This window comes from Streptomyces sp. NPDC096311 (assembly GCF_044763085.1).
Classification (GTDB): domain Bacteria; phylum Actinomycetota; class Actinomycetes; order Streptomycetales; family Streptomycetaceae; genus Streptomyces.
The window spans coordinates 319,429-434,771 of sequence record NZ_JBIWFN010000006.1 but is presented as its reverse complement, the minus strand read 5'-3'; the positions used below and the strand labels follow the sequence as shown (position 1 = coordinate 434,771).

98 protein-coding genes, 1 tRNA gene and 1 pseudogene are annotated in these 115,343 nt (G+C 70.8%); 32 read left to right on the top strand and 68 right to left on the bottom strand.

The features are described 5' to 3' along the window. Positions 1-95 precede the first annotated feature (95 nt). Entirely contained in the window at positions 96-764 is a 669-nt protein-coding gene (locus ACIRA5_RS18605; protein WP_403691881.1) for an SCO3374 family protein, read from the top strand. 34 nt (positions 765-798) lie between these two features. On the opposite strand, the gene ACIRA5_RS18600 is transcribed toward ACIRA5_RS18605, so the two are convergent. The 10 genes from ACIRA5_RS18600 to ACIRA5_RS18555 all read right to left on the bottom strand — a co-directional run bounded on the left by ACIRA5_RS18600 (position 799) and on the right by ACIRA5_RS18555 (position 9,384). Beyond that, positions 799-1,134, bottom strand: a complete 336-nt coding sequence (locus tag ACIRA5_RS18600; RefSeq protein ID WP_095853285.1) for an Lsr2 family protein — start codon at positions 1,132-1,134, stop codon at positions 799-801. 227 nt (positions 1,135-1,361) lie between these two features. Next, positions 1,362-1,907, bottom strand: coding sequence for an amino-acid N-acetyltransferase (locus ACIRA5_RS18595; protein ID WP_403691878.1), 546 nt, complete (start codon positions 1,905-1,907; stop codon positions 1,362-1,364). Between the two features lie 9 nt (positions 1,908-1,916). Continuing rightward, positions 1,917-2,390, bottom strand: a complete 474-nt coding sequence (locus tag ACIRA5_RS18590; RefSeq protein WP_403691877.1) for a BlaI/MecI/CopY family transcriptional regulator — start codon at positions 2,388-2,390, stop codon at positions 1,917-1,919. Positions 2,391-2,579: 189 nt separating this feature from the next. Continuing rightward, positions 2,580-2,759, bottom strand: a complete 180-nt coding sequence (locus ACIRA5_RS18585; protein WP_403691875.1) for a hypothetical protein — start codon at positions 2,757-2,759, stop codon at positions 2,580-2,582. Positions 2,760-2,772: 13 nt separating this feature from the next. Further along, complete coding sequence (locus ACIRA5_RS18580; protein WP_403691947.1) at positions 2,773-3,396, bottom strand: hypothetical protein; 624 nt, start codon at positions 3,394-3,396, stop codon at positions 2,773-2,775. Between the two features lie 451 nt (positions 3,397-3,847). Further along, positions 3,848-4,645, bottom strand: coding sequence for a type III pantothenate kinase (locus ACIRA5_RS18575; protein ID WP_054237503.1), 798 nt, complete (start codon positions 4,643-4,645; stop codon positions 3,848-3,850). Between the two features lie 5 nt (positions 4,646-4,650). Continuing rightward, positions 4,651-5,676, bottom strand: a complete 1,026-nt coding sequence (gene nadC, locus ACIRA5_RS18570; protein WP_403691873.1) for a carboxylating nicotinate-nucleotide diphosphorylase — start codon at positions 5,674-5,676, stop codon at positions 4,651-4,653. Positions 5,677-5,681: 5 nt separating this feature from the next. After that, positions 5,682-7,466: an L-aspartate oxidase gene (locus ACIRA5_RS18565; protein WP_403691871.1), complete on the bottom strand. Its 1,785-nt coding sequence runs from the start codon at positions 7,464-7,466 to the stop codon at positions 5,682-5,684. Beyond that, a complete protein-coding gene (gene panC, locus ACIRA5_RS18560) occupies positions 7,463-8,455 on the bottom strand; it encodes a pantoate--beta-alanine ligase (protein WP_403691870.1) in 993 nt (330 codons plus the stop codon). The genes ACIRA5_RS18565 and panC overlap by 4 nt, the downstream gene beginning before the upstream one ends. Further along, on the bottom strand, positions 8,452-9,384 hold the full coding sequence (locus ACIRA5_RS18555; RefSeq protein ID WP_403691869.1) for a Rossmann-like and DUF2520 domain-containing protein: 933 nt from the start codon (positions 9,382-9,384) through the stop codon (positions 8,452-8,454). Before ACIRA5_RS18555 ends, panC begins: the two co-directional genes overlap by 4 nt. Before the next feature lie 174 nt (positions 9,385-9,558). Here ACIRA5_RS18555 and ACIRA5_RS18550 point away from each other — a divergent pair, with 174 nt between their 5' ends. Then, on the top strand, positions 9,559-10,797 hold the full coding sequence (locus ACIRA5_RS18550; protein ID WP_403691868.1) for a threonine aldolase family protein: 1,239 nt from the start codon (positions 9,559-9,561) through the stop codon (positions 10,795-10,797). 62 nt (positions 10,798-10,859) lie between these two features. On the opposite strand, the gene ACIRA5_RS18545 is transcribed toward ACIRA5_RS18550, so the two are convergent. Continuing rightward, positions 10,860-11,078 (bottom strand): hypothetical protein, encoded by a 219-nt coding sequence (locus ACIRA5_RS18545; protein WP_403691866.1) that lies wholly within the window; start codon positions 11,076-11,078, stop codon positions 10,860-10,862. A gap of 167 nt (positions 11,079-11,245) precedes the next feature. Here ACIRA5_RS18545 and ACIRA5_RS18540 point away from each other — a divergent pair, with 167 nt between their 5' ends. Further along, the gene (locus tag ACIRA5_RS18540; RefSeq protein ID WP_403691865.1) at positions 11,246-12,352 is read left to right on the top strand and encodes a DUF5937 family protein; all 1,107 of its coding nucleotides are present in this window, start codon (positions 11,246-11,248) and stop codon (positions 12,350-12,352) included. 94 nt (positions 12,353-12,446) lie between these two features. On the opposite strand, the gene ACIRA5_RS18535 is transcribed toward ACIRA5_RS18540, so the two are convergent. The 3 genes from ACIRA5_RS18535 to ACIRA5_RS18525 form a co-directional block, all read right to left on the bottom strand. Further along, a complete protein-coding gene (locus ACIRA5_RS18535; RefSeq protein ID WP_403691863.1) occupies positions 12,447-13,079 on the bottom strand; it encodes an AAA family ATPase in 633 nt (210 codons plus the stop codon). 66 nt (positions 13,080-13,145) lie between these two features. Further along, entirely contained in the window at positions 13,146-13,817 is a 672-nt protein-coding gene (locus tag ACIRA5_RS18530) for a response regulator transcription factor (RefSeq protein WP_352050013.1), read from the bottom strand. Between the two features lie 70 nt (positions 13,818-13,887). Further along, positions 13,888-15,093 carry a sensor histidine kinase gene (locus ACIRA5_RS18525; RefSeq protein ID WP_403691862.1) on the bottom strand — a complete coding sequence of 402 codons (1,206 nt, stop codon included), beginning with the start codon at positions 15,091-15,093 and terminating at the stop codon, positions 13,888-13,890. Positions 15,094-15,236: 143 nt separating this feature from the next. On the opposite strand from ACIRA5_RS18525, the gene ACIRA5_RS18520 reads away from it, so the two are divergent. Further along, positions 15,237-16,355: an SAM-dependent methyltransferase gene (locus ACIRA5_RS18520; protein WP_403691861.1), complete on the top strand. Its 1,119-nt coding sequence runs from the start codon at positions 15,237-15,239 to the stop codon at positions 16,353-16,355. Here the strand turns inward: ACIRA5_RS18520 and ACIRA5_RS18515 are convergent. Beyond that, positions 16,320-17,471, bottom strand: coding sequence for an NADH-quinone oxidoreductase subunit D (locus tag ACIRA5_RS18515; protein WP_403691860.1), 1,152 nt, complete (start codon positions 17,469-17,471; stop codon positions 16,320-16,322). The two genes, ACIRA5_RS18520 and ACIRA5_RS18515, sit on opposite strands and share 36 nt — an antisense overlap. A 31-nt stretch (positions 17,472-17,502) precedes the next feature. On the opposite strand from ACIRA5_RS18515, the gene ACIRA5_RS18510 reads away from it, so the two are divergent. Both ACIRA5_RS18510 and ACIRA5_RS18505 read left to right on the top strand, forming a co-directional pair. Beyond that, positions 17,503-18,018 (top strand): PH domain-containing protein, encoded by a 516-nt coding sequence (locus ACIRA5_RS18510; RefSeq protein WP_403691858.1) that lies wholly within the window; start codon positions 17,503-17,505, stop codon positions 18,016-18,018. Further along, positions 18,015-19,349, top strand: coding sequence for a PH domain-containing protein (locus ACIRA5_RS18505; protein WP_403691856.1), 1,335 nt, complete (start codon positions 18,015-18,017; stop codon positions 19,347-19,349). Before ACIRA5_RS18510 ends, ACIRA5_RS18505 begins: the two co-directional genes overlap by 4 nt. Before the next feature lie 69 nt (positions 19,350-19,418). Here ACIRA5_RS18505 and ACIRA5_RS18500 read toward each other — a convergent pair whose 3' ends face one another. Then, positions 19,419-20,927, bottom strand: coding sequence for a hypothetical protein (locus ACIRA5_RS18500; RefSeq protein WP_403691855.1), 1,509 nt, complete (start codon positions 20,925-20,927; stop codon positions 19,419-19,421). 259 nt (positions 20,928-21,186) lie between these two features. Then, complete coding sequence (locus ACIRA5_RS18495; RefSeq protein ID WP_403691854.1) at positions 21,187-22,317, bottom strand: alpha/beta hydrolase; 1,131 nt, start codon at positions 22,315-22,317, stop codon at positions 21,187-21,189. A gap of 223 nt (positions 22,318-22,540) precedes the next feature. Between ACIRA5_RS18495 and ACIRA5_RS18490 the strand changes: the two genes are divergently transcribed. From ACIRA5_RS18490 to ACIRA5_RS18465, 6 genes are all read left to right on the top strand, one after another. Beyond that, complete coding sequence (locus ACIRA5_RS18490) at positions 22,541-24,346, top strand: phosphatidylglycerol lysyltransferase domain-containing protein (protein WP_403691853.1); 1,806 nt, start codon at positions 22,541-22,543, stop codon at positions 24,344-24,346. A 148-nt stretch (positions 24,347-24,494) separates the two neighbouring features. Next, positions 24,495-25,355: a dihydropteroate synthase gene (gene folP, locus ACIRA5_RS18485; protein ID WP_403691851.1), complete on the top strand. Its 861-nt coding sequence runs from the start codon at positions 24,495-24,497 to the stop codon at positions 25,353-25,355. Beyond that, entirely contained in the window at positions 25,352-25,846 is a 495-nt protein-coding gene (locus ACIRA5_RS18480) for a nuclear transport factor 2 family protein (RefSeq protein ID WP_403691850.1), read from the top strand. The genes folP and ACIRA5_RS18480 overlap by 4 nt, the downstream gene beginning before the upstream one ends. A gap of 270 nt (positions 25,847-26,116) precedes the next feature. Beyond that, positions 26,117-26,476, top strand: coding sequence for a dihydroneopterin aldolase (folB, locus tag ACIRA5_RS18475; RefSeq protein WP_403691848.1), 360 nt, complete (start codon positions 26,117-26,119; stop codon positions 26,474-26,476). Beyond that, on the top strand, positions 26,473-27,084 hold the full coding sequence (gene folK / locus ACIRA5_RS18470; protein WP_403691847.1) for a 2-amino-4-hydroxy-6-hydroxymethyldihydropteridine diphosphokinase: 612 nt from the start codon (positions 26,473-26,475) through the stop codon (positions 27,082-27,084). Before folB ends, folK begins: the two co-directional genes overlap by 4 nt. A gap of 56 nt (positions 27,085-27,140) precedes the next feature. Further along, the gene (locus ACIRA5_RS18465) at positions 27,141-27,629 is read left to right on the top strand and encodes a DUF3180 domain-containing protein (RefSeq protein ID WP_101399891.1); all 489 of its coding nucleotides are present in this window, start codon (positions 27,141-27,143) and stop codon (positions 27,627-27,629) included. 37 nt (positions 27,630-27,666) lie between these two features. On the opposite strand, the gene folE is transcribed toward ACIRA5_RS18465, so the two are convergent. The 6 genes from folE to dacB all read right to left on the bottom strand — a co-directional run bounded on the left by folE (position 27,667) and on the right by dacB (position 35,418). Then, the gene (folE, locus tag ACIRA5_RS18460) at positions 27,667-28,272 is read right to left on the bottom strand and encodes a GTP cyclohydrolase I FolE (RefSeq protein ID WP_168494225.1); all 606 of its coding nucleotides are present in this window, start codon (positions 28,270-28,272) and stop codon (positions 27,667-27,669) included. Positions 28,273-28,414: 142 nt separating this feature from the next. After that, positions 28,415-30,442: an ATP-dependent zinc metalloprotease FtsH gene (ftsH, locus tag ACIRA5_RS18455; RefSeq protein WP_393023593.1), complete on the bottom strand. Its 2,028-nt coding sequence runs from the start codon at positions 30,440-30,442 to the stop codon at positions 28,415-28,417. 198 nt (positions 30,443-30,640) lie between these two features. Next, positions 30,641-31,201 (bottom strand): hypoxanthine phosphoribosyltransferase, encoded by a 561-nt coding sequence (hpt, locus tag ACIRA5_RS18450; RefSeq protein WP_054237479.1) that lies wholly within the window; start codon positions 31,199-31,201, stop codon positions 30,641-30,643. Between the two features lie 158 nt (positions 31,202-31,359). After that, a complete protein-coding gene (gene tilS / locus ACIRA5_RS18445) occupies positions 31,360-32,367 on the bottom strand; it encodes a tRNA lysidine(34) synthetase TilS (protein ID WP_403691845.1) in 1,008 nt (335 codons plus the stop codon). A 192-nt stretch (positions 32,368-32,559) separates the two neighbouring features. Then, complete coding sequence (locus tag ACIRA5_RS18440) at positions 32,560-33,684, bottom strand: zinc-dependent metalloprotease (RefSeq protein ID WP_403691843.1); 1,125 nt, start codon at positions 33,682-33,684, stop codon at positions 32,560-32,562. A gap of 120 nt (positions 33,685-33,804) precedes the next feature. Continuing rightward, positions 33,805-35,418, bottom strand: a complete 1,614-nt coding sequence (gene dacB / locus ACIRA5_RS18435) for a D-alanyl-D-alanine carboxypeptidase/D-alanyl-D-alanine-endopeptidase (RefSeq protein WP_403691842.1) — start codon at positions 35,416-35,418, stop codon at positions 33,805-33,807. Positions 35,419-35,497: 79 nt separating this feature from the next. Here dacB and ACIRA5_RS18430 point away from each other — a divergent pair, with 79 nt between their 5' ends. Continuing rightward, positions 35,498-35,989, top strand: a complete 492-nt coding sequence (locus ACIRA5_RS18430) for an inorganic diphosphatase (protein WP_054237475.1) — start codon at positions 35,498-35,500, stop codon at positions 35,987-35,989. Between the two features lie 118 nt (positions 35,990-36,107). Continuing rightward, a complete protein-coding gene (locus ACIRA5_RS18425; protein ID WP_403691841.1) occupies positions 36,108-37,748 on the top strand; it encodes a threonine/serine exporter ThrE family protein in 1,641 nt (546 codons plus the stop codon). 96 nt (positions 37,749-37,844) lie between these two features. On the opposite strand, the gene ACIRA5_RS18420 is transcribed toward ACIRA5_RS18425, so the two are convergent. Continuing rightward, complete coding sequence (locus ACIRA5_RS18420) at positions 37,845-38,852, bottom strand: VTT domain-containing protein (RefSeq protein ID WP_403691840.1); 1,008 nt, start codon at positions 38,850-38,852, stop codon at positions 37,845-37,847. A gap of 166 nt (positions 38,853-39,018) precedes the next feature. Between ACIRA5_RS18420 and ACIRA5_RS18415 the strand changes: the two genes are divergently transcribed. Continuing rightward, positions 39,019-39,384 (top strand): YbjQ family protein, encoded by a 366-nt coding sequence (locus ACIRA5_RS18415; protein ID WP_403691838.1) that lies wholly within the window; start codon positions 39,019-39,021, stop codon positions 39,382-39,384. A 101-nt stretch (positions 39,385-39,485) separates the two neighbouring features. Here the strand turns inward: ACIRA5_RS18415 and ACIRA5_RS18410 are convergent, their stop codons facing one another. Continuing rightward, positions 39,486-40,253, bottom strand: a complete 768-nt coding sequence (locus tag ACIRA5_RS18410; protein ID WP_403691836.1) for a MerR family transcriptional regulator — start codon at positions 40,251-40,253, stop codon at positions 39,486-39,488. 129 nt (positions 40,254-40,382) lie between these two features. Between ACIRA5_RS18410 and ACIRA5_RS18405 the strand changes: the two genes are divergently transcribed. Together ACIRA5_RS18405 and ACIRA5_RS18400 are read left to right on the top strand one after the other, a co-directional pair. Further along, complete coding sequence (locus ACIRA5_RS18405; protein ID WP_403691835.1) at positions 40,383-41,648, top strand: ion channel protein; 1,266 nt, start codon at positions 40,383-40,385, stop codon at positions 41,646-41,648. Between the two features lie 137 nt (positions 41,649-41,785). Continuing rightward, on the top strand, positions 41,786-43,192 hold the full coding sequence (locus ACIRA5_RS18400; protein WP_403691833.1) for a glutamate decarboxylase: 1,407 nt from the start codon (positions 41,786-41,788) through the stop codon (positions 43,190-43,192). 23 nt (positions 43,193-43,215) lie between these two features. Here the strand turns inward: ACIRA5_RS18400 and ACIRA5_RS18395 are convergent, their stop codons facing one another. The 4 genes from ACIRA5_RS18395 to ACIRA5_RS18380 form a co-directional block, all read right to left on the bottom strand. Beyond that, positions 43,216-43,857 carry a PadR family transcriptional regulator gene (locus tag ACIRA5_RS18395; RefSeq protein ID WP_403691831.1) on the bottom strand — a complete coding sequence of 214 codons (642 nt, stop codon included), beginning with the start codon at positions 43,855-43,857 and terminating at the stop codon, positions 43,216-43,218. Positions 43,858-43,902: 45 nt separating this feature from the next. Then, positions 43,903-44,430 (bottom strand): DinB family protein, encoded by a 528-nt coding sequence (locus tag ACIRA5_RS18390; protein ID WP_403691829.1) that lies wholly within the window; start codon positions 44,428-44,430, stop codon positions 43,903-43,905. A 160-nt stretch (positions 44,431-44,590) separates the two neighbouring features. Beyond that, positions 44,591-46,051 (bottom strand): aldehyde dehydrogenase family protein, encoded by a 1,461-nt coding sequence (locus tag ACIRA5_RS18385; RefSeq protein WP_403691828.1) that lies wholly within the window; start codon positions 46,049-46,051, stop codon positions 44,591-44,593. 188 nt (positions 46,052-46,239) lie between these two features. Next, positions 46,240-47,064 (bottom strand): helix-turn-helix transcriptional regulator, encoded by an 825-nt coding sequence (locus tag ACIRA5_RS18380; protein ID WP_054237466.1) that lies wholly within the window; start codon positions 47,062-47,064, stop codon positions 46,240-46,242. Between the two features lie 337 nt (positions 47,065-47,401). On the opposite strand from ACIRA5_RS18380, the gene ACIRA5_RS18375 reads away from it, so the two are divergent. Next, entirely contained in the window at positions 47,402-47,920 is a 519-nt protein-coding gene (locus ACIRA5_RS18375) for an ATP-binding protein (RefSeq protein ID WP_054237522.1), read from the top strand. Positions 47,921-48,044: 124 nt separating this feature from the next. On the opposite strand, the gene ACIRA5_RS18370 is transcribed toward ACIRA5_RS18375, so the two are convergent. Both ACIRA5_RS18370 and rpmE read right to left on the bottom strand, forming a co-directional pair. Further along, positions 48,045-48,314, bottom strand: coding sequence for a DUF397 domain-containing protein (locus ACIRA5_RS18370; RefSeq protein ID WP_352049990.1), 270 nt, complete (start codon positions 48,312-48,314; stop codon positions 48,045-48,047). Between the two features lie 849 nt (positions 48,315-49,163). Further along, positions 49,164-49,424 (bottom strand): annotated as a pseudogene (gene rpmE / locus ACIRA5_RS18365) (50S ribosomal protein L31); the annotation flags it as partial. Positions 49,425-49,505: 81 nt separating this feature from the next. Between rpmE and ACIRA5_RS18360 the strand changes: the two are divergent. The 3 genes from ACIRA5_RS18360 to ACIRA5_RS18350 all read left to right on the top strand — a co-directional run bounded on the left by ACIRA5_RS18360 (position 49,506) and on the right by ACIRA5_RS18350 (position 51,274). Continuing rightward, entirely contained in the window at positions 49,506-49,838 is a 333-nt protein-coding gene (locus ACIRA5_RS18360) for a 30S ribosomal protein S14 (protein WP_403691944.1), read from the top strand. Between the two features lie 154 nt (positions 49,839-49,992). Continuing rightward, positions 49,993-50,463 carry a hypothetical protein gene (locus ACIRA5_RS18355; RefSeq protein ID WP_403691825.1) on the top strand — a complete coding sequence of 157 codons (471 nt, stop codon included), beginning with the start codon at positions 49,993-49,995 and terminating at the stop codon, positions 50,461-50,463. Positions 50,464-50,722: 259 nt separating this feature from the next. After that, positions 50,723-51,274 (top strand): DUF4232 domain-containing protein, encoded by a 552-nt coding sequence (locus tag ACIRA5_RS18350; RefSeq protein ID WP_403691824.1) that lies wholly within the window; start codon positions 50,723-50,725, stop codon positions 51,272-51,274. A gap of 24 nt (positions 51,275-51,298) precedes the next feature. Here the strand turns inward: ACIRA5_RS18350 and ACIRA5_RS18345 are convergent, their stop codons facing one another. Continuing rightward, positions 51,299-52,447: a DUF2786 domain-containing protein gene (locus tag ACIRA5_RS18345; RefSeq protein ID WP_403691822.1), complete on the bottom strand. Its 1,149-nt coding sequence runs from the start codon at positions 52,445-52,447 to the stop codon at positions 51,299-51,301. A gap of 126 nt (positions 52,448-52,573) precedes the next feature. Here ACIRA5_RS18345 and ACIRA5_RS18340 point away from each other — a divergent pair, with 126 nt between their 5' ends. Together ACIRA5_RS18340 and ACIRA5_RS18335 are read left to right on the top strand one after the other, a co-directional pair. Further along, positions 52,574-53,347, top strand: coding sequence for a Clp protease N-terminal domain-containing protein (locus ACIRA5_RS18340; protein ID WP_403691820.1), 774 nt, complete (start codon positions 52,574-52,576; stop codon positions 53,345-53,347). A gap of 47 nt (positions 53,348-53,394) precedes the next feature. Continuing rightward, positions 53,395-55,086 (top strand): bifunctional 3'-5' exonuclease/DNA polymerase, encoded by a 1,692-nt coding sequence (locus ACIRA5_RS18335; RefSeq protein WP_403691818.1) that lies wholly within the window; start codon positions 53,395-53,397, stop codon positions 55,084-55,086. A gap of 89 nt (positions 55,087-55,175) precedes the next feature. Here ACIRA5_RS18335 and ACIRA5_RS18330 read toward each other — a convergent pair whose 3' ends face one another. From ACIRA5_RS18330 to ACIRA5_RS18305, 6 genes are all read right to left on the bottom strand, one after another. Beyond that, the gene (locus ACIRA5_RS18330; protein ID WP_403691817.1) at positions 55,176-58,415 is read right to left on the bottom strand and encodes a BTAD domain-containing putative transcriptional regulator; all 3,240 of its coding nucleotides are present in this window, start codon (positions 58,413-58,415) and stop codon (positions 55,176-55,178) included. A gap of 337 nt (positions 58,416-58,752) precedes the next feature. Further along, positions 58,753-59,649: a glycosyltransferase family 2 protein gene (locus tag ACIRA5_RS18325; RefSeq protein ID WP_403691815.1), complete on the bottom strand. Its 897-nt coding sequence runs from the start codon at positions 59,647-59,649 to the stop codon at positions 58,753-58,755. Between the two features lie 102 nt (positions 59,650-59,751). Next, the gene (locus ACIRA5_RS18320) at positions 59,752-60,180 is read right to left on the bottom strand and encodes a DUF3052 domain-containing protein (RefSeq protein ID WP_403691814.1); all 429 of its coding nucleotides are present in this window, start codon (positions 60,178-60,180) and stop codon (positions 59,752-59,754) included. 166 nt (positions 60,181-60,346) lie between these two features. Continuing rightward, positions 60,347-60,643: a hypothetical protein gene (locus ACIRA5_RS18315; protein ID WP_403691812.1), complete on the bottom strand. Its 297-nt coding sequence runs from the start codon at positions 60,641-60,643 to the stop codon at positions 60,347-60,349. A 127-nt stretch (positions 60,644-60,770) separates the two neighbouring features. Continuing rightward, positions 60,771-61,526 carry an NPP1 family protein gene (locus tag ACIRA5_RS18310; protein WP_403691811.1) on the bottom strand — a complete coding sequence of 252 codons (756 nt, stop codon included), beginning with the start codon at positions 61,524-61,526 and terminating at the stop codon, positions 60,771-60,773. Between the two features lie 473 nt (positions 61,527-61,999). Further along, positions 62,000-62,458 carry a MarR family winged helix-turn-helix transcriptional regulator gene (locus ACIRA5_RS18305; protein WP_403691809.1) on the bottom strand — a complete coding sequence of 153 codons (459 nt, stop codon included), beginning with the start codon at positions 62,456-62,458 and terminating at the stop codon, positions 62,000-62,002. A 264-nt stretch (positions 62,459-62,722) separates the two neighbouring features. Between ACIRA5_RS18305 and ACIRA5_RS18300 the strand changes: the two genes are divergently transcribed. Next, a complete protein-coding gene (locus ACIRA5_RS18300) occupies positions 62,723-64,186 on the top strand; it encodes an MFS transporter (protein ID WP_403691807.1) in 1,464 nt (487 codons plus the stop codon). 112 nt (positions 64,187-64,298) lie between these two features. Here ACIRA5_RS18300 and ACIRA5_RS18295 read toward each other — a convergent pair whose 3' ends face one another. From ACIRA5_RS18295 to ACIRA5_RS18270, 6 genes are all read right to left on the bottom strand, one after another. Continuing rightward, positions 64,299-64,535, bottom strand: coding sequence for a hypothetical protein (locus tag ACIRA5_RS18295; RefSeq protein WP_403691806.1), 237 nt, complete (start codon positions 64,533-64,535; stop codon positions 64,299-64,301). Between the two features lie 119 nt (positions 64,536-64,654). Next, positions 64,655-66,268 (bottom strand): hypothetical protein, encoded by a 1,614-nt coding sequence (locus tag ACIRA5_RS18290; RefSeq protein WP_403691804.1) that lies wholly within the window; start codon positions 66,266-66,268, stop codon positions 64,655-64,657. Further along, positions 66,268-67,182: an ABC transporter ATP-binding protein gene (locus ACIRA5_RS18285; protein ID WP_403691802.1), complete on the bottom strand. Its 915-nt coding sequence runs from the start codon at positions 67,180-67,182 to the stop codon at positions 66,268-66,270. The genes ACIRA5_RS18290 and ACIRA5_RS18285 overlap by 1 nt, the downstream gene beginning before the upstream one ends. A gap of 11 nt (positions 67,183-67,193) precedes the next feature. Further along, positions 67,194-67,571 (bottom strand): hypothetical protein, encoded by a 378-nt coding sequence (locus ACIRA5_RS18280; RefSeq protein WP_403691800.1) that lies wholly within the window; start codon positions 67,569-67,571, stop codon positions 67,194-67,196. Positions 67,572-67,747: 176 nt separating this feature from the next. After that, a complete protein-coding gene (locus tag ACIRA5_RS18275) occupies positions 67,748-68,953 on the bottom strand; it encodes a sensor histidine kinase (protein ID WP_403691798.1) in 1,206 nt (401 codons plus the stop codon). Positions 68,954-69,133: 180 nt separating this feature from the next. After that, positions 69,134-69,799 carry a response regulator gene (locus tag ACIRA5_RS18270; RefSeq protein WP_403691796.1) on the bottom strand — a complete coding sequence of 222 codons (666 nt, stop codon included), beginning with the start codon at positions 69,797-69,799 and terminating at the stop codon, positions 69,134-69,136. A gap of 337 nt (positions 69,800-70,136) precedes the next feature. Between ACIRA5_RS18270 and ACIRA5_RS18265 the strand changes: the two genes are divergently transcribed. After that, on the top strand, positions 70,137-70,475 hold the full coding sequence (locus ACIRA5_RS18265; RefSeq protein WP_403691794.1) for a DUF4333 domain-containing protein: 339 nt from the start codon (positions 70,137-70,139) through the stop codon (positions 70,473-70,475). A gap of 142 nt (positions 70,476-70,617) precedes the next feature. Here the strand turns inward: ACIRA5_RS18265 and ACIRA5_RS18260 are convergent, their stop codons facing one another. Together ACIRA5_RS18260 and ACIRA5_RS18255 are read right to left on the bottom strand one after the other, a co-directional pair. Further along, on the bottom strand, positions 70,618-71,331 hold the full coding sequence (locus ACIRA5_RS18260; protein ID WP_403691793.1) for a response regulator: 714 nt from the start codon (positions 71,329-71,331) through the stop codon (positions 70,618-70,620). Next, positions 71,328-72,566 carry a sensor histidine kinase gene (locus tag ACIRA5_RS18255; RefSeq protein ID WP_403691791.1) on the bottom strand — a complete coding sequence of 413 codons (1,239 nt, stop codon included), beginning with the start codon at positions 72,564-72,566 and terminating at the stop codon, positions 71,328-71,330. The genes ACIRA5_RS18260 and ACIRA5_RS18255 overlap by 4 nt, the downstream gene beginning before the upstream one ends. A gap of 152 nt (positions 72,567-72,718) precedes the next feature. Here ACIRA5_RS18255 and ACIRA5_RS18250 point away from each other — a divergent pair, with 152 nt between their 5' ends. Next, positions 72,719-73,456, top strand: coding sequence for an ABC transporter ATP-binding protein (locus tag ACIRA5_RS18250; protein WP_403691790.1), 738 nt, complete (start codon positions 72,719-72,721; stop codon positions 73,454-73,456). Between the two features lie 83 nt (positions 73,457-73,539). Beyond that, a complete protein-coding gene (locus ACIRA5_RS18245; RefSeq protein WP_403691788.1) occupies positions 73,540-75,543 on the top strand; it encodes an ABC transporter permease in 2,004 nt (667 codons plus the stop codon). Positions 75,544-75,689: 146 nt separating this feature from the next. Here ACIRA5_RS18245 and ACIRA5_RS18240 read toward each other — a convergent pair whose 3' ends face one another. The 13 genes from ACIRA5_RS18240 to bldG all read right to left on the bottom strand — a co-directional run bounded on the left by ACIRA5_RS18240 (position 75,690) and on the right by bldG (position 97,141). After that, positions 75,690-77,558, bottom strand: coding sequence for a hypothetical protein (locus ACIRA5_RS18240; protein WP_403691786.1), 1,869 nt, complete (start codon positions 77,556-77,558; stop codon positions 75,690-75,692). 598 nt (positions 77,559-78,156) lie between these two features. Beyond that, positions 78,157-78,230 (bottom strand) — tRNA-Thr (locus ACIRA5_RS18235). A gap of 107 nt (positions 78,231-78,337) precedes the next feature. Then, positions 78,338-79,894 carry an alpha/beta hydrolase gene (locus ACIRA5_RS18230; RefSeq protein WP_403691784.1) on the bottom strand — a complete coding sequence of 519 codons (1,557 nt, stop codon included), beginning with the start codon at positions 79,892-79,894 and terminating at the stop codon, positions 78,338-78,340. A gap of 371 nt (positions 79,895-80,265) precedes the next feature. Continuing rightward, positions 80,266-81,471 carry a DNA polymerase III subunit delta' gene (locus ACIRA5_RS18225; RefSeq protein ID WP_352052541.1) on the bottom strand — a complete coding sequence of 402 codons (1,206 nt, stop codon included), beginning with the start codon at positions 81,469-81,471 and terminating at the stop codon, positions 80,266-80,268. 77 nt (positions 81,472-81,548) lie between these two features. Further along, positions 81,549-84,866: a dTMP kinase gene (gene tmk, locus ACIRA5_RS18220; RefSeq protein WP_403691783.1), complete on the bottom strand. Its 3,318-nt coding sequence runs from the start codon at positions 84,864-84,866 to the stop codon at positions 81,549-81,551. A gap of 161 nt (positions 84,867-85,027) precedes the next feature. After that, positions 85,028-87,841, bottom strand: coding sequence for a type I DNA topoisomerase (topA, locus tag ACIRA5_RS18215; protein WP_403691781.1), 2,814 nt, complete (start codon positions 87,839-87,841; stop codon positions 85,028-85,030). Between the two features lie 236 nt (positions 87,842-88,077). Next, on the bottom strand, positions 88,078-88,275 hold the full coding sequence (locus ACIRA5_RS18210; RefSeq protein WP_403691780.1) for a hypothetical protein: 198 nt from the start codon (positions 88,273-88,275) through the stop codon (positions 88,078-88,080). 108 nt (positions 88,276-88,383) lie between these two features. After that, a complete protein-coding gene (locus ACIRA5_RS18205) occupies positions 88,384-90,759 on the bottom strand; it encodes a protein kinase (protein ID WP_403691778.1) in 2,376 nt (791 codons plus the stop codon). A 156-nt stretch (positions 90,760-90,915) separates the two neighbouring features. Continuing rightward, positions 90,916-92,445: a methyltransferase gene (locus tag ACIRA5_RS18200; RefSeq protein ID WP_403691776.1), complete on the bottom strand. Its 1,530-nt coding sequence runs from the start codon at positions 92,443-92,445 to the stop codon at positions 90,916-90,918. A 295-nt stretch (positions 92,446-92,740) separates the two neighbouring features. Beyond that, positions 92,741-93,331, bottom strand: coding sequence for a small secreted protein (locus ACIRA5_RS18195; protein ID WP_403691774.1), 591 nt, complete (start codon positions 93,329-93,331; stop codon positions 92,741-92,743). A gap of 212 nt (positions 93,332-93,543) precedes the next feature. Beyond that, entirely contained in the window at positions 93,544-95,949 is a 2,406-nt protein-coding gene (locus ACIRA5_RS18190; RefSeq protein ID WP_403691772.1) for a sodium-translocating pyrophosphatase, read from the bottom strand. Between the two features lie 298 nt (positions 95,950-96,247). Continuing rightward, positions 96,248-96,682 (bottom strand): ATP-binding protein, encoded by a 435-nt coding sequence (locus tag ACIRA5_RS18185; RefSeq protein WP_403691770.1) that lies wholly within the window; start codon positions 96,680-96,682, stop codon positions 96,248-96,250. 117 nt (positions 96,683-96,799) lie between these two features. Continuing rightward, positions 96,800-97,141, bottom strand: a complete 342-nt coding sequence (gene bldG, locus ACIRA5_RS18180) for an anti-sigma factor antagonist BldG (RefSeq protein ID WP_010986038.1) — start codon at positions 97,139-97,141, stop codon at positions 96,800-96,802. A gap of 80 nt (positions 97,142-97,221) precedes the next feature. On the opposite strand from bldG, the gene ACIRA5_RS18175 reads away from it, so the two are divergent. Continuing rightward, positions 97,222-99,675, top strand: coding sequence for a DEAD/DEAH box helicase (locus tag ACIRA5_RS18175; RefSeq protein WP_403691768.1), 2,454 nt, complete (start codon positions 97,222-97,224; stop codon positions 99,673-99,675). Here ACIRA5_RS18175 and ACIRA5_RS18170 read toward each other — a convergent pair. From ACIRA5_RS18170 to ssd, 7 genes are all read right to left on the bottom strand, one after another. Beyond that, the gene (locus tag ACIRA5_RS18170) at positions 99,641-100,087 is read right to left on the bottom strand and encodes an Rv3654c family TadE-like protein (RefSeq protein ID WP_403691767.1); all 447 of its coding nucleotides are present in this window, start codon (positions 100,085-100,087) and stop codon (positions 99,641-99,643) included. The two genes, ACIRA5_RS18175 and ACIRA5_RS18170, sit on opposite strands and share 35 nt — an antisense overlap. Continuing rightward, positions 100,084-100,509, bottom strand: a complete 426-nt coding sequence (locus tag ACIRA5_RS18165; protein WP_403691765.1) for a TadE family type IV pilus minor pilin — start codon at positions 100,507-100,509, stop codon at positions 100,084-100,086. Before ACIRA5_RS18165 ends, ACIRA5_RS18170 begins: the two co-directional genes overlap by 4 nt. Further along, positions 100,496-100,702 (bottom strand): DUF4244 domain-containing protein, encoded by a 207-nt coding sequence (locus ACIRA5_RS18160; RefSeq protein ID WP_403691763.1) that lies wholly within the window; start codon positions 100,700-100,702, stop codon positions 100,496-100,498. Before ACIRA5_RS18160 ends, ACIRA5_RS18165 begins: the two co-directional genes overlap by 14 nt. 72 nt (positions 100,703-100,774) lie before the next feature. Beyond that, positions 100,775-101,557 (bottom strand): type II secretion system F family protein, encoded by a 783-nt coding sequence (locus ACIRA5_RS18155; protein ID WP_403691762.1) that lies wholly within the window; start codon positions 101,555-101,557, stop codon positions 100,775-100,777. Continuing rightward, positions 101,554-102,423: a type II secretion system F family protein gene (locus tag ACIRA5_RS18150; protein ID WP_403691760.1), complete on the bottom strand. Its 870-nt coding sequence runs from the start codon at positions 102,421-102,423 to the stop codon at positions 101,554-101,556. Before ACIRA5_RS18150 ends, ACIRA5_RS18155 begins: the two co-directional genes overlap by 4 nt. Beyond that, a complete protein-coding gene (locus ACIRA5_RS18145) occupies positions 102,423-103,610 on the bottom strand; it encodes a TadA family conjugal transfer-associated ATPase (protein WP_352052555.1) in 1,188 nt (395 codons plus the stop codon). The genes ACIRA5_RS18150 and ACIRA5_RS18145 overlap by 1 nt, the downstream gene beginning before the upstream one ends. Continuing rightward, positions 103,607-104,701 (bottom strand): septum site-determining protein Ssd, encoded by a 1,095-nt coding sequence (ssd, locus tag ACIRA5_RS18140; RefSeq protein ID WP_403691942.1) that lies wholly within the window; start codon positions 104,699-104,701, stop codon positions 103,607-103,609. The genes ACIRA5_RS18145 and ssd overlap by 4 nt, the downstream gene beginning before the upstream one ends. 597 nt (positions 104,702-105,298) lie before the next feature. On the opposite strand from ssd, the gene ACIRA5_RS18135 reads away from it, so the two are divergent. After that, positions 105,299-106,132 (top strand): HAD family hydrolase, encoded by an 834-nt coding sequence (locus ACIRA5_RS18135; protein ID WP_403691758.1) that lies wholly within the window; start codon positions 105,299-105,301, stop codon positions 106,130-106,132. Positions 106,133-106,491: 359 nt separating this feature from the next. Here the strand turns inward: ACIRA5_RS18135 and ACIRA5_RS18130 are convergent, their stop codons facing one another. After that, positions 106,492-107,316: an oxidoreductase gene (locus tag ACIRA5_RS18130; RefSeq protein WP_403691756.1), complete on the bottom strand. Its 825-nt coding sequence runs from the start codon at positions 107,314-107,316 to the stop codon at positions 106,492-106,494. A 101-nt stretch (positions 107,317-107,417) separates the two neighbouring features. Between ACIRA5_RS18130 and ACIRA5_RS18125 the strand changes: the two genes are divergently transcribed. Further along, entirely contained in the window at positions 107,418-108,398 is a 981-nt protein-coding gene (locus tag ACIRA5_RS18125; RefSeq protein ID WP_403691754.1) for an ATP-binding protein, read from the top strand. On the opposite strand, the gene ACIRA5_RS18120 is transcribed toward ACIRA5_RS18125, so the two are convergent. Further along, the gene (locus ACIRA5_RS18120; protein ID WP_403691752.1) at positions 108,388-109,650 is read right to left on the bottom strand and encodes a hypothetical protein; all 1,263 of its coding nucleotides are present in this window, start codon (positions 109,648-109,650) and stop codon (positions 108,388-108,390) included. The genes ACIRA5_RS18125 and ACIRA5_RS18120 overlap by 11 nt on opposite strands. 334 nt (positions 109,651-109,984) lie before the next feature. Between ACIRA5_RS18120 and ACIRA5_RS18115 the strand changes: the two genes are divergently transcribed. Together ACIRA5_RS18115 and acs are read left to right on the top strand one after the other, a co-directional pair. Next, positions 109,985-112,408 (top strand): bifunctional SulP family inorganic anion transporter/carbonic anhydrase, encoded by a 2,424-nt coding sequence (locus ACIRA5_RS18115; RefSeq protein WP_403691751.1) that lies wholly within the window; start codon positions 109,985-109,987, stop codon positions 112,406-112,408. 483 nt (positions 112,409-112,891) lie between these two features. Next, positions 112,892-114,892, top strand: coding sequence for an acetate--CoA ligase (acs, locus tag ACIRA5_RS18110; protein WP_403691749.1), 2,001 nt, complete (start codon positions 112,892-112,894; stop codon positions 114,890-114,892). The last annotated feature ends 451 nt before the right edge of the window (positions 114,893-115,343 follow it).

The window sequence follows — 115,343 nt, the reverse complement described above, 5'->3', positions numbered from 1 at the left end:
ACCGGCCGCCCCCGCAAGCCTCTTCTTTCGACACTCAGCGCACATGATGAAACACCCAGCGTAACTCTGGAGCCCTTCTGACGGTTGCTCCTGACATGCTTCCCACTGTCCCCCTCCCCCGCCGCCCGCTCCACCCGAGCGACCCGGTGCGGCAGTGGTACGAGAACGAACTGGGCTGGGCGACAGTGCCCGGTTCGCCGCTACGACTGGCCGCCGGCCTGCGCTTCGACGTCCTGGACGTCCCTGCGGAAGCGGGTGTCAGGGCCCTGCGACACCTGGGACCGGCCTCTCCGGTGGCACTGCACGCATGCCGATCGGCACCGTGCGAGGATCCGGCGGCTCGGCGTGAGAAGGGGCCGGCTCGGCACGGGAAGCGGATGTGGCTCCTGGTGGCCGCGGGAAGCGCGGAGGAGCTGCCGGGGCTGCTCGACTGGCTGGAGTGGGGCGCTCTGGCGCTCGATCTCACGGCGATCGGCGCGGGCGGGAGCATCGAGGCTCCGCTGCCGCCGGGGATGCCCGAGGGGCCACTCACCGCGGACGGGGCCGGGACGGACAGGCCCGGCGGGTCCGGTCCACAGGGGGCCGCCGTGTGGCTGCGGCCCCCCGAGCCGGGGTGCGAGGTGGAACCCTCGTTGCCGACCCTGTCGGCCGTGGGGGGCGGTGGGGGCGCCCCCGATCTCGTACGACTCGTGGACACGGTGGCGACACAGTGCCACCGGGTCCGGCTGCGACGCGCGTGCGCCCAGCCGCCGGCCTACTCGTAGACCTTGGCTGGGCAACTGGGCCATGGGCCTCGACTCAGCCGTTGGCCTTCTCGTAGGCCTCGCGAATGGACGCCGGAACGCGGCCACGGTCGTTGACCTCGTAACCGTTCTCCTTCGCCCACGCGCGGATCTGCGCGGTGTCCTGGCTGCCACCGGAAGCGACACGCGCCTTTCCACGCCCTCCGGCAGCGCGGCCTCCCGTACGACGGCCACCCTTCACGTAGGCCTCGAGAAGGCCACGGAGCTTGTCCGCATTGGCGGTCGTGAGATCGATTTCGTACGTCTTGCCGTCCAGCGCGAACGTCACGGTCTCGTCCGCCTCGCCACCGTCGAGGTCGTCGACAAGAAGGACCTGAACCTTCTGTGCCACCGGATTTCCTTTCATCGATAACGTGAGGGTCGAGGGCCTGCGGCGTGTGCCGCTGTTTCACGTCCCCTGTTATATGCAGTACTGCAGTACGTCGGAAAGCAAACCGCTTTTGCTGGAAAAACACAAACCCCTGGGTGAGACTCGGGGGCCGCTGGAAGACCGGAAACATGCGCGTTTCGGACATAGGGAACGCGGGCAAGGCGGTCGGACGGAATAGTCGCCGGCGATCACAGATGCAGAAGCATGCGACTGTTGCCCAAGGTGTTCGGTTTCACTCGTTCGAGACCGAGGAACTCCGCGACGCCCTCGTCATAGGAACGCAGCAGCTCGGCGTAGACATCCCTGTCGACGGGCGTCTCGCCGATCTCCACGAAGCCGTGCTTCGCGAAGAAGTCGACTTCGAAGGTCAGACAGAAAACCCGGCGAACGCCGAGCCAGCGGGCGGTCTGGAGCAACTTCTCCAGCAACTGATGACCGACGCCGACGCCCTTGACCACGGGGTTCACCGCGAGAGTGCGGACTTCCGCGAGGTCTTCCCACATGACGTGCAGCGCACCACAGCCGACCACCTCGGCGTTGTCGTCGCGTTCCGCGACCCAGAACTCCTGGATGTCCTCGTAAAGCGTCACCGTCGCTTTGTCGAGCAGGATGCTACGGCGGACGTTCGCGTCGAGGAGGCGGCGCACGGCCGGGACATCACTGGTCCTGGCCCGCCGGACGGTGACGGCTTTTGCGGTGTCTTCGGGACGCGGTGCTGGATGCTCTGCTGGCATGGGCGGACGCTATCGCCCGGTGCCGCCCGGGCCGGAGTCGGGGTTCTCGCCCGGCTTCTCACCCTGCTTCTCACCGGACGCCTCGACTGGCTTCTCGCCGGCTGCGTCAGGGGTTACACGTGTTTCGCCGCCGCCCTCGCCTTGTTCGGGACCTTCTTCAGGCCCTTGCGCGATGCGTACGGCATCCCGCAGCGCGCGCCGCTGTTCCTCACTCATCATCCCGAAGAAGGCGACGAGAGCGGCGGCGGGGTTGTCACTCTGGGACCACGCGTCGTTCATCAGTGCGGCCGAGTAGGCGGCACGCGTGGAGACCGCCTCATATCGATAGGCCCGGCCTTCCGCCTCCCTGCGCACCCAGCCCTTCTGATGGAGATTGTCCAAAACGGTCATCACCGTGGTGTACGCGATGGACCGCTCCTGCTGAAGGTCTTCCAGGACTTCTCGAACGGTCACCGGGCGGTTCCACTTCCACACCCGCGTCATGACCGAGTCTTCGAGTTCTCCCAATGGGCGAGGCACAGCTCAGAACAATAGTGGGAGATCACCAACAAAAAGGGCGTACGACTCGAAAAACGTATGAAAACGTATGAGTCGTACGCCGATGAGTGCCCCGGCGGGGACGCGCGGGCCGCGTCGGCCGCGTCGGCCGGGGCATGTGACCTTGGTGTCGCCTCAGGCCTTGATGTCGGGGGAGGCCTGGCGGGCGCTCTCCGCGCGCTCGAGGGCGGCGTCGACGACCGCGTCCTCCTTGGACTTGTTGGCCCCGCCCTGGGTCTTCACGATCGTCACGATCAACCCGATGAAGAACACGGCCATCACTACGGGGGGCACCAGCGCGGAGACATAGTCCATGCCCCCAGAGTAGCTATCCCGCGGCGAGCTGCTGCGGCGGGTTCGCCGGTGGCGGCGCGGGCTTGCGCTTCGGCGGGAAGACCTCGCCCGGGGTCGGGATCGGACGGTCCGGGCGCGGGCTCCTGGCCGGGGACTGCGGCCGCGGCTCGGCGGCGGGGCTGCCCGCAGGCTTCTTCACGGGTTCCTCCGAGGCCGAGACCGCGGCCAGGCCGCCGGGCAGGGCCGTCAGGCGGGTACGGGAGGCGGGGACCGTGGGTGTGGTGCCGCGATCCGCGAGGCGGGTACGGACGTCCTGCTCCGCGAGGGTGTCGCAGCGGTCCAGGAGGGCGGCGGCGGTGGGGTTGCCGCGCAACGCCCGGAGCGCGGCGAGGTCGTCCGGGCCGGGACGGTAGCCCGAGCCGAGTGCTTCCTCCAGGAGGACGAGATAGCCCGCGGCGGTGCCGGGCAGGGCGGCCCGGTAGCGGGCGAGGTCGGCCAGCAGGAAGGCCCTGAGCCTGGCTCCCTCGCGGGCCGCCTCGTCGACGGACTCGGCGAGACGGAGGCAGTCCTGGACGTCTTCGGCCGAGGCGGGGGTGGGGTGGAGGGCGAGGGCGAGAGCGCGACGGAGCACACGCAGCTCCTGTGCTCCGAACGCCATGCCGCCGCGGGATCCGTAGGGCGTGGGCATGCGGTGACGATACGCGCTAATCAGACAAAATCCGCATAGCGCCTGCGCGTGTCCCTCCGGGGGTCGGCGGGGGTCGGCGAGGGTCGGCGGGGGGTTCGACCGCGGGTGAGTGTCCCCTGCGCCCCCTGCCGCGGCTCCGCCCCGAACCCCCGTCCACCCGAGCCCCTCGCCTGCGGGGCGGCGGGGGTTGCCCGCGCAGTTCCCCGCGCCCCCGGGGCGGGGGGCTTCGCCCCGCATTCCCCGCCCACCCGAGTTCGTTCGGCTGACGGCCGGTGGGGGCTGGGCGCGCGGTTCCCCGCGCCCCTGAGAGCCTCGGCTCGACCGGTGTGTGAAGGCGAGGCCGAAGGTCGCATCGCAGACCGCTCCCCGGCCCCCACCCTTCAGCCCGTCCGACGGGTACGGGCGGTGGGGGCGAGGGTGGTCAGGTGCGGGACACGTTGCGTTCGTAGACCAGGCGCAGGCCGATCAGCGTGAGCCACGGCTCGTGCTCGTCGATGACGGAGGACTCGCCGAGAACCATCGGCGCCAGCCCACCCGTAGCGATGACGGTGACGTCGTCGGGATCCTCCGCCAGCTCGCGCACCATCCGGTTGACGACCCCGTCGACCTGCCCCGCGAACCCGTAGATGATCCCGGACTGCATCGCCTCGACGGTGTTCTTGCCGATGACCGCCCGCGGCCGAGCCACCTCGATCTTGCGCAGCTGAGCCCCCTTGACCCCGAGCGCGTCCACGGAGATCTCGATCCCGGGCGCGATGACACCGCCGACGTACTCACCCCGCGCACTCACCGCGTCGAAAGTGGTCGCCGTACCGAAGTCGACGACGATCGCCGGCCCCCCGTAGAGCTCCACGGCGGCGACCGAGTTGATGATGCGGTCCGCGCCGACCTCCTTGGGGTTGTCCGTGAGGATCGGCACGCCGGTCTTCACGCCGGGCTCGACCAGCACGGCGGGCACGTCGCCGTAGTAGCGGCGGGTCACCTCGCGCAGTTCGTGCAGCACGGACGGGACGGTGGCGCAGATCGCGATGCCGTCGATGCCGTCGCCCAGTTCCTCGCCGAGCAGCGGATGCATGCCCATCAGGCCCTGGAGGAGCACGGCGAGCTCGTCGGCGGTGCGGCGGGCGTCCGTGGAGATGCGCCAGTGCTCGACGATCTCCTCGCCGTCGAAGAGACCGAGGACGGTGTGCGTGTTGCCGACATCGATGGTGAGCAGCATGGGTCCTACTCCGCCTCGTCCGTCGAGGCCTGGCCCGTCGATACCTCGTCCGTCGACGCCTCGCGCAGGTCGAGGCCGATGTCCAGGATCGGCGAGGAGTGGGTCAGCGCGCCCACGGCCAGGAAGTCGACGCCGGTCTTCGCGTACACCCCGGCGCCCGCGAGCGTGAGCCGCCCCGAGGCTTCGAGGAGCGCCCGGCCCTCCACGATGGCCACCGCCTCCTCGCATTCGACGGGCGTGAAGTTGTCGAGAAGGATCAGGTCGGCGCCCGCGTCCACGACCTCGCGCAGCTGGTGCAGCGTGTCGACCTCGACCTCGATCGGCACCTCCGGGAAGGCTTCGCGAACGGCCTCGAAGGCCTGGGCGACGCCGCCGGCGGCGACCACGTGGTTGTCCTTGACCAGCGCCGCGTCCGACAACGACATGCGGTGGTTGACGCCACCGCCCATGCGCACCGCGAACTTCTCCAGGGCGCGCAGGCCCGGCGTCGTCTTGCGGGTGTCGCGCACGCGGGTGCTGGTGCCCTCCAGGGCGTCCGCCCACGCGCGTGTGGCGGTCGCGATGCCGGACAGCCGGCACAGCAGGTTCAGCGCGCTGCGCTCGGCGGTGAGGAGGTCGCGGGTGCGGGTGGTGACGCTGAGGAGCTTCTGGCCCTCCTCGACCCGGTCGCCGTCCTCGACGTGCCGCTCCACCTCGAACTCGTCGGTGCAGACCACGGAGATGACCGCCTCGGCCACCCGCAGGCCGGCGACGACGCCCGCGTCACGGGCGACGAAGTCGGCGGTGGAGACGGCGTCCTCGGGAATGGTCGCGACGGTCGTCACGTCCACGCCGTGGTCGAGGTCCTCCTGGATGGCGACGTTCGCGATGTCCTCGACCTCCAGCGGGTCGAGTCCTGCGTCGGCGAGGAGCTGGGCGAGCGCGGGGTCGAGGCCGCACTCCATGTACGCGTCGTCGTCCGCTTCGGCGCCGCAGCCGCAGCCGTCGCCGCAGCCGCCGCTCTGGGCGAGGGGAAGGTCGGGGGTGCTCACTGCTGTCACTGCTCCTGAGGGCGCTGGGGCACGGAGGTCCCCCCTGGTCGGGGGGAGCCGGAGGTCTGCTGGAGGGTCGGGGGGAAGTCTGCGGTGTCCGTGGTGTGTACGGCCAGCGTGCGGTCGGGATTCAGTCGTACGACGATGTGGCGGCGCCAGTCGGCGTCGTCGCGGTCGGCGTGGTCCTCGCGCCAGTGGCAGCCACGAGTCTCCTCGCGCAGGCGCGCGGCCGCGACCAGGACCCGGGCCACGCACAGGAGGTTGGTGGCCTCCCAGGTGTCGACGCCGGGCTCGGAGGTCTTGCCGTTCTCGTCGAGGGCGTCGCGGGCGTCGGTGTGGAGCTGCTGGAGCCGGCCGGTGGCGGTCGCGAGGGACTCGGCGGAGCGCAGTACACCGGCGCCGTCCGCCATGATCCGTTGGATCGCGAACCGGGCCTCGGGGGCGAGCAGGGGGTGGGCGGGCTTCTCGGGGTGCGGGACCGGTACGGGCACGCGCGCGTGGAGGCCGTTCTCCGAGCGGCTCCGCGCGATGTCCGCGGCGATGCGCTCGGCGTAGACGAGGCCCTCCAGGAGGGAGTTGGAGGCGAGCCGGTTGGCACCGTGGACGCCGGTGCAGGCGACCTCGCCGCACGCGTAGAGGCCGGGCACCGTGGTGTGGCCGCGGGCGTCCGTACGAACGCCTCCGGAGGCGTAGTGGGCGGCCGGGGCGACCGGGACGGGCTCGGTGACCGGGTCGATGCCGTGGGCACGGCAGGCGGCGAGGATGGTCGGGAAGCGGTGCTCCCACATGTCGGCGCCGAAGTGCCGGGCGTCGAGGTACATGTGCTCGGCGTCCTGCTCCTGCATGCGCCGCATGATGCCCTTGGCGACGATGTCCCGGGGCGCCAGTTCGGCCAGCTCGTGCTGGCCGGCCATGAAGCGCACGCCGTCCGCGTCGACCAGGTGGGCGCCCTCGCCGCGTACCGCCTCCGACACCAGCGGCTGCTGGCCCTCGGCGTCCGGGCCGAGGAAGAGCACGGTCGGGTGGAACTGGACGAATTCGAGGTCGGAGACCTCGGCGCCCGCGCGCAGCGCGAGTGCCACGCCGTCGCCCGTGGAGACCGACGGGTTGGTGGTCGCGGAGAAGACCTGGCCCATGCCGCCGGTGGCGAGGACCACGTTGGGGGCGTGGACGGCTCCCACGCCGTCGTGCTGGCCCTCTCCCATGACGTGGAGGGTCACACCCGCGGTGCGCCCGTCGGAGTCCGTGAGGAGGTCCAGGACGAGCGCGTTCTCGACCGTGCGCAGGCCACGCGCGCGTACCGCCTCGACGAGGGCCCGGGAGATCTCGGCGCCCGTCGCGTCGCCGCCCGCGTGCGCGATGCGGCGGCGGTGGTGGCCGCCCTCACGGGTGAGTTCCAGGCCGCCTTCGGAGGACTCGTCGAAGTGGGCGCCGGTCTCGATCAGGCGGCGTACGGCGTCGGGCCCCTCGGTGACGAGGATGCGCACCGCGTCCTCGTCGCACAGGCCCGCCCCCGCGACGAGGGTGTCCTCGAGGTGCTGCTCCGGGGTGTCGCCCTCACCGAGGGCCGCGGCGATGCCGCCCTGCGCCCAGCGTGTGGAGCCGTCGTCGAGGCGGGCTTTGGTGACGACGACGGTCTTCAGGCCCGCGGCCTCGCAGCGCAGCGCCGCGGTGAGGCCCGCGACGCCGGAGCCGACGACCACCACGTCCGCGGTGAGGGCCCAGCCGGGGGCGGGTGCGTGCAGTCGTATGCCAGTACCCGTAGGTGTACCTGTGCCTGTGGCGGTCACGAGGCGGCTCCGAAGGTGAGGGGGAGGTTGTCGATCAGGCGGGTCGTGCCGACCCGGGCGGCGACGGCGAGGACCGCCTCGCCGGTGAACTCGTCCTCGATCTCGGTGAAGTCGGACGGATCGACCAGCGCCAGGTAGTCCAGGACCAGCGGCGGCTGGAGGCGGGCGGCCTCGTCCAGGACGAGGCGGGCGGCGGCGCGGACGGCGGCGGGGGCGCCGGGTACGGCCTTGGCGACCGCGTGCGCGTCGGCGGCGGCGCGGGATTCGCCGATCGCGCTCAGCGCCTCGGCACGCGCGCGTGTGGCGGGCACTTCGCGGGCCCGGGCGCGCAGGGCCTCCTGGGCGGCGTGCCGGTCGCGGCCCGCGAAGAGGGCCTGCGAGAGGGCGAGCGCGGTGCGCCGCTCCTCGGGTGAGAGGTAGCGGTTGCGGCTGGAGAGGGCGAGCCCGTCCTCCTCGCGCGCGGTGGGCACGCCGACGATCTCCACGCCGAAGTTCAGGTCGCGCACCATGCGGCGGATCAGGGCGAGCTGCTGGGCGTCCTTCTGCCCGAACAGCGCCGCGTCGGGCCGGGTGAGGTGCAGCAGCTTGGCGACGACGGTGAGCATGCCGTCGAAGTGACCGGGGCGCACGGCGCCCTCCAGGCGCTCGCCCATGGGGCCCGCGGAGAGGCGGACCTGGGGGTCGCCGCCGGGGTAGACCTCGTCCACGGAGGGGGCGAACACGGCGTCCGCGCCCGCCTCCTCGGCGATCTTGAGGTCGGCGTCGAGGGTGCGTGGGTAGCGGTCGAGGTCCTCGCCCGCGCCGAACTGGAGCGGGTTCACGAAGACCGTGACGACGACCTCGCCCTCGGGCCCGGCGATCTCGCGGGCTGCGCGGATCAGCGTGGCGTGGCCCTCGTGCAGGGCGCCCATGGTCATCACGACGGCCCGGCCGCCGCGCCGTACGCGCGCGTGCAGCTCGTCGGCGGTGCGCAGCAGGGCGGTGGTCATCGGTCGCTCCCGTCGTCGGGCAGGGCCGCGCCGTCGGCGAGTACCCCGAGGAGGTCCTCGGCGAGTTCCGGCTTCAGCAGGCCGTGGGCCAGCGCCCGGTCGGCGGTCGCGCGGGCCATCGCGAGATAGCCGGCGACGGTCCCCGGGGCGTGCTTGCGCAGTTCGGCGACGTGCGCGGCGACCGTGCCGGCGTCTCCGCGCGCGACGGGCCCGGTGAGGGCGGCGTCGCCCGACCTGAGGGCGTTGTCGAGGGCGGCGCCGAGCAGCGGGCCGAGCATCCGGTCCGGGGCCTCCACGCCGGCGGTGCGCAGCAGCTCCATGGACTCGGCGACCAGGGTCACCAGGTGGTTGGCGCCGAGCGCGAGGGCCGCGTGGTAGAGCGGGCGGGACTCCTCGGCGATCCACTCGGGCTCGCCGCCCATCTCGATCACCAGGGCCTCGGCGGCCAGGCGCAGCTGTTCGGGCGCGGTGACCCCGAAGGAGCATCCGGCGAGCCGCTGCACGTCCACGGGGGTGCCGGTGAACGTCATGGCGGGGTGCAGCGCGAGCGGCAGGGCGCCCGCTCTGAGCGCCGGGTCGAGCACCCGCGCGCCGTACCGCCCGGAGGTGTGCACGAGCAGCTGTCCGGGTCGGATGGCGCCCGTCTCGGCGAGCCCCTCGACGAGGCCGGGCAGGGCGTCGTCCGGGACGGTCAGCAGGACCAGGTCGGAGCGCTCCAGGACCTGCGCCGGGGAGAGCAGCGGCACGTCGGGCAGGAGCAGGGCGGCCCGCCGCCTGGAGGCGTCGGAGACCCCGGAGACGGCCACCGGGCGGTGCCCGGCGAGCTGGAGCGCCGCGGCGAGGGCGGGGCCGACCCGGCCCGCGCCGACAACGCCGACGGTGAGCCGCGCGGGGCGGTCCTTGGGGTCTGGCTGGGGGAATGTACTCACTCGACGGCGGCCTTCCGTTCCAGTCCGCTCGGGGTACCGGACGATTTCTCGTCATGTTAACGCGATTGGTTCGAGCGTCGTTTTCGTTGTCCACAGCCTGTGGGTTTGCGCAGGTCGTGGGGGGTGCGGAAAACGAGGATGCCGGGGCGGGGCCGCGCGCGACATCATCCGGGGATGAGCGATACGGCGGATGCGACGGCGGGACAGGACCCGATGACGGTGGGACAGGACCCTGAGACGGCGGGGCAGGCCCCGGAGAGCGCGGGCCAGGATCCGCAAGAGGCGGCCGAGCGGCTGCTGGAGCGGCGGCGTGCCGCGCTGCGGGCGGCCCGGCGCGTGCTGTGGCGGCCCATCCACCAGCCCACGGTCCGGGAGCGGCTGGCCTGGCTGAACGACGGCGCCGAGGGCGTGTACGACCTCGGCCGGCCCGTCGACATGTACGGCGGCCAGATCGTCGAGACCCTGGAGGAGCGGGTCGCGGGCCTGCTCGGCAAGGAGGCGGCCGCCTTCTTCCCCACCGGCACCATGGCCCAGCAGGTCGCCCTGCGCTGCTGGGCCGGCCGTACCGGGAACCCGACCGTCGCGCTCCATGCGCTCGGCCACCCCGAGGTCCATGAACGGCAGGCGTTCAGCCAGGTCAGCGGCTTGCGACCGGTGCGGGTGAGCGACGAGCCCCGGCTGCCCACGGCCCAGGAGGTACGGGACTTCGAGGAGCCCTTCGGGGCGCTGCTGCTCGAACTGCCGCTCAGGGACGCCGGTTTTGTGCTGCCCTCCTGGGAGGAACTCTCCGAGGTCGTGGAAGCCGCCCGGGACCGTGACGCGGTGGTCCACTTCGACGGGGCCCGCCTGTGGGAGTGCACCTCGCACTTCGGCCGCCCGCTGGACGAGATCGCGGGCCTCGCGGACAGCGTCTACGTGTCGTTCTACAAGTCGCTCGGAGGCTTCGGCGGGGCGGTGATCGCGGGCCCGAGGACGCTGATCGACGAGGCGAAGACCTGGCGGCACCGGTACGGCGGCATGATCCTCCAGCAGTTCCCCACGGTGCTCGCCGCGCTCATCGGCCTGGACCAGGAGCTGCCCCGGCTGCCGGAGTACGTGGCCCACGCGCGCGTGGTCGCCGCCGCCCTGCGCGAGGGTTTCACGGAGGCCAAGGTCTCCTGGGTGCGCGTCCACCCGGAAGAGCCGCACACCCACCAGTTCCAGGTCTGGCTGCCGTACGACCCGGACGTCCTCACGGACGCGGCGCTGCGGCAGACCGAGGCGACGAAGACCTCGCTCTTCTCCCAGAGCTGGATGCGGGGCGGTCCGGGGCTCGCGCTCACCGAGGTCACGGTGGCGGCGCCCGCTCTGGAGTGGACGGCGCAGGACGTACGGGCGGCCGTCCGGGAGTTCGTCGAGCGGCTGCCCGGCTGACCGCACACCGCGACCGGCGACCGGCCGGCCCCGCACGGAAACCTGCGCGCCCCGCACAGCGGTCAGCAGCCCGGGTGCGGCCGCCGTCCGCGCAGCCACCGGCCCAGGGCCTGGCGTATCCGCCCGTGGGCCGGGCGGCCCGCCACGACCGCCCGGAACCGCCGGAGGTCGCGCAGCTCGCGAGCGACCTGCCAGTCGTGCGCGCCGGGCGCCGGAGGGGCCGGCTCGCCGTGCCGACGGGCCCGGTGGGTGTCGAGAAAGTACTGCTGGGTGATGCTCATGGCTGATTGCCTCTCGGGACGGAAAACGCGCGACGGGAGGGAAATCCGAAGGCCCGCGGTTGCCCCGGTCGTCCCAGACTGCGCTCGCCCTCGGCGGCTGTCGCCTCGATTGACGGTCGCCGTCAATCGGGGACGGCGTTGTCAGTGGCGGGGTGCACCATGAGGTCATGAGCGTGCACATCGACGTCACCGGGCTGCGGCAGGAGCGGATCTCCGTCGTGCCGTCGCCCCTGGCCGAGCTCTGCATGGCGCTGCACGCGCTGTCCGAGCCGGGTCACCACCCCGGGCTGCAGGGCTGGGCGACCGGTGTGACCGCCCGGCTCGACTCGCATCTCGCGGACCGGATGTGCGAGGCCGACTTCCTGTGGCGGACGACGTTCTCGGACCTGTTCCTGCCGTACGCGGGGATTCCCGGCGGGACCACGCTCCCGGGCGCGACACTCGCCGAGGAGCTGGACCTGCTGGACAAGCTGACCGACGAGCAGTTCGTGGACGCCGCTCTGGAGTTCACCTGCGCGCTTCCGTACGCGGCGCCGGGCCGGGACACGCTCTCCGACCCCGAGCTGCAGCAGCGCGCGCTGGAGCTGGCCGCCGCGCGCGGACCCCAGCAGGTGCGGTTCAGCAAGCGGCTGCTGGACGATCCGCCGCAGATCCGGGCATGGCTGCGGCAGTTCCTGGAGGACTGCGACGAGGCCTTCTTCGCCGAGACCTGGTCCCGGCTGCGCCACCAGCTCGCGGCGGACGCCCGCCACAAGACGGACCTCCTGCGGCACAAGGGCCTGGCCGAGGCCATGGCCTCGGTGTCCCCGGCGGTGACGCTCGACGAGACCGGCCGGACGATCACGGTCGACAAGCTGGGCCAGGGCCAGACGGCCGCCGGGGAGGGCGGGCTCCTCCTGGTGCCGACCAGTCTCGGCTGGCCGCACCTGATGGTGCTGCATCGCTACGGCTGGCAGCCGGTGCTGCACTACCCGGTCGGTTCCCCGGAGCTCGCGGCACCGTTCTCGCTGGAGCAGCTGACCCTGCGGATGACCGCGCTGTCCCATCCGGTCCGGATGCGGATCTGCCGCAGCCTGGCCCGCAGCGCGTTCACCACGGGCGAGCTGGCGCAGGTGAACGGGATGACGGCCCCGGAGATATCCCGGCACCTGGGCGTGCTCAAGAAGGCGGGCCTGATCACCACGAGACGCCGCGGGCGGTACGTGCTGCACCAGCTGGACGTCAGCGTCGTGGCCCGGCTGGGCAGCGACTTCCTGGAGGGCATCCTGCGCTGAGCCCGGCGGACCCGTGCCGAACCCGCCGGACCCACGTCGAACCCGGCGGGACCCACGTCGAGCTCGGCGGCCCCATGTCCGGTGCTCGGGAGGCTCAGTCGAACCGGATGTGCTTGGCGCCGGTCCACGCCCGCCGCAGCCGTCCCCGCACCGCCCCGTCCTTGTTCGGCGTCAGCGTGAGTCCCGCGAGCACGGCGATCCGGTCGGCCGTCTTGGCGACCGTCGTGTGGTCGGTCCACAGATGCTCCGCGAACTCCGGCTCGCGCAGCCGCTCCAGGCAGTCGTCGAGCTGCCGCACGGCCCAACTCTCGTGCCGCGGCGGGGCGTCCTTCCCGGCGACGTACTGAAGGAGGTGTCCGAAGCCGCGTTCGCGCAGCCGCTTCAGTACGGTCTCGCGCTCGGCGAGGAGCGCGAAGTGCCGTACGTCGTGGCCCAGTTCGGTCAGTCGCCCGACCGTCTCCTCGAAATAGCGGGCGTTGGTGACCGTCATGGGGACGATGACCACGCCGTCGTGCTTGCCGAGGGCCAGGTCGAGCACCTCGACCACACCCTGCCGCCAGGACGCCAAGTCCTGGAAGTCCCCGCGCAGTTCGGGCGGCAGCATGCGGCGCAGACCGAAGCCGGCGTGTTCCGGGTCGCAGACGACACTGCCGGGCAGCCGTCGCTGGATCTCGTGTGCGGTCTGTGTCTTGCCGCCCCCGAAGGGGCCGTTGATCCACAGGAGCATGCGCAGACCCTAGTGGTCCCCGGTCACGCCCCGGTCACGCACCCACGACCGCCCCGTCGGCCCGGATCAACGCTGCCCGCCCGCCCGTACGAGCCCCGTCTCATACGCGAGGACCACCACCTGCACCCGGTCCCGCAGCCCCAGCTTGGTCAGGATGCGTCCCACATGCGTCTTCACGGTGGCCTCGGACAGCACGAGACGGGCCGCGATCTCGCCGTTCGACAGACCCTGCGCGACCAGCACCATCACCTCGCGCTCACGGTCGGTGAGCCGCTCCAGCTCCTTGTGCTGGGGCTCCTTGCCGGCGTGGGGCAGCATCGGCGCGAACCGGTCGAGCAGGCGCCGGGTGGTGGAGGGCGCGACCACGGCGTCACCGCTGTGCACGGAGCGGATGGCGGTGAGCAGCTCGCCGGGCGGCACGTCCTTGAGCATGAAGCCGGAGGCGCCCGCCTTCAGTCCGGAGAAGGCATACTCGTCGAGGTCGAAGGTGGTGAGGATCAGCACCTTCGGAGGGTTGGGGTCCAAGCAGATGCGACGGGTGGTCTCCACACCGTCCAGCTTCGGCATGCGTACGTCCATCAGCACCACGTCGACCGCGGTCGACCGCAGAACCTGGAGGGCCTCGACGCCGTCGCCCGCCTCGGCCACGACCTCCATGTCCGGCTGGGCGGCGAGCACCATCCGGAAGCCGGTGCGCAGCAGCACCTGGTCGTCGACGAGCATCACGCGGATCGCCATCGGGGTCTCTTCCCTCTCCATCAACGGTCAGAAAGCTTTTGGAACTGATCAAAAGGTGTCGTTACAGGTGTCAGTGAGCCGACTTGAGCGGCAGCAGGGCGCTGATGCGGAAGCCTCCACCGGGGCGCGGCCCCGCGTCCAGAGTGCCTCCGACCATACCGACGCGCTCGCGCATCCCGATCAGGCCGTGCCCCTGGCCGTCGGCGCCGCCCTCCTCGTACAGCTCGTGGGGCGCACCTTTGCCGTCGTCCTCGACGAGCAGCCCGAGCCCGTCGTCGAAGTAGACCAGGCGCACGCTCGCGCCCGCGTTCGGGCCACCGTGCTTGCGCGTGTTGGTGAGCGCCTCCTGGACGATGCGGTACGCCGTGAGCTCCACTCCGCTGGGCAGCGGACGCGGGGTGCCCTCGACCTTGAAGTCGACGGGCAGGCCCGAGGTGCGGCACTGCTCGATGAGGTCGTCGAGCTGCTCGACGTCGGGCTGGGGCACGTACTCACCGCTCTCCTGGTGCTCGCCGGTGCGCAGCACGCCGAGCAGGCGGCGCATCTCGGCGAGGGCCTGGCGACCGGTCCCGGAGATGGTCTCGAGGGCCTTCCTGGCCTGCTCGGGGGCGGTGTCCATGACGTAGGCGGCGCCGTCTGCCTGGACCACCATCACCGAGACGTTGTGCGCGACCACGTCGTGCAGTTCGCGGGCGATCCGGGCGCGCTCGGCCGCGACGGCCACCTTCGACTGCGCCTCGCGCTCCTTCTCCAGACGGGCGGCGCGCTCCTCCAACTGGGCGAGGTAGGCGCGGCGGGTGCGGATGGAGTCGCCGAGCACCCAGGCGAGCGCGAACGGAACGGTCTGGAAGACCGCTATCAGCACGTTGCTCACCGAGCCCGAGTCCACCTGGGGCCAGCGGATCTGCGCGAGGGGGGCCGCGCACAGACCGCCGATCAGCGCGAAGCGGGAGGCCCAGCGGGCGCCGTCCGCGGCGACGGTGTAGATGATCACCAGCATCGCGAAGTCCGCGGGCACCACTTCGACGTCCAGGCCCAGCTGGGCGAAGCCCATGGCTGCGGCCACGACCAGCATCTTCTCGGGCATACGACGGCGCAGCGCGACGACCAGACTCAGTACGACGGCGATCGGGAGCGCCGCGGCGAGCGGCCCGTGCCGGTCGGCGGCGCCGTTGACATTGGTCAGGCTCACGCCGGAGATCCCGAGCAGGACGACGGCCCAGAAGCTGTCGACCCACGTCGGGTGCCTGCGGAGAAAGTCATAGAGGCGCTGCACGTAACCCAGCGTAGGGAAGCATGCAGTGTGCAGGGGTCAACCGGAGGGTCGATCCGCAAGGGGCGCTCGTACTCCCCAAGGTGGATGCTCCCCCGCCCGAGACGGCTAGGGCCCCGTCTTTCAGGGGGGCCTAGGCTGGTTCGGTGAGGCGTGCGGGGACGGGTGAGTGGCGAGGTTGGCGCGAGGCGACGGAGGAGGCCCTGTACGGGCCCTCCGGCTTCTATCGCGGGCCCGAGGGGCCGGTCGGCCACTTCCGCACGTCGGTGCACGCGTCCCCGCTGTTCGCCGCGGCCGTGGCCCGGCTGCTGTGCCGGGTCGACGAGGCCCTCGGCCGCCCTGCCGAGCTCGCCTTCGTCGACATGGCGGCGGGCCGCGGTGAGCTGGTGACCGGTGTCCTCGCCGCGCTCCCCGCCGAAGTGGCCTCCCGCGCGCGCGGGTACGCCGTCGAACGCGCCGACCGCCCCGCTGTTCTCGATCACCGGATCGAGTGGCTCGCCCGGCCCCCGAAGGGGATCACCGGGCTGCTGTTCGCCAACGAGTGGCTGGACAACGTGCCGGTGGAGGTGGCGGAGGTGGACGCGACGGGCGTACCCCGGCTGGTACTCGTACGGGACGACGACGGGGCCGAGCGCCTGGGTGAGCCCGTGGCCGGGGCGGAGGCGCAGTGGCTGCGGAGGTGGTGGCCACTGGCCTCCGAAGTGATGCCTTTCCCAGGGGCGCCCTCCGCAGAGGTGCCTTCCGATGAGGTGCCCTTCGAGGGGGCCCGCGCCGAGATCGGTCTCCCTAGGGACACCGCTTGGGCCGGTGCGGTCGCCTCCCTGGACCGGGGCCTCGCCGTCGCCGTCGACTACGCGCACTTCGCCGCCGCGCGACCGCCTTTCGGGACACTCACCGGCTTCCGCGAGGGCAGGGAGACGACGCCCGTGCCGAACGGTTCGTGCGACATCACGGCGCATGTGGCACTGGACGCGTGCGCGCTGCCCGGAGGGCGCGTGATGACCCAGCGGGCGGCCCTGCGCGCGCTCGGCGTGAGCGGCGCCCGGCCGGCGCTCTCACTCGCCGCCACGGACCCCACCGCCTACGTACACGCTCTGGCGGGCGCGGGGGAAGCCGCCGAACTCACCGCGACCGGCGGCCTGGGCGACTTCGGCTGGCTGCTCCAGCCGGTTGGAATTCCCAACCCAATGATCGGCGGCCTCCTTGCCGACGATCCACCGGCCGACGGTCTACTTGTCGATGTCGCCGACCACGAAGAACAGTGACCCCAGGATCGCCACCATGTCCGCGACCAGCGTCCCGGGCAGCAGCTCCACCAGGGCCTGGATGTTGTTGAACGAGGCCGAGCGCAGTTTCAGCCGGTACGGGGTCTTCTCGCCCTTGCTGACCAGGTAGTAGCCGTTGATCCCGAGGGGGTTCTCGGTCCAGGCGTAGGTGTGTCCCTCGGGCGCCTTCAGGACCTTCGGGAGGCGCTGGTTGATCGGCCCGGGCGGAAGGTCCGCGAGCCGGTCGAGACAGGCGTCCGCGAGGTCGAGCGCGTTGTGCGTCTGCCCCAGGAGGCACTCGAAGCGGGCCAGGCAGTCACCCTCCTGGCGGGTGACGACCTTCAGGGTGTCCTGGAGCTCCCCGTAGGCGAGGTACGGCTCGTCCCGGCGCAGGTCGAAGTCGACGCCCGAGGCGCGCGCGATCGGCCCGCTCACTCCGTAGGCGTGCACGGTCTCCGGCGCGAGGGTGCCCACGCCCCGCGTACGCCCCCGGAAGATCTCGTTGCCGAGCACCAGGTCGTCGTACACGCCCATCCGCGAGCGCAGGGCCGTGACGGCGCCGCGCGCGCGGGTGGTCCAGCCGGCCGGGAGGTCCTCCTTGAGACCGCCGACGCGGTTGAACATGTAGTGCATGCGCCCGCCGGAGATCTCCTCCATGACGTGCTGGAGTTCCTCGCGCTCCGTGAAGGCGTAGAAGATCGGGGTGATCCCGCCCAGCTCCAGGGGGTACGAGCCCAGGAACATCAAGTGGTTCAGGACCCGGTTGAGCTCCGCGAGGAGGGTCCGCATCCACACCGCGCGCTCGGGGACCTCCATGCCGAGCATCCGCTCCACGGCGAGGACCACGCCCAGCTCGTTCGAGAAGGCGGAGAGCCAGTCGTGACGGTTGGCGAGCATGACGATCTGGCGGTAGTCGCGCGCCTCGAAGAGTTTCTCCGCGCCGCGGTGCATATAGCCGATCACCGGCTCCGCGTGCTGGATCCGCTCACCGTCCAGGACCAGCTTCAGCCGCAGCACCCCGTGCGTGGACGGGTGCTGGGGCCCGATGTTGAGCACCATGTCGGTGCTCTCCGCGGCGCCGCCGATACCGACCATGGTCTCCGTCGTAGGAGTCATGGGGACAGTCTGTCGTACGTACCCTTGCGGCATGGATACGGGGAGCGCGGAGACCGCGGGAAACACCGTGGGAAGCACGGCGGCCGAGCCGGTCTGGACCGGGCTGCCGCCGGGACTGCTGCGGATGCGCCGGCTGCTGCTGGTGGTGTGGCTGGGCCTGCTGACGATCGTCCTGGGGGTGCTTCTCGCGGTGTTCGCGGGCGCCGTCTGGGCGGCCTTCGCGCTGCTGCCGTTCACCCTGCTGGTGTGGGGCTGGGGAATGCTGGGGCGCAACTGGCGCTCCTGGCGGTACGCCGAGCGCGCGGACGACCTGCTGATCAGCCGCGGTGTGCTGTTCCGCGAGGAGACCGTGGTGCCGTACGGGCGGATGCAGCTGGTCGAGGTGACCTCCGGGCCCGTGGAGCGGCACTTCGGGCTGGCGAGCGTGCAGCTGCACACGGCGGCCGCCGCGACGGACGCGTGCATCCCGGGCCTGGACCCGACCGAGGCCGAGCGGCTGCGCGACCGGCTGACCGAGCTGGGCGAGGCCCGATCGGCGGGGCTGTGAACACGCCGGCGCCCGACGCCAAGGACGAGATACGGGAGCAGAAGCCGCTGGTCGAGCGGCGGCTGCACCCGGTGACACCGTTCCGGCGCGCCTGGGCGCCGGTCGCCGTGGTCGCCGGTTGGGCCGTGCACGACCCCAACCAGGCGCAGGAGCAGCTGACCAGGCTGACGACGACGGCGCTGCTCATCGGGCTCGCCGTCATCGTCCCGGCGGCCGCCCTCTACGGCTTTCTGAGCTGGTGGTTCACGCACTTCGCGGTGACCGAGACCGAACTGCGCATCCGTACCGGCCTGTTGTTCCGGCGCACCGCGCACATCCGGCTCGACCGGCTGCAGGCCGTCGACGTCACCCAGCCGCTGCTGGCCCGCGTCGCGGGCGTCACCAAGCTCAAACTCGACGTCATAGGAACGGACAAGAAGGACGAACTCGCCTACCTCGGCGAGGACGAGGCCCGCGCCCTGCGCGCCGAGCTCCTCGCCCGCGCCGCCGGTTTCGCCCCCGAGACGGCTCACGAGGTCGGCGAGGCGCCGGTACGGCAGCTGCTGCACGTGCCGGCGGGCTTCCTCGCCGTCTCCCTCGTCCTCACCGGCGCCACCTGGGGTTCCCTGGCCGCCGCGCTCGTCGTGCCCCCGTTCCTGTGGTTCGCCACCCACAGTGTGTGGACGGTCCTCGCCACCGGGGTGCCGCTGCTCGGCGCCGCGGGCGCGAGCAGCGTGGGGCGGTTCGTCGGCGAGTACGACTGGACGGTGGGCGAGTCGCCGGACGGGCTCCGCATCGACCACGGCCTCCTCGACCGTACGCACGAGACGGTGCCGCCCGGACGCGTGCAGACCGTACGGATCGTCGAGCCGCTGCTGTGGCGGCGACGCGGCTGGGTACGGGTGGAACTCGACGTGGCGGGGTCCTCGAACTCCGTCCTGGTGCCCGTCGCTCCGCGCGAGGTCGCCGAGTCGGTGATCGCGAGGGTGCTGCCCGGGGTGACGGTGCCGTCCGCCCTGTCCCGGCCGCCGCGCCGGGCCTGGTGGTGCGTGCCGCTGTGGTGGCGGGGGTACGGGCTCGCCGTCACCGACACCGTCTTCGCTGCGCGTCACGGACTGCTGCGCCGCCGCCTGTCGCTCGTGCCGCACGCGAAGGTGCAGAGCGTCCGGCTGACCCAGGGGCCCTGGGAGCGCTTCAGGGGCGTCGCCGACGTCCATGTGGACACGGGGGCGAACCATACGGTGACGGCGCGGCTGCGGGACGCCGCGGAGGCCGCGGAGCTTCTTCAGGCACAGGCAGACCGGTCACGGACGGGGCGGCGCGAGGCCCGGCCGGACCGCTGGATGGCGTGAGACGACGAGAGGGCAGTGGCCGAGCCACTGCCCTCATCCGCGTGAGCCACGTGCCCACGTACAGGCGCCTCAGGAAGCCGCGGTCCGCAGCTCCGTCAGGTCGATGTGCTCGGTCTCGTCGTGCGCGGTCAGGTCGATGACCTGGCCGACACCGCGGGACTCCTCGTCGACGGGCTTGAAACCGGACTCGGCCTCGGCCTTGTGCAGGGCGAGCGCCTCCTGTCCGACCACGTCCGCGAGGTCCTCGTTCTGCATGGCGTCCATGGCGGCCGAGGACGCCCCCTTCTGCGTACCGAAGAAGTCGAACCCGCCCTCGACCGAGGGGCGCCGCACGGGCGCGGCCGGGGCGACGGCCACCGCGGTCGGCACGGTGAAGTGTCCGGCGGCACGGGCGGGCTTCGCAGGCTGCACGGGATGGGCCGCCGGGGCGGCCGGCTCCGCCGGGGCGGACACCGCGCGTGCGGCGGGGACGGGCAACGCCGCCGTCTTGGCGTCGGTCAGGGGGCGCTTGCCCTTCGGAGGACCGTCCGTCGGGGGTTCCCCTTTGTCGGACTCTCCTTTGGCGGACTCCCCTTCGGCCTCGGCGGGCTCGCGCTCGTCGGAACCGGAGGCGTCGGCATCGGCATCGGAATCCGAGGGTGGCGCGGTTTCGACCTCGACCTCGACCTCGGCTTCGGAATCGGCTTCTGTGTCGACTTCGGCTTCGGCGCCGGGCTTCACGTCGTCGTCCGGATCGGTGTCCGGGTCGGTGCCCGGTTCGGTGTCCGCGTCGGAGACGTCGATCGCCGCGTCGCCGTGCGTGATCCGGCTCAACGCGGCATCGGCGCGCAGGAAGAGCGACGACCCGGCCGGGGAGAAGACCTGGGGAGACGCGGTCGCGTCCGTCGGCTCCTCGGCGGCGTCCTCCGCCTCTACGGTGGTCACGTCGTCGGCGGTGACACCGTCGCCGGTGCCCTCGTCCGCGTCCTCGTCCGTGCCTTCGCCCGCGTCCTCGTCCGTGCCTTCGCCCGCGCCCTCGTTCATGTCCTCGTCCGTGGCAGCCACGCCCTCGGGAGCCTCCGGCTCCGCCGAGTCCACGGCGTCCACGGTCTCCGTCGCGGCGGTCAGCGCGCGAGCGGGGGCCACCGTCTCTATCTCGAGCAGCCGGCGACCTTCCAGGGCGCTCGCCCGCTCGGTCTCCGCCGTGGCGTACCGCCGAAGCAGTGCGGCGTGTTCGTTGCGCAGGCCCGCCAGCTCCGCCCGCTTCGCGCGCAGCTTGTGCTCGAGCTTGGTGCGCAGCTCGCGCGACTCGTCGAGGTCGGTCTCGAGCTCGGCGACGCGCTCCTCGTGACGCCACTCGTCACTCGCCCGCGCGCGCGTGAGGTCCGCGACGCGCTTGCCCGCCGCCGTGTCCCAGCGGCGCATGACGATGCCGCCCCCGACGGCCGTCACCGCGGCGGCCGCGGCCAAGGCGCGGAGCACCGTTGGTTCCGTGAACAGCCAGGGCCCCACGGCGCAGACGAGCGAGACGCCTGCGATCGCCGAAGGAGGCAGCAGCCGGTGCAGAGGTGGGGAATGGCGGTGACGTCCACGTGGCATGGCCAGAAACTTACCGCGCGTAGGCGAATCTTGGAGCCCCGCCCGGTAAAAACACGGCTACCCCAGAGGCTTCACACCGCCTCAGCCGCCTATAGGGGCAACTCCTTGTCCCACAAGGGCTCCCGCTTGCCCCGCAAAGCGGCTCCTTGTTGATCAATTCCCTTGAGTTCGCGTGATTCCAGAGATCTGAGGGACTCCATGAATTCCAGGAGGCTCGGCGCGGATCACAGGTGCGCCGCCACGTATTCGGGGACGACGCTCAGCGGTCGCTCAGCCGCCCGCTGAGCCACTGAAGCGTCGGCGGGATCTCCCGCCGCCACGTGTTGAAGTTGTGGCCGCCGCTGTCGAGGATGATCGACGCGATCCGGGTGCGGTGCTTGGACTGCACGAGGCTGATGAACTTGAGGGTCTCCTTGTAGTTGTGCTCGCCCACCTTGCTACTGGTGACCAGCAGCGATGTGTCGGGGGCGGGCTTGTGCTGCATGAACCAGCGCAGGTCCGCGCTGTTGCGCAGCTCCTTGTTCCCGTGGAAGAGGTCGCCCGTCGTGGGGTCGATCGGCGCCTTGTAGTACGGCGACAGTCCCGCCCCGGCGGCGTACGCCTCGGGGTGGTGAAGGGCCAGCTTCAGCGCGCAGTAACCACCCGTGGAGTCACCGACGATGCCCCAGCTTCCGGGCTTCTTGCCCACCCTGTAGTGAGCCGACACGGCATCGGGGAGGTCCTTGGCGAAGAACTTCTCGGTCTGCGGACCACCCGGGATGTCCACACACTCCGTGTCCCGCGGCGGCGCGACCGTCGGCCTCATCATGACGAGGATCATCGGCTGCATCTGCCCGTTCTTGGACAACTCGTGGGCCGTCTGCGGATAGTGCAGGCCCTTGATGAGCGCCGCGGCGGTGCCCGGGTAGCCGGTGAGGATCGTGACCGCCGGGAAAGTGCGCGTGCGGTAGCGCGACTGGAAGTACTCGGGGGGAAGGTAGACGAACGCGGGCGTGGCGATGTGCGTCGTACGGCCGACGATGTCGACCTTCTGGATCTGGCCGCCGATCTGCGGCCGGGTCCCGCCCGACACGCTCACCGGCTGGGTGCCGACCACTTGGAGAGGCCCGCCGCCGGAGCCGCCCCGGCCGCCGTGGTCGACGACCACACCCTGGCCGTTCTCCTGACCGAAGAGGTCCGCCCAGCTCGCGTAGAACCCGAACGCCTGGTTGGCGAACAGGCCGATCGAAGCGAAGATCGCCACCTGCGTGACCAGAAGCAGCCCGATCCGTCCGCTGACGGCCCGCCAGTTCTGCCGCGCCAGCCGCGGCCACCACCACACCGTGCCGACGAACAGCAGCACGGCGAACAGAACCGCCAACACCAGCACCTTGTTGCTCGTGAGACCCATGAGCTGCCCTGCCTGCGCTTTCCGCCCCTGGCCGCCCTGCTGCTTCGCGAGGCCTTGCCCTGGACTTTCCTTGCCTTTTGAACCGGCTTTCCGCTGGGGAGTGAACCTGACCCCCCAAGACACCGTCCTAGAGGGCGCAATGTCGCCGGATGCCGGAATGGCGCCGGATTCAAGGTCTCTCGCAGAACTACGGGATGCGATGTCTGTCAGGATAGATGGGGAAATGTCGGGCGAGGTTCCAGAGCGAACGGGCAGGACGCGACGCATACTCCGTGGTCCACGCCCAGATGCCGTTCCCGCCCTCGTCGCCAGGGCCTGCACACTCGTAGGGGTCCTGGACATCGCCGCGGGGGTCTTCCCCCGCTTCCGGCGCAGCCGTATGCACGCCCTGGCCGAGGTGCTGCCCGGCTCGTTCGGCCCCTTCGCCGCCGCGCTGTCGCTCAGCGCGGGCGTACTCCTGCTCCTGCTCGCTCATGGGCTGCGGCGCCGCAAGCGCCGAGCGTGGCGGGCCGCCGTGGCCCTGCTGCCAGCGGGTGCCGTCGCCCAGTTCGCGTACCGCCATTCGATCATCGGCGTCGTCATCTCCCTCGCGCTGCTCGCACCACTGCTGCGCCACCGGAGCGAGTTCGCCGCCCTGCCCGATCCCCGCAGCCGCTGGCGCGCGCTCGCCAACTTCGTCCTCATGGGCGCCGGTTCCCTCGCCCTCGGACTGGTCATCGTCAGCGCCCACCAGAACCGGATGGTCGGCGACCCGAGCCTGGCCGACCGCATCACGCACGTCCTGTACGGCCTGGTCGGCTTCGAAGGCCCCGTCGACTACGCCGGATCCACGTCCTGGACGGTCGCTTTCTCGCTCGGCGCGCTCGGCTGGCTGACCGCCGTCACCACGATCTATCTGGCCTTCCGGCCCGAACACCCCGCCGCCCGCCTCACGGAGGACGACGAGACCCGGCTGCGGGCCCTGCTGGACAAGCACGGCGGTCGTGACTCGCTCGGCCACTTCGCGCTCCGCCGCGACAAGGCCGTCGTCTTCTCCCCCAGCGGCAAGGCGGCCGTCACCTACCGCGTCGTCTCCGGCGTGATGCTCGCCAGCGGCGACCCCATCGGCGACGTCGAGGCCTGGCCCGGCGCCATCGAGCGCTTCATGGACGAGGCCAAGGCCCACTCCTGGACCCCGGCCGTCATGGGCTGCTCGGAGACGGGCGGCGAGGTGTGGACCCGCGAGACCGGTCTCGACGCCCTCGAACTGGGCGACGAGGCGGTGGTGGACGTCGCGGATTTCTCCCTGTCCGGACGCGCGATGCGCAACGTGCGTCAAATGGTGAAGCGCATCGAACGGGCTGGCTACGAGACCCGGGTGCGGCGCATCCGTGACCTCAGCGAGGGCGAGCTGGAGCGGATACGACGGGCGGCGGAGGCCTGGCGCGGCACGGACACCGAACGCGGCTTCTCCATGGCGCTCGGCCGCATCGGCGACCCGTCCGACGGCGACTGCCTGATCGCCACCGCCCACAAGGCGGACGACGCGCTCGGCCCGTACGGCGACCTGAAGGCCGTCCTGCACTTCGTCCCCTGGGGCACGGACGGTGTCTCCCTCGACCTCATGCGCCGCGACCGCGCGGCCGACCCCGGCATGAACGAGCTCCTCATCGTGGCGGCGCTCGAGGCGTCCCCGCGTCTGGACATCAAGCGGATCTCGCTCAACTTCGCGATGTTCCGCTCGGCGCTGGCACGCGGCGAGAAGATCGGCGCGGGGCCGGTACTGCGGGCCTGGCGTGGCCTGCTCGTCTTCCTCTCGCGCTGGTTCCAGATCGAGTCCCTGTACAAGTTCAACGCGAAGTTCCGCCCCCGCTGGGAGCCCCGCTTCGTCGTCTACCGCTCCTCCCGCGACCTCCCGCGCATCGGCATCGCCGCCATGCAGGCCGAGGGCTTCGTGAACCTGGCCCTCCCGAGCCTGCTGCGCCGCCGCACACCGGCTCCGCGTCCGTGCGCCCACGGCGTGGCGGAACGCGGGGTCAGGGCGGCGTAGTCCCCCTGAACAGGCCCGAGCGAGGGCCCCTACCCCAGCCCTGGGGACCCTCGCTCGGGCCGAGGCCCGCCGCGAAGCGGCCAAAAGACCCCCGTCGGAGCCAACCCGCAGACGATTCGGCCCCCCGCCGGAGGCCTAGGCTGGACGTATGAACTCCGAGCGCCGCCGCGGCCACGTCGCGGGACTGCCGACCTGGGACCGCTGCGCGGTCATGGGGGTCGTCAACGTGACCCCCGATTCCTTCTCCGACGGCGGCCGCTGGTTCGACACGACGGCCGCCGTCAAACACGGCCTCCACCTGGTCACCGAGGGCGCCGACCTGGTGGACGTCGGCGGCGAGTCCACCCGCCCCGGCGCGACCCGTGTCGACGAGGCGGAAGAGCTCAAGCGCGTCATCCCGGTCGTCCGCGGCCTCGCCTCCGAGGGCGTCACCGTCTCCGTCGACACCATGCGCGCATCCGTCGCCGAGCAGTCGCTCGCCGCGGGCGCCGCCCTCGTCAACGACGTGAGCGGCGGGCTCGCCGACCCGGCGATGATCCCCGCCGTCGCCGCGGCCGACGCACCCTTCGTGGTCATGCACTGGCGCGGCTTCCTCGAGGGCGGCAACGTGAGGGGGACGTACGCGGACGTCGTCTCCGAAGTCGTCGACGAGCTGCACGCACGTGTGGAGGCCGTTCTGGCGGGCGGCATCGCCCCCGACCGCATCGTCGTCGACCCGGGCCTCGGCTTCTCCAAGGACTCCGAGCACGACCTGTCACTGCTCGCCCACCTCGACCGGCTGAGCAAACTCGGCCACCCCCTGCTCGTCGCCGCCTCCCGCAAGCGGTTCCTGGGCCGCGTACTGGCGGGCCCTGAGGGCGCCCCGCCGCCGGCCCGCGAGCGGGACGCCGCCACCGCCGCCGTCTCCGCGCTCGCCGCCCACCAGGGTGCCTGGGCGGTCCGGGTCCACGAGGTACGGGCCACCGCCGACGCCGTACGAGTCGCCCGGGCCGTAGAGGGAGCCCAGTGAGCGCACCCCGCACCGACATCGAGCAGGTCGAACGCGCCAACACCGCCTTCTACGAGGCACTCGAGCGGGGCGACTTCGAAGAACTGTCATCACTGTGGCTGGCTCCCCTGGACACCGCCGACGACGACATCGAGGGCGACGGCGCGGTGATCTCCTGCGTCCACCCCGGCTGGCCGGTCCTCAACGGCCGCGGTGAGGTCCTGCGCTCGTACGCGCTGATCATGGCGAACACGGAGTACATCCAGTTCTTTCTCACGGACGTGCACGTCTCCGTCACGGGCGACACCGCACTGGTGACCTGCACCGAGAACATCCTCAGCGGCGGCCCCGCCCCCGACGACAGCGACGAGCTCGGCCCGCTCGTCGGCCAGCTGGTCGTCGCCACGAACGTGTTCCGCCGCACGGCCGACGGCTGGAAGCTCTGGTCACACCACGCCTCACCCGTACTCGCCGAATCGGACGAGGAGGAGGACGAGGACACCCCCGGCTGAGCCCCTGGACACCCCCGGTCGGGTGGGCAGGCGGTCCACCAGCACCAAGGAGTGGTTGGAATCACGAACCGCTGGGTAGGGGCGGCTACCAACCCGTGAGCCGCCGTGTTCCCCAGGGGAAACGCCCGATGAAGCCTCGTGCCCATCATGTGGGCGCGTGTCCCCGTGGGCGAGCTCTGTCAGTGCCCGCAGGTAGATTCGTTTGAGGCCGGTGCGCCGACCGCACTCGGTGGACATCGGCCGCTACCGACGATTGCAGGAGTGATTCGCGTGGATCGTGTCGCGCTGCGCGGCCTCAAGGCCCGCGGGCACCACGGTGTCTTCCGGAAGGAACGCGAGGAAGGCCAGACCTTCATCGTGGACCTGACACTGGGCCTGGACACCCGGCCGGCCGCGGCCGAGGACGACCTGTCGAAGACCGTGCACTACGGCATCGTGGCGGAGGAGGTCGTGACCGTCGTCGAGGGCGAGCCCGTCAACCTCATCGAGACCCTCGCCGAGCGCATCGCCCAGACCTGCCTGAAGCACGACGGGGTCCAGGAGGTCGAGGTCTGCGTGCACAAACCGGACGCGCCGATCACGGTCCCCTTCGACGACGTGACCGTCACGATCACCCGGAGCCGAGTATGACCGCCTACTTCACCGAGGGTCAGAGCGACCCGACCGTACAGCCGGTGCCCGCCTCCGTGGTCGAGCGGGTGGACGCCGCCGACACGACCCTGCAGAACCCGAAACGGGCGGTGCTCTCCCTCGGCTCGAACCTGGGCAACCGCCTGGAGACCCTCCAGGGCGCCATCGACGCCCTGGAGGACACCCCTGGCGTCCGCGTCAAGGCGGTCTCCCCCGTCTATGAGACCGAACCCTGGGGCGTCGAACCGGGCAGCCAGCCGACGTATTTCAACGCGGTCGTGGTCCTCAAGACCACCCTCCCGCCGTCCTCGCTCCTGGAGCGGGCACACGCGATCGAGGAGGCCTTCCACCGCGTACGGGACGGGCGCTGGGGCCCGCGCACGATCGACGTGGACATCGTGGCGTACGCCGATGTCGTCTCCGGCGACCCGGTCCTGACCCTCCCTCACCCGCGCGCCCACGAAAGGGCCTTCGTGCTGGCCCCCTGGCACGACGTGGAGCCCGAGGCCCAGCTGCCCGGCCGCGGCCCCGTGGACCACCTGCTCACCGCCGTCACCCGGGAAGGTGTCCTGCCCCGGCCCGACCTGGAACTCCGGCTGCCCGAGTAGTCGTTAAGGTCAGGACGACCAAGACGGACTTACAAGAGGGGCAAAGGGACAACAACGTGAAACAGCTGCGCATCAGGACGCTGGCAGCCGTGTTCGTGGTGGCCGGTGTGCTGTCCTGGGCGGGCGCGCGCCTGTGGAGCGCGGTGGGGACCCTCCCACGGGTCCCGCTGGCCGCCCCCATCGTCCTGGCCCTGATCGCCGTCGTCCTGCTGTCCACGGCGCTCTCGCTGCGCGCCCGCCTCAAGGCCCAACGTGAACGCCGCCCCGGCGCCAAGGGCGTCGACCCCCTGATGGCGGCCCGCGCGGTCGTCTTCGGCCAGGCGAGCGCCCTGGTCGCCGCCCTGGTGTCGGGCATGTACGGCGGTACGGGCGCGTTCCTGCTCGAGTCCCTGGACATCCCCGCCCGTCGCGACCAGGCCATCTACGCCGGTTTCTCGGTCCTCGCCGGCATCGCCGTGATAGCGGCCGCCTTCTTCCTGGAGCGCGTCTGCAAGCTCCCGGAGGACGACGACAACGAACACGGCGGCGCGGCCCCCGTCGCCTGACGGACGGGGCGCGCAGCGGGGCGTCCGGGCCAGGGCGCTAACGCGCCATGATCAGGCTCATCGCCTCGTTGCGGGTGGCGGGATCGCGCAGCTGGCCGCGCACGGCCGAGGTGATGGTCTTCGCGCCGGGCTTGCGCACCCCGCGCATCGACATGCACATGTGCTCGCACTCCACGACGACGATCACCCCGCGCGGCTCCAGGATCTCCATCAGGGAGTCGGCGATCTGCGTGGTGAGACGTTCCTGCACCTGTGGCCGCCGGGCGTAGACGTCCACGAGCCGGGCCAGCTTCGACAGGCCCGTGATCTTGCCGTCCATGGACGGGATGTAGCCGACATGGGCCACGCCGACGAACGGCACCAGGTGGTGCTCACAGCTGCTGAGGACCTCGATGTCCTTCACGAGCACCATCTCGTCGTGTCCGAGGTCGAAGGTGGTCGTCAGCACGTCCTCGGGCTTCTGCCACAGCCCCGCGAATATCTCCCTGTACGCCCTGGCGACCCGCCCGGGCGTCTCGCGCAGTCCCTCGCGGTCCGGGTCCTCGCCGACCGCGATGAGGAGCTCTCGTACCGCGTTCTCCGCGCGCTTCTCGTCGAACTCGCCGATCACACCTTCGCCGTCCAGCGTCACGGGGTCGGTCATGTGGTCCTCGTTCCTGTGGATCTTGCGCGTGCTGGTCGACGCGTCCAAAACCTGCGGTCGTGCCAAAATGCCGCGCCCCCCAGGCTAGAACCTGGGGGGCGCGGCATCCATTCCGGGCCTGGTGGGGCCACCGGGAGCCGGTTCAGCTCTCGGAGCGGTCCTCCGGAGCCACTTCCTTCGCCGGGACGGACTCCGTCACATTGGCGATGGCCGGCGTCGATCCGTTCGCCCCGTTCGTCAGCGACAGCTCCTTGGGGGAGAGCACCGGCGGGCGGGTGGACGGGGTGCGCCGGGAAGAGCCGGTCCACGCGGGGCGGGCCGGGCGCTTGTGGATCGGAGCGAAGACCTCGGCGATCTGCTCCTTGCTCAGCGTCTCCTTCTCCAGCAGCTGGAGCACGAGCGCGTCCAGAACGTCGCGGTTCTCGACCAGGATCTCCCAGGCCTCGTTGTGCGCGTTCTCGATGAGCTTCTTGACCTCTTCGTCGACGAGCGCGGCAACCTCTTCCGAGTAGTCACGCGGGTGCGACATCTCCCGGCCCAGGAAGGGCTCGGTGTTGTCGCCGCCGAACTTGATCGCGCCCAGCCGCTCGGTCATGCCGTACTGCGTGACCATCGCGCGGGCCGTTGCGGTGGCCTTCTCGATGTCGTTCGCAGCGCCCGTGGTGGGGTCGTGGAAGACGAGCTCCTCGGCCGCGCGGCCGCCCAGCATGTAGGCCAGCTGGTCCAGCATCTCGTTGCGCGTCGTGGAGTACTTGTCCTCGTCCGGCAGGACCATCGTGTAGCCGAGAGCACGGCCACGCGACAGGATCGTGATCTTGTGGACCGGGTCGGAGTTCGGAGACGCCGCCGCGACCAGGGCGTGGCCGCCCTCGTGGTACGCGGTGATCTTCTTCTCCTTGTCCGACATGATCCGGGTCCGCTTCTGCGGGCCCGCGACCACGCGGTCGATCGCCTCGTCCAGCATGGAGTTGTCGATCAGCTTCATGTCGCTGCGGGCCGTCAGAAGCGCGGCCTCGTTCAGTACGTTGGCGAGATCGGCACCCGTGAAGCCGGGGGTGCGACGGGCGACGGCCGAGAGGTCGACGTCCTGCGCGACCGGCTTGCCCTTCTGGTGAACCTTGAGGATCTCCAGACGGCCCTGCATGTCCGGGCGGTCGACCGCGATCTGGCGGTCGAAGCGGCCGGGACGCAGCAGCGCCGGGTCGAGGATGTCGGGCCGGTTCGTGGCGGCGATGAGAATCACACCGCCCTTCACGTCGAAGCCGTCCATCTCGACGAGCAGCTGGTTCAGCGTCTGCTCGCGCTCGTCGTGACCACCGCCGAGGCCGGCGCCGCGGTGGCGGCCGACCGCGTCGATCTCGTCGACGAAGACGATCGCCGGAGCGTTCGCCTTGGCCTGCTCGAACAGGTCACGGACTCGGGAGGCACCGACACCGACGAACATCTCGACGAAGTCGGAACCCGAGATCGAGTAGAAGGGAACGCCCGCCTCGCCCGCGACAGCGCGTGCGAGCAGCGTCTTACCGGTTCCAGGAGGCCCGTACAGGAGCACACCCTTGGGGATCTTCGCCCCGACGGCCTGGAACTTCGCCGGCTCCTGGAGGAACTCCTTGATCTCCTGGAGCTCCTCGACCGCCTCGTCCGAGCCCGCGACGTCCGAGAACGTCGTCTTCGGGGTGTCCTTGGTGATGAGCTTCGCCTTGGACTTCCCGAAGTTCATGACCCGGGAGCCGCCGCCCTGCATCTGGTTCATCAGGAACAGGAAGACGACGACGATGAGGACGAAGGGAAGCAGAGACAGCAGGATGCCGAGGAACGGGTTCTGCTTGGACGGCGAGACCGTGTAGCCGTCCGGAATCTGCTTGTTCTGGAACTTGTCCTGGAGTGTGTTGGCGAGGTTGACGCCCTGGTCACCGATGTAGCTCGCCTGGATCTTGGAGCTGCCGGAGACCTTCTGGCCATCCTTGAGCTGCACCTTGATGACCTGCTCGTCACCAGTGGTCAGCTTGGCCTCTTGGACCTTGTTGTCATTGATCGCCTGGACGACCTGGCCGGTGTCCACTGTCTTGTAGCCGCCGGACGAGCCGACGACCTGCATCAACACGACCACGGCAAGGACGGCCAGCACGATCCACATGACCGGCCCACGGAAGTATCGCTTCACGTCCATCCATACGGAGCGGTGCCGCCCCGTCCCTCCTGCCATAGTGAGTTTGATAAAGACTTATAAAGACTGTTCTTCGGACGGTACCCCAGCATTGTCACCCGAAGCTGCAGGGGACGACTGGGAATCCCTCCCACGCATGCTCCAACGGCGCGAAACCCGCTGGGGTTCCCGATCGTCTTACGAGGACTGGGACCCGGAGGTTCAGCCGCCGTAGACGTGAGGCGCGAGCGTACCGACGAACGGGAGGTTGCGGTACTTCTCCGCGTAGTCGAGGCCGTAGCCGATCACGAACTCGTTCGGGATGTCGAAGCCGACCCACTCCACATCGATCGCGACCTTGGCCGCCTCCGGCTTGCGCAGCAGCGTGCACACCTTGAGGGAGGCCGGCTCGCGGGAGCCGAGGTTGGAGATCAGCCAGGACAGGGTCAGCCCGGAGTCGATGATGTCCTCGACGATCAGGACGTGCTTGCCCTTGATGTCGGTGTCGAGGTCCTTGAGGATCCGCACCACACCCGAGGACTGGGTACCCGCGCCGTACGACGACACCGCCATCCAGTCCATCGTGACGGGGGTGGACAGCGCACGCGCGAGGTCCGCCATGACCATGACGGCGCCCTTGAGGACACCGACGATCAGCAGGTCCTTGCCCACGTACTCCGCGTCGATCTTCGCAGCCAGCTCAGCCAGCTTGGCGTCGATCTCTTCCTTGGTGATGAGCACCGACTTGAGGTCGGTGCCCATGTCTTTCGCGTCCACCCGCATCACTTTCGGTCGTCCGTCCCACTTTTCTCGGGCTCGTTCACCTACGGGGCGCCGATGTCGCTCCCCTTCGGCTCACTCGCTCGGCCACCCGGACCGCCCGCGACCCGAGTCAGGGGTCCCGGAGAGCCGCGTGAGCGGTCCCGATGGAGGGTCCGGTTTCAGCCTTGCCGAATCACCAGTCTGCCACCCTGTCGCTGAGCGACGACTTTGCCCGGGAGATTGATGGCTCCCTGACCGCGCCAGCCGGTGATCAGCCGGTCGACTTCTTCGATGTGGCGGGCGAACAGCGAACCGGCCGGGGCGCCCGCCTCGATGGCGGCGCGACGCAGGATACGGCGGCGTACGGCGGGCGGCAGGGCGTAGAGCTTCGCGCACTCCAGGAGGCCCGCCGTGTCGCGTACGGAGGCCTCGGCCTGGCGGGCCCAGGCGTCGAGGGCGTCGGCGTCGTCACGGGACAGCTGTGCCGTCCTGGCGAGGGCCTCGACGACTCCCTTGCCGAGCGCCTTCTCCAGGGCGGGCAGGCCCTCGTGGCGCAGCCGGGAGCGGGTGTAGGCCGGGTCGGCGTTGTGCGGGTCGTCCCAGACGGGCAACGACTGGACCATGCAGGCCTTGCGGGCGGTCTGCCGGTCCAGGTGCAGGAACGGTCGGCGGTAACGGCCGCCGGCCCCCGAGACCGCGGCCATGCCGGACAGGGAGCGGATGCCGGAGCCGCGGGCGAGGCCCAGCAGAACCGTCTCGGCCTGGTCGTCACGGGTGTGGCCGAGCAGGACGGCAAAGGCGCCGTGGCGCTCGGCGGCGGCGTCCAGGGCGGCGTACCGGGCGTCGCGGGCGGCGGCCTCGGGGCCGCCGTCGCGGCCCACGGTGACGGCGAGGGACTCGACGGGGGTCATGCCGAGCTCGACGAGGCGGGAGACGACGTCGTCGGCGCGCAGATCGGAGCCGGGCTGCAGACCGTGGTCCACGGTGATGCCACCGGCGCGGATGCCGAGTTTGGGGGCTTCGAAGGCGAGAGCCGAGGCGAGCGCCATGGAGTCGGCGCCGCCGGAGCAGGCGACGAGGACGAGCGGGGAGGACTCGCCTGGGGGACGGGTGTGGTCGGTGAGGACGTCGTGAAGTACGCGGCGGACCGCCAGGCGTATCGCCGCGACCGCAGGATGGGGACCCATGTCCGGTTCCCTTCATGAAGTTTTCGGGGGGTGAGCCCGAGTCTGGTCACACAGAGTGTGTAGATGGTGACAGAAACGGGCCGTTCCCCGAGCATTGCACGCCTACCGTTGGCTCACGGTCCCTCGGACGGGTGATTGGAGGGGCGTTCACCTGCCGTCGGCCGAATTCGTTTCACGACCTTGCCGTAGGGTTCACGACTCCGTCTTGCGGTGCACCCGCGCGACCCAGTCCGCCGGTTTGGCGATCTCCGCCTTGGTCGGGAGGGTGTTCGGGGAAGTCCACACACGGTTGAAGCCGTCCATGCCCACCTGGTCGACGACCGCGCGCACGAACCGCTCACCATCCCTGTACTGCCTCAGTTTGGCATCCAAACCGAGCAGCTTGCGCAGGGCGAGGTCGAGCCGCGAGGCCCCCTTGGCCCGGCGCTGCTGGAACTTCTCGCGAATCTCGCCCACGGACGGGACCACGTCCGGACCCACGCCGTCCATCACGAAGTCCGCGTGGCCTTCCAGGAGGGACATCACGGCGGTGAGGCGGGCGAGGATCTCCCGTTGGGCCGGCGTCTGCACGATCTCGACCAGGGACCGGCCCCCGTCGTCCTCCTCGCCCTCGGGACGGCCGCCCGCGAGCGACTGGGCCGCCTCCCTGATGCGCTCCAGGACCGTCATGGGGTCGACCTCGGTCTCGCCCAAGAAAGACTGGATTTCGCCCTCCAGGTGGTCGCGCAGCCAGGGCACGGCCGTGAACTGCGTACGGTGCGTCTCCTCGTGCAGACACACCCACAGGCGGAAGTCGTGGGGCTCCACGTCGAGTTCGCGCTCCACGTGGACGATGTTCGGCGCGACGAGAAGGAGCCTGCCGCCGCCGTTCTCACCCGCCGGGAGTTCCCTCGTCGCCGGGGCGAAGGTCTCGTACTGTCCGAGGACGCGCGACGACAGGAACGACAGCAGCATGCCCAGCTCCACGCCGGTGACCTTGCCGCCGACGGCGCCGAGGACGGCCCCGCCCGGGGTGGTCCCCCGTCGTTCCTGCATCTTGTCCAGCAGGGGCTTCAGGAGCTCCCGGAACCCCGCGACGTTCGCCCGGACCCAGCCCGGGCGGTCCACCACCAGGATGGGGGTGTCGTGGAGGTCGTCCGTGCCCATACGAGTGAAGCCCCGGACGTGTTCCTCCGAGGCCTTCGCATGCCGGCGCAGCTCCGCGACGACCTCTCGGGCCTCGTCGCGGCTCACCTCGGGGCCAGGCCGCACAAGCCGTGTCGCGGTCGCCACCGCGAGATTCCAGTCGACCATCTCGGCACCACCGATGCTCGTCATGCGTCAACCGTACGTGAGCGGGTCCAAGTGCGGTGAGGGGTAAGGCGCTGGATGCGCCCGTGCTCCGGGGCGCACGGGGCTCGTGGTACGAGTGGTGCCCAGGACCTGGCCCGGCAGGCCCTAACGGCAGCCGCAGCCCGCCAGTGCCGAGGCCGTGCGGTCCAGGGCCGACTGGGCCGCCGACGGGTCGGTCGTATCGGAGGCCAGGAAGGCGAAGGCCAGCAGGCGGCCGTCGGCGTCGACGACCGTGCCCGCCAGGGTGTTCACCCCGGTCAGCGTGCCGGTCTTGGCGCGTACGAGGCCGGTGCCGGACGCGTCGTCGGCGTAACGGTCGCTGAGGGTGCCCGTGAAGCCCGCGACCGGCAGACCGGTCAGGATGGGCCGGAGTTCGGGGTGGGCGGGGTCACCGGCCTTGACCAGGAGGGCCGTGAGCAGGTCCGCCGTCAGTCTGTCGTCCCGGTTCAGACCGCTGCCGTCCGTGAAGTGCGCTCCGGACAGCGGGAGTCCGAGCTCCTTCAGCGCGGCGTCGATCGCCGCCGCGCCGCCCTCGAAGTCGGCCGGCCGCCCGGTGGCGAGGGCGACTTGGCGGGCCATGGCCTCCGCGATGTCGTTGTCGCTGTTCGTCAGCATCCGCTCGATGAGGGCGGACAGCGGCGGCGAGGAGACCGAGGCGAGGGACTGTGAGCGGTTCGTCGCCCTGGAGGGGCCTGGGGTCGTCGTCTTGATGCCCTTGGCCTCCAGCAGCCCCGCGAACTTCACGGCCGCGTCCGCCGCCGGGTCCGCGGCGCGGGTGACCGGGCCGCTGACCGAGTCGTCGGTGCGGGCCTCGTCGACCATCAGGGCGCTGACCGGCGCGAGGTTGGGGTTGGTGCCGATGGGGTGCAGGGCGGGACCGGTGTAGAGCGAGGTGTCGTACGAGAGCGTCACCTGGCTCAGATGACGGGCCTTCAGGGCGGTCGCCGTCTCGTCGGCCAGGGTGCGCAGGCTCGCCCAGCCCGCCGCCTCCTTGCGGACGGTCAGCGTGGGGTCGCCGCCGCCGACGAGCACGACCTCCTTGGTGCCGGGCTCCAGGACCGCGCGGGTCTCGATGCGGTGGTCGGCGCCCGCCGCAGAGAGCGCGGCGACCGCGGTGGCGATCTTCGTGGTGGAGGCCGGGGTCTGCGCGTCGTCGGCGCCCTTGCCGTACAGCCGCTCGCCGGTCGCCACGTCGACGACCACGGCCGTACGCCGCCCGCCGAGCGCGGGGTCGCCCAGGAGCCGGTCCAGGGTGGTCGTGAGGGCCTTCTGGGTGGGTGCGGGCACCGAGACGGCGGAGCCGCCGAGACCGGTCAGCACGGAGGCGGCGCTGGGCGCGGGCTTCGGCGCCGTGGGGGACGTATCGGAACTACGTCCGTGATCTGCGCCACCCTCCCCTTCTCGCGATGCGGCCCAGTCACGCTCGGCCGTACGCTGACCGGAGGAGTCCCAGGGGCCGGCGAAGGCCACAGCCCCGGCCGCGAGTGCCAGGCCCGCGGTGGCGGCGACGGCTGTGAGCCGCGGGGTCGTGAACTTCACGGAACGCGGCCGCACGACTTGAGCAGCCCGCACCACATGCGGTCGCACGGACTGCGCAGCCCTCGTCACACGCGGCTGCACGGCCTGCGCGACCCGCGTCACGTGCGGCTGCACGGTCCGCTTGATCCGCACCACATGCGGTCTCGCGGCCCGCCAAGCCCTCAGCTCTGGCACGACCACCAGCCCCTTTCGCGATCACACACCTGCGTGAGGGACACTTAACCACCAGAACTATGTGTTGATCATGGAGGAGCCACCGGTGGAGTTCGACGTCACGATCGAGATTCCGAAGGGTTCGCGGAACAAGTACGAGGTGGACCACGAGACCGGTCGGATCCGCTTGGACCGTCGACTCTTCACCTCGACCAGCTACCCGGCCGACTACGGCTTCGTCGAGAACACCCTCGGCGAGGACGGCGACCCGCTGGACGCGCTGGTCATCCTGGACGAGCCGACCTTCCCGGGCTGCCTCATCCAGTGCCGCGCGATCGGCATGTTCCGTATGACGGACGAGGCCGGCGGCGACGACAAGCTGCTGTGCGTCCCGGCGCACGACCCGCGTGTGGAGCACCTGCGGGACATCCACCACGTGTCGGAGTTCGACCGCCTGGAGATCCAGCACTTCTTCGAGGTCTACAAGGACCTCGAGCCCGGCAAGTCCGTCGAGGGCGCCAACTGGGTCGGCCGCGCGGAGGCCGAGGCCGAGATCGAGCGTTCCTACAAGCGCTTGAAGGAGCAGGGCGGTCACTGATCCCTCCTGAGCCCCGCGGGCCGCGTGACCCCTCCTGGGGTGGCGCGGCCCGTTCGCGTATCCGTGCGCATACTGGGGCGTACGGGAGGTGCACGGTCGGCAACAGCGGGAGTGGTGGGTGACGGACGCGGAGGACCGCAAACCGCAGTCGGACGAGGCGAGGAGTGCCTTCGCACAGCCGGACGGCGTGGCACCGGCGGTCGAGGACGAATCGGGGACCACGTCGGAGTTCGCGGTCCCCAGGGGGCTCGTGCCGCCCGAGACGGCCGGCACCGAGTCCGAGGGGTCGGCGTTCAGCACCCCGCGCACCTACAGCGCGAAGCACGCCCCGCCCGCCTTCACACCGGCGACCGGCATCCCCGTGGTCAGCCTGACCAAGGACGTGCCCTGGCAGGACCGGATGCGCACGATGCTGCGCATGCCGGTGGCCGAGCGTCCGGCACCCGAACTCCAGCACAAGGAGGACGAGGCCGGCCCGGCCGTCCCGCGCGTGCTCGACCTGACGTTGCGCATCGGCGAGTTGCTGCTCGCGGGCGGTGAGGGCGCCGAGGACGTGGAGACGGCGATGTTCGCCGTCTGCCGTTCGTTCGGCCTGGACCGCTGCGAGCCGAACGTCACCTTCACTCTGTTGTCCATCTCCCACCAGCCGTCCCTGGTGGACGATCCCGTGACGGCCTCCCGGACCGTACGCCGCCGGGGCACCGACTACACGCGGCTCGCGGCCGTCTACCGGCTCGTCGACGACCTGAGCGACCCGGAGACCGCGTTCTCCCTGGAGGAGGCCTACCGGCGCCTCGCGGAGATGCGGCGCAACCGGCACCCGTATCCCGGCTGGGTGCTGACCGGCTGCACCGGGCTGCTGGCGGGCGCGGCCTCGGTGCTCGTGGGCGGTGACGCGATCGTGTTCGTCGCCGCGGCGCTCGGCGCGATGCTGGGCGACCGGCTGGCCTGGCTCTGCGCGGGGCGCGGGCTGCCGGAGTTCTACCAGTTCACGGTGGCCGCGATGCCGCCGGCCGCGATAGGTGTCGCGCTCCAGCTCGCGCACGTCGACGCGAACTCGTCCGCGGTGATCACCGGTGGACTGTTCGCGCTGCTGCCCGGGCGGGCGCTCGTCGCGGGCGTCCAGGACGGACTGACCGGCTTCTACATCACCGCGTCCGCGCGCCTTCTGGAGGTCATGTACCTCTTCGTCGGCATCATCGTCGGCGTCCTCATCGTGCTCTATTTCGGCGTGAAGTTCGGCGCCGCGCTCAATCCGGACCAGGCGCTCAGCATCTCCGAGCGGCCCCTGGTGCAGATCGCCGCCGCCATGCTGCTGTCCCTGACCTTCGCCGTCCTGCTCCAGCAGGAACGCTCCACCGTGCTCGCGGTGACCCTCAACGGAGGCGTCGCCTGGTCGGTGTACGGCGCGATGCGCTACCCGGGCGGTATCTCGCCGGTCGCCTCCACCGCCGTCGCGGCGGGCCTGGTGGGCCTCTTCGGGCAGCTGCTCTCCCGCTACCGGTTCGCGTCCGCGCTGCCGTACACGACCGCCGCGATAGGGCCCCTGCTCCCAGGGTCGGCCACCTACTTCGGGCTGCTGTCGATCGCCCAGAGCAACGTCGACAAGGGCCTGGTGTCGCTCTCCAAGGCCGCGGCGCTCGCCATGGCCATCGCCATCGGCGTGAACCTGGGGTCGGAGATCTCCCGGCTGTTCCTGCGGGTGCCGGGGGGCTCCGCCGGGGAGCGCCGGGCCGCGAAGCGAACACGGGGGTTCTGAGCGCCGGGTGCCCACGGGCTCGACGCGTGGTGCCGGGTGGCGGCTGCGGGTTCGTTGTGGCTGATCGCGCGGTCCCCCGCGCCCCTTTCGGGGTGCTCAGTTGCCGTACGGGTATTGCTGATAGTTCTGGTCCTGGTTGCCGTAAGGCTGCTGCTGCGGGTAGCCCTGCGGGTGCTGCTGGGGCGGGTAGGTCTGGCCTTGGCCCTGGTCGTAGTTCGGGTCGAAGTTCGGGTCGAAGTTCTGACCGTAGTTCTGGTCCTGGTAGTAGCCCTGGTCCTGGTTGCCGTACGGCTGCTGGGGCTGCTGCTGCGGGTATCCCTGGGCGTACTGATCCTGCTGGTGCCGGTCCTGCTGGTACGGGTCATGGCTCTGCTGCGGCTGGTGCATGCGCAGCGGGCGCGTGGCGTCGTCCATGGCGGGGGGCATGGGCTGCTGCTGGTAGGCGGCCGGGCCCTGGGGTGCCTCCGGCGCAGGCGGGTTCTTCTTGGCCTTGGAACGCGCCCGCAGGAACTCGATGGCGATCGGGACCACCGAGACGAGGACGATCAGGATCAGGATCGCCTCGATGTTGCTCTTGACGAAGTCGATCTTGCCGAGCCAGGAGCCGAGCAGCGTGACGCCCGCGCCCCACAGGACACCACCGATGATGTTGAAGGTGATGAAGGAGCGGTACTTCATGCCGCTGACGCCCGCGATGATCGGGGTGAAGGTGCGCACGATGGGCACGAAGCGGGCGAGGACCAGGGACTTGGGCCCGTACTTCTCGAAGAACTCGTGGGCCTTGACCACGTTCTCCTGCTTGAAGAGGCGGGAGTCCGGGCGGCTGAAGAGCGAGGGGCCGACCTTCTTGCCGAACAGGTAACCCGCTTGGTCGCCCAGGACCGCGGCGACGCAGATCAGGGCGACGGCCCCCCACAGCGGGAAGTCCAGCTGGTTCGACGTGATCAGCAGACCGCAGGTGAACAGCAGCGAGTCACCCGGCAGGAAGAAGCCGATCAGCAGGCCGGACTCGGCGAAGACGACGAGCAGCAGGCCCCAGATGCCGAAGTTGTCCAGGAGCGTGTTCGGATCCAGCCAGCTTGGACCAAGGGCAAGCGTCGTCACGGTTCCGGGCTCCTGAGGGGTGAAGGAAGAGTACGGCGGTCCTGGGACGGCAGTACGGCAGTACATCAGTACTGTCGGCCAAAGCTATCAACGCGCAGTGTCCGTGCCAGGTTCCACCAGTGCCCCCAGGATGCACTGTGCGTCCACTGGGACAAAGCTGTGGACCATGGGCATCGATGATTACGGAGGCGGCCAGGGACCCCGGTCGGACGTCCTGGTCGTGACGACGAACGACGCGCCCGGCTACCGCGTCCAGCAGGTCATCGGCGAGGTCTTCGGCCTCACCGTGCGGTCCCGGCATCTGGGCAGCCAGATCGGCGCGGGTCTGAAGTCGATGATCGGCGGCGAGCTCAAGGGGCTCACCAAGACCCTCGTGGAGACCCGCAACCAGGCCATGGAACGACTCGTCGAGCAGGCACGGGTGCGCGGGGCGAACGGCGTGCTGATGATGCGGTTCGACGTGACCGAGGCGGCGGACGTGGGCACGGAGGTGTGCGCGTACGGCACCGCGGTGGTCCTGGTGAAGGTCTAGCGCGCGGTGGCCGGTCCAAAGGCAGAAGGACCGCAACCCGTCGGATCCAGAATTCGGTAAGGGGCACCCGTAGGGGGCGGGTGTCCCTCACCGTCTGGCGGTCAGGCTTCCTGGGAGTGCCGGGCCGCGTTCGCCGTGATCGCGTCCCTGAGGTGCTCGGCGAGACCCGGGCGCATGGAGTCGTAGTACGCCTTGAAGCGCTCGTCGGACACGTACATCGCGCCGAGGCAGCCGTGGAGCTCGTACGAGCAGGCGTAGTACCACTTGCCGATGTGCTGCCGGTGTTCCTCGGCCATGTCCATGGCCCGCTCGCCGGTCGCGAGTTCACCCGCTTCCATGAGGGCGTCGTAGCGCTCGCCCCAGGAGGCGACCTCGGCCTGGATGCGCTGCCAGTCGTCCTTGGTGTAGCGGGCGGCGCGGCGCTGCGACTCGGCGTACTCCGCCGTGCCGCCCCACCGCCGTTCGGCCTCCTCCGCGTGCTCCTCGGGATCCTTGTCCCCGAAGACCTCGAACTTCTCCTCGGGCGTGAGGTTGATGCCCATCGTGCGTGCCTCCATGGCGTGCTCCACGGCCGCGGCCATCTTCTGCAGCTTCTCGATCCGGGCGGTCAGCAGTTCGTGCTGGCGGCGCAGGTGCGCGCGCGGGTCCGCCTCCGGGTCGTCGAGCAGGGCCGCGACCTCGTCGAGCGGGAATCCCAGCTCCCGGTAGAACAGGATCTGTTGCAGCCGGTCGAGGTCGGCGTCGCTGTAGCGCCGGTGCCCCGCGTGGTTGCGCTCGCTCGGGACGAGCAGGCCGATCTCGTCGTAGTGGTGCAGGGTGCGCACCGTGACCCCGGCGAAACCGGCGACCTGGCCCACTGAGTAGCCCACTTCCGCTCCTTCCTCGGTACGCGTCCCACCATCAGCCCTCACGCCACGTGAGGTGCAAGCCGGAATTCCCGGGCGCCGAAGCGCACCCTTCGGGATGTTTCACGTCTTTTGCCCGCTTAGGGTGTGGCCGTGAGCACCGATGCGTCCACGTCGACCCCCTTACGGCGTCTGCTGCCGTTGATCGTGCCCTCCGTGGTGGTCGGTGTGGCCGCGGCGCTCGTCCTGCTGGGCGTCAGCCTGCTCGCCGACCGGTTCGAGGACGTCCTGTGGGAGACCCTTCCGGACGCGCTGGGCGTGGGCCGCTACTCCGTGCTGTGGATGGTCGTGATGCTCACGGCGACCGGCATCGCGGTGGGTCTGGTGGTGTGGAAGGTGCCGGGGCACGCGGGGCCGGATCCTGCGACCACGGGCCTGGTCGACGCTCCCCTGCCGCCCCGCGTTCTGCCCGGGCTGCTCGTCGCCACCGTCCTGACGCTGGCGGGCGGCGTGAGCCTGGGCCCCGAGAACCCGATCACGGCCGTCAACGTGGCCCTCGCCTACTGGCTCGGCACCCGCGTGATCCCGGGCTCCGCCGTGGGGCTGTGGGTGGGCCTGGCGGTCGCGGGCACGATCGGCGCCCTGTTCGGTACGCCGGTGGCCGCCGCGCTGATCTTCTCCGAGGTACTGGCCGGGCAGCCGGGGACCGGCGCCCTCTGGGACCGGCTGCTGCCGCCGCTGCTCGCGGGCGGCACGGGCGCGCTGACCATGGCCCTGCTGGAGCACCCGAGCTTCGACCTCGCGCTGCCCGCCTACGCGGGCCCGCACTGGGGCGACCTGCTGAGCGCTCTGGTGGTCGCCTCGGCGGCTGCGGCGATCGGGATGACCGCGGTGTGCGCCCTCCCTTACGTCCACGGCGCCTTCTCGCGGCTCAGGCACCCCATGGTGGCGCTTCCCGCGGGCGGTCTCGTCCTGGGGCTGCTGGGGGCGCTGGGCGGGCCTCTGACGCTCTTCAAGGGCCTGGCCGAGGTGAAGACCCTCGCGGCGAACCCGGAGGGCTGGTCGGCGGGACGGTTCGCGCTGATGTTCGCGGTGAAGCTGGCCGCGCTGCTGGTCGCCACCTCGTGCGGCTTCCGGGGCGGCCGGATCTTTCCCTCCGTGTTCGCCGGGGTAGCTCTCGGGCTGTGCGCGCACGCGTTGGTACCGCAGGTGAATCCCACTCTCGCCGTGGTGTGCGCGGTCCTGGGTGTGCTCCTGGCCGTCACCCGGCAGGGCTGGATCAGTCTGTTCACGGCGGCCGTCCTGGTGGCCCAGCCTGCCGTGCTGCCCGTGCTGGTGCTGGCCTCGGTACCGGCCTGGCTGATCGTCACCGGACGCCCGCAGATGCAGCTGCGCGCCGACGGGAGCTCGATCCGGTGAACCGACAGGCCCCTCCGATCCGATGAACCAGTGGGAACCCGATCCGATGAACCAGTAGGACCCCTGATCCGCTCAACCAGTAGGACCCTCCGACCAACCAGCAGGACCGTCCGACCGCCGACTCGATGGGAGATCCCATGCCGCTCCACCTAGGTCCCGAGAAGCCCGACGAGCAACCGGTGTCCGTCAACCCCTTCTTCGGGGAGGCGAATCCGGTCGGGGGCATGACCGAGGCACCGCCCAAGCACCGGCTTCCGGACGGGCCGCTGCCACCCAGCACCGCGTATCAGGTCGTCCACGACGATCTGATGCTGGACGGGAACGCTCGGCTGAACCTCGCCACCTTCGTCACCACCTGGATGGAACCGCAGGCCGGGGTGCTGATGGGCGAGTGCCGGGACAAGAACATGATCGACAAGGACGAGTACCCGCGCACCGCCGAGCTGGAGCGACGCTGCGTGGCGATGCTCGCGGACTTGTGGAACGCGCCGGATCCGGCGTCCGCCGTCGGCTGTTCGACGACCGGATCGAGCGAGGCGTGCATGCTCGCGGGCATGGCGCTGAAGCGGCGCTGGATGCAGCGGAACGCGGATCGCTACCCCGGAGCACGCCCCAATCTCGTGATGGGGGTGAACGTCCAGGTGTGCTGGGAGAAGTTCTGCAACTTCTGGGAGGTCGAGGCACGCCAGGTGCCCATGGAGGGCGACCGGTTCCATCTCGACCCACAGGCGGCGGCCGAGCTGTGCGACGAGAACACGATCGGGGTCGTCGGCATCCTCGGCTCCACCTTCGACGGGTCCTACGAGCCGATCGCCGAGCTGTGCGCGGCCCTCGACCAGCTCCAGGAGCGTACGGGCCTGGACATCCCCGTCCATGTCGACGGCGCGTCCGGCGCGATGATCGCGCCCTTCCTCGACCCGGACCTGGTCTGGGACTTCAGGTTGCCGCGGGTGTCGTCGATCAACACCTCGGGCCACAAGTACGGACTGGTCTACCCGGGCGTCGGCTGGGCGCTGTGGCGGACCGCCGCCGAGCTGCCCGAGGAGCTCGTCTTCCGGGTCAACTACTTGGGCGGCAACATGCCGACCTTCGCCCTCAACTTCTCCCGTCCGGGCGCGCAGGTCGTGGCGCAGTACTACACGTTCCTACGGCTGGGCCGGGAGGGCTTCCGGGCCGTGCAGCAGACGACCAGGGACCTGGCCCGCGGGCTCGCCGCGCGGATCGAGGCGCTGGAGGACTTCCGACTCCTCACCCGGGGCGACGAGTTGCCCGTCTTCGCTTTCACCACGGCACCCCATGTGACCGCGTACGACGTCTTCGACGTGTCCCGGCGCATGCGGGAGAGCGGCTGGCTGGTGCCCGCGTACACCTTCCCGGCCAACCGGGAGGACCTGTCCGTCCTGCGTGTGGTGTGCCGCAACGGCTTCTCGGTGGATCTCGCCGACCTGTTCATCGAGGACCTGACCCGGTTGGTGCCCCAACTGCGCAGGCTGCCGCACCCACTGACCCAGGACAAGGAGGCGGCGACGGGCTTCCATCACTAGGGGCTGTCCGGCGGAGGGCGTGGCTACTCCTGGTCGCCGGAGTGCGGGGTTCCCGTGGCGTACGGGTTCTCCTCGCCGTCGACCAGGACGCCGACGAAGGGTTCGCCCTCCCCGGCGAAGGTGTACGCGCCGCCCTGGATGCGCTCGATCAGGCCCCGGGTCCACTGTGCGCCGAAGTCGGCGGAGTGGACCCAGAAGTTCATGATCTCGCCGATGTGGCCGAGCTGCCCGGGGCCGTCCTCGGGGGTGTAGTACCCGGTGACGGACTCGCGCCACTCCTCGATGGCGCGCACCCGCTCCTGGAGGAGTGCGAGGGTCTCCGCGCGGCCGAGGTCGACCATGAAGCCGAGCGCGGCCGAGAGGATGTCCGGTTTCTGGTCGTACGCGGTCAGCGACCGGCGCAGCAGCGTGAAGTACTCGTCGGTGCCCTGGTCCGTGATCTCGTACTCGGTGCGCGGCGGGCCGCCCGCCGTGGACGGGGCGATCTCGTGAGCGAGCAGCAGTCCCTGTTTCGCCATCTGCTTGAGCGCGTGGTAGATCGAGCCGGGCTTGGCGTTGGACCACTCGTGCGCGCCCCAGTACTCGAGGTCGTTGCGCACCTGGTAGCCGTGGGCCCGCCCGTGCTGGCGGACGGCACCCAGCACCAGGAGACGGATCGCTGACATGGGGTCCAGGTTATGGGGCAGATGAGGGCCCGGAAGTCAACCTTCCTACGCGCGGGCGACCAGCTCGAAGGCGGTGGCGCCGTCCAGGGACTCGCGGATGATGTCGGCGTGGCCGGCGTGCCGGGCCGTCTCGCGGATCAGGTGGAGCGCCACCCAGCGCGTCGAGACCCGTTCCCGGGGGAACCAGGGGGCTTCGGGCAGTGCGAAGGTCTCGTCGAGGCTGGATGCCGAGCGGATGAACGCCTCCGTCTCGGCGGCGACCTTCTCCCAGTACGCGAGCTGCGACTCGACGGTCTCGTCGCCGACGAGCGTGAAGCACTCGTGCCAGGTCGACTCGTCCCGTTGGACGGCCGGCGGCTCGCCCTTGGCGCGGGCGATCCAGGCCTGCTCGGTCTCTGCGACATGCTTGAGCAGTCCGGCCAGGGACAGTCCGCTCGCGCTCGGCCGGCTCGTGGCCTGTTCCGGCGTCAGACCGATCAGGGCCCGTCGGATCCCGCCGCGCTCGGCCTCCAGGAAGGAGAGCAGCGCTCCGCGCTCGTCGCCGGGAGCTCCTGCCGAAACGTGAGTAACCATGATCGCCGCCTTTCGTCGGTCCACCTGCCCGGCATCCCCTGCCGGACACCGACGAACGTACGGGCCCTTGCGGTCAGCTTCTGTCCGCAAGGGCCCGGTGGCGACAAAGAGACTCAGAACGGGCGGAGTCTCAGAAGGGGCGGAGTCCTGGAGAGGAGTCCTAGAAAGGGAAGAAGCTGCGGCCGTGCTGGACCGAGATCCACTTCTGGGTGGTGAAGGCGTCGACGGTCGTCTCGCCGTTCAGGCGGCCGATGCCGGAGTGCTTCTCGCCGCCGAAGGGGACCAGCGGCTCGTCGTGGACGGTGCCGTCGTTGACGTGGAACATGCCGGTGTCGATCTGCTTGGCGAAGGCGACACCGCGCTCGACGTCGGCGGTGTGCACGGCGCCGCTGAGCCCGTACGGGGTGTCGTTGACGATGCGGACGGCCTCCTCCTCACCGTCGAAGGTGACGAGGAGCGCGACCGGGCCGAAGATCTCCTGCCGGAGGATGGCGGAGTCGGCGGGCAGGTCCGTCAGGACGGTCGGCTCGACGAGGTTGTCGGTGGTGGCGCCGCGCACCAGGGCCGTGGCGCCCTCGGCGATCGCCTGGTCGACCGCGCCGGTGAGCGAGTCCGCCTGGGAGGAGTTGATGACCGGGCCGATGATCGTCTGGGGGTCGCTCGGGTCGCCGACCTTCAGCGTCTTCACCTTGGCGACGAACTTCTCGGTGAACTCGTCCGCGATCGAGCGGTCCACGAGAACGCGGTTGGCGGCCATGCAGACCTGGCCCTGGTGGACGTAGCGGCTGAAGACCGCCGCGTCGACGGCGTAGTCGATGTCCGCGTCGTCGAGGACCACCAGGGCGCTGTTGCCGCCGAGCTCCAGCACCGCGCTCTTGAAGTGCGAGGCGCAGACGGTGGCGACGTGGCGGCCGACCTTGTCGGAGCCGGTGAAGGAGATGACCTTCGGAACGGGGTGCTCGATGAAGGCGTCGCCGATCTCGGCGATGTCGGTGATGACGACGTTGAGCAGACCGCCGGGCAGGCCCGCGTCCTCGAAGATCTTCGCCACCAGGGAGCCACCGACGATCGGGGTGTTCTGGTGCGGCTTGAGGACCACGCCGTTGCCGAGCGCCAGGGCCGGCGCGACGGACTTCAGGGAGAGCAGGAAGGGGAAGTTGAAGGGGCTGATCACGCCGACGACACCGACGGGGACGCGGTAGAGGCGGTTCTCCTTGCCGTCGATCGGCGAGGGGAGGATCTTGCCCTCGGGGCGCAGCGCCAGCTGGATCGACTCGCGCAGGAACTCCTTGGCGAGGTGGAGCTCGAAGCCCGCCTTGAGGTGGGTGCCGCCGAGCTCGGCGATGATCACCTCGGTGATCTCGGCCTCGCGCTCCTCGATGAGGCGCAGGGCCTTCTCGAATACGGCGCGACGGGCGTACGGGTTGGTCGCGGCCCATTCCTTCTGCGCGCGCCGGGCGGCGAGGTAGGCCTCGTCGACCTCGTCGACCGTGGCTATGGTGATCGACGCCAGCTTCTCGCCGTTGTACGGGTTGAAATCGATGATGTCCCAGGAGCCGGTGCCCTGGCGCCACTCGCCGTCGATGTACTGCTGGGCCAAGTCGGTGAAGTAGGACGACATGTGCTCCCTCAATCCCCTTGCTGCCGAGGCAGACATCCGAGTCTGAGTCAGCAGACACATCCGATCAACGTCTGATCAGACGTCATCGTACTTGCGTCCGAAGGGAGTTGGAGAGCACCTCCGAAGAGTCCACGAAGACTCACAGGCGAACAGACTGTGAAGACTCACCGGAGGCGGTGGGGAGAAGGTCAGGAGAGCTGGAGCAGTCCCCGCAGCAGATCGCGGCTCTCGGAGGGCCCGGGGCTGTCCTGCTGCAACTGCTTGAGCGCGCCTTCGTACTGGGTGACGTCCTCGCGTTTGTCCAGGTAGAGCGCGCTGGTGAGCTGCTCCAGATAGACGACGTCCGACAGGTCGGACTCGGGGAAGCTCAGGATGGTGAAGGAACCGCTCTCGCCCGAGTGGCCGCCGAAGCTGAACGGCATGACCTGAAGTCGTACGTTGGGGCGCTCCGACACCTCGATCAGATGCTGGAGTTGCCCGCGCATCACCTCGCGGTCGCCGTAAGGGCGGCGCAGCGCGGCCTCGTCGAGGACGATGTGGAACTCCGGGGCCTTCTCGGAGACGAGGTACTTCTGCCGCTCCAGGCGCAGCGCGACGCGCCGCTCGATGTCGGCGGGCGAGGCGCCCCGCATGCCGCGCGCGACGACCGCGTGGGCGTAGGCCTCCGTCTGCAACAGGCCATGCACGAACTGGACTTCGTACGACCGGATCAGATGGGCCGCGCCCTCCAGGCCGACGTAGGTCGGGAACCAGCTGGGCAGGACGTCCGAGTAACTGTGCCACCAGCCCGCGACGTTGGCCTCCTTGGCGAGGGAGACGAGCGACGTGCGCTCGGCCTCGTCGGTGATGCCGTACAGCGTCAGCAGGTCCTCGACGTCGCGCGTCTTGAAGCTCACCCGTCCCAACTCCATGCGGCTGATCTTCGATTCGGAGGCACGGATCGAGTAACCGGCCGCTTCCCGGGTGATTCCGCGCGACTCCCGCAGGCGCCGCAGATGTGATCCGAGCAGCATGCGCCGCACCACCGAGCCGCTCGACTCACCAGCGCTCACGTTCGTCCGCCTCCCCAACCGTCTTCAAGGGCCGAAGTCTGCCACTAAAACACTTCAAGCAGTACTCGTTCAGTTACAGAAACGGAAAGAGTCCAAAGGGGCCACACAGGAAAAGATCAGTAGAGGGTCAACAAGCGGGAAGAAGGTGACAGAAGAAATGACCAAGAAAGGGTGGAGGAAGGTCCAATTCGGGCGCGTGCACGTGCATCTGCCCTTGCATCTGCTGTACGCATTCGGAACCATGGTCCTCGCGCCACCGCTGCATCGCAACGACCGCGAACACCCGGGAGTGCCTCGCATGGGGACGAATGGATCGACCATGCTCGAGCCCTTACGGCAGGGACTTCCGCCGCTCGACCCCGCGGCTGTGTCCAGCGCCGCTTCCTGCGCCCTGCCGGCGCGCTACGAAGCGGTGCGCGAAGCTCGGCAGTTCACCCGCAGAACGCTGGACCAGTGGGACATCGGTGAGCGCTTCGACGACGTCTGCCTGGTGGTCTCCGAGCTCGTGACCAACGCCCTGCGGCACGCCCTGCCCTCGGACACGCCCCGTTCGGACGACCAAGGCCCGCCCGTGCGGCTGCACTTGATGCGGTGGACCTCACGTCTGGTGTGCGCGGTGCGCGACCCCAGTCACGACAGTCCGGTCGCGGGCGACTCGGAGGACTTCTCGGCGGAGTCGGGCCGGGGCCTGTTCCTGGTCGACTCGTTCGCCGACAGCTGGGGCTGGCACCCGCTCGCGGGCACGCTCAGCGGCAAGGTCGTGTGGGCGCTCTTCAGGCTTCCGCAGCCGGCCGCCGGCGGGGTTTCGGCCGAATAGGGAACCGCGGCGCTTTTTGGCGCCGCGGTTCTACGCGCGTTACGCGCCGCGAGAAGGCCGTTGCCGTCAGTTATGCCGGTTGCCCCGCCCGAAGGCGCGCCCGGGTGTGCGGCGCCGACTCATGTCAGCCGACGATCAGGTGGTCGAACTCGCCGTCCTTGATGCCCAAGAGCATGGCTTCGATCTCGGCGCGGGTGTAGACGAGCGCGGGTCCTTCCGGGAACCGCGAGTTCCGCACCGCCACGTCGCCTCCGGGCAGCCTCGCGAACTCCACGCAGGAGCCCTGCGAGTTGCTGTGCCTGCTCTTCTGCCAGGCCACCCCGGTCAGTTCGGTCGCAGCCATGCCGTTGTACACGTCGTCCAGGTCATCCACGTCGTACACGTCGTGGTCCACAAGTCGCTCCCCGGTCGTGCAGTGGCCGATGTGGCCATTGATGCAGTGGCCAACTGCCCCGGATCATAGCTCTGTTCATGTGCAGATGCATGGGCAGATGCACGTGCACGGGGGGTGGTCCCACGGTTACAGCTTTTACCGCCATTTGACTACCGAGTGTTGACCGCCCGACTACTGTCTGGTACCCGCCGGGCCGCATCTGGTTCAGCGTCTGCCCCGGGGAACGCATGACATGCGCCCCCGGCCCCCGTACATGATCTTCCGCGCCGTCATCCGTGCTGGGTCGTCCGGGTCGAATCCCTCATGCAATAAGAAGAGACGCGTACCGGGCCCTTCGAGTTTCAACGTTCACGTAATGGCCCAATCCGGAGGGGTCACCGGATTGATGTCGGCCCACCGGACGCGCGGCATCCGTTCCGGCTCGTACGCGAGAATCCGCACGTCGACGGTGCCGGAGATGCGGATCGTCCTCCGGAGCGGGGGGCGGGGCTCTGTCCGGACGGGATTCATGACGTGCCGCCACCGGGTTCAGTCTCGGCCTCGGGCCCGGCTTCGGCTTCGGTGCCCATGTGGTCGAGGAGTTCACCGAGACCCTTGGGGCGGTCGCGCAGGAAGCGTCCGTACGGTGGAGCCCGTTCCGTTCGTGGGCGAGCGGGACGCCTCCCCTCCACTTCTCCACGGAGTGGAGCGTGTCGGCCGGGTGGGATCAGCGGCCGGGGCCGGAGTACGGCAACAGCGCCATCTCGCGCGCGTTCCTGATCACGCGGGCGAGCAGCCGTACGACGGCGGCCCACCGCGCATCCGCGTGCAGGCCGCCGACGATCACGACGCAGAGGTGCGAGGACGGCGTCAGCCGGCACCGCCGCGCTTGACTCCCGCCTTACCGTCCGCCTCGCCACGCGTCTCGCCGTGCGCGTCACCGGCCGCTCCGCAGCGGCGCTCGAAGCGTTCCACACGGCCCGCGGTGTCCAGCACCCGCGCGTTGCCCGTGTAGAAGCGGTGGCTCACGTTCGAGATCTCGACGTCCACCACCGGGCAGGTGTGGCCGTCCTGCCATTCGACCGTCTTCTCGCCCGCCGTGGCGGCGAGCATCGAGCAGGTGAGAAAGGCGGACGGTCAGCGCTCCTCTCGGAAGTCGACGTGCCGGCCGGCGACCAGGCCGAACTTGCGCAGGGTCATCCGGTCCGGGGCATCAAGACCGTCGACGCGATCGGTGTCGAGGCGGCCGCGCGGCGGGCCGAACCGAAGGAGGTCCTCTGCCGGCCGTCCTCGACCGAGGCCGAACGGGCCGCCGCGCGGGAGGAACTGCGCCGCCGGCCGCGTGACGCGAGCGCCACCCGCGTCCGCGTCCGCAACCGCGACAGCGACAGCGACAGCGACAGCGACAGCGACGACGGTCGCCCCCGCGGCTACCTGCGCGCCTTCGGGGGGTCCCGGGTGAATCTGCGGGAGCAGGCGCACGCCGGATTCCTGCCGGGTGTCCGCAAGTCGTCCTGGTGGACGACTCCCTCAGAAGATTCGTAAGTTCTCCCGATGTCTCGCTCAGGGTGTTCGTGAGTGTGGCTGATAGCTTGCTGCGGTCGTTCCGGCGACCCCAGCCACACCATCACCCTTGGGGGCTTCAGTGACATCGGCGACTTCGGCGACTCTTCCGCGTCGGCGGACCCGGGGCGCGGCCATGGCCTTGGCCGCGGGTCTGGCGGGCACGCTCGCGCTCACCGGGTGCAGCAGCGACTCGGGATCCGACTCCGGGGACGGGTCCGCGAGTCCCGGCGCGTCCGCCTCGGGGACGGCCGGCACGGGCGGCGACTCGGGCACTCCGTCGGCCGCCACCAGCAAGCTGGAGGGCAGCTGGGTGGCCACGACCGGCGGCAAGGCCGTGGCGCTGGTGATCACCGGCAAGCAGGCCGGGCTCTTCACGACGGGCGGCACCGTGTGCACCGGGACCGCCGGTGACGAGGCGGGCATGCAGATGATCCACCTCAAGTGCACGGACGGGAACAAGGACCGCGCGACGGGCATGGTCGACTCCGTGAACAGCGCGACACTGAAGGTCACCTGGTCGGGGAACCTCGGCAAGGAGTCGTACACGAAGGCCGAGGGCGGTCAGCTCCCGTCGGGACTGCCGACGGCGAGCCTGGGCTCCTGACCGGCCCGACCCCTCCCTGACCCGCCCTGACCTGCACCGATCCACCCCAGTCGGCTCTTGGCGGCGGGCCGCGGAATCCCCGGGATCCCGCGGCCCGTTCGTTTGTCCGTCGCTCATACCGGCGACGCGGGGCGGCCTTCGGTTCACATTCGGGATATATGCGGCACGGGAGAGGCGCGTGACAGGGGGGCCGCGCAACGCGCGCCCACGGGTCTGCGTGATGATCCATGAGCACCTTCACGAACCCAGGGGGAAACCCATGCGCGCCCTTCCGATCGCCGTCGTCGCCGCCGCGGCGGCACTCACCCTCACCGCCTGCGACAGCGGCGGCAGCAGCAGCGACAGTGACGGCGGCAAGAAGGCCTCGACCGCCTCCTCCGCCGCCGCCTCCACGGCCTGCAAGATCGACCAGATCGGCATCCAGGTCGGCCCCGCCAACGCCGCCCCGGCCGCCGGCGACACCGGCAACGTGCCCGTCACGCTCACCAACAAGGGCGCCGAGTGCACCCTTCAGGGCTTCCCCGCCGTCAAGGTGCTGGACGGGGGCACGGGTACGGACGTGCCCGAGGAGAAGTCCGCGACTCCGCCGAAGCTGACGCTGGCGGCGAGCGGTACCGCCTCCTTCACGATCACCTACGTACGGGGCACGGCGGGCGACGGGAAGAGCCTCGCCGCGACCACGCTGAAGATCGGCCTGCCCGGCGCCGCCACCACCCAGGGCTTCAAGTGGTCGTACGGTCCCCTCGCGGGCAAGACCGGTCCGAACGACCCGAACGCCACCGTGAGCTCGTTCCAGCCCGCGGGCGACTGAGCGGCTCCCGGCGCAAGCCGGGCGTCAGCGAAGTGGCGGACGCGCTCTGACCTGGGCGCGGTCCGCCGCCGCGGCCCCTTCCTGCCACCCGGCCGCGTCGTTGACCCCACGCAGCCGGGTGGTGACGGTGTCCGGGAACATCCGCTCCATGTGGTCGTCGACCGCCACGTCACGGGCCGCCAGGACGGGCAGCAGCTCCGCCACCGGGGCCTGCGACGCGGCCTCCCCCTCGGCCCCCTCGGCGGCGGTCGCCAGCCGGTCGCCGATCCGGTGCGCGTACGCGGCCAGGAACGACTGCCGGAAACTCTTCGTACGCTTCCTTCCCCCGGCCCGCTGGGCCGCCTCCGCCTTCGTCATCGCGGCCGCGGCCTGCACGAGCAGCGAGGTGTAGAGGAGTTCGACGGCCTCCAGGTCGGGTTCGAACCCGACGACGGTCGAGAATCCGAGCGACTCGTTCCACACGGCGCGACAGCGGTTCGTACCGGCCACCGCGTCCAGCAGCACCGCCTTGGCCGTCTCGTACGGCGGCTCGACACCGATGCGGCAGGCGCCGGGCGCGTCCTTGGCGTGCGTACGGGCCGCGAGCAGCGCCTCGTCGATGCTGTGCCGGGCCATCAGCTCCTGGGCCTTGGCGCTCAGCGCCTCCGCCTCCTCCGGGAATCCGGTCGCCTCGGCCTTGGCGAGCAGCGCGCGGATACGGGTGAGCATGCGGGATTCCTGCGGGGCGGCCGGGTGGCGTGATGCGCCGTCAGACAGGTGCGTGTCGAGGGGCTCGAGGACGGGGAGGCGGAGCAGCAGCCGGTAGAGCTCCAGCGTGGCGGTCGCGAGCGAGAAGCGGTCGGTGCGCGGGGCGCGGGCGTCCAGCTCTTCGAGCTGCGCCGCCCAGCGCGGGCCCCGCGGCCGCGGGTCCCGGCCGGCCTCCGCGCGCACCAGCTCCGACACCAGTTGCAGGTGTACCTCGTCCAGTTCGCGCCGCACGATCCGTACGACGTCGGCGGGCTGCCAGCCTCGACGCCATGCCGAGGCGACGAACTCCTCGCCGCGGCGGGCGAGTTCGGCGTCGGAAGCGGGGTCGGCGGCGAGCAACGAGGCGCCCGTGTCGAGGGCCGCGTCGCTGTCGGCGTAGAGCGCGGCCTCGAAGGCGCGCTCCACGGTGCTGGGCGTACTGCTCATGCGTCGATCGTGTCACGCCCGCCGAAGCGGACCGTCCACACCCTGTGGACAGGGAAGCGTGGACGGGAGCCCGGAGGGTGTCAACTTCGGGTTGACACCCTCCGACTGTCAACCTACGGTTGACACATGACGACGAACCCACCTGTCACGGCATCCGTACGTCTCGACGACCTCATCGAGGCCATCAAGAAGGTCCACACCGACGCGCTCGACCAGCTCCAGGACGCGGTGATCGCGGCGGACCACCTCGGCGACGTGGCCGACCACCTGATCGGCCACTTCGTGGACCAGGCCCGGCGATCGGGCGCGTCCTGGACGGACATCGGCAAGAGCATGGGGGTCACCCGGCAGGCGGCGCAGAAGCGCTTCGTCCCCAAGGCCGAGTCGGACCTCGACCCCAGCCAGGGCTTCGGCCGCTACACGCCCCGCGCCCGGAACGCGGTCGTGGCCGGGCACAACGAGGCGAAGGCCGCGGGCAACGCGGAGGGACTCACCGAGCACCTCGTCCTCGGCCTCCTCTCCGAGCCCGAGGGACTCGCCGCGAAGGCGATCACCGCGCAGGGCGTGACCCTGGACGCCGTCCGCGAGGCCGCGACCGCGGCGCTCCCGCCGGCGGCCGACGAGGTCCCGGAGCTCATCCCGTACGGCCCCGCCGCCAAGAAGGCCCTGGAACTCACCTTCCGCGAGGCCCTGCGCCTCGGCCACAACTACATCGGCACCGAACACATCCTCCTGGCCCTCCTGGAGTACGAGAACGGCAACGGCGTCCTCAGTGGCCTCGGCATCGACAAGACAGCGGCGGAGACCTACCTCGCGCGCCTGCTGGAGGTCCCCGCTGTGGGGGGACAGCAGAAGGACCAGCAGCAGGACCCGCAGAAGGACCAGCAAGAAGATCAGTAGGGTCGCGTCCGCGGCCGTTGTCAGACCCCCCTGCGAGACTCGGAACCATGAGCGACCGGTGGGCTCTCGGGCCGGCCGAGGACGGTGGTGCGGAGGTCGCCCCCCTCGGCTCCGACGGGCTGCCCGCGGGGCCGGTGCGCAGGGAGGCGGACCTGGTCGAGGCCGTGCGGGGGCGACCCGACGTGGTCCGGTGGGTCTGGCGGTCCACGGCCGAGGTCTATCCGCGTCTGCTCGCCGCGGGGGTGCGAGTGGAGCGGTGTTACGACATCGAGGCCGCCGAGACACTGCTGCTCGGCCACGAGGGCCGGCTCGGCGAACCCCGGTCGGCGGCCGCCGCGCTGGCGAGGCTGCGCGGCGGCCCCGTGCCGCCGGATCCCCCGCAGCGCTCCGCCGAGCCCGGCTCGCAGTCGTCCCTCTTCGAGCCGCGCCCGGTCCGCGTACCCCTGGAAGACCTCCTGGCGGTGTACGCCGATCAGCGCCGCCGGCACGACATGACCGCACGCCCGGAGCGCATGCACCTGCTGACCACGGCCGAGTCCGCGGGCATGCTGGTGGCGGCCGAGATGAACCGCACCGGGCTGCCGTGGCGCGCGGACGTCCACCGCGAGGTTCTGCACGAGCTGCTCGGCGAGCGGTACGCGGGCGGCGGCGAGCCCAGACGCCTCGCCGAGCTCACGGACGAGGTGTCGGCCGCCTTCGGCAGGCGCGTCCGCCCCGATCTGCCCGCCGACGTCGTCAAGGCCTTCGCGCAGGCCGGGATCAAGATCAAGTCCACCCGGCGGTGGGAGATCGAGACCATCGAGCACCCGGCCGTGAAGCCGCTGCTCGAGTACAAGAAGCTGTACCGGATCTGGGTGGCGCACGGCTGGTCCTGGCTCCAGGACTGGGTGCGCGACGGACGCTTCCGGCCCGAGTACCTGCCCGGCGGGACCGTCACCGGCCGCTGGGTGACCAACGGCGGCGGCGCCCTGCAGATCCCCAAGGTGATCCGGCGTGCCGTCGTCGCCGACCCGGGCTGGCGGCTCGTGGTGGCCGACGCCGACCAGATGGAGCCGCGGGTGCTGGCCGCGATCTCGCGCGACCCCGGCCTGATGGAGGTCGCGGGCCGGGAGAGCGACCTGTACCAGTCGGTGTCGGACCGGGCGTTCGCCGGCGACCGGGCACAGGCCAAACTCGCCGTGCTCGGGGCGGTGTACGGGCAGACGTCCGGCGACGGCCTGAAGAACCTGGCCGCGCTGAGACGACGCTTCCCCCGCGCCGTCGCCTACGTGGACGACGCGGCGCGGGCAGGCGAGGAGGGCCGACTCGTACGGACGTGGCTGGGGCGGACGAGCCCCCCGGCAGCCGGTGCGTCCGACGCCTCCTCGGAGGAGGCGGGCATCCCGCAGGACGAACCCGCCGAGCCCCTCGGAGACCAGGGCTGGGTGCCGGGCTACGCCTCCTCCAACTCCCGCGCCCGCGGCCGCTTCGCGCGCAACTTCGTCGTCCAGGGCAGCGCCGCCGACTGGGCGCTGCTGCTGCTCGCCGCCCTCCGGCGCGCCTGCGCGGACCTCGCCGCCGAGCTGGTCTTCTTCCAGCACGACGAGGTGATCGTGCACTGTCCGGCCGAGGAGGCGGACGCGGTCGTGGCCGCGATCCGGGAGGCCGCGGAGCTGGCGGGACGGCTGACGTTCGGCGAGAGCCCGGTCCACTTCCCGTTCACGACGGCGGTGGTGGAGTGCTACGCGGACGCGAAGTGACCCGGACGGCGGCCCGCGTCCCGCTCCCCCCAGGTGACCGGCTCCTCCCGTTGGCCTCCTCCAGGTGACCTACTCCTCCTCCAGGTGACCTACTCCTCCTCCAGGAGTTCCCTCAGCGCTCCCACCACCGAGGTGTCCGTCCCGTCCAGCGCCGCGAGCGCCGACTTCCACAGCTCGTACGCCCCTCCGGCATCCCCCTGCGCGTGCAGCAGCAGCCCCAGCTGATGCCGGGCGAGCCCGCCGGTGTACCGGTCGGCGCGCTGATCGGCGCGGAGGAGCAGCAGGTCGCACTCGCGCGTGGCCCGTTCGGCATGCCCCACCCCGCGCAGCGCGCGCACCAGCCCGAGCCGCGTCTGCGACTCCCCGTGCCAGTCTCCGTGACCGCCGAGGATGCGCAGGCTCTCCTCGAAGTGCGGTACGGCGGCGGCCGGTTCGCCGAGCGTCAGGTGGGCGTAGCCGATGTTGCAGTGCGCGGAGTGCCGGATGATCACGTCGTCCATCGCGTCGCCGATCGCCAGGCTGCGCTTGTGGTGGTCGATGGCGGCCCGGGCGTCCGTGTGCTCGTACAGATTGCCGAGGTGGCTGTAGGTGATGGCCTCGGTGTGCGGGTCGCCCAGCTCCCGGGAGAGTTCGAGGCTCTGCAGCAGCGCCTCGCTGGACTCGGCATGGCGGCCCAGCCCCTCCAGGAGCATGCCGCGGTTGTTCAGACCGCGCCGGATCCACGACAGCACCCCGAGCCGCCGCCAGATCGCCAGCGCCTCGTCGTTCAGCGTGAGCGCCTCGCTCGCGCGGCCCGTCATGAAGTGCAGCCCCGCGAGGTCCCCGAGCGCGTACGCCTGCGCGGCCTCGTCCCCGAGCCGCCGCGCCGCGCCCAGCGCGGCCCGCAGGAGCACCTCCGACTCCGGGACGCGCCCGCTGCGCTGGAGATAGGGGTTGAGCAGCCGCACCAGCACGGGAACGTACGCGGAGGTGTCCGCGTACCGCTCCACCAGCGCCACCACGTTCTCCAGTTCCAGGTCGCCCCAGGAGAAGGCGTCCCTGGCGGTGCAGAACGGCGGCGTGGCCGCGGCGTCCACCGTGTGCGCGGCCGGTTGCGCGGCGGTCGGCCGGCCGCGGTCCTCGCGGTCGAGGCCCGGCTCGACGATCGCTTCGAGGGAGCGGGCGGCGACACCGGCGTACCAGCGCAACGCCCGCTCGGACACGCGGATGCCCGCGCCCCCGTCCCCGGGTTCCCCGTCCGTCTCGCCCGCGATCTCCCGGGCGAAGTCGCGGACGAGATCGTGGGGTGCGTAGCGGCCGTACGCCGTCTCCTCCAGGAGCGCGACGTCGACGAGGCGGTCGAGGGCGGCCTCGGCACGGAACTCGGCGACGCCGGAGAGCCGGGCGAGCAGGGGCGCCCCGTACACGGGGAGGTCGAGCGCGCCGATGCCGCGCAGCACGAGCGCCGCGTCCTGGTCGGCCTCACGCTCCGAGGCACGAAGCGCGTCGAGCGCGACGGCCAGCGATCTGCGGACGCTCAGGTCGTCGTACTCCAGATGATGCAACCGCCCTTCGGTGGCGGTCAGTTGACTGGCGAGGACGTCCGGCGTGAGCGCGCGGCGCGCGGCGAGGCGGGCCGCGACCACCCGCAGGGCGAGCGGCAACCGGCCGGTGAGCTCGACGAGGGGGTGCGCACTGTCGAGGCCGTCCACCCGCCCGGACACCGCGCGCAGCAGCGCCGCGCTGTCCTCCATCGAGAGCGGCGCGAGCGGGAAGCGCCGCGCGCCGTCCAGCGCGGTGAGCGGTGAACGGCTCGTCACGATCACCGCGCACCCTGCGCCCGCGGGCAGCAGCGGCCGTACCTGAGCGGCGTGCGCGGCGTCGTCGAGCACCATCAGGGTGCGCGTCGGAGCCAGCATCGAGCGGAGCAACGCGGCGGCGGCGTCCGGGTGTTCGGGGATACGGCGCGGTTCGGCACCGAGGTCGCGCAGCAGCGCGGCGAGCGCCTGACCGGGGGTGAGGGGGGTCATTCCGGGCGTGGCGCCGTGCAGGTTGACGTACAGCTGGCCGTCGGGGAAACGTTCCCGCAGGCCGTGTGCCACATGCAGCGCCAGGGCGCTCTTGCCGACTCCGGCCATCCCGCTGATGACGGCGACGGCCGGAGCGGCGGGGCCGGGGTGCCGGGCCGTGTCGAGGGCCACGTTCAGTTCCCGGCGTACGTCGGCGCGGCCGGTGAAGTGCCCGGGCGGAGGCGGGAGCTGGGCGGGCCGGGGCGGGGCCGGTTCCGCCGGGGCGGCCTGCTCCGCGCGGTCTCCGTCCGCGTTCTCGTTCCCGTCCCGGTCGGGTGCGGACGCGTCGCTCTCCCCCGCCCGCGCACGCAGGATCTCCAGATGCGCCGCGCGCACCGCGGGCCCGGGCTCGACACCGAGTTCCTCCACCAGGCGGGCCCGTAGGTCGCGGTGGACGGCCAGGGCTTCGGCCTGACGTCCGGTGCGGTGCAGTACGAGCATCAGCAGTCGGTGGAAGGCCTCACGCAGGGGGTACTCGGCGACCAGTGCGGACAACTCGGGCGCGAGGGCGGCGAGTCGGGTGACGCCGGGGGCGCTGGAGGTGTTGGAGGTGTTGGAGGTGTTGTGAGCACCGGTGGCTTCCGTTGCTTTTGCGTCGGCGGAGACCCCGGCGTCCCCGATGTCACCGCCATCCCCGATGTCACCGCCATCCCCGGTGTCACCGAAAACCCAGCCGACCCCGGGACCACCAGTGCCCCCAGCATGCGCCTTGTCACCGGCGCCCTCACCCGCAAAGGTCCCCCCGGCCCCCGGCCCCGCAAGCCGCAACTCGGCCTCGTACCGGCACTCCAGGACGAGCAGCCGCGCCTCCTCCAGGCGCTGGACGAGCGCGTGTCCGCCGAGTTCGGGCGGGACCCCGCCGAGCGGTGTGCCGCGCCACAGCACGAGCGCCGCCAGCGCCTCGCGCAGCGCCCGCTCCCAGTCGCGCCCGGCGTGCGCGGCGCGCGCGGCCGTGACGTGGGACTCGAAGACGCGCACGTCCAACTCACCCTCGCCGACCCGCAGGAGATACCCGGGCGGCATGGCCCGCAGCCGCTCCGGATCGTCGAGGAGCCGTCGCAGCCGGGTGACGTGGTTCTGCAACGAGGCCTGCGCGGACGCGGGCGGCGCCCCACCCCACAGCGCGTCCTTGAGCGCGTCCACCGAGACGACCCGGCCCGGCTCCAGGAGCAGCGCGACCAGCAGGGCGCGCATCTTGCCGCCGCCGATCGAACGGACCTCGCCGTCGGCGTCGTACAACACCGGAGGCCCCAGCAGCCCGAACCGCAGCCCGTACCGCATAGCCCGCCCCACTGCCTTTCCGTGCGACCGACCCGACCGGTTCAGACCGGTACCGACCACACCCATGGCGACTTCGCGCCTTCTTGCGACGACTTCACGCCGACCGACTTCCGGTTTCCGGGTTTCCGGATGGAAACCCGTTGGCGACATGTTAGCGATCCGTTGGCGCGGGCTGATGGGATCACTGCATCGGATCTGGCCCGACGGTGCGCGCGTACGACGCGTAACTCGGGGGAGTGTCGCCGCCGTGGCCGGATCCGGGGACAGAGAGGGCCCCGGTCGTCGGAGGTGAGCGACCGGGGCCCTCGTCCGTCCCCGGCCGTCCTGCCGCTCGCCGTCAGATGACGGGCGGGCGTCCCAGCCGCGTGAGCCGCCACACCGTCCGCCACCGCATCGGCCGCCGCTCGCCGCCCGACTGCCGCAGGCCCTCCGCGAAGCCGCCGAACCAGGCCCGCAGCCCGCCGAGCGACCGCGTCCGTGCGAGCGTCAGCAGCATCCAGATTCCCAGGTGCACGGGGATGAGCGGGAGGGGCAGCCTGCGACGGGTGAGCCAGACCCGGTTGCGGGCGGTGACCCGGTAGTAGATGGCGTGCCGGGCGGGCGAGGTCTTGGGGTGCTGGAGCAGCAGTTCGGGCTCGTAGAGCACGGTCCACCCGTCGTCGATGGCCCGCCAGGCCATGTCCGTCTCCTCGTGTGCGAAGAAGAACTCGGCGGGCCAGTCCCCGATCCGGGCGAGCATGGGCATGGACAGCGCGTGTCCGCCGCCGAGGAACCCGGTGACCGGACCGCCCCGCATCGGGTCCTTGGCCCCGACCCGGGGCACGTGCCGGCGCTGGGTCTCCCCGTGCTCGTCGGCGATGCGGAAGCCGACGATGCCCAGGCGCGGATCGGCGGTGTACAGGTCCCGCACCTTGCGCAGCACATCCGCGTCGACCAGCAGCCCGTCGTCGTCCAGCTCGACGACGACGTCCACGTCCGCGAACTCCCTGAGGCGGGCGAGGCCCACGTTGCGCCCGCCCGGGCAGCCGAGGTTCTCCTCGACCTCGATGCCGGTCACCTCACCGGGCAGTCCCAGCCGCTCGGCGAACTCGGGCAGCGGACACCCGTTTCCCACGATCACGATCCGCGCGGGCGCGACGTCCTGCTTGGCCACCGAGGTGAGCAGCGCGTCGACCTCGTCGGGCCGGTTCCCCATGGTCACGACGGCAACGGCGATCCGAGGACCCTCCGACACGACACCACTCCATCCCAGGCCGACAACTCTGCCCGCGATGCTAGCCGTTCACCCGGAGTCTCCCTCACGTACGCCGCGTTTCCCCGTGCTCTCCGCATTTACTCACGTCGTACGAAGCTCTTTGCGCCGTACGAACTTCAGTCCCGACCAGTCCTCCCCCAGCGCGGCCACCTTCACGTCGACCACTCCGAACGGCAGGAAGATCTCGCGCAGGGCGTTCTCGGTGAGGTCGCTGCGGTGCCCGGCCGCCCTGCGTGGCCAGGCGATCCAGAGCATCGCGTGATCGGCGAGGCCGCCCACCAGCGCGGGAGCCTCGGCGACCAGTTCCCCCAGGGACCGGTGGAAGACGACGGTGACATCGGCCCCCGCGGCCCCGTCGCCCCCGGACACGGCACACCCCTCCGGCAGTCCGGGGATCTCCCACCCCTCGGGCCGGTGCACCAGCCGTACCCGCTGACCGGCCTTGACGCCGATCTTCTTGGCGAGCGGCGTACCGGAGTAGCCACCGCCGGCCGTACGGGACGTACTCACACCGGGCCCCTTCCCGCCCCTGCTTTCCGCGCGGTCAGGGGCGAACCTGCCCGGAACCTACTCGGTGCGGGGGCCACGACACGGGGTGCGCGCCCGGAGTCCCGGCAACTCTCACCGACTCTTACCGACTCGTGTCGGCTCTTACCGGACGCACACCCGCGCGGCCTCAGGCGGCGTACGCGCCCCGCACCTCGAAACGCTCGGCGGACGGCGGGGCCGCCAGCCAGTCCTTCAGACCCGCCTGGAACTCACGGAACTCCTGGATCGCGGAGAGCGGATTCTCGGTCCCGTCCGCGATCTCGAGTTCCGCGAGGTAGGTGACTCCGTCGGGGAGCCGGTACGAGGCGTAGCGCACGCCCTCGGGCCGCGCGGTCTCGATCGCGGCGAACATCTTCCGCAGCGCCGCTTCGAGCGCGTCGACGCACTCGAGCCTCACCGTGGCACGCACCATCAGAACAGCCATGTCGTCATCTCCTTCTCGTCCCCGTCACACCCGCCACACCGCTACCGGGCCACGTGGGTGGCGCCATCTCCCTGACGCGCCCGGAGGCGGAGATGTGACAGGGACGCAGAAGGAAATCCCCGACCGGTCAGGCGTTGGGGTCGAACGAGATGCCCGCCGCCATGGCCTTCGTGAGGTGGGCGGCGAAGTTGGCGTCCTTGAGTCCGAAGTTGGCGCTGCCGAAGTCGTAGGCGCTCAGCTTGTCGCGCAGACCCGCCGGGTAGCCGTTCCAGCCGACCAGGGCCGGATACTGCCAGGTGTGGTAGCCGTTCTCCGGCGGCTCGTCGCCCGAGTTCGCGAGCCGGAAGTCGTGGGTGCTCAGACCGTCCTTGTGGTAGACGATCTTGGGGTGCGTGCCGTCCCACAGGACCTGGTCGGCGCTGTAGACGTTGAAGTCGCCGTGCGCGGACGTGGAGACGTACTTGGCCTGGTTGTTCTGCACCCAGACCGCCACGTGCTCCCAGTCGTGGCGGTGCCCGCCGATCGTGGCCTGGTCCTTCTCGAAGTAGAGGCCGTAGAGGATCACGCACCAGCCGTTGTTGCACTTCTCGCGCGAGTAACCGTTGGTGTTGTCGAGGTCCGAGGTGTCGTGGCACTCGCCGCTGGGTGAACCCGAGGGCTTGAGGCCGCCGTTGATGGTCCCGTCGGGGCCGATGGCGGGCGTGGGGTAGCAGCCGTCCGTGTCGTAGTCGTACGCCGGCTGCCAGGTCTTCTCCAAGTCGTCCGCGTTGGCGGGCAGGGCCTTGGGCGGGGCGGCGAGCGCGCTGCTGGGGAAGGCGACGACCAGCGCGACGGCGCTGCCGAGGATGAGAGAGGCCCTGCGTACGCGCGAGCTCTTCTGCACTGCGTCCTCCTGAGGGACCGCGAGGGGGGTGGGGCAAGCGGTTTCATTGGCATGCCCGGATCACCCTCACCCGACTCGTTGAGCGCTCAAGCGGTGCGGGGTGTCCCGAGGGTGAAGGATCAACCAACAAAGGGGACGGGGGAGTTGACGCCGATCTCGACCGACCCCCCGGTCGACACCTCTAGGCGGACACCCCGGTCGGCCAGGCAGACACCCCTGCCGGCGCCCCGGACACCCCCGCCGGCGTCACTGACACCCTGGCCAGTGCCCCGGATACCCGGGGCGGCGTCCCAGACACCCCGGTCGGTGCCCCGGATACCCCCCTTGGCGTGCCGGACACCCGGGGGTTCGGCCGCCGGTCCTTGGGGACGGCGCTCGCCCCCGCGGCTCTCATCGTGCTTGCCGTTCGGAACCACACCGGGGCGGGCCGGTTCTCCGGCCCGCCCCGAGTCCCCGCCCGCCCCTTCACCCGCTCAACCGCGCGGCCAGGGACGCCCGTCGAGACGCTCGATGTCGCGGTTGAAACGGCTGAGATAGGCGGCGAACTCGGCCACGTCCTCGGGATCCCAGTCGGTCATGACCTTCTCCAGACCGTCCAGGTTCTCGGCGCGGTGGGCCTCCAGTCGGCGCCTGCCCTCCGCGGTGATGGCGAACTTCCGGGCGATACCCCCCTCGGGGTCGGGCATGCGCTCGACGACCCCGGCCCGCAGCATCGCGGCGGTCTGCCGGTTGAGGGTGGACGCATCCAGACCGAAGGCCTCTCTGAGCTCACCGATGGACATCGGGCCTTGCACCTGAATACGGCTGAGCAGGACGTACGCGCTGCGGTCCAGCCGCTCCTCACTCACCCCGCGCCCCCGCGGGTTGAGCATGTGCATGTGGCGCCCGAGCAGCATGGTCTCGAATTCCAGCAGGTCAAGTGGCTTGTCCACGCGAGGCATCCTTCGGCTCCCGGCTCGCTTCCCCTACAGGAAAGCTACCTCCCGCCAGGTATACCACCGCGATGTGTATGATGCACTTGACGTGCATGGTGCACATTACGTGCAGCATGCAACTCTCGTGCGCCTCGCCCGCGATCCGAGTGATCCGGGTGATCCGGCGACGCGGCGGGCCCGTAGACGCGGCAGGCCCGGATCCCCCGCAGGCCCGGATGCGCGGCACAGCGACAAGCCCGGAATGAGCAACAGGGAGTACCCGTGGACAGTTCCCAGCCCGCAGCCCGCTCCGGCGGTGTTGTCGGCATCCTCGCCTTCGGCGGCATCGTGGCCGCGATCACCCAGACACTGGTGGTGCCACTGATCGGGGAACTCCCGACCCTCTTCGACACCACTGCCTCGAACGCCTCCTGGGTCGTCACCGCCACGCTGCTCGCGGCGGCCGTGATCACCCCCGTCTCCGGCCGCCTCGGTGACATGTACGGCAAGAAGCGCATGCTTCTGGCCTCCCTGGTCCCGCTGATCCTGGGCTCCGTGGTCTGCGCCCTGTCCTCCTCGGTCGTCCCGATGATCGCCGGCCGCGGTCTGCAGGGCCTCGGCATGGGCGTGGTGCCCCTCGGCATCAGCCTGCTGCGGGACGTCGTACCGGCGGAGAAGCTCGGCTCGTCCATCGCGTTGATGAGCGCGTCCATGGGTGTGGGCGGCGCGCTCGGCCTGCCGTTCTCCGCGGCGATCGCCGAGAACGCCAGCTGGCGCGTGCTGTTCTGGGTCGTCGCCGCGCTGACCCTCGCGGTCGCCACGCTGATCTGGTTCTTCGTGCCCGCGGGCCGCGAGAACACCGCCTCGGGCAGCTTCGACCTGCTCGGCGCCATCGGCCTGGGCATCGCCCTGGTCTGCCTGCTCCTCGGCGTCTCCAAGGGCGCGGACTGGGGCTGGGGCAGCGTCACCACGCTCGGCCTGCTCGCCGCCGCGATCGTCCTGCTGCTGGCCTGGGGCTGGTGGGAGCTGCGCAGCGCCGAGCCGCTGGTCGACCTGCGGGTGACCGCGCGTCCGCAGGTACTGATGACGAACGCCGCCTCGATCCTGGTCGGCTTCGCGATGTACTCCCAGTCCCTCGTGATCCCCCAGCTGCTGCAACTGCCCAAGGAGACCGGCTACGGCCTCGGCGAGTCGATGCTGGCCATGGGCCTGTGGATGGCCCCGGCCGGCCTCATGATGATGATCATTTCCCCGGTCGGCGCCAAGCTCTCCGCCGCCAAGGGCCCCCGGATCACCCTGACCGTCGGCGCCCTGGTCATCGCCCTCGGCTACGGCATCTCCCTGCCGCTCATCGGAAACGGCTCCGCCTTGGGCCTGCTCGCCGTGACCATCGTCTGCAGCACGGGCGTCGGTTTCGCCTACGGTGCGATGCCCGCGCTCATCATGGGCGCGGTGCCCCAGTCGGAGACCGCCTCGGCCAACAGCTTCAACACGCTGATGCGCTCGATCGGCAGTTCCGTCTCGGCCGCCGTGATGGCCGTGGTCCTGGCCCAGATGACCACGAAGTTCGGCCCGGTCTCCCTGCCGTCCGAGAGCGGCTTCCGTGTCGCCATGCTGATCGGCTCCTGCGTCGGCATCGCCGCCGCGATCGTCGCCTTCCTCATCCCGGATGGCCGCACGACCACCCGGCCGCAGGCCGAACCCGCCCAGGGCGCGGCCCCCGAGGCGGTCGAGGCCAAGGCCTGACCCAACCAGAACCAGAACCAGAACCAGAGAAACCGCAGGTCGGACTCCTGACCTGCGGTTTCTTGTTTCCCCAGGTCAGGGCCTCGGGACGGCTTCGCGCGGCCCTGGGACGTCAGACTCCCCGGGCCACCCGCGGCATGTCCGGCTCCAGCGACGCCGCACCGGTACGAGCCCGGTGGAGCAGTCCCAGGGCCCCGGCCGTGAGGGTCCACAGGAGAAGGGGCAGTGCCGCCAACCGCTCCATGCCTCCTATGCCGAATCCGAGATTGCCGCTGGTCCCCAACTCCGCCCCACCGGCCACGGCAGGGGCCTTCGCCGCAACGGGCCGTCTGAATCTCGTACTGGTCATGGCAGTTGTGCTCACGGGTGCCTTCGCCGGCGACCTGCTCGTCTACGCCGTCGGGCGTCGTGGCAAGCACGGTGATGACGCCCAGCAGGGGATAGATCCACAGCGAGTCGCCCATGTGGTCACGCCGCTGCGCGACGTGCCGCGCTCGACAGGAAGACGGTGGCGAGCATCACGCCCACACTGACGATGAGGAACGCCGGTGACATGCCGGCCGGGGTGCCGTCGTCGGCCCGGATCGCGCCCATGAAGTCGACCGGTGCGATCCCGTTGACCGTGCCGTACCACAGGGGCAGATAGGCGAACTGGAACAGGCGGTGGGTCCGGCTGAGCGTGCCGAGGACGAGCGCGAAGGACGAGATGAACAGCGCCCCGAGGAACCAGTGGACCAGGCCCTGGGTGTCGGATCCGGTGACCATGCGCACTGCGGGACCGATGCCCGCGACCACCGTGAGCAGGAAGCCTGCTCCCCATTCCGCGGCCATCCGGCTGCGCGCCGCGGGATAGGCGCCGAGGATGGCTTCGACTCCGTACTCATGGCGCTGGGTGCCCAGACGGGACCAGATGAGAACCGGCCAGATCCAGGCCAGTGGAAGCAGGAAGCGCGTGACGCCGGTCGCGGGCGTGACCATCTGGGCGACGAGCGTGAGGAGGAGGACACCGGCCCACCACCACAAGGGGGTGCCCTGGAGGAGGATACGGATCTCTCCGACCAGGAGACGCAGTCCCGGATTTCCGTACTTCACGGAAGCGCGGGGCAGATTCGTGAACCCGGCGGAACGCTCCACCGTCTGGTCGTCCCGCATGACCACGGCGGGTGTCCCGGATCCGTCCGGCGTGGTGGCGGTGTCCGTTCCCGGGGCCACGAGGCCTGCGGACCGGGCCGGGTCGAACCGGGGGAACCACAGGGCGGGAAGCAGCGCGAGCGCCACGGCGATCACGAGGAGCGCGTACCGGCTGAGCAGAAACGCGGGGCTCGGGTCGAAGCCGTGCCACACGAAGGTTTTCAGGGGCTTGTCCACCAACGTCAGCCCCAGGCTGAACTCGCCCACTTTGTCGGGGTCGATGCCCTGCGCCTTCATGCCCGCACCCAGCGACTGGACGACGCTGTGGACACCGATGCCGCCGAGCGGGGCGTTGGGGGACTGGCCGCCGATCGCGATGAACGCCCAGATGAAGAACCACAGGACGTTGCCGAGCCCCGCCCTCAGCAGCGGGATGGCCTCGAAGAGCAGAGCCGCGGCCGCGGTGAACGCCATCAGCGGCAGCGCGATCACCACGAAGGGACTCAGCAGTTCCACGGGGTTGACCGTCATGATCTCCCCGCGCGCCAGCTGCATGACCACCGCGGTGATCACGAGGACGCCCAGCATGGAGGCCAGCACCAGCACACTGCTGAGGAACTTGGCGAGCAGATACGCCCAGGTCCGCAGCGGCGTCGCCACCAGGAGCCTGCCCACACCGGTGGCCTCGTCGCGCGAGATCGCGTTGCGCACGACGTAGAACCCGCCGAGCGAGAGCCAGACCGTGCCCGCGAGAGCGACGACCATGCCGATGTACGCGCTGTTGTAGGTGCCGCGGTAGGCACCCACCTGCATGACCACCCAGCCGGATTCCTTGGCCGGCGTGGCGAGATAGCCCAGCCCGACCGCGGCGATCAGGATGACGGCGTACGCCGGCCGGCGCACCCGGTCCCAGAAGTCGCCGATCGCAAGCCTGAGGAGTACTTCCAGCATCACTGCCATCCCGTGGGCTCGGCGGGAGCGGCCAGCGGCGCGGACGGCTGCGCGGCCTGGTTCACGATGGCCAGGTAGGCGTCCTCGAGATCGGGGTCGACCCGCTCGGCGGTGGCGTACGGCGGTACGTGGGTCAGCAGACGTACCCGGACGCCGCTCGAGGTGCGGATCATCCTGCTGACGATCTGCCGCTTCTGGATGACGGGGACGTCCGCGGGGTCGACGAGGACCTCCCACACCCGCCCCTCGACCGCTGCGAGGAGGTCCTCCGGGGATCCTCGGCGCTGCAGTCGTCCGTTCGCGACCACCGCGATGTCCGAGGCCACCGACTCGACGTCGGAAACGATGTGGGTGGACAGCATGACGACCCGGTCCGCGGCGAGATCGCTCAACAGGTTCCGGAAACGGACCCGTTCCTCGGGGTCGAGACCGGCGGTGGGCTCGTCCACGATGATCACCTTCGGATCGGCGAGCAGCGCCTGGGCGATGCCCACGCGCCGCATCATGCCGCCGGAGTACTTGCCGAGGGGGCGCTTGACCGCCTCGGTGAGGTTGACCAGTTCCAGCAGCTCGTCGATGCGGGCGCGGGACGAGCGGGCCGAAAGGCCCTTGGCGGCCGCGAGGTAGGAGAGGAACTCCCGCGAGGTGAGGTTCGGGTACACGCCGAAGTCCTGCGGGAGGTAGCCGAGGGTGCGGCGCAGCACGTCGGGCTTGGCCACCACATCGGTGCCGTCGAAGAGAACCTGGCCGCTGGTCGGCCGGGTCACGGTCGAGGCGATCCGCATGAGCGACGACTTGCCGGCTCCGTTCGGGCCCAGCAGCCCGAGCATTCCGGTCTCCAGCCGCATGGTCATCCCGTCCACGGCCCGCTTGCCGCCCCGGTAGGTCTTGGTGATGTCAATGAGTTCCAGCATGATGTCTCCCCCTACGCCCCGAAGTCCCTGACACCGGCCAGCGGCGCCGAGACAGCCGCCCGCGCGCCTTTCAACTTCGTGGCGCGACCGTTGCGCAGCACCTTCACGGACTTCGGTACCTCGACCCGGAAGCGCACATCGCAGTTGGCGAACCGTGCGCAGCCCGCCTGGAGGTCCAGGGTGCCGTCCGTGAGCTTCCAGCTGGAGTGCGGCTTGGCCCCGGGCTGAACGTCGAACCACCGAGTGACCCTCACGTCCCCGCGGTCGCTCACGACGAGGTCCGTGGGAATGCCATGAGAGCGCACGTTGAGCGTCTTCCCGTCGAACGAGAAGGTCTTCTTCTCGGGTGTCGCATCGTCGGCATTGGCGCAGCCCGTGACAACGGCCACCGATGTCAGGGCAATGGCTGCCAGGACGCTCCTTGATAAACCACGAGAGAACACGCGAACCTCCGGATAGCTCAGTAGACCTCTGAAGCATGGTTTTTCTGAGCCCGGCAGACATCTGCCGTTCGGCAGATATTCGGTGACCAGGAGCGCGCGGGGGCCGTGACCGACCGGGTGGTTCAGCGGGCCGCCGCGGTACCGGCGGGCAGCGGCAGGATTCCCGTGACCTGCCAGCCGTCGCCGAAGGAGCCGGCCGCGAGTGTCCCGCCTAGGACCCGGAAGCGCTCGTCCAGCCCGACCAGCCCCGTGCCACCGCCCTCGCGGTGGGGGTGCAGCGGCTTGCCGCTCCCGCCGTCGTTCGTGACGGACACCCGCAGCCGGGCGTCGTCCGTATGCCCGACGGTCACCCTGACCAGGCGGGCCGAGGCGGCATGGCGCCGGACGTTGGTCAAGGATTCCAGCACCAGGCTGTACGCGGTCTCGTCGACTTCTCGCGGGAGCGTCCCGACGGGCTCCTCCGCGAGGTCCAGTTCGGTGGCGACCGAGCTGGATTCGGCGAACCTGCGGACCAGGTCGGGCACGTCCGCCAGGCCGTACACCCGGGTCGGCGGCTGAGCGGGTTCCTGTCCCGGTGCGCCCTCGTGCACCTCCTCCGCCTCGCGCAAGGTCTGCAGGGTGCGGTCCATCGAGTCCAGGGCGCGCAGACCTGCTTGCTCCACCCGGCTCAGCAGCGCCTGGTGCTGATCCGGTTCGTAGGCCGACGCCTGCGCGGCCTGCACCTCCAGCACCATGCCCGTCACCTCGTGGGCGACGAAGTCGTGCAGGACTCTGGCCATGTGGAGGCGCTGCTCCCGACGGGCCTGCAGCACCGCCCGTCGTCGGCGGTGGTCCGTGGCGCGCAGATAGCCGCCGATGCCGACGGCGCAGGCCGCCGGCACCAGCGTGACCAGCACCATGATCACCGAACCGTTCGTTCCCGACTGCGGGTTGCGCAGGGTGAAGCGCAGCGGCAGCGCGATCGTCGTGAGGACGGCCACGAGTCCGGCGGGGACGACGTACCGAGGCCCCGACCGCCGGATGAGACGCCCGGTGAGGACCAGCAACCCGACCAGTTCGAAGGGCATCCACAGCAGGGTCAGGCCCTGCTTGCCGACGTACCCCACGTCCACGAGGAGGGAGACCGCCATGACGACCAGTGCGGCGGTGTTCTCGGTGACCCTTCCCCACGGCCAGCGAAGCAGCGGCACCGACACCGCCACGACGGCCGACACGGCGGGGAGCAGCGCGCTGGGCGGACCGAGCAGGGCCGGCAGTCCCAGACACAGGACCGCCGCCAGTAACGATAAGCTCCGCCAACGTCCCAGTGCCGCGCCGCTCGTTGCCATGACCATCAGCCTAGGCAGACACCTGAGCAGCCCAGGCAGACAACCGGACCGACGCGGTCTTCGTCGTCCGCCGCCGGGCCGGCGACGCACCTCCGGCTGTTCGACGCACACGTTCATCACCCAGGTCTTTGCCTTGGGTATGCCGCCGTCCCTCGTGCTACCGAGAATGACGATGTGTGGCTAGCATTTCGTCGCGTATCCCATCTCCCACGCACGTACGGCGATTCCGACCCTGTTCCGCACGCCGAGTTTTCGCTGAATGCTGGCCACGTGCGTTTTGACCGTGCCCGGTGAAATGAACATCTCCGTCGCGATATCGGCGTTCGTCAGCCCTTCGGCGACCTTCCCTGCGATTTCGATCTCCCTCTTGGTGAGGGGGCCGACGGGAGTCTCGCGCCGGGCCGGCGCACCGGAGTCAGGACCGGTGACGTGCCTGAGCAGCCGTACCGTGACGGACGGGCTGATCAGGCTGTCACCGGCGACCGCGGCACGCACGGCTTCCACGAGCAGCGTCGGTCCGGACCGCTTGAGCAGAAAGCCCGAGGCGCCGTAGCGCAGTGCCGGATACACGTACTCGTCCAGGTCGAAGGTCGTCACGATGACGACCTTGCCCTGGAACCCGGTTGCCGGGGCGAGCAGGTGACGCGTGACCTCGAGTCCGTCCATGCGTGGCATGCGGACGTCCAGGAGAGCTACGTCGGGTCGCAGCAGCCTGGCCGTCTCCAGCGCGTCCGCACCGTCGGCGGCCTCGCCGATCACCTCGATGTCGGCCTGGCTCTCGAGGATGCGCCGCATACCGCGGCGAACCATCTCCTGATCGTCAGCGATGAGCACACGAATCGTCACGGTCGGCCATTCTTACAGGCGAAGGACGGTGGGGATCCGCGGACAAGGTGCTGGACCTGCTGGTTCTCGGCCATCCTTACGGCCGACCGCCGAGGCCTCAGGTCGGTCCAGTGCTCGTTGACGTAGGCGAACGCCGACTGACGGTCCGCCAGCCGGCAGGAATGTCGGCGCCATAAGGTCGCCCCATGAGTGGGACGGCGAACGGTCCTCGTTCTTTCGGCCGAGGCCGGGCCTCGCAACCGGCCGTTGTGCCGAGGCGGCAAGGGTGGGCGCCGGAGGAGGCTCTGAGGACAGCAGCCGGTAGGGACCGGCCACCACACGAACCGAGGAGCACCCCATGAAGCGCATCGTCATCGCCCTGGCCGTGGCCGCAGTACTGGCGGGAGGCGTCGTGGTGGCATGGCGCGTGTTCGACAACTCCTCGGTCGCCACCGCGAGCGGAGCGGATCACACGGTGCCGCGCACCGAGGTCGAGAAGCTGGCCAAGGAGAACTACGCCATCCCCTTCGTCCAGGACGGCCCACAGTCCGTGAGCTGCCCGCGGGGGCTGCGTTCGAAGATGGACGACACCGTGGAATGCACCGCTGTCTTCAAGGGCGAGAGCAAGACGATGCTGATCTCCGTGACCGGAGTGAAGGGCGACAGGGTGAGCTTCGACTACGGCCTGTCGAAGTAGAACGGGGTCGAAGCAGGACAAGGGGCGAAGCAGAACAACGGTCGAAGCAGAACAACGGTCGAGGCAGGAGAACGGTCGAAGCAGAAGAAGGTCGAAGCAGAACAAGTGGTAGACCGAGAAGCGGCGTGGCGCGGGGACCGGATCAGCGGTCGCCGACCACGCCGCAGCGCCATGCCCAGGCGGCGATCTCCACGCGGTTGCGCAGCTTCAACTTGGCCTGGATGCTCGCCATATGGGTCTTGACCGTGGAGAGCGAGACGAAGAGCTCCTCGCAGATCTCCTGGTTGGTCCGCCCGTCGGCGACCAGCCGGACCACATCAAGTTCCCGCCCGGTCAACGGACTTGAGGACACCTCCGTCCGGGCGGCAGCGGACCGCTGCTCCCCGATCCGCTCCAGGAGCCGTACGGTCACGGCGGGCGAGACCAGCGCGTCGCCGCGCGACGCCGCGCGTACGGCCTCCACCAGCAGCCCGGGGCCCGCGTCCTTCAGCAGAAACCCGCAGGCACCGCCGTGCAGCGCCCCATAGACGTAGTCGTCCTGGTCGAAGGTGGTCACGACCACCACCCGCAACGGGTCGACGGCCTTCGGGCCCGCGAGCAGCCGGGTCACCTCAAGGCCGTCGAGTTTCGGCATCCGGATGTCGACGAGACACACGTCGGGGCGCAGCTTCCTGGCCAGCTCCACACACTCCGCACCGTCGGCCGCCTCGCCCACGACCTCGATGTCGGGCTGTGTCTGGAGAATCAGCCGGAAGCCCGTGCGCACCATTTCCTGGTCGTCGGCTATCAGGACCCGGATACGTCTCGCTGAACCGCTGGATCCGCTGGATCCGCTGGATCCGCTGGCGTCGGTCATGCGGGTGATCCTGTCACAGCGCCGCGCAGGGGGAACTCCGCCGTCAGCCTCCACCCCCCGTCCTCGGCCCGGCTCGCGTGCAGAGTTCCGCCGACGGCCTCCGTACGTTCGGTCAGCCCGACGAGGCCGAGACCACCACGTCCGCCGAGCGGTTCGGCGTTCGGCGCCGTCCGCCGCGGCGACGGCGCGTTGTGCACCTCCACCCGAAGCCGCCGGGCCCCCGCCTCGCCGCCCGACAGGCCGACCCGCACGGAGACGGACGGTGAACCCGAGGCGTGACGGCGTACGTTCGTCAGCCCCTCGCGCACGACGTTCCGCACGGAGGTCTCCACCTCGGGGTCGGGCCGCGCCTGCCGGGCCTCGGCCGCGACCTGGAGGGTGGCAGGGGCGTCGCGTTCGGCGAACGCGGCGACCAGTTCGCCCAGTTCGGCGAAGAGATCCCCGGGACGCACCACCCGTGCGTCGTCCTCGCGCAGCACACGGACGAGCTTGCGCATCGACTGCAGGGTCTCGGACCCGGCCTGCTCGATGCTGCGCAGCAGCGGGTCCACCTGTTCGGGCGCGATGTCGCGGATCGCACGGGCGGCCTGGGCCTGGACGACGATGCCCGTGACGTGGTGGGCGACGAAGTCGTGCAGTTCGCGGGCGAGTTCGAGGCGTTCGCTCTGGCGGGTGTCGGCGACGGCGCGCCTCCTGCGCTCGTCGAGGCTGCGCAGATAGCAGCCGAGGCCGACGGCGCCGCCCGTGGGGAAGGTCAGGAGGAAGGAGAAGACGACGCCGCCCTCGTCCAGCCGCATCGGTGCCGCGATCACGGCGACGCCGAGTGCGGTGCTCAGCGCGGCGGCCGGCCAGGGCTGCGGTATGTCCTTCGCCGCGCGTACCAGCAGGAGCAGCAGGCACAGCGTCTCCAGCAGGCCCCAGCCGGCGAACGTCGGCGTCACGGACGTGAGGAGGGCCAGTGTCGTCACCCAGGAGGTGAGCACCGCGGCACCCGCGCCCCAGGTCAGCGCCGAGGGGCTGCCCGGCAGCAGCAGCGCGACGGCTGCCACGAGGCCCGGGACCGCCCTCCACCAGACACTGTTCCCTTCGAGCCCGGCGGTGCCCTCGATGCCGACCGCGTCGAGCAGCCACAGCAGCGCCATGACCACTGTCAGCGCGGTGAGGGCGGTGCGGCGGGACAGCCGGGAAAGAGGCGTCTGATCGTCTCGATCTCGCAGGTCTCGTGCGTCTCTCACGTCTCGTACGTCTTTCAGGTCTCGGTCTCGCACAACTGGCAGCGTAGGGGCGGCTCTTGTCGTACGGCCTCGGCCGAAAGAACGACGCGGCGGTGGCGAACCGGTCGGTCGGCCGAGGCGACGCCCTTTGCCAGGGCCCCATGTTGGAGGGCATGAACCCCACAACGTCTCCGCCGCGCGTGCTGAACGGCATCGGGCTGTCCAAGTCCTTCGGATCCACCCGCGCGCTCGACGCGGTGGACATCGCCGTCGGCGCGGGCGAGTCCGTGGCCGTCATGGGCCCCTCGGGGTCGGGCAAGTCGACGCTGCTGCACTGCCTCGCGAACATCGAGCGCCCGGACAGCGGCCAGGTCCTGCTGGACGGCGAGCGCATAGACCAGTTGCGCGAGCCGGACCGCAGCGAGCTGCGCCGTACCCGCTTCGGATTCGTCTTCCAGTTCGGACAGTTGCTGCCCGAACTGCCGGCGGTGGAGAACGTGGCCCTCCCGCTGATGCTCGGCGGGATGACCCGTCGCGAAGCCGAGCGGACCGCACGCCGGTGGTTCGCGCCGCTGGGCCTGGAGGGCAAGGAGCACAGCCGCCCCGGCGAACTGTCCGGCGGCCAGGCCCAGCGGGTGGCGATCGCACGGGCGCTGGTCGGGGGCGCCCAGGTCGTCTTCGCCGACGAACCGACGGGCGCCCTCGACCAGACGACCGGGCAGGAGGTGATCCGGATGCTGGTGGAGGTCACCAGGGCGCAGAACGCCGCGCTGGTCGTGGTCACCCACGACCAGTTGGTCGCCCGCTGGTGCGAACGCACGGTGCAGGTACGGGACGGGCGGATCGTACGAGAGACAGGCCCGTCCGTCTCCGGCTCCGTCGGCGCCGGTACCGCCGGAGTCACGCGATGAGGACGATGAGGACGAGGACGAGGACGAGGACGAGGACGGGGACGGGGACGGGGACGGGGACGGGGACGGGGACGACGAGAACGATGGGGCCGACGCGGGTTCTGGACCGTACGACCTGGACCCTGACCTGGCGACTGCTGCGGGGCGGCGGGCGGCACGGCCATCTCGGCGTGGGACTCTCCGTCGCCGCCTCGGCACTCTGCACCACGCTGCTGTTCCTGTGCGTCGGTGCCAACCTCGGCTTCGGCGAACGCGCCGCGCACACCGACTGGCGCACCCCCGCCAAGGCCGGACCCTCGAGCGCGGTGGCCGTACAAGCGGTAGGCACCACCTTCATCAACGGCGAGCCCGTGACTGTCGTCGACATCGCCGCACTGCCGGGCAGGCAAGCCGAGGCACCCGCCCCTCCTGGCATGTCGCGCTTTCCCGAGCCCGGCGAAGTATGGACCTCACCGGCGCTCGGCAGACTGCCGGGCAGGGCCACCACCACGGGCACCCTCGGCCGCGCCGCACTGGCCAGGCCCGGCGAGAAGGTGGCAGTCGTCGGACGCCGGGCCGACGACCCGGCGATGACGACGAGGCGCGGTACCGACCCACGCCGCCCGGGAGACATCATGTCCCCCACACCCGTCGCGGACTTCACGGGAAGGCGCACGACGGACGGTGTCACCGCCCAGTACCAGGACCTGACGAAGCTCGCCACGGTCCTGGTGATCGTGCCGCTGCTGGTGCTCGGCGCCTCGTCCGCCCGCCTGTCCGTCTCGCGCCGCGACGCGCGGCTGGCCATGCTGCGATTGGTGGGTGCCGCGCCGGGGCGGATCGCGGGGATGGCGGCGGCCGAGGCGGTGCTGACCGGTGCGGCCGGGGCCCTCGCGGGCACGCTCGGCTACGCGGCACTGCTGCCGTTCGCGGCCAAGGTCCCCGTGGCAGGTGGCAGTTGGTACGCCTCCGACCTGTGGGTGGGCGCGCCCGTGCTGCTCGCCGTGCTCGCCGGCGTGGTGCTGATGGTGACGGTCAGCGCGCTGGCCGGGCTGCGGCAGGTGGTCGTGGGCCCGCTCGGGGTCGTACGCCGATCCCGCGCTCCCCGCATCAAAGCCGTACGCGCGCTCCTGTTCGTCGCCGTGCTGATCGGCTACTGGCAGATCTCCAAGGACAAGGGGGCGGACGTCAACACGGTGGTGTACTGCTGCGCCGCTGTCTTCGCCGCGCTGTCCGTCATCGGCCCCTGGGCGGTCGGTGTGCTCGGCGGCCTCGTCACCGGTCTGGCACGGCGCCCCACGACGCTCCTGGCGGGGCGCCGGCTGCTCGACGACCCCAAGTCCGTGTGGCGTGCGGTGTCCGGGCTGACCCTGGCGGGCTTCGTGGCCGGTTTCTTCGCCCTGTTCAGCATCGCCGGCGGCTCGCCCTGGAGCAGCCCCGGCCAACTCTCGCTGTCTGTACCGAAGGAGCGAGTCGCCGCCGTACGACAACTGGCCGACGCCCGCCTGAAGCACGCGCACATCGACGCCACCGTCGGCACGAACACCAACTGGGTCGCCACCGGCACAGGCACCGGGGCCGAACGCCAGGTCACCGCGGTGATCACGGACCCGGCCCGGCTCGACGCGGCACGCGCCGCGCTCACCGGCCTCGTACCCGGCCAGTACCCGATCACCGGCACGGACGTCGACTGGCAGTCACGGCAGTTCGACCACGACTTCCACCTCTCGACGCTGGCCGTGCTCGGCGCGAGCTTCACCATCGCCATCGCCTCCACGGGCATCACGGCCGCCTCGTCCGTCCTGGACCGCCGCCGCGCCTACGGCCTGCTGCATCTGGCGGGCACCCCGCTGCGGGTCCTGGACGCGGCCAGGCGTACGGAGTCGGTGCTGCCCGGCGCGGTGCTCGCGGGCGGCGCGGTACTCACCGGCCTGTTCTGCGCGGCACCCCTGACATTCGCCGGGGGCACCCCACACCTGGACGCCCGCGGCGTCACCCTCCTCGCCGCCTGCCTGGCCCTGGGCTTCACCGGCCTGGCCGCCGCGAGCGCGGCAAGCCGCCCGCTGCTCCGCGAGGTGACGCGAGACGCGGGCCCACGCCCGGACTGACATGGGGCATGGTGATCATTCACGGGCTTTCACCGCCCCGGATGGAGGCGGGACTCCTGGCGGCGCGTAGCCACGCCGCCGTAAAGGTGAAGGGCGCCCCGGAGGTTCCCGGGGCGCCCTTCGTGGTGATCGTCAGAAAAGGCTACTCAGCGCACGTCCACGTAGTCGTGGTAGCTCTCGGCGTCCACGTAGGAGCCGGACGCGAGGTAGACCCCGACCCAGGTGCCGTCCTGCTTCGCGGTGAAGCGGGCGGTGAAGTGGCCGTGCGAGTCAGCCTTGACGGAGCCCATCTGCGTCCAGGACTTCTTTCCCTTGGCCTGGAAGAGGATGTAGACGCGCTGCTTGCCGAACGCCACCCACTTCGTGCCGCTGAGCCGCTGCAAGGTGCCGGTGGTGGTCACGGTGTGGCCCTTGCGCACCGGCTCGGGACCGGCGTTGAAGCCGGTGATCCGGGTGGCGGTGCGGTTGAAGTGCACGGAGTTGGAGTAGCCGGACTGGTAGTCCGACGACCCCGCCGAGTACAGCCGCCAGTAGCCCTTCGGCACCGCGACATACCCGTCGAGGTTGAAGGTGCCGTCGGACTTCGTGTTGAACCAGCCGAGCGACTTCCAGCCGGTCTTGCCGTCGGCCGACTGCTGGAGGTACAGCTTCCGGTTCGGCGGCACCTTGCCGTTGCTGCTGTTCATGCTGCCCTGGATGTGCAGGTCGGAGTACTCGTCGATCCAGCTCGAACAGAAGCAGATGTTCGTCCGGTTGATGACGTCGACCTTGAACTGCGTGTGCGAAGCGGTCAGATACGGGTCGGCCAGGTAGCTGTCGCGGCTGGTCTCGACCGTGTACGTGCTGTCGTCGTACGGGATGTACGGGTCGGTGAGCGTGAAGCGCCCGCCGGCACCGCTGGTCGCCTTGGCGTAGTAGTCCATTTCGAGCGCGACGCCCTTGGCCGGGCGCCAGGTGCCGTCGTACAGGTACTCCACGACACCGGACGAGGACGCCTTGGCACCGAACTTGATCTTCACGCTGGAGTGGTCCAGCCGAATCCGGCTCGGGCTGACCACGACCGGCAGGGTCTTCGTGTCGACGAGCACATAGGTGCTCGTGCCGTCGGGGTTGGCGATCCAGAAGGAGAGCGAGACCGGCACGGACGTGGCGTTGTCGCCGTTCAACTTCGGCGCCACGTCGACCGCGTAGCTGCCGTCGGCGGCGGTGACGGTGCTGAAGGCGTTCTCGGCGATCACGCTCAGTTGCTTGCCGACCAGCGGCGAGGTGTCGCCGGTGATCGGGTCGAAGAGCGAGACGCGGCCGCTGAGCTGGACGTGCGTGTGCTCCACGTCCAGCACGGCGGGGCTGATGCTGCGATCGGCGAAGACCGGCTTCGGCTCGACGTCCACGGTGGTGGCGTGCGCCGACGAGGTGCTGTCGCCGTCGCTGTCCTGGGCGCTGACCGTCACGTCGTAGCTGCCGTACGACGGCAGTTGCGACATGCGCGGCGAGCGCCAGACGCCGTCCTGCGGCGTGCCGGAGACGAGCGTGAAGCCGGTGACCGCGACGGTCGCCGGGTTCGCGCCGCGCATCTCGGTCAGGTCGGCGGACACCTCGGTGATCGCCGAATCGGAGGAGACGGCGACCGTCAGGTAGCCGGCGTCGGAAGAGTCGGAGCCGACGCTGCCGAACACCGGGGCGCCGGTGCCGTCGGCGGGCGCGCTGCCGCTCGGGGTGGGCGTCGGGTCGCCGGAGGGCGGGTCGGACGGGGTCGGATCGGACGGGGTCGGGGTGTCCGACGGTTCGCCGGTGGGCGGGTCGGACGGGTTCGGGGTGTCCGAAGGAGTGCCGGACGGGGCGGTGGTGGGCGTGTCCGTCGACGTCGGATCTGCCGTCGGGTTCGTGGTCGCGGTGGCCGCCGGGTCCTGCCCGGGCGTGTCACCGTCGGCCGCGTACGCCAGCGACGGCGCGGCGAGGAGCGCGGCGCCCAGTGCGGCGGACACGGCCGCCGACACCAAAGAGCGTGTTCTCACTGCTGGATTCCCCCCACGGGAATGGCGCGGCCTCGCTGCCCCGGATATCCGGAGGCCGGCCGCGCTCTTTGTACAGTTGCTGTGAACATCACGCAACGCATCGGACTCTAGCGCCTGCCCCCGACACGGGAGCAAGGGGGTTTACGCAACCGTCCGAGGACCTCAACTGCCGCCGCCCGCAGCGCTGTTAAGAATCCCGCCCAGAGCAGTCCGCCGGTGTCAGGGCGACCCGACGACGACCGCTCAGGCCCAGTCGAACGGTGCGTCCGGTACGCAGTCAGGATCGTCCTCGATCCGAGACCGGCGCCAGCCCTCAACGAGAACGTCGAGCCCTACCGCGAGCGGAGCCGCCACACCGCCGACACGATCCCGAACGCGTTGAGCGTCGACATGCCCCGGCGCGAAGGACTTCGTGATCCCTCTCGTACTCGCTGTGACCGGGTCAGCCGCAACTCGGCCGGGAACGGTTCACGAGCGCGGCGCGAGAGGAGCGGTGTGAGAGGCGCTCGGCAAGAATTCGGCACCGTACCCCACCACCGGCTCCGAAAAAAGCAAAAGCCCCAGGTCACGGCGAGTGAGAATCCTGGGGCTTCCACAGAGCCGCCTTCGGGATTCGAACCCGAGACCTACGCATTACGAGTGCGTTGCTCTGGCCATCTGAGCTAAGGCGGCGCGCTGTCCGCACTATGGTGCGATCAGCAACGTCGGTAAGTCTACACAGTTTCCGGGGGTGCTCCGTACACGCCCCGGGAGGACTGGTTCCGGGGCGTGCGGGAGGGCTATGCGCAGCGCTTTCCCTTCGCGGGAGGGGTGCCCTGGAGCAGGTAGCGGTCGATCGTGGAGTCGATGCAGACGCTGCCACGGCCGTACGCGGTGTGGCCGTCGCCGACGTAGGTGAGGAGGACACCGGAGGAGAGCTGGGAGGCGAGGGCCTTGGCCCAGGCGTAGGGGGTGGCCGGGTCCCGGGTGGTGCCGACCACGAGGATCGGGCCCGCGCCCTTCGCCTCGATGCGGTGCGGCTCGCCGGTGGGCCGCACGGGCCAGTACGCGCAGTTCAGGGAGGACCAGGCCAGGCCGTCGCCGAAGACGGGGGACGCCTTCTCGAACGCGGGAAGGCTCTTCTCCACCTGGTCGGGCGTGGAGAAGGCGGGCGGGAGGTCGAGGCAGTTCACGGCCGAGTTGGCGAACATGAGGTTCGCGTACTTGCCGTCGGCGTCGCGCTCGTAATAGCTGTCGGAGAGAGCGAGCAGGCCCGCGCCGTCCTTGTCCTTCATCGCCGCGGTCAGCGCCTGGCGCAGCTGCGGCCACGCCGCCTGGTCGTACATGGCCGCGATCACACCCGTGGTCGCGAGCGCCTCGCCGAGCTTGCGGCCGCCCGCGTCGCCTGTCGGGATCGGCTTCGCGTCGAGCTGCTTGAAGAAGGCGCTGAGGTTCTTGCCGACCTGGTCCGGGCTCGTGCCCGGGCCGCCCAGCGGGCAGTCGCTCTGGCGCACGCAGTCCTTCGCGAAGGACTGGAACGCCGTCTCGAAGCCCGCCGTCTGGTCCTGGTTGAGCTTGCGTGCGGACAGGGACGGGTCCATCGCGCCGTCCAGGACCATGCGGCCCACCCGGTCCGGGAACAGGCCCGCGTACGTCGCCCCGAGGAGCGTCCCGTACGACGCCCCCACGTAGTTCAGCTTCCGGTCGCCCAGAACCGCGCGCAAAATGTCCATGTCCCGGGCCGCCTCGACCGTGGACACGTGCCGCAGGAGGTTCGGCGAGTGCCGGCCACAGCCCTCGGCGAACTTCTTGTACGCGTCGACCAGTTCACCCGTCTCCTTCTTGTCGTCGGGGGTGACGTCCGTCTCCGTGTACGTGTCCATCTGGTGGCCGGTGAGGCACTCGACGGGCTCGCTGCGGGCCACCCCGCGCGGGTCGACCGCGGCCATGTCGTAGCGGGCGCGGACCTCCGCCGGGTAGCCGATCCCCGCGTACGACTGCAGATAGCCCACCGCCGAGCCGCCCGGCCCGCCCGGGTTGACCAGCAGCGAGCCGATGCGCTTGCCGGGGCCGGTCGCCTTCTTGCGGGCCACGGCCAGCTTGACGTCGCCCGAGGCCGGTTTCGCGTAGTCGAGCGGCGCCTTCATCGTGGCGCACTCGAAGCCGGAGACGCCGCAGCTGCGCCAGGTCAGCTTCTGGTTGTAGTACGACGACAGCGTGGAGGGTGTGGCGCGGGGCAGTGCGGCCAGCACCGCGTCCGCCGACGTCGTGGCCGTCCTGGTCGAACTCCCCGTGGAGCAGGCGGAGACGAGCAGCGTGGCGGCGAGCAGCACGCCGCCCGCACGGACGGTACGCATCGCGCGGATCGCACCGCGGGGTCGGTTCGGCCGACGGGACCGGGGCGGCCGAGGGGTGCGCCTGAAGTACCTGGAGTACATCTCGCGAGCGTAACCCTGCGCGACGTCCTGATCACCAACAGTCGTGGATGTGCCTCGTACGAGTGATGGCGTCAACACTGCGACTCAACTCCTGCTCCCCACACCTCGCCTCAGCTCCTCACTCCGGCTCCTCGGCACGGCCCCGGCTGTCGGCCGGTCGCGATCACTGCCGGCTGCCGACCGGTCGCGGTCACTATCGGCAGTTGGCCGGTCGCGGTCGGCTGTCGGCTGTTCGCCGGTCGCTGTCAGCTCCGGGTCCTCGGCCCGACCGCGCCTTCGAGCCTTTCGGCTCAGCCCGCCCGCAGCGCCATCGTCATCGCCTCCACCGCCAGCAGCGGGGCCACATTGCGGTCCAGCGCCTCGCGGCACGCGGCGATCGCGTCGATCCGGCGGAGGGTCGCCTCCGGCGAGCTGCCGCGGGCGAGGCGCTCGAGTACATCCTCGGCCTCCGTGTTGGCGAGGGCCACCCGGGAGCCGAGCTGGAGGGCGAGGACGTCGCGGTAGAAGCCGGTGAGGTCGATGAGGGCCAGGTCCAGGCTGTCGCGCTGCGTACGCGTTCTCCGGCGCTTCTGCCGGTCCTCCAGCTCCTTCATGACGCCCGCGGTACCACGCGGCATGCGGCCGCCCTGCGACGCGCCGAGGGCCGCCTTCAGGTCTTCGGTCTCCTTGACGTCGACTTCCTCGGCGAGCTGCTTCGCGTCCTCCGAGGCCGTGTCGATCAGCTCTTGGGCCGCCTTGAGACAGCCGCCGATGTCGTCGACCCGCAGCGGGAGCTTGAGGACGGCGGCCCGGCGCTCACGGGCACGCTGGTCCGTGGCGAGACGGCGGGCGCGCCCGATGTGCCCCTGTGTCGCGCGGGCCGCGGCCGCCGCGACAGCGGGCTCGATGCCGTCACGGCGGACGAGGATGTCGGCGACCGCGTCCACCGGCGGGGTGCGCAGGGTGAGCAGGCGGCAGCGGGAGCGGATGGTGGGCAGGACGTCCTCGATGGAGGGCGCGCAGAGCAGCCAGACCGTACGGGGGGCCGGTTCCTCGACGGCCTTCAGAAGGACGTTGCCCGCGCCCTCCGTGAGGCGGTCCGCGTCCTCCAGGACGATGACCTGCCAGCGGCCGGTCGCCGGGGACATCTGGGCGCGGCGAACCAGGTCGCGGGTCTCCTTCACACCGATGGAGAGGAGGTCGGTGCGGACGATCTGCACATCGGCGTGCGTCCCGATCAGACTGGTGTGACAGCCGTCGCAGAAGCCGCAGCCGGGGACTCCGCCCAGCGCGCGGTCGGGGCTCACGCACTGGAGCGCCGCCGCGAAGGCCCGCGCCGCGGTGGAACGCCCGGAGCCGGGCGGACCGGTGAACAGCCAGGCGTGCGTCATCTTGGACGCCTCGGGGAGCGGGGTGTCCGCGGCGACCGCCGAGACGAGGGCGTCGGCGTCACGAGCGGCGGCGGCGAGCTGCTCGCTCACCTTGTCCTGGCCCACCAGGTCGTCCCATACCGGCACGGGGCACCGCCCTTTCGTCGCACTTTGCCTTGCCGCGTCCATTGTGCGGGTCGCCACTGACAACGGGGCCCCGGACCTCAGCGACGGCGGCGACCGCCCCGTCCCTCGCGCCCGTCGTCCTGCTCGTCGTCGTCACGCGGGCCCAGCAGTTCGTCCGCCAGGGTCGGGAGGTCGTCGAGCGGGGTCTCCTCCGCCCAGTCGGAACGAGGGCGGCGACGCGGTGCGCCCTCGGCATTGACCTGGGGCAGCTCGCGCGTGCGGTCACCGGCCCTCTCGGGCCGGGGCTCGGGCCGCTCGTCCCGGAAGAAGCCCGGCGGCACCCGGTTCGCGGGATCACCCGCACCGGCATCCGGGGCGGCACCCGCGTCCCCGTCGCGTACCGGAGGAAGCACCGCCGTCTCGTCGGCCGCGCCCGGCGCCACCGGCGGCAGTACGGCGGTCTCGTCCGCGGCCCCCAAAACCACCGGCGGGAGCACGGCCGTCCTCTCGGCCGCCTCCTCGGGCACGGGCGGCTTCGGCAGCTTGGCCGTCTCCTCCGAGTCGGAGCGGGAACCCTCGCGGCTCTCTCCGGAGCGCACGGGCCGCAGCACCGTCGTCTCGTCCACCGAGCCGCCCGAGGTGCTCGGGGGCGTCACGACCGGCGTGGGCACCGTCGTCTCGTTGTCGGCCACGGGACCCGCGGCCGCCGGCTCACCAGAACCCACAGGCGCCGAAGCGGAAGCGGGAGCCGACGTAGGCGCTGAAGCCGCAGCCGAAGGAGAAGCGGAAGCAGACGTCGAAGCCGCCGTGGCGGCGGCCGCCGCCGCTGCCGCTGCCGCCGTCTCCGTCGCCGCCCGTCGTGCCTCCTCCGCCCGCAGCAACGCCTCCTCGGCCTTGCGCTGCTTCTCCAGGCGGCGCTCCTCGGCCTCGGCCCGCAGCCGTGCCTGCTCCTCGGCCAGCCTGCGCAGCCGGTCGTGCTCGGCGGCCTGGGCCTGCTCCTGGGCCAGCAGCCGCGCCCGCTCCTCCTCGGCCCGGCGGCGGGCCTCCTCGGCGCGCTGCCGGGCCTCCTCCGCCTGGCGCTCGGCCTCGCGCCGCTGCGCCTCCTCCAGTTCGCGCTGCTTGCGCTCCTCTTCCTCCGCACGCAGCCGGGCGAGCTGTTCCTGGCGCTCGCGCTCCAGTCGCTCCTCCTCGGCCTTGCGGGCGGCCTCTTCCTCGGCCTTGCGCCGAGCCTCCTCCTCGGCCGCCTTGCGTGCCTCCTCCTGGGCCTTCACCTCGGCCTCGGAGAGGGGCAGCATCACGTCGAGCCGGTGCCGGACGACGGTGGTGACCGCCTCGGGCTCCTGGGCGGCGTCGACGACCAGGTACCGGCCCGGGTCGGCGGCGGCCAGCGTCAGGAAACCGGAGCGCACGCGCGTGTGGAACTCCACCGGCTCCGACTCCAGCCGGTCGGGCGCCTCCGTGAAGCGCTCGCGCGCCGCCTCTGGGGAGACGTCGAGGAGCACCGTCAGATGCGGCACCAGTCCGTTGGTCGCCCATCGGTTGATGCGGGCGATCTCGGTCGGGGACAGGTCCCGGCCGGCCCCCTGGTAGGCCACCGACGAGTCGATGTAGCGGTCGGAGATGACGACGGCACCCCGCTCCAGCGCGGGCCGCACCACCGTGTCCACGTGCTCGGCGCGGTCGGCGGCGTACAGCAGCGCCTCCGCGCGGTGCGACAGGCCCGCCGACGACACGTCCAGCAGGATCGACCGCAGCCGCTTGCCGACCGGCGTGGCGCCCGGCTCGCGGGTCACCACGACCTCGTGGCCCTTGGCGCGGATCCACTCCGCGAGCGCTTCCGCCTGCGTCGACTTCCCGGCCCCGTCGCCGCCCTCCAGGGCGATGAAGAACCCGTTCGTGGTGGAGTTCTGCACCGGGTCGTCGCCGCCGCGCAGCGCGTCCAGCAGGTCGTGCCGCAGCGGCACTCCGGAGCGGTCGTCGACCTTGGCGAGCACCAGGGCGGCGACCGGCAGCAGCAGGGCGCCCACCAGCATCAGTGTGAAGGCGGCGCCTCCGTGTGCGAACACGAACTTGCCGTTCTCGAGCCGGTGCGGGCCGATCGCCGCGGCGACCACGGGCGCCAGCAGGGCGCCGAGCGCCACGGAGACCCGTACGACCGCGTGCAGGTGTTCCGTCGTACGCGCCCGCCGGTACTCCTCGGTCTCCTGGTCGAGCAGTGCGTGCCCGGTGTTCGCGGTGACGCCCGCGCCGATGCCCGCGAGGCCGGCGATCAGCAGCTCCGTGGTGACGTCCGGGACCAGACCGGCGGCCAGCAGCGCGATCCCGGTGAAGGCGATCGCCAGCGAGAGCAGCCTGCGCCGCGACAGCGACGGCAGCACGGAGGGGGCCGTCCGGATGCCGATGACGACACCCCCGGTCAGCGCCAGCACCAGCAGGCCGTACGTGACCGGTCCGCCGCCCAGGTCCTTGGCCTGCAGCACGGAGACGGCGACCGCGGCGGCGATCGCCGCGGCGACGGCCGCGCAGGCGAGCACCAGGAGCGGGATCGCGCCGGTACGGCCGTTGTCGACGCCCGTGCCCGTCCTGGGGCGGCGCAGGCCCTCCAGGGGCGAGCGCGCACGCGGGGTGCGGGTGTCGGGCAGTTCGAGGGACGTGAGCACGGAGAGCGAGGCGGCGAACAGTCCGGCGGCGACGTACGAGGCGAGCGCCCCCTGGTGCTGGTCGAACCAGGCGATCCCGGCACCCAGCAGGTTGCTGACGAGTGACACCACGACGAGCGTGGCGGCCGCGATCGGCACTGCCACGAAGGCCGTACGCAGTGACAGGCGCCGCAGCGCGTCCAGGTGGTCCGGCAGCGGGCGCACGGTGGCGCCTTCCAGCGGCGGCGCGGGCAGCAGCGCGGGCGCCGCGCTCTCCCGGCACACCGTCCAGAAGCGCTCGGCGACGCCGGTCACGAAGGCGAGGACGAGGAGGGCGGCGAGTGCGTTGTCCGGGGTCCAGTCGATCCACAGGGGCGCGATGAGCATGAGCACGGCGCGCAGTCCGTCGGCTCCGGCCATGGTCCAGCGCCGGTCGAGCGGCCCCTCCTGGGACGTCAGCGAGGTGAGCGGCCCGAGGAGTATCGCTCCGAAGAGCAGCGTGGCCAGAATGCGTGCCCCGAAGACGGCCGCCACGGCGAGGGCGACCCCGCGGTAGCCACCGCCGAAGGAACCCTCCGCGATCGCCGCCTGGAGGACGAGGATGACCAGCACGAGCAGGGCCAGGGCGTCACCGACACCGCCTACCAGGTGGGCGCTCCACAACCGTTTCAGCTGGGGTCGGCGCAGCAGCGCGCGGACGGCGCGCTCGCGGGAATCCGCGACCAGGGCGTCGTCGGGGGCCGGAGTGTGGGCCGTTGGCTGCTCGGCTCGCGTCATCCTGCAAGCCTATCCGGCCCCACTGACTGCCCGTAGGGGTGCCCGAACATGTGGACGCCCCCACACCGAAAGGTGTAGGGGCGTCCACATCTGCATCTGTCTGACAGAGGCCGCGACCTGACAGGGACCGCGAGACCTGACGGAGGCCGCGAGCCCGGACCTCAGTTCTCCGAAGCCGCCGTCTTCTTGGCAGCGGCCTTCTTGGCCGGAGCCTTCTTGGCAGCCGTCTTCGAAGTCGTCGTCTTCTTTGCGGCCGTCTTCTTGGCAGGGGCCTTCTTGGCCGGAGCCTTCTTGGCCGCCGCCTTCTTCGCGGTCTTCTTGGCGGGAGCCTTGGCGCGCTTCTCCGCCAGCAGCTCGTAGCCGCGCTCCGGAGTGATCTCTTCGACGCTGTCGGCGGAGCGCAGGGTCGCGTTGGTCTCGCCGTCGGTCACGTACGGCCCGAAACGGCCGTCCTTGACCACGACGGGCTTCCCGCTGACCGGGTCCTCGCCCAGCTCCTTGAGCGGCGGCTTGGCGGCCGCGCGCCCGCGCTGCTTGGGCTGGGAGTAGATCTCCAGCGCCTCTTCGAGGGTGATGGTGAAGAGCTGGTCCTCGGACTGCAGGGAGCGCGAGTCCGTGCCCTTCTTCAGGTACGGCCCGTAGCGCCCGTTCTGCGCGGTGATCTCCACGCCCTCGGCGTCCTTGCCGACGACGCGCGGCAGGGACATCAGTTTGAGGGCGTCGCCGAGCGTCACCGTGTCGAGCGACATCGACTTGAAGAGTGACGCGGTACGCGGCTTGACGGCGTTCTTCCCCGTCTTCGGGGTGCCCTCGGGGAGCACCTCGGTGACGTACGGGCCGTAGCGGCCGTCCCTGGCGATGATCTGGTGACCCGACTCCGGGTCCGTACCGAGCTCGAAGTCGCCGCTCGGCTTGGCGAGCAGCTCCTCCGCGAGCTCGATGCTCAGCTCGTCCGGGGCCAGGTCCTCGGGCACGTCCGCACGCTGGTGGTTCTCGGAGTCCTTCTCGCCGCGCTCGATGTACGGGCCGTAGCGGCCCACACGCAGCACGATGCCCTCGCCGACCGGGAAGGACGACACCTCACGGGCGTCGATGGCGCCCAGGTCGGTGACGAGCTCCTTGAGGCCGCCCAGGTGGTCCCCGTCGCCGTTGCCGGCCTCGGCGGCGCCCGTGGCGTCGCCCTCACCGAAGTAGAACCGCTTGAGCCACGGCACGGCCTGCGCCTCGCCCCGCGCGATGCGGTCGAGGTCGTCCTCCATCTTGGCCGTGAAGTCGTAGTCGACGAGCCGCCCGAAGTGCTTCTCCAGGAGGTTGACCACGGCGAAGGACAGGAAGGACGGCACGAGTGCCGTGCCCTTCTTGAACACGTATCCGCGGTCGAGGATCGTGCCGATGATCGACGCGTACGTCGACGGGCGGCCGATCTCGCGCTCTTCGAGCTCCTTGACCAGCGACGCCTCGGTGTAGCGGGCCGGGGGCTTGGTGGCGTGCCCGTCGACCGTGATCTCCTCGGCGGACAGCGGGTCGCCCTCGGTGACCTGCGGGAGACGGCGCTCACGGTCGTCGAGCTCGGCGTTCGGGTCGTCCGCGCCCTCGACGTACGCCTTCAGGAAGCCGTGGAAGGTGATCGTCTTGCCGGACGCGCTGAATTCGGCGTCGCGGCCGTCGGAGGCCCTGCCCGCGATCTTGACGGTGACGGAGTTGCCGACCGCGTCCTTCATCTGGGAGGCGACGGTCCGCTTCCAGATCAGCTCGTACAGCTTGAACTGGTCGCCGGTCAGGCCCGTCTCGGCCGGGGTGCGGAAACGATCACCCGAGGGACGGATCGCCTCGTGCGCCTCCTGCGCGTTCTTGACCTTCCCGGCGTACGTCCGCGGCTGGGCCGGCAGGTAGTCGGCGCCATAGAGCTGCGTGACCTGGGCTCGGGCGGCGGAGATCGCCGTTTCCGAGAGGGTCGTGGAGTCCGTACGCATGTACGTGATGAAGCCGTTCTCGTACAGCTTCTGGGCCACCTGCATGGTGGCCTTCGCGCCGAAGCCGAGCTTGCGCGAGGCCTCCTGCTGGAGGGTCGTCGTACGGAACGGCGCATACGGCGAGCGGCGGTACGGCTTGGACTCGACCGAGCGGACCGCGAAGTTCGTGTCCTGGAGGGCGGCGGCGAGCGCACGGGCGTTCGTCTCATCCAGGTGGAGCGTGTTCGCGCCCTTGATCTGGCCCAGCGAGTCGAAGTCGCGACCCTGGGCGATGCGCTTTCCGTCGACCGCGGTCAGACGGGCGACCAGGTTGGACGGGTCGCTGGCGTCACCGGCGCGGCCGGTGCCGAAGGTGCCGGTCAGGTCCCAGTACTCGGCGGAACGGAAGGCGATGCGCTCGCGCTCCCGCTCGACGACGAGCCGGGTCGCCACGGACTGCACGCGGCCCGCCGACAGCCGCGGCATGACCTTCTTCCACAGAACCGGCGAGACCTCGTAGCCGTAGAGGCGGTCGAGGATGCGGCGGGTCTCCTGGGCGTCGACGAGCTTCTGGTTGAGCTCGCGCGGGTTGGCGACGGCGGCCTGGATCGCGGCCTTGGTGATCTCGTGGAAGACCATCCGCTTGACCGGGACCTTGGGCTTGAGCACTTCCTGGAGGTGCCACGCGATGGCCTCGCCCTCGCGGTCCTCATCGGTGGCGAGGTAGAGCTCGTCGGAGTCGCGCAGCAGGTCCTTGAGCTTCTTGACCTGGGCTTTCTTGTCGGCGTTGACCACATAGATGGGCTGGAAGTCGTGCTCGACGTCCACGCCGAGGCGGCGCACCTCGCCGGTGTACTCCTCCGGCACCTCCGCGGCGCCGTTGGGGAGGTCGCGGATGTGCCCGACGCTCGCTTCGACGACATAGCCGGGGCCGAGATAGCCCTTGATCGTCTTCGCCTTGGCAGGCGACTCGACGATGACGAGTCGGCGGCCGCCGTGTGCGGTGTCGCTGGTCGGGGACAACTTCGCTCTTCTCTCCGGTCGACGCAGGGGGTCTCCCCAGGCCTTGGTCCCGGGGGTCGGGTCATGCTGACGCTGCGGAGTGTGACGGTACATCCCGCCCCCGTGTCAAACGGGAAAAGCCCGCAACGGCCACTCGAACGGTAACCCGACTACCGCCATTCCTGCCGCCCGGAGTGTCCAGCAGCCCTTTCGGGCCTATCCGGAGCGTGACCTCTCAGTTACCGGAGAGCCGCCTCTCACGCGCGCGTAAAACACCACATCCCGAGCGCCAGCGCACCAGCTCCGGCGACACCTGCGAGTGTCGCCGATGCGACGCGGTTCACACCGACGGCGACGGGCTCGCCCTGCCGTACCCGCGCCGCGGTCCAGACCAGCAGTCCGCCTCCGAACAGGACGAACACCGCCCCCACGAAGATCGCCGGTCCGCTTTCCATTGATATGTCCTTCCACCCCGAAGCCCCAGGGTGGGGAGGTTGCCACTCCCCGGAAGCCGACGTGCGAACCTGCGGTGAACGCGGGGAAGACGACGCCCCATGGACCGCTCAGACCGTGGCGGGATCGGGTATCCGCTCGCTTGTCCGCGTTCCGTCGGCCCGTCTCACGGTGCACAGGACTTTGTTGAATCCTTGATTCCACTCCTCCTCACTGGCCAGCCACCCGGAGACGGTGTGCTCCGTGTCGGACGCCCAACTCGACGCGAACTTGTTGGTACAGAGCTTGCCGCCCTGGGCGAGGGCCTTCTTGTAGTCCATGCCCGCCGCGGCCTGCGCGGTGCCGATCACCTGGTCGGTGTGCGGCTCACCACAGTCCGCCAGGCGAGCATCGAAGCTCTTGCCCTTCTCCGCGTAGCTCCAGCAGTCCCCGGTGGCCATCTGAGTGGGCCACAGATTCACCCCCGCGTCCCGGAACCGCCCCACTTCGCCGCCTATCGCGACACGGCGTCCGAGCACGAGACATGCCGTACCGCCCTTGGCCGCGCCGAACCCGTCCTTCGTCGGTGCGACGGCGTAGACACCTACGTCGGGCAGGGCGTCGGCCGTCGCCGTGCTCTGGCTGGTGCAGCGCTGCGCGCCATGGGCGAGGGCGTCGGCGTAGTCGTCGGCCGTGTCGACGGCCACGACCTGCCCGTCCGGCCAGTCCTTGGCGCAGTTCACGACGCCCAGGTTGACCGCCGACTTGAAGGCGGGTCCCGACCAGACCGCCTTCACGCAGTCGCCGACCTGCAACGGCTTGGTGAGTCCCACCTGTTCGCCGTACGGAAACACCGGTCCCGTCGGTCCCGACGACGGGCTCGCTGTGGGGCGCTTCTTCGCGGTCGCGTCCTTCGTGCCGCCGCCGTCGCCGGTGAGTGAGACGGCGGCCCAGGTGCCGCCGACGATCACCAGAAGGACGCCCGCGACGAGGGCGACGACGGGGACCAGGGGCCTCCTGCGGCGCTCCGGCGACAGGGGCGGACCGGCTGTGGACCGGGTGGGCGCACCGGTCCCGGCGTACGGATTCCACTCGTACGCGCCGCTGGGAGTGGACGGACGCCAGGGGCCGTACGCAGGCGGGGTCCCGGAGGGCGGTCCGAACGGGCCACCGGGAGCGGCCGGGCCGCCTGGTGGAGTGTGCGGGGTGTTGGGGTTGTGCGGGGTCGGGTTGTACGGGGCGTTCGGGTTGTACGGGGTCGGGTTGTACGGGGTCGGGTTGTACGGGGTGTTCGGGGTCGAGGGCGCGCCTGAGGTCTGTGGAACGCCGGGGGCTTGCGGGACGCCCGAGGTCTGCGGGACGCCCGGGATTTGCGGGACGCCCGGGATTTGCGGGACGCCCGGGATTTGCGGAACGCCTGGAGTCTGCGGGACGCCAGGGGTCTGCGGGACGCCAGGGGTCTGCTGAACCCCGGGGAGCTGAGGGGTTCCCGGAGGCGAGCCCGTGACATGCCCGGGCGGTGCCCCGGCAAGGAACCCGGGCGGCGCCCCGGCGGCATACCCGGGCGACGGTCCCACGACGTACCCCGGCGGTAGCCCCGCGGGATACCCCGGCAGGGGCCCGAACGCTCCGCCCGCCGCCGCCTGCACCACCCGCTCAAGCCCCCGTGCGACCGCCTCCGGCGACGACCGTCGCATGGGGTCCTTGACGAGCAGTCCGTGCAGCACGGAGGTCAGTTCACCCGCTCGGACGGGCGGAGTGGGTTCCTCGCCGAGCAGGGCCGTCAGTGTCGCGTACTGACCAGGCCGGTCGAAGGGGCCACGGCCCTCGACGGCGGCGTACAACGTGGCGCCGAGGGAGAAGAGGTCCGCGGCCGGGGTGGGCGGCTCGCCGCGGGCGCGCTCGGGGGCGAGATAGCCGGGCGTGCCGAGGATGCCGGCGGTGGCGGTGAGCCGGGGCTCGCGGGACTCGGGCCGGAGCGCGATCCCGTAGTCGGTGAGCAGTACGCGCGCGTAGGGATCACCCGAAGAGTCGGGCGCCAGAAGGATATTGGCCGGTTTCACATCCCTGTGGAGGATCCCGATCCGGTGTCCGGCGGAGAGCGCGTCGAGGACGGCCAGCCCGATCCGGGCGGCCCGAGCGGGCGACAGCGGCCCCGACTGCCGTACGACCGCCTGCAGATCGACCGCGTCCGGCACGTACTCCATGACGATCCACGGCAGTCCCTCGTGCACCACCACGTCGTGCACGGTGACCACATGGGGATGCCCGCGCAGCCGCGCCGCATGCCGGGCCTCGCTGCGCGCCCGGGCCACGCGCTGCCCATGCTCCGCCGCGTCCATCGGCACGTCCGGCAGCGCGATCTCCTTCATGGAGACCTCGCAGGCCAACTCCGCGTCGTACGCGAGCCACACCCTCCCCATGCCGCCCGCGCCGAGCGTCCGCAGCAGCCGGTACCGGCCGCCGATGATCCTGCCCTCGCCCTGATCCGGCGTCTCCCCTGCCATGGCGCCTCCCCCGAGACAGCGCGCCTCCCCCGAGGACGCATGGAGCTTGTCTCTTGAAGGTAGCTTCGCACGCACCACTGACAGGAGCCCTTTTACCTACCAATCCTGATCAATATTGTGCAATCCCGTCAGAACAGGCACATGCGACTCAGCCCTTCACTCCGCGGGCTCGAGGAACCCCTGCTCCACCAGCAGCCGGATCTGCGCGGGCGTCCGGTCACGCAGCAACACCGGGTCCTCGCCGACCAATTGAGCGATGGCGTCCAGGATCCGCCCGGCGCTCAGCGTGCCGTCGCACACGCCCGCGAAGCCCGCGCCGACCGTGTCCACCTTGGTGGCCCGGCGCATCCCGCGGTGCTGGCGCAGCACCACGTGCTCCGGGTCCTCGGCGCCGGGCAGCCCGACCTGCTCCTGGACGACCTCGGCCACGAGCCTGAAGTGCCCTGCGAGCAGGGCAGCGTCGTCACTCGCCCGCAGGTAGTCGACGCGGTCGAAGTGCGCGCGCACGGTCTCGCCGAGCGGCTGCTCGATGGAGTGCGGCCACTCCTCGACCGTGATCGAGGGTTCGGCGGCCGCCGTTCTGCGCAGCGTGATCCATCCGAAGCCGACGGCCTTGACCTTGCGGGCCTCGAACTCGTCCAGCCACGCGTCGTACCGCGCCTGGTACTCGGCGGGGTCGTCGCGGTGGTCGCCCGCGTCGCGCAGCCACAACTCCGCGTACTGCGTGACGTCCTGCACCTCGCGCTGCACAATCCAGGCGTCACAGCCGCGCGGCACCCAGGAGCGCAGCCGGTCCTGCCAGTCCTCACCCTCCACGTGCTGCCAGTTGGCCAGGAACTGCGCATACCCCCCGTCGTTGAGCCGGTCCCCCGACTGCTGAACGAGCGTGCGGCACAGATCGTCCCCGCCCATCCCGCCGTCGCGATAGGTGAGCCGGGCGCCGGGCGAGATCACGAAGGGCGGGTTCGAGACGATCAGGTCGTACGTCTCGTCGTCCGCGATCGGTTCGAAGAGGGAGCCCTGGCGCAGATCGGCCGCCGGGGCACCGGAGAGCGCCAGGGTGAGCGCGGTGATGTGCAGGGCGCGCGGATTGAGGTCGGTCGCGGTCACGCGCGTGGCGTGCTGCGCGGCGTGCAGGGCCTGGATCCCGGAGCCGGTGCCGAGGTCGAGCGCGGAGGAGACGGGCGTACGGACGGTGATGCCGGCCAGGGTCGTGGACGCGCCGCCCACACCCAGGACGACGCTCTCCTCCCGGCTGCCGATGCCGCCCGCGCCGCCGACGGCGCACCCCAGGTCGGACACGATGAACCAGTCCTCGCCGCCGGGCCCGCCGTACGGCCGGATGTCCACGGTCGCGGCGACCTCGTCCGCGCCCGCCCGGGTGAGCCAGCCGCTCTCCAGGCAGTCCTCCACCGGCAGCACGTCCGCCACGCGCGCGTGCGGCACGGGCTGCTGGAGCAGGAACAGCCGTACGAGCGTCTCCAGCGGTGTGTCCCCGCGGGTCGCCCGGAGCGCGGGCACGGTCTCGCTGCGCGCCAGCGCCGCGTACGCGGGGGCACCGAGCAGATCGAGCAGGCCGTCGGCGGTGAACGAGGCGCCGAGCAGGGCGTCCCGCAGCCGAGCGGCGACATCGACGCGGTCGGACGAGGGCAACGGTGACAGGCTGGTGTGACTCACGTCCCCCATTGTGTCCGTTCCCGCCGAAAGGGACGTACACCTGTGGACAGAGCCCGTGCGAATGTGGACAAGCCCGCACGAGGGGTCCTGGGGGCTTTGTACGAGGAACCGTGGGGGCGGTCGTGCAGGGAGCCGTGAGGCGCTTGCACAGGGACCCATGGGCCGTGCGTCTCCGAGAACCGTGGGCTTGTGCCGGGAGCCGTAGGGCACGCGCCACGGGCCCGGTACGCGCGCGTACCGGGCTCTTTCCGGGTGCCGGACCGAATCCCGCTCCGCGGTCGCTCTCCGGGCGCTCCTCGGCGGGTCAGCCCTGGGTGGTCGCCGGCGAGGCGGACGCGGACGCCGAGGCGGACTTGCAGCTCACCTGCTTGGCCATCGCCTTGCCGACGTCGCCCGCTTCGAGCTCCTTCAGGGCGTCGGTCCCGGTCTTGCTGAGCTTCTCCAGCTGCTTGGCGACGCCGTCGAGACCATCCGCGAACTTCGCCTGGTCCTTCGTGTTCAGCGCGTCGGACTGCTTCCCCAGATCGGCGTAGGAGGCGGAGAGGGCATTGAGCTCCTTGACCGCGTTCTCCTGCTTGGTCTTGCCGCTGTCCACGTCCGGCGGGCCGGCCTTCTCGATGGCAGCCGCCATCGCCTTGTAGGCGTCGGAGATGTCCTGGAAGCCCTTGGAGTCGGCCTTCTGCACGTCCGCCGGTGCGCTCTGGTCCGTGGTCTCCTTCTGGATCGCGGTGTTGGCGGCCGCGATCTTCTGGACCTGCGGCTGCACCGCGTCACAGACCTGCTTGGCCCAGGGGTCCAGCTTGTCGTCCTTGCTGCTGCCGCCGCTGCTGCATGCCGACAGCGCCAGCACCAGTACCGCACCGCCGGACAGTGCGGCCGTGAGCTTCTTGTTCACCGGATTGGTCCCTTCCGTGGCTCTCGGCCCCGGAACTTACACGCCGCATGGGCGCCGCCCCTATGGCGAATTTCCGATTTAGTCTCTATTGCAGCCATTTGCTCCATACGAGAGAAGGCTCACGACACAGGTCTGGACATACACGCACGACGGGCGGGCGGCACGTCGCTGCGTGCCGCCCGCCCACGGGGACCTGCCCAAAGACCCGAACGCTACGAAACCACCGCGGCGTCGTGAGGCTTGGACACTCGTTCCGCGTTGTCTTCGTCACCCACGGCGATCCCGCGCCGCTTGGAGATGTACACCGCGCCCACGATCACGAGGATCGAGAGCACCGCGATCAGGATGCGCATACCGAGGTTCTTGTCGTCGCCGTACGAGAACTTCACGACCGCGGGTGCGATCAGCAGCGCCACCAGGTTCATCACCTTGAGGAGCGGGTTGATCGCGGGGCCCGCGGTGTCCTTGAAGGGGTCGCCGACGGTGTCGCCGATCACCGTGGCGGCGTGGGCCTCGCTGCCCTTGCCGCCGTGGTGGCCGTCCTCGACGAGTTTCTTCGCGTTGTCCCACGCACCGCCGGAGTTGGCGAGGAAGACCGCCATCAGCGTGCCGGTGCCGATCGCGCCCGCCAGATACGAACCGAGCGCGCCGACGCCGAGCGTGAAGCCGATGGCGATGGGCGCCAGGACGGCGAGCAGACCCGGAGTGGCCAGCTCCCGCAGGGCGTCCTTGGTGCAGATGTCGACGACCCGCCCGTACTCCGGCTTCTCCGTGTAGTCCATGATCCCGGGGTGCTCGCGGAACTGCCGCCGCACCTCGTAGACCACGGCCCCCGCGGACCGGGACACCGCGTTGATCGCGAGGCCCGAGAACAGGAAGACGACTGCCGCGCCCGCGATCAGGCCCACCAGATTGTTGGGCTGCGAGATGTCCATCATCAGGTTCAGCGGCGCGCCCGGACCGGAGACCTTCTCGCCCACGTCGTTCGCGGCCGTGAGGATCGCGTCCCGGTAGGAGCCGAAGAGCGCCGAGGCCGCGAGGACGGCCGTGGCGATGGCGATGCCCTTGGTGATGGCCTTGGTGGTGTTGCCCACCGCGTCCAGGTCGGTGAGCACCTGGGCGCCCGCGCCCGTGACGTCGCCGGACATCTCGGCGATGCCCTGTGCGTTGTCGGAGACCGGACCGAAGGTGTCCATGGCGACGATGACGCCGACCGTGGTGAGCAGGCCGGTTCCGGCCAGCGCCACCGCGAACAGCGCGAGGATGATCGACGTACCGCCGAGCAGGAAGGCCCCGTAGACGCCGAGGCCGATCAGCAGGGCGGTGTAGACGGCCGATTCCAGACCGATGGAGATACCGGCCAGGACGACGGTGGCCGCGCCGGTGAGCGAGCTCTTGCCGATGTCCCGTACGGGACGACGGGTCGTCTCGGTGAAGTAGCCGGTCAGCTGCTGGATGAGCGCGGCCAGCACGATGCCGATGGCCACCGCGATGAGCGCCAGGATCCGCGGATCGCCGTCCTTCGCCTTGATCGCCGCGTCCGTGACGCCGTCGAGGTCGGCGTACTTCGACGGCAGGTAGACGAAGACGGCCACCGCCACCAGCACCAACGAGATCACCGCGGAGATGAAGAAGCCGCGGTTGATCGCGGACATGCCGCTGCGGTCGGAGCGTCGGGGTGCCACCGCGAAGATGCCGACCATCGCGGTGAGAACGCCGATCGCGGGCACGATCAGCGGGAAGGCGAGCCCGGAGTCGCCGAACGCCGCCTTGCCGAGGATCAGCGCGGCGACGAGCGTGACGGCGTACGACTCGAAGAGGTCCGCGGCCATGCCGGCGCAGTCGCCGACGTTGTCGCCCACGTTGTCGGCGATGGTCGCGGCATTGCGTGGATCGTCCTCCGGAATGCCCTGCTCGACCTTGCCGACCAGGTCGGCGCCGACGTCGGCGGCCTTGGTGAAGATGCCGCCGCCGACACGCATGAACATGGCGATCAGCGCCGCGCCGAGACCGAAGCCCTCCAGGACCTTCGGCGCGTCGGCCGCGTACACCAGCACCACACAGGAGGCGCCCAGCAGACCGAGCCCCACCGTGAACATGCCGACGACGCCGCCGGTACGGAAAGCGATCTTCATGGCTTTGTGCGAGACGGCGGTGAGATCCTTTTCGGGTTCGCCCTTGGCGGGAGTCGCTTCCCTTGCCGCGGCGGCCACGCGGACGTTGCTTCGTACGGCGAGCCACATACCGGTATAACCGGTGGTCGCCGAGAACACCGCGCCGATCAAGAAGAAGATCGATCGTCCGGCGCGCTGATTCCAGTCGTCCGCGGGCAGCAGCATGAGCAGGAAGAACACCACGACGGCGAATACACCGAGCGTGCGCATCTGCCGCCCCAGGTAGGCGTTCGCGCCTTCCTGGACCGCCGCCGCGATCTTCTTCATGCTGTCGGTGCCCTCGCCGGCCGCGAGCACTTGCCGTACCAGCACCCCGGCGACCGCCAGGGCCGCCAGGGCCACGGCGCCGATGACCATCACGATCAAGCGATTGTCATTGGTCAGTACTGCGGCTGCGAAGGTTGTGGGATGGTCAAACTGATGAGGGGTAGAAAGCCCCGCCATTCGTCCTCCTTGACGCTTGGGCTGAGCTCAAGATGTGGACGGATTGTAGGTACCGGAACCTGATCAAAACAGTGCCCGGTAAACGGAATTCGCCTTCACATGCCCATCAGCAAATGATCGACGGGTCTCCATGGAACCCAAAAGAAGTAATGCCCCAAAAGCGTTGACGCTTGATCCAATAATCGCGTGATTGATCGTGAATGAATTCACGAAAGGCGGGGGCGGGCCCCGGCCGGGAGCGGGCATACAAAAAGGGCCCTGCTGAGCAGGGCCCTTCGAGTGTGTTGCGGGGGTGCGATCAGGGAACGAGCGCGGCCGGCGGCGTGGTCGGCCAGCTCATCTTGATCACTCCACCATGCTCACCGGCGGTGACTTCGACATCGTCGACGAGGCCACTGATGACCGCGAGGCCCATCTCGTCCTCCTCGGCATCCGTGTCCGGATCACCCGTGGCACCGGGTGCCGTCTCACCGGGCGCCGAACGCGGCGCCTCGTCGCCGACCTCGATGGAGAACTGCTTCTCCTCCTCGATCAACGTCACCCGCACCGGCGCCGAGATGCCGCTGCTCTGGTGCAGTCCGACGGCACGAGTACAGGCCTCGCCGACGGCGAGTCTGACCTCGTCGAGGACGGCCTCGTCCACTCCGGCCCTGCGCGCCACCGCTGCCGCCACCAGTCGGGCGGTCCTGACGTGCTCGGGCAGCGCGCTGAAGCGGAGTTCAACGGTGGCCATGCATCCCCCTCAACTACGGGCGTGCTGTCAGGGGGCCGGGCCGCCGAGGCCCAGCCCCCCGTCCATTGCTTCTACCGTCTCGGACACCACATCACTCGTGACGCCCAGGAGACGGGGTCAGTCGGTGGCCGCTACCGCTTCCTCGACCGAGGTGTGGATGGGGAACACCTTGGTGAGACCGGTGATGCGGAAGATCTTCAGAATGCGCTCCTGGTTGCAGACCAGTCGCAGCGAACCCTCATGGGCACGCACACGCTTCAGGCCGCCCACCAGCACGCCGAGCCCGGTGGAGTCGAGGAAGTCCACGCCCTCCATGTCGACGACAAGGTGAAAATTGCCGTCGTTCACCAGCTCGACCAGCTGCTCGCGCAGCTTGGGCGCGGTATATACATCGATTTCGCCACCGACCTCGACGACCGTACGATCGCCGACGGTACGGGTCGACAGGGACAGGTCCACGGATCCTCCAGCACCTTGCTATCGAGCGGTCATCCCAAGGGACACCTCGGCAGAGCCCCCGGGACGGTTCGCCAGCCGCGATGGCATTCAATCACTTACCGGCAGGCGTGCACGACGCCTTGGCCCCATTGTCCGTCACGCCAGTGACACACTCGGTGCCGATGGCCAAGAATCATCGATCCGATCGACCCTCGACGGACACCGCTTCCCGCCCCGATCCGGGCACTGTCCTGGACCGGCTCGCCTCGGGGCCGAGCCGGGCTTCGCGCATCACTCATACGGAGCACTTGCCCCCGCGGGTGGGTCGCCATGCCGTGTGGCCCGACCGGATCCGTCCGGAGGTCATCGCCGCGGTGCAGGCCGCGGGCGTCGAACACCCCTGGGCCCACCAGGCGCTGGCCGCCGAGCACGCCCTGGACGGCGACTCCGTGGTCGTCGCCACCGGCACCGCCTCGGGAAAGTCCCTGGCATACCTCACACCGGTCCTGACGGCCCTCCTGGACGGCTCCGAGGCTCCGAACGGCCGGGGGGCCACCGCGCTCTATCTGGCCCCCACAAAGGCCCTTGCAGCCGATCAGCGCCGTTCGGTGAAGGAACTTTCACAACCTTTGGGCAATGCGGTTCGCCCAGCCGTGTACGACGGCGATACTCCGTTCGAGGAACGCGAGTGGGTACGCCAGTACGCCAACTACGTCCTGACCAACCCCGACATGCTGCACCGCGGGATATTGCCCTCCCACCCCCGCTGGTCCTCCTTCCTCCGCGCCCTGAAGTACGTCGTCATCGACGAGGTCCACACCTACCGCGGCGTCTTCGGCTCCCACGTGGCCCAGGTACTGCGCAGGCTGCGCCGCCTGTGCGCCCGCTACGGCTCCTCCCCCGTCTTCCTGCTGGCCTCCGCGACCGCCGCGGAGCCCTCGGTCGCCGCCCGTCGGCTGACCGGCCTCCCGGTCGTCGAGATCGCCGACGACGCCTCCCCTCGCGGCGAACTCGTGTTCGCCCTCTGGGAGCCCCCGCTCACCAAGTTGCACGGCGAGAAGGGAGCACCCGTTCGGCGTACCGCCACCGCCGAGACGGCCGACCTCCTCACCGACCTGACCCTCCAGGGCGTGCGCTCCGTCGCCTTCGTACGATCCCGCCGCGGCGCCGAGCTGATCGCGGTGATCGCCCAGGATCGCCTCGCCGAGATCGACCGCTCACTGGCCCGGCGCGTGGCCGCCTACCGCGGCGGCTACCTCCCCGAGGAACGCCGCGCCCTGGAGCGCGCCCTGCACTCCGGCGAACTCCTCGGCCTCGCCGCCACGACCGCCCTCGAACTCGGCATCGACGTCTCGGGCCTGGACGCCGTCGTCATCGCGGGCTACCCGGGCACCCGGGCCTCCCTGTGGCAACAGGCGGGCCGCGCCGGCCGCTCGGGGCAGGGCGCACTCGCCGTCCTCGTCGCCCGCGACGACCCGCTGGACACCTTCCTCGTGCACCACCCCGAGGCCCTGTTCGACCAGCCGGTGGAATCCACCGTCCTCGACCCCGACAACCCGTACGTCCTCGCCCCGCACCTGTGCGCCGCCGCCTCCGAGATCCCCCTCACCGAAGAGGATCTGGAGCTCTTCGGCCCGGCCGCCGCGGATCTGCTGCCACAGCTGGAGGCCGCGAAGCTGCTGCGCCGGCGAACGACGGCGTGGCACTGGACCCGTCGGGAGCGGGCCGCCGACCTGACCGACATCCGCGGCGAGGGCGGCAGTCCGGTACAGATCGTCGAGGCCGGGACCGGGCGGCTGCTCGGCACGGTCGACGCGGGCTCCGCGCACACCACGGTCCACGAGGGCGCGGTCCACCTCCACCAGGGCCGTACGTACCTGGTGAAGCACCTGGACCTCGAGGACTCCGTCGCCCTGGTCGAGGAGGCCAACCCGCCGTATTCGACGGTCGCCCGCGACACGACGTCCATCTCCGTCCTGGAGACTGACATCGAAGTCCCCTGGGGCGAGGGCAGGTTGTGCTACGGCTCCGTCGAAGTCACCAACCAGGTCGTCTCCTTCCTGCGTCGTCGTGTCATCACCGGCGAAGTGCTGGGCGAGTCGAAACTCGACCTCCCTCCTCGTACGCTCCGCACGCGCGCCGTGTGGTGGACGGTCACCGAGGACCAGCTGGACGCGGCCCGGATCAGCCCGGAGATCCTCGGCGGCGCCCTGCACGCCGCCGAGCACGCGTCGATCGGCATGCTCCCGCTGTTCGCCACCTGCGACCGCTGGGACATCGGCGGCGTGTCCCTCCCGCTGCACCCCGACACGCTCCTGCCCACGGTCTTCGTCTACGACGGCCACCCGGGCGGCGCGGGGTTCGCGGAGCGCGCCTTCCACACCGCCCGCGCCTGGCTCACCGCCACCCGGCAGGCCATCGCGTCCTGCGAGTGCGAGGCCGGCTGCCCGTCCTGCATCCAGTCCCCCAAGTGCGGCAACGGGAACGAGCCGCTGCACAAACGGGGCGCTGTGCGGCTGCTCACGGAGCTGCTGCGGGGGGCGCCGGAGGTCTAGGCGCCGGCTCCTGTGGTCTCGCGGGACCGGCTCTGGACCTGACCTCCACATCGAAGGGGCCGGCGCCCGACGCGGCCGTGACGTCCGAGATCTCGCCCGCCACGGCGCACCGCACCAGCCGGGCACGCTGGGATCGCACCACCCGGTCCGCCTGGGCGCAGGCCGCCGTGCCGCCGTCCGCCCAGTGGTCCGCCGCGGCGAGCGCGGCCAGGTCGGCCGCCCCCGCCGCACGGTGCCGGACCACGACCGCCTGTCCCATGGACAGGACGGCCCCGAACACCACACACAGCACGGCGATCGCCCCGACGGTCCAGACGGTGGCCGATCCTCTGTCCGAGCAACGGATCCGGTAGGTGTGCCATCTGTTCCAAGCGGCCGTCCACGCGACGTGTCCGCGGCTCCGGACCCTCATCCCCTCACCACCCCCACCGTCTCCTCCGCGAGGGCCACGGCCTCGTCGCTGAGCTCCAGTGACAGTCCGTCCGGTCCCGGCGCGCTCGCCTCGACCGTGACCCGGACGAGGTCGCCCTCCCTGGTCACCGTGACCCTGGCGCCGCGCGGTGCCGCGCGGCGGGTCGTCGCCAGCACCGTGTCCGGCGGGTCCTGGCGGGCCGCCGCGCGGGCGCCCGCCCTGGCCGCGTCCACGCACTGGATCTGCGCCGACGCGGCGAGCAGGGCCCAGACCAGCGCCATTCCGACGAGCACCAGCGAGGGCAGCACCACGGCGGCCTCGGCGGTCACGAATCCCCGGTCCCCACTCCGACTCCGGCCCCCACTCCGACTCCGGCCGCGGCTCCGATCCCGGCCCGCCGTCCCGCGTTCACATCGGCGCATTGAGCGCCCGCCCCACGATGCCCTGCAACTCCGCGCCTACCTGGCCGCTCGTCACCACCTTGTAGAGCACCGCCGCGAAGGCCACCGCCGCGAGGACTCCCACCGCGTACTCGGAGGTGACCATTCCCGCGTCCCTGCGCGCCGCCAGACCCAACAACCACGCCCGCATCCGTACGCCCACCGTTTTGCCCATCTCAACCCCCGTAAGGTTCGAACCTGTTGGTCGTCATTTGGTCGTCAGTCGTTCACCGCACGTCGCCGCCCGTCATCCGCCACCCCCTCCCAACACCCCGTCCGCCAGCCCGATCACCACGGGCAGAACGCCCATCGCGAGGAACGCGGGAAGAAAGCACAGCCCGACGGGCGCGGTGACCATGACGGCCGCCCGGCGCGCCCGCGCCGTCGCGGCGCGGCCCCGCTCGGCGCGGGCCTCCATGGCGAGCCGCCCGACCGGCACGGCCGCCGGTACGCCCGACTCCCCCGCCCGTTCCAGCAGCCGTGCCAGCGCCCCCGCGCCCGGGAGCGACGCCAACCTCCGCCATGCCTCGACCGGTTCGCCCCCGAGCCGCACCTCCGCCGCGCCCCGCGCGAGCCGCTCCCCCACCGGTCCGCCCAGGGCCTCGCCGACCGCCTGCGCCGCGACCACGGGGTCCGCCCCCGCCGCGATACAGGCCGCGACCAGGTCGGCTGCCAAAGGGAGTTGCCGGGCGGCCAGCGCCACGTCGTACTCCTCCACCGGCCCCGGTCCGCGTCGCTCCCGCCACCGCCAGGCCCCGAACCCGGCCAGCAGCCCCACCACAATCCCGGCAAGCCCCCCGACCAGCACCCAGCCGGCGCACACCGCGCCCGCCACCGGCAGCCACCGCCGCACGACGTCCCGGACCGCGAAGTGCCGCCTCTCGGGCGTCCTCTCCAGAGCCAGCAGCTCGGTCAGCCTTCTGCGCGCCCTTCGCTCACGCCGCGTCGCGCCGAGCGCTCGCGGCAGCCACCCCAGCGCCAGCGCCCCGCACACGAGCTCCCCCAGCATGTGGACAACTTCCGCGCTCATGCCGCCTCCGCTCCCCTCACGATGCGCAGCGCCCACCAAAGCCCCACGCCCTCCAGCACCCCACCGACCACCAGACAGCCCAGACCCGGCCCGCTGTGCAGCAGCACGTGCAGCGGGTCGGCGCCCAGCGCGGTACCGAGCAGAAGGCCCAGTACGGGCAGCCCCGCGAGCATCACCGCCGTGGATCGCGATCCCGCCAATTGAGCCCGCAGATCGGCCCGTTGGTCCCGCTCCGCGCACAGGGCCCCTTCCAGGCGGTCGAGTCCCGCCGCCAGGCCCGCACCCCGGTCCACCGCCACCCGCCAACACGCGGCGAGCCCCACCAGGCCGTCGGCCCCCGGCTGCCGTGCGGCGTCGGTGAGCGCGCCCGGCACATCACCGCCGAACCGCGCCGCCGCCAGCACCACCGCCTGCGCCTCGCCGAGCCCGCCCGAGTGGCGCGCGGCTCTGCGCAGTGCCTCGCCCGGCTGATGCCCGGCCCGCACCTCGCCGGCCAGCGCCCCGCACAGGGCGATCACCGCCTCACCCCGACGCTCCCCCGCGCGCCGCGCCTCCCCGGCCCGCCGTACTCGGCGGAGCAGCGGCATCCCGGCCGCCCCGAGGAACAGCGGCAGCACGGACGCGCCCAGTACCGCGATCACCAGCCCGGCGACCAGTGACCACCCTTCGGGACGCAGCCGCCCGCGTAGCCGCCGCCACTCGGCCCGTGCCCGCTCCCACGTCGGCGGTCCGGTGGCGACCACCCCGCCACCCGCGCACAGCAGCCGCGCCCTGCGTGCCCCCGCGTCCCAGCCGCCCATCAGCCAGGCCGCCGCCCCGGCACACGCCATGGCCGCCCCCACCGAGATGTCACCGGCCCGCGTCATCACAGCCCACTCCCCTCGGTCCCGTCCCGGAGCAGCCCCCGCAGCCGCTCCCACCCCCGCTCGTACGCGAACGCCTCCGTGCCCCACCGCAGCGCGGGCACCGTCACCACCAACCCCGTCTCATCGCGCTCCAGGACATGCACCTCGGCGATCCGCCGCCGCCCGGCCCGGTCGCGTACGAGATGCAGGACCACGGACAGCGCCGCCGCCAACTGGCTGTGCAGCGCGGCCCTGTCGAGCCCTGCCGCGGTGCCCAGGGCCTCCAGCCGAGCCGGTACCTGCGCCGCCGCATTCGCGTGCACCGTTCCACAGCCGCCCTCGTGGCCCGTGTTGAGCGCCGCCAGGAGCGACACGACCTCCGGTCCGCGCACCTCCCCGACCACCAGCCGGTCCGGTCGCATGCGCAGGGCCTGACGGACCAGGTCCTGCAGCGCCACGAGTCCGACGCCCTCCTGATTGGCGGGCCGCCCCTCCAGGCGCACCACATGGGGATGGTCGGGCCGCAGCTCCGCCGAGTCCTCGGCCAGCACGATCCGCTCCCCGGCACCGACCAGCCCCAGCAGCGCGCTCAGCAGGGTCGTCTTGCCGCTTCCGGTGCCACCGCTGATCAGGAACGACAGCCGGGCGTCCAGCAGGGCTCTGAGTACCCGGTCCCCGCCGGGCGGGACTGTCCCCGCCGCCACCAACTCATCGAGGGTGAACGCGCGCGGCCGTACGACCCGCAGCGACAGGCAGGTGGAGCCGACGGCCACCGGGGGCAGCACCGCGTGCAAGCGGGTGCCGTCCGGAAGCCGGGCGTCGACCCAGGGGCGGGCATCGTCGAGCCTTCGCCCGGCCACGGCCGCGAGGCGCTGCGCGAGGCGTCGTACGGCCGCCGCGTCCGGAAAGGAGACGGTCGTCAGTTCCAGGCCACCGCCCCGGTCCACCCACACCCGGTCCGGCGCGGACACCAGGACGTCGGTCACCGACGGGTCGGCGAGCAGCGGCTCCAGCGGCCCACTGCCGACCAGCTCGGAGCGCAACCGCTCGGCGGCGCCGAGGACTTCGGCGTCTCCGAGCACTCGCCCCTGCTCGCGCAGGGCCTGTGCCACGCGCGCGGGAGTCGGTTCCGAACCGCTCTCGGCGAGCCACTGCCGTACGCCGTCCAGCAGTCCCGTGCCGGTCCCCGTGCCCGCCTCCCGGCTCATACGCCCCCGCCTTCCACCGGAACCCGCTGCCAGAAGGCCATGCAGAACCGGGCGAGCGGCCCGCGCGCCGCTCCCCCGGGTGGCACACCGGCGTCCAGCGGCGCGGACTCCGCGGGCACTTCGCCGACCAGTGGCAGTCCGAGCAGGCGAGCCACCTCACGGTCGTCGAGACCCGGCGCGTAGGGGCCGCGGACCGCGACGCGCAGATCACGCAGGACCATGCCGACCACGGACGCCACCCGTTTGGCCGCCGCGACGGCGCGCAGATCGGCGGGGACGACCAGCAGTCCGAGGTCGAGCTGGGCAAGGGCTTCCGCGACTCCTTCGTCGACGCGGCGGGGCAGGTCGACGACCACGGTGCCGCCGCGCCGTCTGGCGGCGGCCAGGACCGCCCGGACGGCCTGCGCCGGGATGGTGACGGAGTCGCCGCGGTCCCAGCTGAGGACGCGCAGCGCGTGCAGTTCGGGAAGGGACTCCTCCAGGGCGCCGCCGCCGACCCTGCCGCGGGAGGCGGCGAACGCCGGCCAGCGCAGGCCTTCGGCGGCCTCTCCGCCCAGGAGTACGTCGAGTCCGCCACCCAGGGGATCCGCGTCCACGAGAAGGGTGCGGCGTCCCTCGCGCGCGGAGGTGACGGCGAGCGCGCAGGCCAGCGTGGAGGCTCCGGCCCCGCCGCGACCGCCGATCACGCCGACGGTGAGCGCGGGTCGGCCGACTCCCTCGGCCACGTCGGCGATGCGGTCGACGAGCCACTGCTCGCCGTCCGGAAGCATCAGGACGTGGTCGGCTCCGATCTCGACAGCCCGTTTCCAGACGCCGGAGTCGTCCTGATCCCGGCCGACCAGCACGACTCCGCGCCGGCGCGCTGCTCCGCGTACGCGCCGCGCCGCGTCGTCGCCAACCAGGACGAGCGGTGCCGCCTCCCAGCTGCCGCGGCCCTCAGGCACCCCGTGGTGGACTTCCGGCCTCGCGCCCGCCGCGGCGCACAGGCGCAGCAGGTCGTCGAGGAGTTCGGCGTCCTCTGTGACGATCAATGGTCCGCCCTGCCGCCCGTCGGCGGCGGGCGGCAGGTCGTGCGTGATGGCTCCCGCCACGATCTCCAGCCCCCTTCGCTGCTCCTTGCGCGGTGCTCGCAAGGTCCTCTGCGGACCCGCGATTCCCGCTCGTGTGAAGAACCGGCAAGCGGCCTCCATATGAACGGCCGATACGAACCGGCCAAACGCGTCCGACAAACGGAACCCGCCATGAACGTGCCGCGAGGAACTCGCGGCGAGCGGGACGCGCTGGAATCACGGTGCAGCGATCCAGAAAATCGTGTGGATCTTGGTCAATAACTGTGGACAACTCAGTGGTTGTGAATATCGCCTTCACCCATACCGGTGAGTCGCCTGTGACTTCCACAGAGCAGCCTCACGGACACGTAGAGTGACGAATCATGGGTACGTGAAAGGGGCGGCCACAGCGGTGACAACGGGGGCCCGGGGCCGCGCGAAAGAGGGGAAAAACCCATCCGGACATGCGACGACCCCCGCCGGGGGGGGAGAGCGGGGGTCGTCCCCACGGCCGACTCGGGGGGGGAGGAGTCGGACCGGGTTAGCACGGTCGCGAACGATCCGTGACTTCCATGGTGTACCCGAGAGCCCTCTCAGGCAAACCCACGCGCCCCACACTAGCCCGAATGGTGGGCGCATATGCTCGGGCCCGTGGAAAACCACTCCTTGCCTCGCACGGCAGCTTTCTTTGACCTGGACAAGACGGTCATTGCGAAGTCGAGCACGCTCACGTTCAGCAAGTCGTTCTACCAAGGCGGGCTGATCAACCGAAGGGCCGTGTTGCGCACCGCATACGCCCAGTTCGTCTTCATGGCGGGCGGCGCGGACCACGATCAGATGGAGCGGATGCGCGCATACCTGTCCTCGCTCTGCCGGGGCTGGAACGTCCAGCAGGTCAAGGAGATCGTCGCCGAGACGCTTCACGACCTGATCGACCCGATCATTTACGACGAGGCCGCCTCCCTCATCGAGGAGCACCACACCGCCGGACGCGACGTCGTGATCGTCTCCACGTCCGGGGCGGAGGTGGTCGAGCCGATCGGAGAGCTGCTCGGCGCGGACCGGGTGGTGGCCACGCGCATGGTCGTCGGCGAGGACGGCTGCTTCACCGGAGAAGTGGAGTACTACGCGTACGGGCCGACGAAGGCCGAGGCGGTCAAGGAGCTGGCCACGTCCGAGGGGTACGACCTCGCGCGCTGCTACGCCTACAGCGACTCCGCGACCGACGTTCCGATGCTGGAGGCCGTCGGCCATCCCCACGCGGTGAATCCGGACCGTGCGCTGCGACGCGAGGCGCTTGCCCGCTCGTGGCCGATTCTGGACTTCCACCGGCCGGTCCGGCTCAAGCAGCGGCTGCCCACGCTGTCGGTGCCGCCGCGTCCGGCGCTCGTCGCGGCGGCCGCGATAGGAGCGGCGGCGGCCACCGCGGGACTCGTCTGGTACACGAGCAAACGGCGCGCGACAGTGATGTGAGCGCGTCACGCGAGCGCGTGCGGCATATCTACGTCCCGATTCACTCCCATTTGAACCTAAAAGTAAAGAAGTACAGTCAGGGGTTCCGCTTCCTCTGGACCAGGAGTAGAAAGGGTTTAACGGCCCGCGAGACCAAGGACATCCGAAAGGATCACCTTCAAACGCAACCAAGGCCCCACGGACCGCGCATGGACATCGAGCACCCACGCGACGTCGACCCGTCGATTACGGGCCAGCCGCACCAGGTGACGGGCAGGAGTTCCCGACCTGATGGGCAACATATCGAGGACGCTTGGTAACCCGGTGAGCATGCCAGCGGCGGTACGAAAACTCGTACCGCCGCAACCCTGTCCAGGGACTTACGCCGCGCCCCGCTGAAGCGCCTCGCAGACAGCTGTCGACTCCCTGGCTCCCAGTTCAATCGCCCTGCCGCAGTGGGCGATCCAGGTCGCCATGCCCTCCGGGGTGCCGGAGACATAGCCTTCCAGTGCCGCCAGATAAGCCGCGCGGCCCGGCTCGGCGTGACCGACCTCCGCCGGGCAGACCGATTTGGGGTCGAGGCCGCTGCCGACCAGGACGATGCGCTCGGCCGCGCGTGCCACCAGGCCGTTGTGGGTGCCGAAGGGGCGCAGGGCGAGCAGTTCGCCGTGCACGACGGCAGCCTTCACCAGGGCGGGCGCCGAACCACCCGCTATGATCAGCTGCGAGAGCCCTTCGAGTCGGCCGGCCACCTCGGCCGCGTCCGGCAGGGGCAGCTCGACGAGCGGCTCGTCGACCGGTTCGCCGTCCTGGCGGGGCCTGCCGACGGTGTCCTCCTGGCCCGCGGCCGCGACGAGGTGCAGCCGGGCCAGCACCCGGAGGGGCGACTGTCGCCAGATGGACAGGAGTTGGCCCGCCTCGGCGGTCAGCCGCAGGGCCGCGCCGACCGTCTGGGCCTCGTCGTCACCGCTGAAGTCGGTGCGGCGGCGTACCTCTTCGAGGGCCCAGTCGGCGCCGGACAGCGCCGCGGAACCACGGGCGCCCCGCAGTGCGGCCTCGGAAGTGATCTCGTTGCTGCGGCGCCGCATGATCCTGTGTCCGTAGACCCGGTCCACCGCCTTGCGGACGGAATCGACGGATTCGGCCACGCCGGGCAGCGAGCCCAGGGCCGCGAGCGGATCGGCGGTCGCGCCTGTCGTACTCATGAGTACGACCCTACGCACCCCGGCGGCCCACCCCACGAAGGAGTGGTCTTCTTCACGTCGCCGGGGCACCGTACGCAATCGTCCCACTACCCTTGGTGAACATGAAAATTGCTTTCGTGGGGAAGGGTGGCAGCGGCAAGACGACCCTGTCCTCCCTCTTCGTCCGCCACCTCGCGGCCTCGGGATCGCCGGTCGTCGCGGTGGACGCCGACATCAACCAACACCTGGGGGCCGCCCTCGGCCTCGACGAGGCGGTGGCCGCCGGGCTGCCCGCCATGGGCCCGCGGCTAAAGCTGATCAAGGACTACCTGCGCGGCTCCAATCCGCGGATCACGTCCGCCGAGACAATGATCAAGACGACCCCGCCCGGTGAGGGGTCCCGACTGCTGCGGGTGCGCGAGAACAATCCGGTGTACGACGCCTGTGCGCGGCCGGTGGAACTCGACGGCGGCGCCGTCCGTTTGATGGTCACCGGCCCGTTCAGCGAGGCCGATTTGGGAGTGGCTTGCTACCACTCCAAGACCGGTGCAGTGGAGCTCTGCCTGAACCATCTCGTCGACGGCCAGAGCGAGTACGTCGTCGTCGACATGACGGCGGGCTCCGACTCCTTCGCGTCCGGCATGTTCACCCGCTTCGACATCACGTTCCTGGTCGCCGAGCCGACCCGGAAGGGGGTCTCCGTCTATCGGCAGTACAAGGAGTACGCCCGCGACTTCGGAGTCATCCTGAAGGTCGTCGGCAACAAGGTGCAGGGCCAGGACGACATCGACTTCCTCCGCGCCGAGGTCGGTGACGACCTCCTGGTCACCGTCGGGCACTCGGACTGGGTGCGCGCCATGGAGAAGGGCCGCCCACCCCGGTTCGAGCTCCTGGAGGACGCCAACCGCCGCTCCCTGCGCACCCTGCGGACCGCCGCCGACGCCACGTACGAGCTGCGGGACTGGGAGCGCTACACGCGCCAGATGGTGCACTTCCACCTGAAGAACGCGGGCAGCTGGGGCAACGAGAGGACCGGGGCCGATCTGGCGGCGCAGGTCGACCCCGGTTTCGTGCTGGGAGAGGGACTGGTGGCTACGGCTTGAGGGCCGGCGCCCCCGGGATGCCCTTCGGAGCCGGGGCGGGGCGACCCGACAGGAAGGACGCCCAGCCCTGCTTCGGGACCTCTCCGACGTTGAGGCCGCGCAGCCTGTCCAGCGTGGACGGGTCCTGGACGTCGAGCCAGTCGGCGAGTTGCCGGAAGGAGACGCAGCGGACGTCGGGCTTGTTGCAGACGTTCTCCACGACCTGGTCGATGGCACGCATGTAGGTGCCGCCGTTCCAGGACTCGAAGTGGTTGCCGATGATCAGCGGCGCGCGGTTGCCGTCATAGGCGCGGTCGAAACCCTTGAGCAGGCCGTCACGCATCTGGTTGCCCCAGTACTCCTGCTTGTCGGGGTCGCCCTGGGTCTGTGTGCCCGACTGGTTGACCATGAAGTTGTAGTCCATGGTGAGCTGCTCGAAGGTGTGCCCGGGGAAGGGGACCAACTGCATCGACAGATCCCACAGGCCGTTCTTCTTCTTGGGCCAGACCTGGTTGTTGACGCCGCTGGTGTCATAGCGGAAGCCCAGCTGCCGGGCCGCCTTCATGAAGTTCTTCTGGCCCTCCAGGCAGGGCGTGCGGGCGCCGATGAGCTCCTTGTCGTAGTCGAAGGGCAGCGGAGCCGCGTTCTTCATGGCCGCGTTGGTCTTCCAGGACTTCACGAACGCCTTCGCCTGGGCGATCTCGCTCTTCCACTCCGCGACCGACCACTCGCCGACACCGCCGTCCGCACCACAGAAGTGGCCATTGAAGTGCGTGCCGATCTCGTTGCCCTCCAGCCACGCACCGCGTAGCTGCTCGACGGTGTCCTTGATGCCCTTCTCGTCATTGAAGCCGATCTCCGAGCTTCCCGGCGAGTGCTCCGGCGGCTTGTACAGCTCGCGCTTGTCCTCCGGCAGCAGGTACACGCCGCTCAGGAAGTAGGTCATCGTCGCCCCGTTGTCCTTGGCGACCTTGCGGAAGTGCGAAAAGAGCTTCTGGCTGTCCTCGCCGGCGCCGTCCCACGAGAAGACCACGAACTGCGGTGGCTTCTGACCGGGCTTCAACCGCTCGGGCTTGGGCAGATGCGGCTGCGCTCCGGTGTACGCGGTGGAGCCGTCACCGATCAGGCGGACCGCACTCCGGGGTGCCGGGGCCCCCGCCGCCTCGTTCGCGCCGTGCGTGCCTTCCTTGGAGCCGGTGGCGCAACCGGCGAGCGCCGTGGCGCAGGCCGCGGCGACTGCTACGCCCGCGGCGATCCTCTGGGTGGCGGCCATCTCCGCCCACCTTCTTCCTTCTGTCAGAGCAACGCCGCTTTGGGCGTTCTAGGGTGCTGTACGGCGAAATGCCGACAGCGCCGTCAAGGTCGCACGAGGCCGAGAGCGAATAAATACGACAAGCCGATAAAAAGCCCGCTTCACCCACGCGAGTGATTTGCTGCCCCATTTGCCACTAAAGTCCGCATGAGGGCTTTACTCTGGATTACGATCCGTTTACCGAGCTTTGAAAGTCCCGCCGCTGCACGCCGTGACCCACGGCCGCGATCTGCCCCCGTCCTCTCTGGACGGGGACCACCTGTTCCGCGACCGCGCTGCCCCGGAGGAGACGGGAATGTCTGCCTGCGTCCCCACCCGCGCCGCCGACTCGACTCGGCCCAGGCGCATCCACCAACCCCACAGCCCCCCACCGACCCCGCCCCGCCGATTCCGTATCGCGGGCGCCGATCTGTCGGCCTCGATCGCGGTCTTCCTGATCGCCCTGCCCCTGTCCCTCGGCATCGCGCTCGCCACCGGCGCGCCGCTCCAGTCGGGCCTCGTCGCCGCCGCCGTGGGCGGAATCGTCGCGGCCCGGATCGGCGGCTCACCGCTCCAGGTGAGCGGGCCCGCCGCCGGGCTCACGGTCGTCACCGCCGACCTCATCCACCGCTACGGATGGCGTGCGACCTGCGCCATCACCGTCCTCGCCGGAGTCGCCCAGCTGGGCCTGGGATGCCTGCGCGTGGCCCGCACGGCGCTCGCCGTCAGCCCCGCGATCGTGCACGGCATGCTCGCCGGCATCGGTGTGACCATCGCCGTCGCCCAGTTGCACATCGTGCTGGGCGGCACCCCGCAGAGCTCCGTGCTCGACAACCTGCGCGCGCTACCCCACCAGTTGGCGCACGTTCACCCCGGGGCGGTCTCGATGAGCGTGCTGACACTGACGCTCCTCTTCGCCTGGCCACGGATTCCCGGACGGGTCGGACACGTCCTGCGCACCGTGCCGGCCGCGCTCGTCGCCGTCGCAGGGGCCACCCTGACCGCCTCACTCACCGGGCTGGTCCTGCCCAAGGTCGACCTGCCGTCCTGGAGCAGTCACGCGCTGGCCGGGCTGCCCAAGGGGCCGGTGCTCGGAATCGCCGCCGCCGTCCTCACTGTCACTCTGGTGTGCAGTGTGCAGTCGCTGCTCGGCGCCGTGGCCGTGGACAAGCTGGTGGCGAGGCGGCCCGCGCAGCAGGCCCGGGTGGGCCGCTCCGACCTGAACCGGGAGCTGCTCGGTCAGGGCGCCGCCAATGTCGTCTCCGGCGCGCTCGGCGGGCTGCCCGTCGCCGGGGTCGCCGTGCGCAGTTCGGCGAATGTGCAAGCCGGTGCCGTGAGCCGGAACTCCACGATGCTGCACGGCGTTTTCGTAGTAGTTGCCGCGCTGCTGATGGTCCCGATCCTGGAGCTGATCCCCCTCGCATCGCTCGCCGCCCTGGTGATGGCCGTCGGCATCCAGATGGTGTCCCTGCACCACATCCGCACGGTCACCCGCCACCGCGAAGTGCTGGTGTACGTCGTCACCACGCTCGGCGTCGTGTGCCTCGGTGTTCTCGAGGGCGTGGTGCTGGGGGTCTCCGTGGCCGTCACCGTCGCCCTGCACCGCCTCGCCCGCACGCGCATCACGCATGAAGAAAGAGGAGGAGTCCATCACGTACGAGTACGAGGGCAGTTGACGTTCCTCGCGGTGCCTCGGCTCAGCCGCGCCCTGCACCTGGTACCCCAAGGGGCGCATGTGGTCCTGGAGTTGGACGGATCGTTCATGGACCACGCGGCATACGAGTCCCTTCAGGACTGGCAGAACGCGCATGTCGCGCGAGGTGGCACCGTCGAGTTGACCGGGCGGACCAGCACCCGGATCGCCGAGCCCGCGGGCCCCTCCCACTGCCGCTGCCGCCCCTGGACGCCATGGCGCAACCACCACTGCGAACCCTCCGCCGGTCCGCAGCCCGTATCCGCCGACGACCGGTCGGGTGGGGCGGGCCCGGCAGACGGGTCGGAGGGGCCGGACGGCGCGGACGGCGCGTCCGATGCCGCCGGGCGCGATGGCCGCGGCGGGCAGAGCGGGCATCAACTGGCTCGTGGAATCAGTGCGTTCCAGCGCAACACCGCGCCCCTGGTGCGGGGTGAACTGGCACGGCTGGCGCGGGAAGGGCAGCAGCCGTCGCAGCTGTTCCTGACCTGTGCCGACTCGCGGCTCGTCACGTCGATGATCACCTCCAGCGGACCGGGCGACCTGTTCGTCGTACGCAACGTGGGCAACCTCGTGCCGAGGCCCGGGGAGGAGAGCGGGGACGACTCGGTGGCCGCGGCGATCGAGTACGCGGTGGACGTGCTGCATGTGCGATCCATCACGGTGTGCGGGCACTCCGGATGCGGGGCCATGCAGGCGCTGTTGAACGCGGAGCCCGACGGGGCGCAGACCCCGCTCAAGCGGTGGCTGCGGCACGGGGTGCCCAGTCTGGAGCGGATGGCCGCCAAGAACCGTCCCTGGGCCCGGCTCGCCGGGCGGGCGCCGGCCGACGCGGTGGAGCAGCTGTGTCTGACCAACGTGGTGCAGCAGTTGGAGCATCTGCGGGCGCACGAGTCCGTGGCGCGGGCCCTGCGGGAGGGTGCGCTCGAGCTGCACGGGATGTACTTCCACGTCGGGGAGGCGCAGGCGTATCTGCTGGTCGAACGCGACGACGGCGAGCTTTTCGATCACGTGGGGGCGACGGAGGATCTGCGGCACCCCGCCTGACCTCGCCACCCGTGTGACCCAGGCGTGGTGCGCGGCCCCGCTCGGCGGGGGTGCGCGCCACGCCGCGTGTAGGGATGAGGCGGGTGTATGGGCGCGGGGCACCCTTGCGGGGCCCCGCCGGGGCCCCTTGCCGGGGGCCGGGTGCGGGGGGGCCTGGTGCGGGGGTCCGGTGCGGGGGTCGGGCGTGCAGGCCAGGTGTGAGGCGCCGGGCGTCGAGGGGCGGACGTGGAAGGGGCGGACGTTGAGGGGGCGGACGTTGAGGGGGCGCGACACGCCCGGGCGTCGCATGTGTCATGGCATCCACATGAGGGGAGTGGTGGCGGGAATGGTTGCCGGATGAACCCGCGTGTCTGTCCGTACGTGGCTCGGAGTGCGTACCCCATGCATGCCGGGTGCGTAGTCCTGAAGGGGCCCCAGCTCCTCAATAGGTCTAAACCAATTTGAGGTCGGCCCTTGTCATCGAGGCCCCCGGTCTGATGAGCTGTGGCCTGGGACACAACGGACACCCTGGGAAAGGGAGATGTCGTGAGCAACGAAAGCCTGGCCAACCTGCTGAAGGAAGAGCGCAGGTTCGCGCCGCCCGCCGACCTGGCGGCGAACGCCAATGTCACCGCGGAGGCGTATGAGCAGGCCAAGGCTGACAGGCTCGGCTTCTGGGCCGAGCAGGCCCGCCGGCTGACCTGGGCCACCGAGCCGACCGAAACGCTGGACTGGTCGAACCCGCCGTTCGCGAAGTGGTTCGCCGACGGGAAGCTGAACGTCGCGTACAACTGCGTCGACCGGCATGTGGAGGCGGGGCACGGAGACCGCGTCGCCATCCACTTCGAGGGCGAGCCCGGTGACAGCCGGGCGATCACCTACGCCGAGCTCAAGGACGAGGTGAGCAAGGCCGCCAACGCACTGATCGAGCTGGGCGTCGGGAAGGGCGACCGGGTCGCCGTCTATCTGCCGATGATCCCCGAGGCCGTCGTCGCGATGCTGGCGTGTGCACGGATCGGCGCGGCGCATTCGGTCGTCTTCGGCGGATTCTCCGCGGACGCGATCGCCACGCGCATCCAGGACGCGGACGCCAAGCTGGTCATCACCTCCGACGGCGGTTACCGGCGCGGCAAGCCGTCCGCGCTCAAGCCGGCCGTCGACGACGCGGTGAACCGGGTCGACGGGGTCGACAAGGTGCTGGTGGTCCGCCGTACCGGCCAGGAGGTCGACTGGACCGAGGGCCGCGACGTGTGGTGGCACGACATCGTCGAGCGGCAGTCCGCCGAGCACACGCCGGAGGCTTTCGACGCCGAGCAGCCGCTGTTCATCCTCTACACCTCCGGGACCACGGGGAAGCCGAAGGGCATCCTGCACACCTCGGGCGGGTATCTCACGCAGGCCTCGTACACCCACCACGCCGTCTTCGACCTCAAGCCGGAGACCGACGTGTACTGGTGCACGGCCGACATCGGCTGGGTCACCGGGCACTCGTACATCACGTACGGGCCGCTCTCGAACGGTGCGACGCAGGTGATGTACGAGGGGACGCCGGACACGCCGCACCAGGGGCGGTTCTGGGAGATCGTGCAGAAGTACGGGGTGACGATTCTCTACACGGCGCCCACCGCGATCCGTACGTTCATGAAGTGGGGGGACGACATCCCCGCGAAGTTCGATCTCAGCAGTCTGCGGGTGCTGGGGTCCGTGGGTGAGCCGATCAACCCCGAGGCGTGGGTCTGGTACCGCAAGCACATCGGCGGTGACCGGACGCCCATCGTGGACACGTGGTGGCAGACCGAGACCGGCGCGATGATGATCTCGCCGCTGCCGGGGGTCACCGAGACCAAGCCGGGGTCGGCGCAGCGGCCGTTGCCGGGGATCTCGGCGACCGTGGTCGACGACGAGGCGCGGGAGGTTCCCAACGGGGGTGGCGGGTACCTGGTGCTCACCGAGCCGTGGCCGTCGATGCTGCGCACGATCTGGCGCGACGACCAGCGGTTCCTCGACACGTACTGGTCGCGCTTCGAGGGCAAGTACTTCGCCGGGGACGGCGCGAAGAAGGACGACGACGGGGACATCTGGCTCCTCGGACGGGTCGACGACGTGATGCTCGTGTCCGGGCACAACATCTCGACGACCGAGGTCGAGTCGGCGCTCGTCTCCCACCCGGCGGTCGCCGAGGCGGCGGTCGTGGGCGCGGCGGACGAGACCACCGGCCAGGCCATCGTCGCCTTCGTCATCCTGCGCGGGACGGCTTCGGCCGAGGACGCCGGTCTGGTGGCGGAGCTGCGCAACCACGTGGGCACCACGCTCGGTCCGATCGCCAAGCCGAAGCGGGTCCTGCCGGTGGCCGAGCTGCCGAAGACCCGGTCCGGGAAGATCATGCGGCGGTTGTTGCGTGACGTGGCGGAGAACCGGGAGCTCGGGGATGTCACGACGTTGACGGATTCCACGGTGATGGATCTCATCCAGGCGAAGCTGCCGGCGGCACCGAGCGAGGACTGAGGGTTCCCCCACCCACCCGCCCCTTTTGGGTGTGGGGGCCCTGCGCGCCCCCACACCCCCACCTCGCGGGGCTCCGCCCCTGCACCCCACCCGGGGCTCCGCCTCGCACCCCCCAACGCCGCGGTGCCGCCATCGCTGAGCCCCGTGCCCGCACCCCACGCGGGGCTCTGCCCTCGCACCCACAAGGCCGCCGCGCCTCATCGTTGGGATCGCGCGCCCCCGACATCGCTCAGCCCCGCCCTGCGCCCGCACCCCACACAGGGATCCACCGCGGCACCCACGACTCCGCCGTACCCCTAGCGCTGGGCCCCCGTCGGCGCCTCATCGTTGCGACCCCGCGCCCCCGACATCGCTCGGCCCCGCCCTGCGCCCGCACCCCACACAGGGATCCACCGCGGCACCCACGACTCCGCCGTACCCCTAGCGCTGGGCCCCCGTCGGCGCCTCATCG

Coding starts and splice junctions, on each gene's coding strand:
- ACIRA5_RS18605 (WP_403691881.1), top strand. CDS start 96: ATGCTTCCCACTGTCCCCCTCCCCCGCCGCCCGCTCCACCCGAGCGAC.
- ACIRA5_RS18595 (WP_403691878.1), bottom strand. CDS start 1,907: ATGCCAGCAGAGCATCCAGCACCGCGTCCCGAAGACACCGCAAAAGCC.
- ACIRA5_RS18590 (WP_403691877.1), bottom strand. CDS start 2,390: ATGACGCGGGTGTGGAAGTGGAACCGCCCGGTGACCGTTCGAGAAGTC.
- ACIRA5_RS18585 (WP_403691875.1), bottom strand. CDS start 2,759: ATGGACTATGTCTCCGCGCTGGTGCCCCCCGTAGTGATGGCCGTGTTC.
- ACIRA5_RS18580 (WP_403691947.1), bottom strand. CDS start 3,396: ATGGCGTTCGGAGCACAGGAGCTGCGTGTGCTCCGTCGCGCTCTCGCC.
- ACIRA5_RS18575 (WP_054237503.1), bottom strand. CDS start 4,645: ATGCTGCTCACCATCGATGTCGGCAACACGCACACCGTCCTCGGTCTC.
- panC (WP_403691870.1), bottom strand. CDS start 8,455: ATGACCACCGCCCTGCTGCGCACCGCCGACGAGCTGCACGCGCGCGTA.
- ACIRA5_RS18550 (WP_403691868.1), top strand. CDS start 9,559: ATGAGCGATACGGCGGATGCGACGGCGGGACAGGACCCGATGACGGTG.
- ACIRA5_RS18545 (WP_403691866.1), bottom strand. CDS start 11,078: ATGAGCATCACCCAGCAGTACTTTCTCGACACCCACCGGGCCCGTCGG.
- ACIRA5_RS18540 (WP_403691865.1), top strand. CDS start 11,246: ATGAGCGTGCACATCGACGTCACCGGGCTGCGGCAGGAGCGGATCTCC.
- ACIRA5_RS18535 (WP_403691863.1), bottom strand. CDS start 13,079: ATGCTCCTGTGGATCAACGGCCCCTTCGGGGGCGGCAAGACACAGACC.
- ACIRA5_RS18530 (WP_352050013.1), bottom strand. CDS start 13,817: ATGGCGATCCGCGTGATGCTCGTCGACGACCAGGTGCTGCTGCGCACC.
- ACIRA5_RS18515 (WP_403691860.1), bottom strand. CDS start 17,471: ATGACTCCTACGACGGAGACCATGGTCGGTATCGGCGGCGCCGCGGAG.
- ACIRA5_RS18510 (WP_403691858.1), top strand. CDS start 17,503: ATGGATACGGGGAGCGCGGAGACCGCGGGAAACACCGTGGGAAGCACG.
- ACIRA5_RS18500 (WP_403691855.1), bottom strand. CDS start 20,927: ATGCCACGTGGACGTCACCGCCATTCCCCACCTCTGCACCGGCTGCTG.
- ACIRA5_RS18495 (WP_403691854.1), bottom strand. CDS start 22,317: ATGGGTCTCACGAGCAACAAGGTGCTGGTGTTGGCGGTTCTGTTCGCC.
- ACIRA5_RS18490 (WP_403691853.1), top strand. CDS start 22,541: ATGTCGGGCGAGGTTCCAGAGCGAACGGGCAGGACGCGACGCATACTC.
- folP (WP_403691851.1), top strand. CDS start 24,495: ATGAACTCCGAGCGCCGCCGCGGCCACGTCGCGGGACTGCCGACCTGG.
- folK (WP_403691847.1), top strand. CDS start 26,473: ATGACCGCCTACTTCACCGAGGGTCAGAGCGACCCGACCGTACAGCCG.
- folE (WP_168494225.1), bottom strand. CDS start 28,272: ATGACCGACCCCGTGACGCTGGACGGCGAAGGTGTGATCGGCGAGTTC.
- ftsH (WP_393023593.1), bottom strand. CDS start 30,442: ATGGACGTGAAGCGATACTTCCGTGGGCCGGTCATGTGGATCGTGCTG.
- hpt (WP_054237479.1), bottom strand. CDS start 31,201: ATGCGGGTGGACGCGAAAGACATGGGCACCGACCTCAAGTCGGTGCTC.
- tilS (WP_403691845.1), bottom strand. CDS start 32,367: ATGGGTCCCCATCCTGCGGTCGCGGCGATACGCCTGGCGGTCCGCCGC.
- ACIRA5_RS18440 (WP_403691843.1), bottom strand. CDS start 33,684: ATGACGAGCATCGGTGGTGCCGAGATGGTCGACTGGAATCTCGCGGTG.
- ACIRA5_RS18415 (WP_403691838.1), top strand. CDS start 39,019: ATGGGCATCGATGATTACGGAGGCGGCCAGGGACCCCGGTCGGACGTC.
- ACIRA5_RS18400 (WP_403691833.1), top strand. CDS start 41,786: ATGCCGCTCCACCTAGGTCCCGAGAAGCCCGACGAGCAACCGGTGTCC.
- ACIRA5_RS18395 (WP_403691831.1), bottom strand. CDS start 43,857: ATGTCAGCGATCCGTCTCCTGGTGCTGGGTGCCGTCCGCCAGCACGGG.
- ACIRA5_RS18390 (WP_403691829.1), bottom strand. CDS start 44,430: ATGGTTACTCACGTTTCGGCAGGAGCTCCCGGCGACGAGCGCGGAGCG.
- ACIRA5_RS18385 (WP_403691828.1), bottom strand. CDS start 46,051: ATGTCGTCCTACTTCACCGACTTGGCCCAGCAGTACATCGACGGCGAG.
- ACIRA5_RS18380 (WP_054237466.1), bottom strand. CDS start 47,064: ATGCTGCTCGGATCACATCTGCGGCGCCTGCGGGAGTCGCGCGGAATC.
- ACIRA5_RS18375 (WP_054237522.1), top strand. CDS start 47,402: ATGGGGACGAATGGATCGACCATGCTCGAGCCCTTACGGCAGGGACTT.
- ACIRA5_RS18355 (WP_403691825.1), top strand. CDS start 49,993: ATGGCCTTGGCCGCGGGTCTGGCGGGCACGCTCGCGCTCACCGGGTGC.
- ACIRA5_RS18350 (WP_403691824.1), top strand. CDS start 50,723: ATGCGCGCCCTTCCGATCGCCGTCGTCGCCGCCGCGGCGGCACTCACC.
- ACIRA5_RS18345 (WP_403691822.1), bottom strand. CDS start 52,447: ATGAGCAGTACGCCCAGCACCGTGGAGCGCGCCTTCGAGGCCGCGCTC.
- ACIRA5_RS18340 (WP_403691820.1), top strand. CDS start 52,574: ATGACGACGAACCCACCTGTCACGGCATCCGTACGTCTCGACGACCTC.
- ACIRA5_RS18335 (WP_403691818.1), top strand. CDS start 53,395: ATGAGCGACCGGTGGGCTCTCGGGCCGGCCGAGGACGGTGGTGCGGAG.
- ACIRA5_RS18330 (WP_403691817.1), bottom strand. CDS start 58,415: ATGCGGTACGGGCTGCGGTTCGGGCTGCTGGGGCCTCCGGTGTTGTAC.
- ACIRA5_RS18315 (WP_403691812.1), bottom strand. CDS start 60,643: ATGGCTGTTCTGATGGTGCGTGCCACGGTGAGGCTCGAGTGCGTCGAC.
- ACIRA5_RS18295 (WP_403691806.1), bottom strand. CDS start 64,535: ATGACCAGTACGAGATTCAGACGGCCCGTTGCGGCGAAGGCCCCTGCC.
- ACIRA5_RS18290 (WP_403691804.1), bottom strand. CDS start 66,268: ATGCTGGAAGTACTCCTCAGGCTTGCGATCGGCGACTTCTGGGACCGG.
- ACIRA5_RS18285 (WP_403691802.1), bottom strand. CDS start 67,182: ATGCTGGAACTCATTGACATCACCAAGACCTACCGGGGCGGCAAGCGG.
- ACIRA5_RS18275 (WP_403691798.1), bottom strand. CDS start 68,953: ATGGCAACGAGCGGCGCGGCACTGGGACGTTGGCGGAGCTTATCGTTA.
- ACIRA5_RS18265 (WP_403691794.1), top strand. CDS start 70,137: ATGAAGCGCATCGTCATCGCCCTGGCCGTGGCCGCAGTACTGGCGGGA.
- ACIRA5_RS18260 (WP_403691793.1), bottom strand. CDS start 71,331: ATGACCGACGCCAGCGGATCCAGCGGATCCAGCGGATCCAGCGGTTCA.
- ACIRA5_RS18250 (WP_403691790.1), top strand. CDS start 72,719: ATGAACCCCACAACGTCTCCGCCGCGCGTGCTGAACGGCATCGGGCTG.
- ACIRA5_RS18245 (WP_403691788.1), top strand. CDS start 73,540: ATGGGGCCGACGCGGGTTCTGGACCGTACGACCTGGACCCTGACCTGG.
- ACIRA5_RS18230 (WP_403691784.1), bottom strand. CDS start 79,894: ATGCGTACCGTCCGTGCGGGCGGCGTGCTGCTCGCCGCCACGCTGCTC.
- tmk (WP_403691783.1), bottom strand. CDS start 84,866: ATGACGCGAGCCGAGCAGCCAACGGCCCACACTCCGGCCCCCGACGAC.
- ACIRA5_RS18210 (WP_403691780.1), bottom strand. CDS start 88,275: ATGGAAAGCGGACCGGCGATCTTCGTGGGGGCGGTGTTCGTCCTGTTC.
- ACIRA5_RS18205 (WP_403691778.1), bottom strand. CDS start 90,759: ATGGCAGGGGAGACGCCGGATCAGGGCGAGGGCAGGATCATCGGCGGC.
- ACIRA5_RS18200 (WP_403691776.1), bottom strand. CDS start 92,445: ATGGGGGACGTGAGTCACACCAGCCTGTCACCGTTGCCCTCGTCCGAC.
- ACIRA5_RS18190 (WP_403691772.1), bottom strand. CDS start 95,949: ATGGCGGGGCTTTCTACCCCTCATCAGTTTGACCATCCCACAACCTTC.
- ACIRA5_RS18185 (WP_403691770.1), bottom strand. CDS start 96,682: ATGGCCACCGTTGAACTCCGCTTCAGCGCGCTGCCCGAGCACGTCAGG.
- ACIRA5_RS18175 (WP_403691768.1), top strand. CDS start 97,222: ATGGCATTCAATCACTTACCGGCAGGCGTGCACGACGCCTTGGCCCCA.
- ACIRA5_RS18170 (WP_403691767.1), bottom strand. CDS start 100,087: ATGAGGGTCCGGAGCCGCGGACACGTCGCGTGGACGGCCGCTTGGAAC.
- ACIRA5_RS18165 (WP_403691765.1), bottom strand. CDS start 100,509: ATGCGCCGATGTGAACGCGGGACGGCGGGCCGGGATCGGAGCCGCGGC.
- ACIRA5_RS18160 (WP_403691763.1), bottom strand. CDS start 100,702: ATGGGCAAAACGGTGGGCGTACGGATGCGGGCGTGGTTGTTGGGTCTG.
- ACIRA5_RS18155 (WP_403691762.1), bottom strand. CDS start 101,557: ATGAGCGCGGAAGTTGTCCACATGCTGGGGGAGCTCGTGTGCGGGGCG.
- ACIRA5_RS18150 (WP_403691760.1), bottom strand. CDS start 102,423: ATGACGCGGGCCGGTGACATCTCGGTGGGGGCGGCCATGGCGTGTGCC.
- ACIRA5_RS18145 (WP_352052555.1), bottom strand. CDS start 103,610: ATGAGCCGGGAGGCGGGCACGGGGACCGGCACGGGACTGCTGGACGGC.
- ACIRA5_RS18135 (WP_403691758.1), top strand. CDS start 105,299: ATGCTCGGGCCCGTGGAAAACCACTCCTTGCCTCGCACGGCAGCTTTC.
- ACIRA5_RS18130 (WP_403691756.1), bottom strand. CDS start 107,316: ATGAGTACGACAGGCGCGACCGCCGATCCGCTCGCGGCCCTGGGCTCG.
- ACIRA5_RS18125 (WP_403691754.1), top strand. CDS start 107,418: ATGAAAATTGCTTTCGTGGGGAAGGGTGGCAGCGGCAAGACGACCCTG.
- ACIRA5_RS18120 (WP_403691752.1), bottom strand. CDS start 109,650: ATGGCCGCCACCCAGAGGATCGCCGCGGGCGTAGCAGTCGCCGCGGCC.
- ACIRA5_RS18115 (WP_403691751.1), top strand. CDS start 109,985: ATGTCTGCCTGCGTCCCCACCCGCGCCGCCGACTCGACTCGGCCCAGG.